The sequence below is a fragment of the Methylobacter arcticus genome (assembly GCF_050917435.1).
GTDB lineage: Bacteria > Pseudomonadota > Gammaproteobacteria > Methylococcales > Methylomonadaceae > Methylobacter_A > Methylobacter_A titanis.
Genome location: NZ_CP159583.1, coordinates 1,090,459 through 1,200,625 on the forward strand (window position 1 = coordinate 1,090,459; position 110,167 = coordinate 1,200,625).

Here is a 110,167-nt window from a genome sequence, read left to right on the forward strand (position 1 = left end):
TCAAATGCAACATCACGGCAGAATCCTTGCCGACAGAATACAACATCACCGGACGTTCAAATTCGGCTGCAACTTCACGAATAATATGAATGCTTTCAGCTTCCAGTTGTTTAAGGTGGGTCAGTTTATAATCAGTCATTAAAAGTCCGTCAGGTTTGGAGGTCACGCTATGTTTATTGAATGCGCACGATAATAAGTGGGTTATTTTAATTTGAACGGGCTTTTAATGCCAGATTTCTTGGGATTTATTGATATTATTGGTTGGCTAATGTCTATATTTTAGCAAGCCTTTGTCTGAGAATCAGTTTTTTGAACAGGGGTTAAAAAAGGTGAAATACTCATTGAGTGATGTGTTAACTATCACGATATTTTTTTAAATGAATGGAGAGTAAAAATGAAAATTGATTTTTTGGGTTCAATAGGTATTGCCGGGTTACTACGGAAAACGTTAGGCGGCTTGGTTGTGATCATGATCCTGTTGACTTCAGGCTGTGCTACGGTAGGTCATGAGTTTCCGGCGGGTCAGGTTTCAACCATCAAGATAGGGCAAACCACCCAGAATGACATCTATACCACGTTTGGGAGCCCATGGAGAACGGGCCTTGATAACGGTATGAAAACCTGGACCTACGGTAACTACTATTACAGCTTGTTTAGTGACGGCAGCACCGAAGACCTGGTTATTAAATTCGACAACCGTGTTGTTGTTGCGTCTTTTGTATTCAATACGACCAAACGTTCGAAATAAGCGAATACTCTTTTCAAAACTTGACCCGTTGGCATAAAAAAACCCGCTTTGAAAGCGGGTTTAGTGTTTACAGCATCAAGAAAAACGCTTTATCAGTATTCGATCCAGATCAATTCGACACGACGGTTTTCAGATTTACCGGCTTCCGTGCTGTTATCGGCAATAGGTTGAGTTTCGCCGTAGCCTTTAGCAACCAGTCTGTTGGTAACGCCTTTCATTTTGAGGTAATCGACAACTGACTGTGCACGTTTTTGCGACAATCTCATATTATAGTCATCGGCTCCTTCGCTGCTGGCATGCCCTTGGACTTCGATATCATTTTTCATCGGATGAGTAACAATGTTTTCCGCGACGATATCAAGAATATGCTCGGCATTCAAGGTTAACTTCGCAGAATTATATTCGAAGTGCTGACCTTTCAGTACAAGCTTGACTGGGCATCCGGTATGATCAACCGTGGTGTTTTTGAGGGTATCGGGGCAGAGATCCAGGCAGTTGTTAACACCGTCAGAATCCGAATCAAGAGTAGAACAATCTGCAACTGCAGCAACTGCGACAGGAGCCTCATACTTTTCTGCAGGTTTTGGCTTGTCACCGAACGGAATAACAAAACCGACATTAACTGTCATATCGTGAAATTCGTCAGTACCAGGCTGTACATGAGCATTCAGATTGTTATTGTAACGATAACGCACATCGCTGCGGAGCAAGAAATTGTCATGAAGTTCGTAGGTAAAACCTGCGCCTGCTTCGCCAATGATGCCAGCACCGCAATTAGCGGAAGCGCAACTGTTCATGCCGCCTAATCCGATTACAGTGTAAGGTGAGAATTTGTCGCGGGAGAAATAATACTGTAAGTCAGCGGTGCCGCCAGTCAGGCTCCAGGGGCCGTTTTCGCCGCCAAATTCTTGATAAAAGCCTTTGACTTCGACGTTGAAATGTTTGTCGAGGATCTTGCCGATACCCATGCCGCCACCCCAACCGTCGCTTGAATTCCGGTCGCCACCGGTTCTGACAAAGGAAGCGAAAGGCGCAATGTACCAACGATCATCCTGTATTTGATCTGCTGCCTCTGCCAGCGGCAGGAAACCCGCGCTGGTAAATGCCGCAATGGCGAGTAAGTTTTTCTTCAACATAATATTTTTCCTTCAAAGTAATAAAAAATGGACTCCCTAAAAACACATCAATGTGTTGCCAAATCCAGGGAGCATTCTGGACTAGCTAATTTTGAATCTGCGCTAACTAGGGGTCGTCGGTAACCAACAAACACTAAACATACACGCAAAAAAGTATCAATTGGACTAGCGCTTTTTAGTAGAAACAAGCTACGCCTGTTAAGCTTACTCCAGACATTGTTTTCTGTCTTTTTAACCTATCAGTCATACATCGCCAGCTATTCATTAAGTACTTTCCATGAGTTATTGCGTACAGATAATACCTCATAATAGCCAGTGTTGCTAAAAAATCTCAAATGTAGCTTAACTGCAACATTAGCGTCGCGTCCGTGCGCTACCGCACATAACTGCCTTACAGAGGCGAATATTTCCTAAGATTTACTGCTCCAAACATTCTCCTCTGTTAATCCAGTGTGTATGGAATCCGTTCTGTCTGTATGTGCTCTACCGTACCGACTGCGGTTAGTTTTGCAATTAAAGTTTCTTCACGGTTTTAACTTCGCCCTCTATCTCATCCCCGATACTTGATTCTTGGTCGGGATGATTTGCTTATCTTTCCACGCCTGATTTCTTTAACTTAGGAGAGTCTTATGAATCATTCATCCCACACTGATCAAGCCATGCAAGCCTGTATAGAGGCTTGTAATCATTGCCATCAAGTCTGCTTGCAAACCGCTATGAACCACTGTCTCAAGACCGGCGGAAAACATATTGAAGCGGAACATTTTCGTCTGATGATGAACTGCGCCGAGATCTGCCAGGTATCGGCTAATTTTCAGCTCAGTAGCTCTCATTTTTCACATCGTCTTTGTGAGGTCTGTACCGAAGTCTGCGAAGCTTGCGCGGCGGATTGCGAGAAACTCGGCGGTATGGACGAATGCGTCGAAGCTTGTGAGCAATGTGCAGAGAGTTGCCGGAAAATGGCGAGCGCTCAGCACTAAATATAAATCGGATTATTATGGTTATGTATCTAAGATGCGCATTCTTATTCGCGGTGGCTGTCATGGTTCTAACGGCATGTGGCGAGGTGGCGCAGTTGCCGATCTCGGCGGGCATTGGCCCTCACCCGCAACTGCCGCCGCCCAACTCGACGTTGATTCCCACGGTGAACATCGCTCCTGCCAAAGGCTGGCCTGAACATGGAAAACCGGTGGCGGTGCCGGGGATGACTGTGAACGCTTTTGCCGTCGGACTCGATCATCCGCGCTGGCTTTATGTGCTACCCAACGGCGACGTATTGGTCGCCGAAACTAATGCCCCGCCGAGACCCGAGGATGGCAAAGGCATTAAAGGCTGGTTCATGAAGCAGGTCTTGAATAAGGTTGGCGCAGGCGTACCCAGCGCCAATCGCATCACTCTGCTACGCGATGCCAATGGCGATGGCGTGGCAGAAACCCGGGCAGTGTTCATCGAAGGGCTACATTCGCCGTTCGGCATGGCGCTGATAGGCAACGATTTTTACGTGGCCAACTCGGATGCAGTGATGAGGTTTCCCTATGTCGAAGGCGAAACCCGGATCGTTCAGCCGGGAACCAAGGTGCTGGATCTTCCAGCGGGGCCAATCAATCACCACTGGACTAAGAATCTTCTAGCCAGCCGGGACGGATCGCGACTCTATGTGACGGTGGGATCGAATAGCAATATAGCCGAGAACGGCCTCGACCAGGAGGATGGTCGCGCGGCCATCTGGGAAGTGGACCCGATGCGCGGAAGCTACCGCATCTATGCGTCCGGTCTGCGCAATCCTAACGGACTAGCTTGGGAGTCCGATAGCGGCGTACTTTGGACCGTGGTCAACGAACGCGATGAACTCGGCAGCGATCTGGTTCCTGATTACCTGACTTCGGTACCCGACGGCAGTTTCTTCGGCTGGCCTTACAGCTACTTTGGCCAGCATCTTGACGAACGCGTGCAGCCTCAGCGACCCGACTTGGTCGCCAAGGCAAGAATGCCGGATTATGCGCTCGGGTCACACGCCGCTTCGCTCGGCCTGGCTTTTTCCAAGAGGAGTTCATGGCCTGCGCCATTCGACAACGGGGTTTTCATCGGTCAGCACGGCTCATGGAACCGTAAACCGCGCAGCGGTTACCGGGTCATCTTTGTACCCTTCAGGGACGGCAAGCCATTCGGAGATCCAGTCGATGTGCTGACGGGCTTTATTAGCGACGATGGCGATGCGTTCGGGCGACCCGTGGGTGTGGCGCTCGACAAGCATTCGGCGTTGCTGGTCGCAGATGATGTAGGCAACATCGTCTGGCGTGTTAACGGCGCCGACCATGGCCCTCAATGATCATAATTAAGCACGAGAAGTCTATGACAATGTCAACGTCGGGACTGCTCGGTATTTGGCGCAATAATTTATTTTCCTCTATGTACGATGGCGTACAGATACGTGGCGATGACTTGCACAATACTATTTTCAATATCAATTTACTGGAGACTCATTATGACCTTTCCTAGCGCAAACGAACTCGGCTGCGAACATACCTTGCCAGGTGTCTGCCACGAATCCATGCAAGCCAATGCAAGCGCTGTGTCATGGAGTGCCATAGTGGCGGGTGCCACGGCAGCAGCAGCCTTGGCGTTGATCCTTTTGATGCTGGGCACAGGTTTGGGTTTGTCTTCGGTGTCACCTTGGGCGTACAGCGGCGTAAGTGCAACCACTTTCGGCGTATCGTCCATATTATGGTTGACCTTTACCCAACTCATTGCTTCTGGAATGGGTGGCTACCTGGCTGGCAGACTGAGAACAAAGTGGGTTTCTGTGCATACGGATGAGGTTTACTTCCGCGACACCGCTCACGGTTTCTTGGCTTGGGCTGTAGCCGCGCTTGCGACCGCCATGTTACTCACGTCGGTAATTGGATCGATCGTCAGCGGTGGAATTCAGGCTGGGGGCGTCGCCACTACTACTGCAGCTACTGTCACGATTAGTGGTGTGACGGGTGGATCAGAAATGGTGAAATGGGAACCCATGGGTTACTTCGTGGATTCGCTGTTCCGAAAGGACTTTAATGCGCCTCTAACCGTCTTAACTCCCGACGAAAGCGGCGGCATGTCAAGAGTTACTCCAAAGCCAGTCATTGTCGGACACAGATCCGAAGTTACCCGCATCTTCATGAACTCGATACGCACGGCGGGCCCTCTGCCCGCTGAAGACAGTCAGTATGTCGGTCGGATTGTCGCGCAGAGCACCGGTTTGACGCAGTTGGACGCAGAGAAGCGAGTGCTTGATACCTATGCCCGCATACAGACCAAGTTAGGTGAAGCGGAAACCGTGACTAAAGAAGCTGCCGACTCCGCACGCAAAGCTTTTATCTACGCGTCGCTGTGGCTCTTTATTTCGTTGCTCATCGGTGCATTCGTTGCCAGCTTCGCGGCTACTTATGGCGGTCGGCAGCGTGACCTGTAATGATACCTACAACTAAACTTATTAAGGAGACAAAACAATGCGCTCAATACTTTTGTATTTTCTAGGCATCCCCATCCCCATCATCATTCTGATTGCGTTATTCGTGCGCTAGACGCGTTCAACAGGCTAATCGCCGCGACTCAGAGTTAGCCGTAGCGCAACAATTTGGGTTGCGTGCGGCCCAATAACATCGTTTTTTACAAAAAGCACGGTAAAGTCCCGTCGTTTAGGGCATAGGTATCTACATAACTTATTCGCTCTCTCGTGGCACTACCATTAAATTTAGACTGAAAAGACAGTGATGACTGAACATTGTGGGCGCGAATAAATTCGCGCCCACCTAATGCCAAGCCCTTAATCTAATGGCGGTGACGCTACCCGCGAGGCAACGAAGAAATGTTTTTTCTTAAATGGGTGCATGGGCAGCCAGTCCAGTCAGGATGTAGTGACTGGTGTAGATAGCTTTGCTTTAGGGCGATTTTTCGGTCATAAAGGCGACAATATGAGCAAACAAACCCGTGTCGACCGCCCAATATACAGTTTTCTATCCACCGAAGTCGAGGGATTCAATGCTCTGGCGGAGCTGGCGCTGGATATGCGCTGGTCGTGGAGTCATGCTACCGACCAGGTATGGAATCAACTTGATCCCGAACTATGGAAACTTACGCAGAATCCCTGGGTGGTTCTACAGACGGTGTCTCGCGACCAGATAGAGCGTGTGTTAGCCGATCCGGTTTTTCGTAAGATCGTTGATGATCTGGTGCAGACCAGGCGGCAAACGATGGAAACGCCCGCCTGGTTTCAGCAACATTATCCGCAGATTTCGTTAACCTGTGTTGCCTATTTCAGTATGGAATTCATGTTGAGCGAAGCACTGCCCATTTATTCAGGCGGCCTTGGCAATGTCGCCGGCGACCAGCTTAAAGCTGCCAGCGATCTTGGTGTACCGGTGGTCGGCGTGGGACTGCTCTACCAACAAGGCTATTTTCGCCAAGTGATCGACAAGAACGGAGCACAACAGGCTTTGTTCCCTTATAACGACCCCGGACAGTTGCCGATAATGCCATTGCGTCAAGCCGACGGCGAGTGGTTGCGTCTGGAAATCACCTTGCCCGGTTACTCAGTCTGGCTACGCGTCTGGCAAGTCCAGGTCGGCAGAGTAAAACTTTACCTGCTGGACAGCAATGATGCAGCAAACTTTCCGGCTCATCGGGGGATTACTAGCGAACTGTATGGCGGCGGCCCGGAGCTGCGCATCAAGCAGGAACTGTTGCTTGGTATTGGCGGCTGGCGACTGCTGGAGGCGCTGGATATTCATCCTGAAGTCTGTCACTTGAACGAAGGTCATGCAGCCTTCGCGGTATTGGAACGCGCCCACAGTTTTATGAAAGAGACCGCGCTGTCCTTTCATGACGCACTGGCCGTCACCCGAGCCGGAAACTTGTTCACCACCCACACGGCAGTAGCGGCTGGGTTCGACCGTTTCGATCCGGCTCTTATCGAACAATACCTCGGCGGTTATGCCAAGAATCTCGGGCTGACACTCCATGATTTACTGGCCTTAGGTCGCCAGAACCCGGACGACTCGTCGGAAAAATTCAATATGGCCTATTTGGCAATCCGGGGCAGCGGCGCGGTAAATGGCGTAAGTCGCTTACACGGTAAAGTCAGTCGTTACCTTTTTGCGCCTCTTTTCCCCCACTGGCCGGTGAACGAAGTACCCGTCGGACACGTAACCAACGGGGTGCATATGCCGACCTGGGACTCGGCTACTGCCGATGATCTGTGGACGGAAGCCTGTGGCAAAGAGCGCTGGCTGAGACCGACGGAAACCATGGATCAAGACATCCGGCGTATTTCCGACACGAGGCTCTGGCAATTTCGTGCCGACGCCGGAAAGTCTCTGGTTGAATACGCCCGCGAGCGCTTATCCCGGCAACTGGCCGCCTCCGGCGCTTCTCCCGAGGCGGTGGAAGAGGCGAAACATTTGTTTAATCCCACCGCATTGACCCTGGGTTTTGCGCGCCGCTTCGCGACCTACAAGAGACCGAACCTGCTGTTGCACGACCCGGAGCGACTGCTCCGTCTGTTATCCAATGCCGAGCGACCGGTGCAACTCATTCTTGCCGGCAAGGCTCATCCGGCAGACTTGGAGGGGCAGGCGCTGATTCAGCAATGGACTCATTTCATCCGACGCCCCGAGGTGCGCCCTCATATCATTTTCCTAAGCGACTATGACATGCATTTGACCGAGCGCTTAGTGCAAGGCGTGGATGTCTGGATCAACACGCCCATGCGTCCGTGGGAAGCTTGCGGAACTAGCGGCATGAAGGTTCTGGTTAATGGCGGTCTCAATCTGTCGGAATTGGACGGTTGGTGGGCGGAAGCCTACACCCCTGAGGTAGGCTGGGCATTGGGGGACGGCCAGGAGCATGACCACGATCCTGCCTGGGACGCAGTCGAAGCCAACGCACTTTACGACCTGCTGGAACACGAGGTGATTCCTGAGTTTTACAGCGTTGATGCACGCGGCATTCCTACCGGCTGGGTAGCGCGGATGAGAGAAAGCATGGCGCAATTGACCCCGCGTTTCTCCGGCAACCGCACGGTGCGCGAATACACCGAGCAACATTACCTCCCGGCTGCGACCGCCTACCAATTGCGCATTGCCAATAAAGGCGCAATAGGCAGGCAAATGGTCGAATGGCAACGGAGTCTGGAACAGAAATGGGCCGCACTACACTTTGTAGACGTCAAGGTAGAGACTGACGGTGAACAACACTTATTTGAAGTTCAAGTTTATCTCGGCTACCTTAATCCGGAGGCCGTGCGGATTGAACTTTATGCGGATGGCGTTAGCAATAGCACAGCGGAGCGGGTGAATATGAAGCGCGTGCGGCAGCCGTCCGATGCGTCGGACGGCTCCGTTTACAGCGCGACTGTATCTGCGATCCGTCCCGCAACGGACTATACGGTGCGAATCATACCGCACTGTGACGGTGTTGCAGTCCCCTTGGAAGCTTCTCATATCCTGTGGCAGCGATAATGGCTAAGCATAACGGTTGATCTTGAAAATCACGGTTAGTCTATAAAAATCAACCTCAAAGAACCAAAGGAGTCCGGCTATGTTCAACAAAGTCAAAACACTAGACGGTTACAAATTGCACGGCTTTGACGGGGAAATAGGGAAGGTGAAAGACTTCTACTTCGATGACCAGCGCTGGATGATTCGCTATCTGGTCGCCGACTTAGGACGGGCAGGTGTTAATCTCCCCGTATGCACTGGTTTCGATGAATTGGTGACGTGCCCGCAATTGGGAGTGCGCACCGCTTATGCCAAACAAGCCATGCGGGACAAGCTGATCGAACACAAGCAATATAGCAGCAAGCATGGTGAGGATATGCCAGAAATTCGTCACTGGAATTGGAAAGGGTGATACCGTGAGGGTGCCACGATTGCTTGAGCAGGTATTAGTGGACAAGAACGTGCAGGAAGTGCCTTGAACTTTTCAAGGAGCACAAGAGGCTTAATCCCAGGCGAGTCGAATTATCGTGCTGAGACGCTAAGATTATGAACCGCCGGTAAATCGATGACCTGCTTGACAATCTGGGCGAGTTGGTTGAATGGAGGCAGGGACGGGACTGTTTGTCAGTTGTCGGCATTCAACCCTTATCATTATCACAACAGGAAAAAACACCATGCAAATCCAGATTAATACCGACCGTAACATTGAGGGTCATGAGGCGCAGACCACTTACTTTAGCGGTGTCGTAAAAAATGCCCTGAGCCGAAGCAGTGAGCATATCACGCGAGTGGAGGTTCACTTGAGCGATGAGAACAGTGACAAGAAGAACGGCAATGATGATATGCGTTGTATGCTCGAAGCCCGTCTTGAAGGTCGCCAGCCGGTCGCAGTCACTCACCATGCTCAGACTTTGGAACAAGCCGTTGACGGTGCCGCCGATAAGTTATGCAGTTTGATTGAAAGCACCCTCGGGCGGCTGCACGATCAAAAAGGTCACAGAGACTGATCTACCTTCGCTAGGTCCGAAACTCGCGGGGTAGTGATAAACGATACCTCTGCGAGTCTTCGCCGCAAGATCGTCAGCACTGGAAAATAATAAAAACCGAATCGAGTGAGAAAACCCAATCGATTCGGTATGCGGAACATTCAGATCTTATCTGACGAGAAATAAAGCCGCTCATTTGTCATTGCCTACAGCGAATAAAGGTATAAAGATGAAAATCAATAGCAAAGATTTCCGGGTGCAGTAAGGCGAAAAAATCAAGTTAGAAAAGTGGCTGATACTCGTGGAACCTGTTTACTCGCCACATCTCGGTGTCTATCCAGGCGTCGAACATTCTTGCCGCAGCCGCGCAGGAGACCATTGCAACCGTAGATCATTTATTTTCCGAGGGTCTGGATGAAACTACCGACGAAGAAATGGGCGGACATCTGGCAATGTTCCTCGCGGAGCAGGTCTGGTCTGTCATTCCGGCACGGAAAACGGGTTATATCGAAAATGTCGACGTCAATGCGCTCCTGGCTCTGGCACGGGAACGCGGAATAATCCTGTGTATGGAGCGCGGCGTCGGCGAGTTCGTCGTCGAGAACACTTCGCTGGTCTCCGTGTCTGGCCCGATCGGACTGGATAACCAAATGACGGCCGAGCTAAACGCGGTCTACGTCATCAGCCGACAGCGTACCGTGGAACAGGACGTTGCCTTCGGTATTCGGCAAATCGTGGACGTTGCCCTGAAGGCGCTGTCGCCCGGCATCAACGATAGGACGACTGCGGTGATGTGCGTGGATTACCTGACGGCAATCCTTGTCCGGCTCTCGGTTCGCCGGATTGCGACCAGACTTTGGCTGGATCAGGGGGAGCTGCGCGTGATTGCCAAAGGTCCGAGTTTTGAGAGCCTGTTGGCCGAAGCCTTTGACCAAATACGGCAGAATGCCAAAGCTAATGTTGCGGTTCTGACGCGTCTGCTTCAAGTGCTGCGCACCATCAGCTCAGCACACGATAGGGTCGAAATCGAAGCCTCCTTGGGACGGCTCTCATATTCTTGGAGGCCATTTTCAAGGGACAGTCTTCCCCTTAAGACAATTCCCTACGAGCGGCAAGGTCGTCACCAAGACACGAAGCGAAAACATGAATTTTATGTCTTCGTGGTGAGTAAATCTGCGTGACGCTGGCGTATGTCCTTTTCTGGAGAACACTCTACATCTGCAATTAAACCAATAGCCGCTCTCTTCTGTTATTGCTTACAATCCCTATGTGCTTTACCGCACTGACTATGGCCGGTTTTGCAGTTAAAGTGTTTTTAGGGTTTTTGACGTGTATTCGGCTCTAACCTGTAAAATGTGTTCCGCATTTTTTGGCCCTGACGTTAATGATTGCCGCAGACTGCACATCGACACAAAAGCACGAGAAAGCCTAAGAGTAGGTTGAAGACAGCGTCATCACCACTAACATTAAGTCGGCGTTATTCTAATGAGCCTAACCTGAGATTCGGTAAGATCAATATGTAAATCTTCAAAGGCGTGGTTCAATAATTAAGCGGATTTTTGAATTCATAGGCTGACATAAACAGCAGTTGGCATTGCACGTAGCGTCAAGGGCGTGAATGACATGCACCTTAAATAAGCGAGGAAATCATTATGGAAATTACAGACAAAGCAGCTAATTTAGCACATGAAACTTTTGACAAGGTCGCCAGTACGACCAATCGAGCCGCCGAAGCGCTTGGCGAAAAAGGAGAACAACTGATAACTATCGAGCAGCATATGATGAAAAATTGCCGGGGATATGTCCGAGACCATCCTTTAACGTCGCTGGGTATCACGGCAGCGGTCGGTTTTGTTCTGGGTCGCTTATTAATCCGACGTTAGTCTAAAAACAGTCAACTATCATAAACCCGAATACCGTTAATGACATGCGGCTCAAATTACAGAGGCAACCATCATGGAAACAATAGACAACTTATCACATTCGGCACATGAGACTGTTGATAAGATCGCCAGTGCGACCAATCAGACCGCCGAAGCGCTTGGCGAAAAAGGAGAACAACTGAAAAATGCCGAGCAGCAATTAATGGGGAACTGTCGTGGTTATGTCCGCGACCATCCCATAATGTCATTGGGCATTGCCGTAGCGGGCGGCTTTGTGCTGAGCCGCTTGATCTGTGGATGTTCGACCGACCGGGTGACCGGCAGTTCAAAATAAAGAAGGAGTCATTATGGAATCTATAGACAAAGCATCCAGTTCCGCACATCACGTTGTCGATCAGATCGCCAGCGCGGCCAATCAGGCCGCTGAAGCCATTGGCGAAAAAGATGAGCAATTGAAAAATGCCGAGCAGCAGATGGTGGACTGTTGCCGCAGTTATATTAACGATAACCCGATAACATCGCTGGGCATCGCCGTAGCGGCAGGCTTTCTGCTTAACCGCTTTTTAAGTGGACGTTAAACCAGCAAATAGCATGGATCCAAAAGCCGTAAATGATGAAGCTCTGGGGAAAAATTCAGAGTCCGGAGGCTCGATAAAAGATTCCGGTGTTCTGGCAGATGCTCAATTGCTATGGCGTGAACTGCGTGAGCAGGGCCATGATCGTTTCCGGCTCGTCGCGCTGGAAACACAGCGTGCGGGCATGAGTCTGGTGGCCATGATTATGGCGGGAGTGATGACAGCCTTGTTGCTGATCGGTGCGTGGTTCGGGCTTTTAGCCGTCGCGGTGCTAATGCTGATAGATCATGGTGTCGTGGCAAGCAATGACATACTGCTTGCCATCGCTTGTAATTTGTTGCTTGCGTTGGTCCTCTGTGGTGTGATCCGTCGCAAAAGTCGTTATTTACAATTTCCCTCCACCCTCCGCAGTCTTCGGCCGATGCCTCAAGGGCAGGGTAAGAAGGAGAAATCCTGATGGCAATCGACCTTAAGCCCAAGACACTGGCTGTTCAAATCAGAGATACAGAGCGACAGTTGTTAAGTCGGCAACAGGGAATCGATATCCGCACCGCTACGCTGATCAGGAAGATACATCGACAGCTGGCCACTCCGGCAACTTTGCTGCTGGCGGGCGGCATCGGATTTATCATTGGCGAACTCACCAAGCGCTACCCCCCCCCCAAATTCCGTAGTTCTGTAGCTAGGCCGCAAACTGTCGGGACTTCACCCTTGAGGATTGTATTGAATCTCATAGCCTCCGCCCGAACCTTATACTCGGCCTTGTCCATAGCCTGGATGATGAAATCCTATTGGCAACAAGAAGCCCCGGACAAAATTCCTACACGTCAATCCCAGCCGGTGACGACTTACGATTTGACTGGCAGACATTGAAAAATAAAGGCGTATTCCTGTTGTTACTTAAGCCGTTCGAGCTTGCTCAGGAGAGTCTTGCAAAGGGCTTCTAACTTAAGCTGCTGGGACCCCCTTTAAACCTTGATAGCACTGATGTTATATCAATATGGGAGCGGTGACATCATTGCGACGTCGCTCCCACAAGGGTTTCAACTGTCCCGGTTTACGTTAGAAGCCGTTTTATACGCAGGGTGCAGACAGTATAAGTATTGCCTATCGGCTAGATTCTGCCCAATAAGATCAGAACCAGTAAAATAATCAGTATCAAGCCGAGTCCGCCGCTGGGTCCATAACCCCATCCACGGCTATGTGGCCAAGCTGGAATGACTCCAACAAGCATCAGAATAAGGATAACGAGTAAGATTGTACCAATTGACATGATAGTGCTCCTGTTAAAAAAGAACGTTAAACTGAAAATTGTTCCAGAATGGCCTGATTTTGATACTTGAGGTCGCCCTTTCATGTAAAGCTATTGATGCATTAGTCCCAAGACACCCACGACAATCAAATACACGGCCACGAAATAATTTAAAAATCTCGGCACGAGCAAAATTAAAATCCCTATTACAAGGGCCAGTAAGGGTTCGATCGCAATATTCATAAAAGTTCTCCTTAAGTTAAAAACAACGTGGCGGCAACATAGAACGAGGTCTGCATCCAGCTAGGACTGCTGTCGGTGATCCCCCTAATCCTGCCATCCGGTAATGCGGCTTACTTGAATTTTGAAGCGGCGTCGGCCAGACCGACTCTAAGCTCATCCCAGATCTTATCCGCACTTTCTTTGACCGTTTCCCATGCATTGCCACTGGCTTCTGTCAACTCGTTCATCTTTTCAGTGGCTTCATGCTGTTTAGCCAGTAACACGTCGAGCTCTTCAGCGTATTTGAGTTTCGCCTGTGCCGCTGCGTTTTCCGTCTTGGCAGTCAAGAGGTCAATCTGAGCGCTCCACTGTTTTAATTCTGCCGCCAGACTTTCTATGTATTGGTCTTTAGTTTTCATGTTTTTTTATTGTTGTTTAGCATTTTTAATGCTGATTTGTATCGACTTGTGCTTCAAATCATGGCAATTATGCGATGTTATTTTAGCTAAAAAAGCCGTGTTGCGATAAATCTCCGCTCCTTGTTTCACTAACTGAAAAGCAGGTTAACCTCAATATGAGGCGCGGTCTGTACGCTACCGCACACGCGGTCTGCGTGGGATGTATCTTATCCCGCGCAGACTTGAGCGGTAACGGCCCAAGCTCATGATCCTCGGCGCTGTTAAATAGACAAGAGACCTAGGCGCCGAATTTCGATGCGCGAGAAAAAGTATAATGACGCAGATAAAGGCTTCGCCATAGCGTTTCCATTGGGAAAAATCAACACGCTACACACGGCATTTATTTGCTCATATCCAAAGCCAATGCTTCCGCAACTTTGATGCCATCCACAGCCGCAGAAAGAATTCCGCCCGCATAGCCGGCGCCTTCCCCGGCCGGATACAGTCCTTTGCTATTCAGACTTTGGTAATGCTCGTTGCGTTTGATGCGAATAGGCGATGAGGTGCGGGTTTCGACACCGGTCAATACCGCGTCGTTCATCGCAAAGCCCTTTATTTTTTTATCAAAAATCGGTATCGCTTCGCGTATCGCTGCTATTGCATAATCCGGCAAAGCCGAACTGAGATCGCATAAATGCACGCCCGGTGTATAGGAGGGCTGTACCGTACCCAGCTGTGAAGAAGGTCGTTTAGCGAGAAAGTCGCCAACCAGTTGCCCCGGCGCGTCGTAGGTTTCTCCGCCCAATTTAAAGGCACCCGCTTCCAGTCGGCGTTGGAAATCGATGCCCGCCAACGGATGTCCGGGATAATCGTCAGGCGTAATACCGACGACGATGCCGCTGTTAGCGTTGCGCTCGTTGCGCGAGTATTGGCTCATGCCGTTGGTGACCACGTGCCCAGGTTCAGAGGTTGCTGCCACCACGGTGCCTCCCGGACACATGCAAAAACTGTACACGGAACGCCCGTTGCTACAGTGATGAACCAGCTTGTAATCGGCAGCGCCCAGTAATGGATGACCGGCGTTGCTGCCAAAGCGGCAACTGTCGATCAGCGATTGCGGATGTTCTATACGAAAGCCGATGGAAAAAGCTTTGGCTTCAATATAAACGCCTCGGTCATAAAGCATTTTGAAGGTGTCGCGTGCACTATGTCCTACTGCCAGTACGACATGATTGCTTTGGATGGTTTCACCATTGGCGAGTACCACGCCGCATACTTGGCCGTTATCGATGACGATGTCGTCAACCCGGCTTTGGAAGCGGATTTCGCCACCTAATGATTCGATAGTTGCGCGTATCTGCTCAACCACGGTGACCAGTTTGAAAGTACCGATATGAGGTTTGCTGACATGAAGAATTTCATCAGGTGCACCGGCTTTGACCAGCTCATTGAGGACTTTTCGTCCATAGTGATTCGGATCCTTGATTTGGGTATAAAGCTTGCCATCAGAAAAGGTACCGGCACCGCCTTCGCCAAACTGCACATTGGACTCGGGGTTAAACACGCCTTTGCGCCAAAGACCGAAGGTGTCTTTGGTGCGTTCCCGCACTTCTTTTCCCCGATCCAGAATGATCGGTCGAAAGCCCATTTGCGCCAGAATCAAACCGGCAAATAGCCCGCACGGGCCGGTACCGATGATTACAGGACGTTGCGTCAGATCTTTTGGCGCATGGGTAACAAAGCGATAATTGCTGTCCGGCGTTAAGGTGATGCTTGGATCGTCTGAAAAACGGTCAAGAATCGCCTGTTCGTTGGTGGTTTCGACATCAACCGTGTAAACCAGCAGAATTGCATTGCGTTTGCGTGCATCAAAACCTTGACGGAATAGGGTGTAAGTGATGAGTTCTTCTGTGCTGATACAGAGCCGATCAAGTATTGCAGTTTTGAGTCCGTTTTCCGGGTGATCGAGAGGGAGTTTAAGTTCAGTGATTCTTAGCATGTAATGTATTCCGGTAGATTCCTGTTACAGAACCGATTGTTTTGCGGGTGGCAGTGTGTAAATGTAGAATATTTTACCTTAACGGGGTTTTTCTTGTTAGTTGTGCATTCACCGAATAATGGAGATTACAAATGGCACTCGGAAAATTACTGGCGGCGATTGGCGTTGTTTTGGTGGTTATCGGACTGGCGTTTACTTATGCGCCTTGGCTGATTGGCTGGTTTGGTAAATTACCCGGCGATATACGTATTGAGGGTGAGCGGCAGTTTGTTTTTATTCCGATTACCTCTATGCTGGTTGTTAGTATCATCTTGACGCTAATTATTAACCTTTTTTTTCGTAAATAGTGGGGTAGTTAACATTATTCTTGCAATCTGTTGTCGGATACCTCGAGTTCTTGTAGAATGCGCCGATTAAGTGCTGCAGTGCTCGTAATAAGTATACGTTGGAATAAAAATGGAAATGTCACAAGAATTGTTACAGAAAAAAATTCTGATTGTCGATGATGCGGCCTCAATGCGCACTCTGACTAAAGCTATTCTGCGAGAAGCCGGATTTACCCACGTTTTTGATGCGCCGGGTGGAGGAGAAGCATTGCAAATGATGCGGAAGATAAAAATTAATATTGTTGTATGTGATTGGAATATGCCCGGCATGAGTGGGCTTGATTTGTATAAGGCAGTAAAAGACGATGTTAAAATGCAAACTCCACCGTGGATAATGCTGACGTCTTCGTCTGAAGGTGACAAGGTAAAAGAAGCTATTATGGCAGGAATAACCTCTTATATCGTAAAGCCTTTTAAGCCGGACAACTTGGTTAAGCAGGTTATAGCCAAGCTTTCTTAATAGCTTAAGTCAGATAGTTAAAATAAAGAAAAGGCCCCATTCGCATGACGAATGGGGCCTTTTTTTATACCTGGTTAACGTCTACGTCCGGTTTAACTGTCGGTACACGCCTTTTACCGACATTCTTCTTGTCCCTGTCCCGTATCTTGACTTTTTCGACGGCGGCTTTTTTAGGTTCTATTTTATTTTTGCCGCCGGTTGCCTTTCCCGAGGCTTTAAGTTTTTTAGGGCCTTTATATTTACCTTCCAGTTCTTTGATGCGGCGGTGTTTGAATTTCTGTTTCAAAAAACGTTCAATGCCGGACATTAAATTCCACTCGGTATGTTTTACCAGCGCAATTGTTAAGCCCAGTTCATCGACCCGACCTGTCCGGCCTATGCGATGTATGTAATTGATCCCGTTTCTCGGGACATCAAAATTGATAACCAGATTGATACCCTTGATGTCCAGGCCACGCGCGGCAAGATCGGTAGCAAGCATGATCTTGACTTCGCCATCGCGGAATAATTCCATCATTCGGTTGCGATCTTTTTGATCCATTTCGCCATGCAGCACACCGACACGGAGTTTTTGTCCTCGTAGCGGTCCGCGCAGGATGTCCGCCTGAATCCTGCTATTGGTGAACACCAGCGCCTTGTTATAGGTTTCATTTTGTAATAGCCAAGTCAATAATTTTAGTTTGTGATCATTGTCGTCGGCCAGAACAATCTGCTGCTCAATATTGCGGTGTCCGTCATGTAGGGTATTTAAAGCAACGACTTTATGGTCTTTTAACACCTTGTCAGCCATTTTGATAACGCCAAAATGGGTCAAGGTGGCAGAAAATAGCAGGGTTTGTCGTTGTGCATTGCAGCTATTGGCAATAGTCAGTACGTCTTCACTGAATCCCATGTCCAGCATGCGATCGGCTTCATCCAATATCAGCACTTCCAGGTTGCTAAAGTCCGGTATCTCCTGCTCCATCAACTCCAGAACTCTGCCTGGGGTGGCAATAACAATGTCCGTATTTCTGCGCAGCATATTTTGCTGTAGCCTAAAATCATCGCCGCCGGTAATCAGGCCTGTTTTCAGGTCGGTAAATTCGGTCAATTGTTGGCAGTGCTTAAAAATCTGCTGAGCCAGTTCGCGGGTTGGCGTCAATACCAAAGCCCGTGTGCCGGCTTTTCCGGAGGACAGATTTAGCAGGTGCTGCAGGGTAGGTAGCAAGAATGCGGCGGTTTTGCCACTGCCGGTTTCGGCGCTGACCAGCAGGTCCTTATGATCCAGAACAAGGGGAATCGCTTGTAGTTGGACCGGCGTAGGCTGTTCAAAGCCCATTTTTTTAACGGCCGAAAGCAGTTGTTCATCTAGCGATAGGCTCGAAAATGATGGCGTTTTGTCTATTGGATGTGGGTGCATGAATCTTTATAGTGGTTGCTAAAGCGCAAGGGTGATAGGAAGCAATTTAACTATGCATTATAGACTTTTTGCGATCAAGGTTATGATTAAATAACTATTCATCAAATTTCCTTGCTGGTTTGAAACCTCTTCCTTCAGGGATGTTATTTAACTTTGACAACGATGCACCTGCGTCGTTATCCTTTTCAGTACCCCCTCGTTTACGAGGAGGTTTAATAATCCATCGACCTCTATCCGTCGGATGGCGTCACTCGACGGATGAGGTCGGGTGTGGATTGAAATATTGCAAATCGGTTTTTTAGCTTTTAAGCTAGGTTAAAAGCAAGAATAACATCCCGTCTACAGAGATCAGGAAAAACCATGATACCCATTAGAGATACAGCACCCTGTTATTCAAGGCCTTTAGTCACATGGGGGATAATGGCGGTTTGCATTATTGTTTTTGTGTCGATGCAATTGATGCCCGATCAGTTAAGTTTACGACTTATTAATCTTTACGGCATGGTGCCTATTCGCTATACAAAACAGTATTATGGCTTGCCTTTTGATGGCTACTTGTCTTTTTTGACCAGTCTGTTTTTGCATGGAAATTGGCTGCACCTGATCATGAATATGTGGTTTTTATGGATCTTTGGCGATAATGTAGAAGACAGGATGGGGCGCTTGCCTTTTTTGATTTTTTATTTGGCGTGTGGTTTGTTGGCTACTTATTTGCAATGGTTTTTCGATCCGAACCTTGCCATTCCGGTTGTCGGTGCATCGGGTGCCATAGCGGGTATATTGGCGGCTTATTTCTTTTTATATCCATTTGAACGTGTTGTGGTGTGGATTCCTATATTAATTTTACCGATAGTCATTCATGTTCCGGCCGTTGCTTTTTTAGGTTTGTGGGTCTTGGTTCAGTTGCATAGCGCGACCACGGCAATGCTATTTGAGAATGTTGCTGCTACGGATGTGGCTTGGTGGGCGCATTTAGGCGGCTTTGTTGCAGGTTCAATTCTCTATCGCTGGTTTCTTCGTAAAGAGCAAGCCGAAAAAAATGAATTACTTTGACGGTGTTAAGGTATAATTTAGCCCTTCAAAAAACGGTTTTTTTGACAACATACTAGAGTCAGGAGTCATTTTCTGGCTAAAAAGACTCCTTAAAGTTCTATCAGGAAATTGAAAGTAATATGAAAAAAGTTAACGTTGCGTTGGTTAGGCTACTTCAGTTTGTAGTTTTTGTGATATCCATATTCATGGTAATAGTCTATTTTGGCGCCATGGTTTTACTGCCTTTGGATGCCGTTGTATTGCTTATAAAACTGATGGGAGTTGTTGGTCTTAACGGTTTTATCGCGGCTTTTATTGCCATCCCTCTGGTTGCTTATTTAGCGTTGATTGTTTACAAAACGCCAGGGCTTTGCAAAATGATCGTTGACATAGGTGTCGACATGATCAAGAGCGGTAAAACAAGAGTTGAAGCGTTTAATGAAATTGCCGATGCGGTAAAAGCTTAATTTTTCTATTATTCGCTGTCAAAAAGGTGTGTCGATTTCGACGCACCTTTTTTTATGCCTATTTTTTAGGATAAACGCCGCTGCTGCAATGCCCAATAAAAAATCAACGTCCCGAATGCCGCAATTAAGTGTTTTAGCGAGTGTCCGCTGAGCAGGCCAAAAATCCGATAGAGCTGAGCATCGAATAACTCCATGAACTTCGAAATACCATAAGCGCCGATAACCCCCCAAATATAGTTGTCTCCGTTCAATCTTGAGTCGAACTGCCACAGAATTAGCGGTATCAACACAAGCGGTAAAAACTGTACCAGCGCATAAGCGCGTAAATCGCCGTGGCCATTCAGTTCGGTCAGATACCAGTAGATGACCGAAGTAACGCCCGTTATCAGCAAAGGGATAAATAATTTGCTAGCCAATTGGGTCGAAATATATTCGCCGACAACAGCGCAAAACAGCGACATAAAGGCAAGCGTCATTGGCAGGCGATCCCAAAACAGGGATTGATTTCCGGGCTGGTAGTGATAATGGGCAGAACCGAAACCGGTTAGAAATACCCCGACAAAAAATGTCAAATAGATGGACTGCAACTCTACTAACCCCCCTGATGCCTGCCGTAACCCGACCAGTCGCATACCGAGGATGCCGATAATGACGAATGGTAAATTGGATAGTACATTGAAAAAATTGGCTATATTGATGAGCCGACGCTGGTCGGCGAAATTATGGTAATCAGGCTCTTGGGCAATGGGATCGAGGCTAAAAACCGCGATAATTGCAATAACAATGATCGTCAATATGAGCTTCAGGCGGTTATCGGTAGGCACAAGTTATACATTCAGGGCGTGAAAACAAGGTGGATTTAACAGATTCATTGACAATGAGGCATCCGCATCGTTATTATTTTGATAACTTCCTCGTTCACAGGGAGGAACAGTCCACCGACCTCTATTCGTCGGCGGGTGTCACTCGATGGATGAGGTCGGGTGTGGATTGAAACAATATAGGGTAGTAAACAAATATGTCAGCAATCATTTATATTTTAACTGTTATTTTTGTGGTTTATGTTATCTATACTGTAGTAACCGACCGGAAAAAAGGCAAATGATTGATGCCCGCCGCCAACTCCGCGACTAGACATTTAAAACACTCTGAGAGCTGTCTGGATTCTATTTTTCCACGGGTGTCATTAGCTAGTGTTCCATGCGTAAAACATTCACTTTATTCCAGATAGCTTCAATAAACTCCGTATTCATTTCAGGCATGCCATCCTGTATCCAGTGCACCAAAACTTTGGCGATATTGGGATAGGTAATTTGAACGGCGCGATTGTCATGCAGCCAGTGCTCAATAATTGAACTGCTCATGTCATGCATGATATGTCCATAGCCTAACTGCTGTAGGGCGGCGGCGTTGGAAATTTGCTCCATTTGCGCATGTAGTGGTTTAGCTAGAATTTTTTTCCCCATCTGTAATGATTCACTGGCCAGTTCGAATCCGGCATTGCTGATAATGCCCGCACAATCGTATAAATCTTTCTGGAAACCGTCGCGAGACAACGGATTGCAGCTAATGTGCCCGAATGTTGAGGGAACCGGTTCCGGCGAGTAAAGATGAAAGTCGAAGTTGTCAAAGGGCGACAACAGCCGGATGACTTCATGCGGGTCTTCGAAAGGCAGGTACACAATGATTTTGTTCATGATAATGTTTTTTGGTGTTTCCGGGGTATCGATAATCGGCGGCAAAATGGGTTGACCGAAATGATGCCAGTGCAAACCGACACCCTTATCTGCCGGGGCAAAGTATTTCATGACTTGGTTGGCGATAGGATCCGATCCCTCTCTGGGAATTTTATGATTAAACGCATATTGATGACCTATGCCTAAAACCGGTATCTTCCGGCTTTTTGCCGCCCAGGCGGTGACTGGCTCAAAATCACTGATGACCAGGTCATAACCGCTCAAATCCAGGGACTTTATGTCTTTTATAAAAGTAATGGGTTTGGCATCGAGCGCTGTTTTCAAATAACTGACTTGTCCTTTTTCGGTATGAAAGGTCAGGCCGGTGCGCGATTGATAGCCGTTAAAGACCTCCATATCGAAATACTTGTCGGCAGGACGCCCGGTAAATTGAAAGGTAACGTCAATTCCGGCGGCATGGAGTTCTTTGGCCATAACCCGTGCGCGCGTGATGTGGCCGTTACCGGTACCTTGTACGCCATAAAAAATTCTCATGATACGATTTGTCCCAAACTGAAAAGTGCGGTGCCGATGCCCAAGATGACGCCTACCAAAGTATCGGTCGGGAAATGCACGCCCAGTACCACGCGGGAGAAGCCGACCAAAGTCGCCCAGCCATAAAGCAGGGGCATCAAGACAGGTAAGTAGTAGCCGAGCAAAGTCGCCATCATGAAAGCGGCAGAGGTATGACCGGATGGAAAACTGAATTTATCCGAGGGGGTAATAGTGCTGCGGAAGTTTTGTAGCGCTGCTTGCGGACGATTGCGCTTCAGACCGTTTTTTAGCACAAAATAAATTGGCCTTTCAATTAAAAAGGCCAGCAGGACAGCTTGCAGAAAAGGACTGTCAAAGCCTTCGCTCCAATATAACAAGCCTATGATGACCAGATACAACGGGCCATCGCCGGTTTTTGACAGATAACGGCTAGCCTTGGTCAAAGTGCCGTGCATTCTGGCATTGATCAGCCAGGTGAACATGAAAACGTCGTATTTATGGATGGAATAGAGCAGTTTCATTTCTTTATCCTCTTGAGAAAAGTTCTACAAAAATCGAATGGGATCTTTTGCAGGGAGAAAACCGATGATTTTCTGTTGACTCTTGATCCTTAGCTTTCAGGAGCAAGAGTAAAACTTTTCTGTGACAAAGAAATGAACGTTTGTTTAAGATTTGGTGACAATGTTGTTCAAAAAAGCTAAACGGACAACCTTACGCTACTTTCGCATACTCCGGTTGTCGTTCAAGCTGCTGATCCAGCAATTGCTGGCTTTCTTCCAGCCAGCGGCAGATGGTAATCTGCCCTGCCTCATCTTCGACCAATGCGGTGCAACTTTCTACCCAGTCGCCGCAATTACAGTAGGTTTTACCGAATTCCATATCGGTAATGTCGGCATGATGAATATGCCCGCAAATAACCCCGTCCACCTGTCTTTTTTGTGCTTCCAGGCTCAGGATATGCTGGTAGTTATCCATAAAGCTGACGATATTTTTAACATTGTGCTTTAAAAATGCGGAGATAGACCAGTATTTTAAACCCATCTTAGTGCGCAACACATTCAACCAGCGATTGACGACCAATAATACTTCATAAGCTTCGCTGCCGATGTAAGCCAGGTTTTTATTGTGACAAACGATGCTATCAAACTCATCGCCGTGCAGAACCAGAAACTTACGTCCGTCTTGGGTGGTATGAATAGCGTTTAGCTGTATATCAATGCCGTTAAAATGCATTCCGGCATGTTTGCGGAACTGCTCGTCATGATTGCCGGGTATGTAGATGACGCGGGTGCCTTTTTTAGCCTTGTCGATCACCCGTTGCACGATGTCGCTGTGCAGCGCAGGCCAATAAAAGCCGGATTTGAATTTCCATAAATCGATAATATCGCCGACCAGATAGAGATAGTCGCAATCGACGTTATCAAGAAAATCTCTGAGCTGTTCGGCCTTGCAGCCTTTAGTCCCAAGATGGGTATCTGAAATCCAGATCGAACGATAATGTATTGTCATGTTGGCCAGCTTCAAAAAGTTTCGACGCTTACCAAAATACCCCTGAATTATTACAGGAAGTTAACTGTTCGATGACATTTTCATTAAGTTTCAGCAGCCTGCTTTAAGCCACGCCCAATCTTTCAGCTGCGATGCCACCCATGCGCCGTCATCCAGCGTCAGGTCATGGCCTGCCCAGGGGTGGCGGCGAAGTTCCAGATTCCATTTTTTGTGTATCGCCTCTGAGCAGGTCGGCGACACCAGACGATCACCTAGCCCGTTTAATAATAAAACCGGATGCTCCGGTTTTATGTCGCCGGGCCGGTAGTTTGCTGCGGCGATAATCTGGCGGAAGCTGTTTTTACTGCTCATCGGGCGTTGGTTTTGTATATTTTTCCAGGCTTGAATTATCTGTTCATCCTGCGCCGCGCCAGTTTCCGACTGGCTTGCGGCATACACAGCATCCCTGGAAATATATCGGCGGTTGCTGGTCAACCGCAAAATGCCCGATTCCCGGTTATGCAGGTCACGTGCCATCGTCAACGCGGAAAATTTTCCGTAACTTTGCCAGCGTAGTCGCTGATAAAAGGGGCTCAGATCGGCAAAGCTGGTGTTCATCAGGGTTGCGCCGCAAATATCTTCGGGATAGTTTCGCATCCACTCCCAAGCCACCATTGCCCCCAGCGAAAGCGCCAGAATCGTTGCCGGTTGTTGTATGAAACCCTTATCCAGCGCATGACAGCGTAGGCTGTCGGTTATCGCCTTGATCGTGCGTGGACTGGTTTCCCGATGAAAACAACCGGTACCGGGTAAATCCAGCAGCGTTACTTGAGCGTCAGGAAAGGTCGATTGCAAAAGGGGAATGAAAGCGCCCCAGTGCGCCGACTCGCGCGCCAGTCCTCTAAGCAGAATCCAGTTTTGTCCCAGCGTTTTATTCATACCAAAGACCTAATGCCTTTTTTTCATAATCTATCTTTTGTTGCGGTTTAAGCCGTGTCCATTTTTCCGGATACAAAAGGCTGCGGTGCAAAAAATCAAACAACATGAAATGCCGGCGAAAAATCCGTTGCTGACGATGCGGCAAAAGCGGGTGAAACAAGCCATGCCGAGAGAAAAGATGCATCGGGCTCTTACGCAGCCAAAGCCATGAACCCATTTCCAATGTCAGCGGCAGAAATAGACGTTCGTCTGTAAATCGCCGTACAAACTCATCGAACAGATAATCCCATAGGTCGCCGTTAATCACATATTCCCGGCACGTCGGTTCAATCCTATAGATATGGTGTTGATAGCAACGATCAAACAGTTCTTTTAAGGCCAAGGTTTCGGCAATAAAGGCAAAGGGGGTAAGACGTGAGGCGTAGGGAAACCATAAACGGTCCTGAATGCCGAAACCTGAGTGCAAATCCAGGGCAATGGACAACGGCGAGTTGAACAGATGTCGATCGACAACGCGGCACAAAGCTTGCGCTTCTTTTTCCATTTTTAATTGATCGCCGCGATACCAGGGCAGATGAGGTGTGATGCGGTGACCGCTGTAAATGCGGGTAGAACCTACGCCTTCGACCGGTGAGTTGCGCATCAAATCGACGCCGTTGCCATTGCAACGCGTGCCAAGATAAACGCCGACCGGATTGACGAGGGGCACAAACACCAATCGGGTTTTCTCCAGCCGGGCCAGAAATTCCTGATCCCAGTCCAGCAACTGACTGATGGTTTGCATATAAGACAGGATCACTTCAGAACCGATCTTCTCCAGTCCATGCACGCCGCCGAAAAAGGCCAATACCGGCGCATCGGGCTGAGTTGATCCCAGGGTAATGCAATGAATGGGGAATTCATGATCCTGGTATTGGATCTTTTCTATGACCTCGGTTTGGGCCCGGTCCCCTAATTGCTCAATAATGCGTTCAAGTTGTTCGAGTTCAGGGAATTTAATGGCAGTCATAAAACCGAGTCAGAGGATATCGTCTACGAGAGACAAATGTAACCCTATTTCCGGAAAAACAGGTTGCGACAACAATTTTTCTTTCATAATGGATTCAGGAGCAGATCAGAATATCCGCGCTATTTTAAACGTAGAAATCATCAGGAAACCCTGAATTAAAAAGACCAGCGGCCAATAATTCAGGCTTTGAGGGAAACTGCCAAAAAGCAGGAAAAGGACCGGAAACAGGACGCCGTTCACCGTAATAGGCACGCCTTCGAACCCCGTTCCTTCGGAAATATTATAGCGTGCAAGCCGAAGCATGCCGCAGGCGACAAAGAACAAAGCCACTGCGATACCTAAAACACCGGGAGAGCCCAGTGAATAAAATAACAAGGCGGGAGCAACGCCAAAGGAGATCAGGTCGGACATGGAATCGATTTGTTTGCCGAAAAGATTCTTTTGATGCAGTAGACCGGCTATTTTTCCATCAAGCACATCAAACACCACCGCCAAAAACAGCAGCAATGCGCTTAAGCCATAAAGACCGTCCTGTGCCAGCAACATAGAAAGGATGCCGCAGCACAGATTTCCAACAGTAAAAATATCAGCAATTTTCAGTAAACTTAAAATGTTCATCGCGTATCCTGGTGATTAACGTTACAACTGTTGTCAGCCTATAATAGGCTCGTGATAGGGTGATGACTTTAACCTTGAGATGATTTTAAACGTTGCGGGTCTGCATTATCCGCCGGTAAACCGGCTGAAATTTTTTCCCATATCATGCCTCTTGTTTCAAGGCTGACGGCATGACGGTCTTTTCCTGAACTGTTAATAGCAGGAAGAAAATTAAGCCGCACCTCGATTCTCTCCAGCGTTAGCATCTTGATTAAATGCGGAACAAAAGCATCGTCACCGACAAAAGGCGCGTGTTCTTTAGCGGCCCCTAGATATTGAACGGCTACGGCTTGAATAGACGATCTGGTTAACAATGCAGGCTGAAATAAAGAGGCATGAAAGTGCAGCACCTCATCGCCCTTGGTTGTGGTTCCTTCGGGAAAAGCAATAATGCTGCTGTTTTGTTTTAGCAGCCAGGCCATTTTTTCGGCGGTCATCTTGATATGTTGTTTATTGCCGCGATGAATAAAAATGGTACCGCCCTGTCTGGCCAGATAACCGATCACAGGCCAGCTTGAAATATCACTCTTGGCAACAAAACAGGCCGGTAAATATTGGCCGATAACGATGATGTCCAGCCAGGAGATATGATTACTGACTAAGAGCGCACGTCGTTCCGGCAGTTCACCCTCTTTGATGACATGCAGATTAACAATAGTGCTGAACCATCTAAGCCAACGGGATTTTAGCGCATCCCGTTTAATGTTGGCTTCTCTTGCTGAGTTTAGAAAACCTAGTATAGGAAAAATACCGGCAGCTATGATGAGCCCATTAATAAACAGGATGACGATCAGAAAAAGTTTATAGTACAGCCGGATTTTCAGCTTCATTACCAGCCTGCGCTGCGCTTTGCTACCGGCACGTTTGCGGCATGCACACCATCCCTGGCGATCGCTGCGCCAGTTCCCGACTGGCCTGCGACATACACACCATCCCTGGCGATATAATCTCTCATGTAGTGTTTGCTGTAGCGTTCTTGCAGTTGGTCGAGCGGCAGTAACATGAATAAATCCATGCAGTTAAAATCCTCATCCCAGCAAGGCTCGCCGCAGACCATGGCGCCGAAACGAAAATAAGCTTTGAGCAACGGAGGAATGCCCGATTCATCCCGTTTACACCTTAATTCGCTGGGCACCGGAATGCTGGGTGTGACTTGAATAGAGGAGGGCGCAATATTTTTGGCATCGATATTCCGATAAACCGCATCGACGGCAAAGCCGCTGGGGCCCGGAGTAATGCTGGCGCAACCGAGCAAATAATTGAATTGCCCTTCAAGCGCATATTGAACCAATGCCGACCAAAGCGTTGTTAAAACCGCGCCGCCGCGATAATCGGGATCAACGCAAGTCCGGCCTATTTCCAGAAAACGGCCGGGCAAGGTTAATACCTGATCCAGATTGAATTCGCTTTGGGAATAAAAACGGCCAAGGCGCTCCGCCTGGTCTTGGTTAAGCAAACGCGTGTAGCCGACTATTTTTTTATTGACGTTGTCATAGACAATCAAATGGTCGCAATAACTATCCACCTCATCATAATCCAGACCTTCCGCTTCGGTCTTGAGCTTGGCGCCCATTTCCTTGGCAAACACACGGAAACGCAATGCCTGGGCTTCTTTGATTAGCGCTTCCGAGTTTGCCGTTGCACCTGCTCCCGGCAGGTTTCCGGCATACACACCATCCCTGGCGATAACAAAAGATTCCAACCGTTTGGTAGGCTTAATCTGTATTGCTACGTCTATTTTTTTCATGGGTATCCACAGGGCTAATAAAGATGTGGATACCTTAATGAATAAAGGTGTCAGTTTCGTGTCGAGTTTATGAACATCAAATGACAGGATGGTTAAGTTTTGATGACAATCTAGGCATTGTTCGCAATTCCTGCTTAAATACGGCGTCATGCATCATCAGTCGCGCTAAAGGACGTAAAGATGCAAGATTAAAAAACCATAACTTTCACTTCATTTTTAAATACAGCAATGGCAAATCCAAATGCAAAAGGCGTTAAACGATTGATAAACGCGTGCTTTTTCTCGGTCGCAGGTTTTAAAGCAACCTGGACGCATGAAGAAGCATTCAGACAGGAAGTTGTCCTGTTTGTGGTAACCACCCCTCTGGCAATCTGGCTCGGAGAAACGACTATTGAAAGACTGCTGTTGATCGGCAGTATGGTGTTAGTCATGCTGGTTGAGTTATTAAATTCGGCGGTAGAGGCTGTCGTCGATAGAGTGGGTCTTGAACATCACGAATTATCGGGCCGCGCTAAAGACATCGGTTCGGCTGCCGTTATGATGTCACTGGTTTGGGCAGCGGTAACCTGGGCACTCATTCTGTTTTAGGTCTGGCATTGGCGGATGGGAACGGGCAGCTACTATCATGAGATTAATCGACAGCAACACTGATTGGCATCAATGCAGATGCGCAGCCAACCAGATAGTGTTAAGGCCGGGCGGCGTCCATTCGACTCGGTGCCTCGTATGTGCCGGAATCAGCAGGTAATCACCGGCTATTAAATGAAGGCTTTGATTGCCTTGTTCATAAAGAATAGTTGCCTGTCCCTGAAGCAGCATTACCCATTCATCGCCATCTTGATCGTACCATTGTCCTGCCGGCGTAATATGACCCTTGGATACAATGCGTTCGATATGCATATTATCCTGTTTGAAGATACATTCAATCAGTTCTTCCGGTAGTTGATTGGGTATGTTTTTAAAAATATTGGGGATAATAGGATACATTTGGTTATTGAGTCGGTAGCGGGTTTCATTTCATGAATTCAGGGACTGAACGGTATTGTATAATGCCTGTTGTTGGGGATATAGATACTCTGCAAATAATAGAAACTTCGAGCCATAAATCACTAAATTGTAGAGAGCAAGACCATCAGTAACGCACCGATAAACATAACAGCCCGCAATACCGTCGCGATTATTGGCGGCGGCCCCGCCGGATTGATGGCTGCGGAAGTCTTAAGTCAAGCGGGTGTAAAGGTCAATCTATACGATGCTATGCCTTCCGTAGGTCGAAAATTCCTGATGGCTGGAAAAGGCGGAATGAATATTACCCATTCCGAGCCTTTCGACCAATTCCTGTCCCGCTACGGCTCTGGTAAAGCACATATCAAACCGCTGCTGGATGCCTTTGGCTCTGAGGCTTTACGGGCATGGCTGCAGGCTTTAGGTGTTGATACTTTCGTCGGTTCGTCAGGCAAGGTATTTCCAGTCGATATGAAGGCTGCGCCATTATTGCGGGCATGGCTGCATCGATTGCGTGCAGACGACGTGAGCTTTCATATGCGCCATCAATGGCTGGGTTGGGATGATGGCTTGCTGCGGTTTTTAACGCCGGAAGGCGAAAAAAAAGTCAGCGCCGATGCAGTGGTGCTGGCTTTGGGCGGAGGCAGTTGGGCGCGGCTGGGTTCTACCGGTGCGTGGGTGCCGTTGCTGGCTCAACAAGGGGTTGCGGTTGAACCGCTACAGCCTTCAAACTGCGGCTTTGACGTGGAGTGGAGTGAATTTTTTCGCAGCCGTTTTGCCGGACAGCCGTTGAAATCGGTGCTGGCCTCTTTTAGTTCTTCGGCAGACGTTGAATTTTGCCAGCCGGGCGAACTGATCGTGACCGCAGACGGTGTTGAAGGCAGCTTGATTTATAAAATGTCTGCGTTGTTGCGCGAACAGCTTGCGGCAACCGGAACGGCGACGGTTTATCTGGATCTTGCGCCCGGCAAGGACAAACACTATCTGATCGACAGAATCTCAGCGCCGCGCGGTAAGCACACCATGGCAAATCATCTGCGCAAGCGAATCGGTATTGATGGCGTAAAGGCAGGCTTGTTGAGAGAAGTTTTATTGAAAGAAGATTTTGATAATCCGGCTCACCTTTGCGAAGCTATCAAGGCATTGCCGGTTAAACTGGTGGCGCCAAGGCCTATTGACGAGGCCATCAGCACTGCGGGCGGCATTGCCTTTGATGCGCTCGACCCGCAGTTAATGATACGCACCATGCCGGGTGTATTCTGTGCCGGTGAAATGTTGGACTGGGAAGCGCCGACCGGCGGTTACTTATTAACCGCCTGTTTTGCCAGCGGGCGAGTTGCAGGGGAGGGCGCGTTGTCCTGGCTGCAATGTGGCGACTTTGCAGCTGGAAAATTAGTCTCTACCGAAGCGTTGCAAATAAAGTAAAATAGCAACGAAAGAACTACCGGATCAAAGTCTATGTCGAAGAGAAAGGTCGCTAATGTTTTTAATTTTTATCAGGGCAGTGTGTAAGGGCGGCTATGAAAACTCCAAAAAGTATTGAACCGCTAGTGCGGGATGGCCTCGTTGACGAGGTTCTTCGTCCGTTAAAAAGCGGTAAAGAGGCCGCTGTCTACGTGGTATTGTCTGAAGGCGAGATCCGTTGCGCTAAAGTCTATAAAGATGTTAACCAACGCGGTTTTCACAAGCAGGCTCAGTATCAGGAAGGACGTAAGGTGCGAAATAGCCGCCAAGCGCGCGCTATGGAGAAAAACAGCCGATTCGGTCGGCAGCAGCAGGAACAGGTGTGGCAAAATGCCGAAGTCGATGCGCTATACCGTCTTGCAGCTGCTGGTGTGCGCGTTCCTAAACCCTTTAACTTTGTCGAGGGCGTGTTGCTGATGGAGTTGGTCACCGATGAGCATGGCAATGCCGCGCCCAGACTTAACGATCTTGAGTTGGGTCGTGAGCAAGCGCTTGAATATCATGGCTTGCTGATTAAAGAAGTGGTCAGAATGCTGTGTGCCGGACTGGTGCATGGCGATCTTTCCGAATACAACATTCTGGTTGATGCCAGCGGCCCGGTCATCATTGATCTGCCTCAGGCAGTCGATGCGGCGGCCAACAATAATGCAGCCAGGATGCTGGAACGCGATGTAGACAATTTGGCCGATTATTTTGGCCGTTTTGCCCCAGAGCTGCTGACTACCGAGTATGGCAAAGAGATCTGGAAACTCTATGAGAGCGGTGATTTGACGCCACAAGTCGAATTGACCGGCCGATTTAAGTCTAACAACAAAGCGGCTGACGTTGGCAGCATCATGCGTGAAATTGATGATGCCAGAGACGAGGCGATACGCCGCCGCTATGAGCATGAAGATTAACTTATGAGTGATAAGCAACCGGAAAACCCATTGCATGGCATTACCTTAGAAAGGCTGCTGGAAGAGCTGGTAGCCGATTATGGCTGGGCCGAACTGGGCAGGATAATTGATATTAGATGTTTCAATAACGACCCAAGCATCAAATCGAGTTTGACGTTTTTAAGAAAGACACCGTGGGCGAGAAAGCAGGTTGAAGAACTGTACCTGGTTAAAAAAGAAGACTGAATTCTTTGGATTCGGAATTAATAGCCGATGCAGGACTGATGATGAATAATGGTCAATACTGGACGCTGAGTAACAATTTCTGGGGTTAGAAAGTAATAGCTTTTTATAAAAAATGAGGAAATTCAAGAAGAATATTAATCAAGCTGATTTGTTAGAGTTGCTATGGCAATTAGAACAATTAGAGCAAATCAATACGGAATTGAATACGCCTTCGGCGCTCGGGCCTTTGGAGTTAAATTTGAATAATACACGGATAAGCAAAACCAATGCCCCAATGTGGATTCAATCTTCAATAGATTCCTTAATAGAGTTTGATAACTAATGATAGCGTCTACCCTTATTTATTTTTGGATGGATGGGCGGGGAAAATAGCCGTCCTTAAAATGGGTTAAAGCACTCACCCTGCCAATTTCAACAAATCAAACACCACCTTGGCAAAACCAGCTACTCTGGCGGGATCGGATAATAATTGCATCATTTGATTTTGATGCACTTCACTGCTATCCATAATCGCATCATCAACGGCTTTGGTGAAATCTCCCAGCATCGCCTGCTCAGTAGAATTATTGGCGATTTGCTTCATGACCAAGGCATTTTCACTGATTTTATCTCTGATGGTGTACGCGTAATTCACCAGGTCTTTTTCCGTTAAATGATCGGTCATAAAAAGCTCATTCAAACGGCTGATAATCTGCGAAATAAATTCTTCCTGTTTATCTTTAGCTTTAGCCGTACCCAGGCCTTCACCGGGATCAAGTTTATAGTCAGCTGAATCTTCTTGCAGTCTCAAGTCCTGCTGACGAATCACAGAAAGGCGGTAATGGCTGAGTTCTATGCCACTTAAATCGATACCGTCTTCTTCCAATAACGTTTCACGCAATAGGGGGCGTAAATTACGGGCATACAGACTGAGTTTTTCCAATGCCTTATCGTCGTAATCGACAATCTGCGACATAAACTCATAAAAGCGGACAAAAGTGCCCAAATCCTTTTTAAAGATTTCGAGCGCGTCTTTTTCCTTTTTGCATTCCTTAAAGCTATTTTCAGCATTAGCCATCAACACCGCATCGGCAGTCTTCTGGGTACGTTCAAACATAGCCCTGGCTTGTTGATACGCATCAATGGCTGATTTATAACGCTTCTGCCAACGCTCGACCGCTGGTTTGCAAATATTAGCGATTGCCGCAGTACTCTTACTTTTAACAAAGAACGACTCGCAAAATTGTTCAACTTCTTGCCAGGTAAAAATATTGGCAGCACGCAGCTTATCAAATAGATCAAAGACTAAATCAGGGTCAGATACATCCGCTAATTCCGCAGTTTGGTAATACGGCTGAAAGGAATCGAGAATATCCTGTGGCTCATTGAAAAAATCCAACACAAACGTGCCTATTTCGGCTTTACCGGGATAATTACGATTCAGCCGCGACAGCGTTTGCACACACTCCACCCCACCGAGCTTTTTATCCACATACATGGCGCAGAGTTTGGGTTGGTCAAACCCCGTCTGGAATTTGTTGGCCACGATCATCACTTGGTAATCATCAGAATCAAAGGCTTTACGCAGTTCGCGGCCTTTGAGGTTCGGGTTCATATGACTTTCGGTAAACTTCTCGCCCAGCAAGCCTGCAGAATTTGGATCTTTATCAGTAAACTCCACCTCGCCGGAGAAAGGCCGCCATGGCATGGATGTTTTGGTAGCCTTGAGCCACTATGTATTTATCAAAGCCCAATTTGTAGCGCACGGCTTCTTTACGCGAACTGGTGACGACCATAGCCTTGGCTTGACCGCCTAACAGCCCCATCACGTTGTCTTTAAAATGCTCAACAATCACCTGTACCTTTTGTGAGATATTGTAATCATGCAGACGTACCCATTGATTGAGTTTTACCTTGGCTCTTTTGCTTTCAACTTCCTGATCAATACCCTGAATTTTTAACGCCAGGTTATAAGCCACTTTGTAATTGGTGTAGTTTTTTAATACATCCAGAATAAAGCCTTCTTCAATAGCCTGGCGCATGCTGTACACATGGTAGGCTTCGGGCAAATTGTTTTTAGACGGCGCTTCATTCGGATTGGGCAGGCGACCAAACAACTCTAATGTTTTGGTTTTTGGCGTGGCCGTAAAAGCCAAATAACTGACATTAGCGGAAGCGCGGCGTGAGGTGATGGCCGCATCCAGAATATCTTCGGCAGTCACTTCGTCTTCATCACTGCCTTGCGCATCAATCATCAATACTTCTTTTAACTGACGCGCGGTAGAACCGGTTTGTGATGAATGCGCCTCATCGGCAATAATTGCGTAACGCCGCTCTTTTAAGCTGACACTGTTCTCAATGGCTTTTAACACATGGGGAAAGGTTTGAAGGGTGACGATAATAATCGGTTGCGAATTTTCCAGTGCAGCGGCCAGTTTTTCGGATTTTGAGCCATCGCCCTCTTTATTATTGATGCGTCCTACAACGCCATCGACATGCTCAAACTGATAGATGGTATCTTGCAACTGGTCATCCAATACCGTTCGGTCGGTCACGATAATGACTGAGTCAAATTGTTTGCGACCCACCGCATCATAGAGTGACGATAACTGATGCGCTACTCAGGCAATGGAATTGGATTTACCGGAACCGGCACTGTGTTGAATCAGGTATTTATGACCGGGGCCTTCGCTACGTGCAGCCTCCACCAGCTTGGTGACCACATCCCATTGATGATAACGGGGGAAGATCAGGGCTTCTTTTTTGTACTTGCGTCCTTCCCAGTCTTCCTTTTCTTCGATCTGCAAATGCACAAAGCGGGCAAGAATATTGAGCAGGTTAGTCGGCAGCAACACTTCATTCCATAAATAATCGGTGGCGTATCGATTAATATCTTCCGGCACATCGTTACCGGAACCACCGTTTTGAGTGCCTTTGTTAAACGGTAAAAAGTAGGTATCATCGCCTTCCAAACGGGTCGCCATATACACTTCATATTGGCTGACGGCAAAATGCACCAACGCCCCGCGTTTAAAACTTAATAACGGCTCCGGTTTTTTGGTCGCCGGGTCGACAGGCAAACGGGTGGTTTCATATTGCTTGATGGCATTATGTACCGCCTGCTTAAATTCTGACTTTAACTCCAAGGTCGCTATCGGCAAGCCATTGACAAACAACACCAAATCAATCCGCCAGGCTTTTGCTTTTGCGCCAGTTTCAGCCAAGTGAGCTTCGTTTGCCCACGGGCTATAAACCAACTCGGGCACAACCCGGCAACGGTTTTTTCGGTAACGTAACAAAGTTTCCGGGTTTAAATCATGCTCGGGCTTAAACTGGCACAGACTAAAGCGAGTGCCACGGTCACGCAGTTCATGGCGCAACACGCCTAAAGTGCCAAAGGTACGCATCTCTTTATTGGCGGCATTCGGGTCGGCTTTATTCAGTTGCGTGGCGACACGCTCTAAAAACTTTTCTTCGGGGTTACTCGGATAAAGGCCGCAGAATTTTTGCCACTGGGCATCTTGCGTCTCTTGCACAAAACCCAACAAATCTTCTGGATACAAAGCCAGTTCACGGTTGTAGTTTTCAGCCTTGCCCAATAACCAGCCGTTGGCGACCAAATGACCAATCATGTCGTTTTGAAAAGGTAACTCGTTGGCTTTACTACTCATATTATTATTCCATATCGTTTTTGGGCTTCCCGTTTTTGCATCGGAAGTAATACACCCATTACTTCGGTTTGGCTGCCTCATAAAAAAGACGAACCAACGGCGCATAACGGCCATGCTTCATTGCATGCTCCATCGCAACGTAATACATCGCCCTATTCTCACCGTCAAATACCGGCGGCATTAGCCGGGCATTCAAGCACTGCGCCATCACCAAGGCGCGTCCCACACGGCCATTACCATCGCCAAACGGATGGATCAGAATAAAATAAGCATGGGCTTTGGCAATGGCTTCCAGCGTAACGGCCTTAGCCTCTTTATAAACCCATCGAACCACTTCCTCCTCAATATCTTCCGGTTCAGTGGTTTGCACGCCTTCTAACTGCGCCATCACGCGAATCTGGGTGGAAAAAAAACCGGCATTATCATGAATACCCCGCATAAAATCGGCATGCAAGGTCTTGATGCTCTCTACAGTGATCGGCATCGGCTCGCCATGCTCCACAATTTTCTGCCAAAGCTGCTTATGCGTAATAAAAGCATTAAAGCCTTCAAGAAAAGTCTGCCTGTCCATATTCTTAGGCACGTTCTTTCCATCAATAATGTTATCGAAATCCGCCTTCGCCATGCCGGTTTCAATTTCAATCGTGCCGTAACTCAAACGGCGTAGAAATGGCAGAAACAACGCCTTGTTGTGAGGCATATCGTCCGGCAGCAAAATGGCTTCGAAGCTTTGTTTGGGATCATCCCACTCAGGAATCAAAAAATGCCGACAATACAAAACATCAATATCCAGACGGCACTTGGCAGAAACTGACTCAGGCTTCTGCCGCCAGTTGAGAAGCGTTCTCCTTGAAACGCCAATCGCTTCCGCGAGCTTAGTCGAATAAACCAACGCCGATTGAAGCCGGTCAAGTTTATCTATAGCACCTATATTACTGTATTTCATAATAATTATGATTGTTGCCCATTATTTTCAGTCAGGGTAACAAAAGCGGGAAATACATTCAATATAAATAAATTTGTTTCTCACATCGGGTTCTCAGGCATTTCTAGCCTTTAACCCATCTCATTATTTTGAATCCACTTGCGGCGCATCCTCCCCTTTATAGCATAGTTATCTTTGCCCGTTGTCGCGATAAAGGGTAGGGGCGATCCGGCACGACTGCATGGATGCAGGAGGTAGAGCAACTGCTCCTGCGTTGCCGAGAGCACGAAGTTTTTAATACCTTGAATTAATGCTGTTGTTTGCTCCGTGTCCTTCGTGTTCTCTGTGGTAAATAATTTTTTCAGCTCGATTTGGATAACACTTTCACCGTCTCGGGAGCATGGGAATCCATACTGACTCTGAATGTCATCATGCTTGCGTATGCATTCCCACGCAGGAGCGCGGGAACGAGCGTTGCCCCGTCCGGCTATAATGACTTGTGTAGATAGCTATGCCTTTATAGACCAGCTTATTGTCTTCCCAGACTACCCCATATTGACCGAGTTTTCGCTTCTTTTCCAAGGCATTCGCGACGGCTTCCTTTAATGAACTAAGAATAATCCGGCTTTTTTCAGGCGGTTGTTTTTTAACAGTATTCATAGTCCAGCCTCTTTTAAAATTTATCGTGAATAACATTCCGTTGCGCGCCTTTATTCTAATGCAAAGGTAGTTTTTCGTGCGCCATTTGGCCCCGCAATTATCCAGCATGTAGGCATTGATTATGAGTTCCTTGATAATGAGTCAAAATTATTCGCAAATGGAAACTGATTCATGCCGCTTCTTTACCAAAAAGCACCGTAAAGCCCCGTCGTTCAGGGCGGGGATGTAAGGTGTGCTCTTGATTTTTTTTGACAGAGTAATCGACAAGCCGTATCTTGGAGACCATGAAACCCGTAATCAGAACATTATCAGTCAGAGTCCGCGATAAACACGCCATCGTGTTAAATCGCATGGCGTTTGATGCGAATCAAGTCTGGAACGCCGCTAATGCCTATTCTGATGAATTTTCATGGGTTCCTGTGCCGGAAGTCGGCTACATGAACTTCGGCACCTCCGCGTTTGAGTTGATGAAAGACTTAAAAGGCATCCGCAAAGAACGCGGCATGATCATCGACTCGACGGCGGTTCAAGAAGTTATTGCCGTTCATGCCAAAGCCAGAAAGCAATTCAAGAAAAACAAGCTCAATTGGCGCTGCTCCGGTGGAGCCAGACGCGCATTAGGTTGGGTTCCGTTTAAGTCAGGAGCAGCAAAATGGGTTAACGGTCAAATCCGCTATGCCCGTCAGTATTTCAAGGTCTGGGATAGCTACGGCTTGAGCCAGTTTGATTTTCGTTCCGGCTGTTTTAGCCAGGATTCGCGCGGTCGCTGGTATTTCAATATCGTGGTGCATGTTGATGTTGAAATAAGGCAAGCGGAAGGCGGTCAAATAGGCATTGATCTCGGCTTAAAGACCACAGCCACCTGTTCCAATGGCGATACTTTGGCAAGACAGGATTGCTACCGCAACAGCGAAGCCAAGTTGGGCATCGCGCAACGGGCTAGGGATAAAAAACGGGTTAAAGCGATTCATGCCAAGATTAAGCATAGACGCAAGGATGCGATCCATAAATTCAGCAACAAAGTAGTTAAAGAAAACAGTTTAATTGTCGTTGGCAACGTCAGCGCGTCCGGCCTTGCGAAAACTAAAATGGCAAAGTCCGTTTTAGATGCAGGCTGGGCGATGCTGAAAACACAACTTGAATATAAGTCCATCAGGACGCAAGGCGTGTTTATAGAGGTCAACGAGTCGTACACTACCCAAGCCTGTTCGTGCTGCGGCTGCATAAGCGCCAGTAGTCCGAAAGGTAGAACAGGACTTGGAATAAGAGCATGGACTTGTGCCGAGTGTGGCACAACGCATGATAGAGATATTAATGCGGCAAAGAACATTCTCGCGCTTGGGCATAAGCGTCTAGCGGTAGGAATCCCCGTCCTTTAGGTCGGGGAGGAGTCAATTGTTACTTCATCTATAACCAAAAGTTTCTCTTTTGTAATTCGAATAATTTCAATTTGTTCATAAAGTGGTGGACAAGAAATCATCAACTCTCTAATAGTTTCTTGATTTATATTAGGATCTTTTCTAGTACCTTCAGCACCAACCATCCAATATTGCCTATAAAATTCAACGTACAAATGAAGAAAATTTGGATCAATTTTTTCATTAGGTAAAATTGCACAAACAGCCTGATTTATTGTTGATATAAATTTTAATATTGCATGCTTACCTATTGAACCTGCTCCACCATACATAGCGACTAAAACAGTGTTTTCTGGTAACCAAGAACACGCAGAATCTATTACAGCTTGTTTTGTTATTAATATAGGCGCTTCAAATAGCTCACTATTATTCAAATCTGTTGTTCTAATCCAAGGAATATCGCCATCTTGATAATACGCCTCAAATTTTGAAGTATTCGGTGTACCACCACTTTCTGTTTTAAAAAACCATTTTATTTTAGGCAACGTCCAATGCTCTGGAACGTCACCTAACCATTCAACACCTGAGTCGCGCATGGGGGCATTGGGATTTAAACCTTTGGTGACGGCATGGCTGATGACTGCCTGACGTTTTTCTTTGAGCAGTTTGATGAGCTGTTGTTGTTTTTCGATCAGGCTATCGATTTTGGCGGTTTCGTGATCGAGGAAGTTGGCGATTTTTTCTGACTCAATCTGTGGGACAGGAGTATCCATCAAACTTATGAAATCCCAACTAGCCCTAGGCATTTTTGACCCATAAGTAGATGAATCCACCTGTCTTATGAACTCATCAGTCAATGTGTAATAATTTAGAAACCTAGGGCAAACCTTTACGCTTTTTAAAACAAGAAATTCTGAGGAACAAATACCTGAGAAATCGGCCGACCATGACTTGGCTAAATATGGCCTTAACTTTCCAAACAGCACGTCTCCTTTTGAAAAGGATGTAGATAGGCCTTCAGGGCTTATGTCGTCTTTAACGAGGTACTTGCCATTTCCAGATTCAATATTTTCCATTCCTACATATCTATATCCCGATCCTGTTTCAATCTTTCCACTTTTTAAGATTGCAACATATTTCAGCCTAACGCTTTCCCAATGACTAGGCACAATACCCAACCACTCAACCCCGGAATCCTTATATTCAGCATACGCCTGATATTTCATGAGCGCGATTCTTCAAGAAACGGATTTAACATTTTAACGCCGCTGCGTTCAACATCACGAATATTTCCAGTAACCCGCGTTAAATCATGAACCAAAGCGGTCGCCGCTAAAAATCCATCAATAACCGGCATTTTGTCAGGCACATTGATATATCCCCAACGGTCAGCAATCGCTTGAGTAACCGGCAAAACAAGACGCGCCGATGCTATTTCAATTTGCTTAAGCCAGACTTCTAAAGCGGTTGATGCTTGTAAATCGCGGCGTTTAAGTTGTTCGATACCCTGACGAATTTCCCCCAAGGTTAAAACCGAAATATACAGGCCATTGCTATCCGCATTTGAAAACCAGTTTTGTACACCAACGTTCGCTTTTAAGCCTTTGCGTAATTCCGACAGCACGTTGGTATCGATTAAGAATCCCATGATATTTCCCGCCCATAGTCCAAAGGACGAGCAAAATCTTCATCGCTGCCAACATCGGGCATTGACCCAAGCAGGTTTTTCCAGTGACTGGTATCGTTATCGTTTTTTGTTTTTGAATCATCAACGAGCAACAAAACCCGAAGCGCAACGCCATCGGGAATATCATCAGGAACACGAATGGTATGTTGAAAAGTGGTTGCTTCAAATTCTATGGCTTGCATGCTTGGTTACCTCGTGTATGTAGGGTTGACGCATTTTATATGACTTTGGTTTTTGCTGATAATGGCTATATTGTGTCCCCAAGGGATTTGAGTTAATTGGCCAACAAGCTGTTGGCTAATTACTTTTTCTTGGCTATAAAACACAACCCATTGGCGTATATATTTGATATTGCTAAAAGAAAATTCTTTCATATCAGGAAATTCGGCCATTAAATCTTGGCTTAACTGCTTTAAAAAGCCATCTCCCCAACTCGATTGCGCTTGGCTGAGAACAATCTCTTCCCCTAACTCCCAATAGAATTGCAACAGCGTGGTATTAACCTTAACCACCGCCTTAAGTTGAGTTTGTAAAACCTTTTGCTTGAGGTCTTTTAGCCAATTTTTGTATTCCCTGTTTTGAACCAAGCTAACGTTAGGCAGCATCAGGAATGTACCTCTTGTAGTAACTTCATAATCTCGCCACTGACGGCATCCAAATCGGCATCAATATCCACCAAATCCCTCGGCGGTTGATACTGATAGAAATGCCGGTTAAACGGGATTTCATAACCGACGATGCCTATCTCTTGATCCTTGTGGTCTTTTTTACTGGCATCTATCCAGGCATCCGGTACATGGGGTTGCACTTCTTTAAGAAAATAGGCTTCGTTAATGGCGTTAACGGTTTTTGAGGGATCAAGGGCGACGTTTTCATTATCGCGCAGATCACTATCGGCCTGGTATTCCAGCACTTGGCCGTTGATGGCAAACAAGCCGTAAAGTGGATTGGCTTTATGTTCAGGATGAACGGTATGCCGTGGCGGCATGGATGCCGAGGAACGGCTATGGATTTTCTTGATGACTTTTTCGGCAACCGGGTTTTTCCAGCTCACCGCCGATTTAAGCTGTTTTTTTTCTTTGGCATCCAAGGCAAGTGTTGATTTTTTACCGGCGGTGTTCAGGGTAGCGTCAAAACCGTTCATGTCATCGTATTGCGCTGTGCCTATCGCTTGTTGCAGTTGCCGAGCTTTGAGCAGCAGGTTTTTTTGATCCAGCCAGGTTTTTCGTTCAAGCAAGTCTTTGATTTGTTTTTCTTTAAGTTCGGTAAAATGGATTTTTAGATGCTTGCGAATGGCATCGCCGTGTTCGGTTAAGTCACCGTAGTATTTACAATCGGGTGCATCCGACCAGGCGCTTGCGTTGTTGTCGGTGCTGTCTACTCCGTATTCTGCACCCTATTCTAGGTATATAGCCACTGCATGGCGGCATTTAAAGGGCCTGCGGCAAAGCGCAAGGTGTTGATGCGTTCATCACTGAACTGGTAGGATTCGCGCAAGGGGCGTTCGATGCTGATGCGGCGATAGCCGAATTCGTAGGTATTGAAAATTTTGCTGGCAAAGGTCTTGGGCGCTTCGGTTTTTGGGTTTGCCGACTGGCGGCCGCGGTTGCTTTTTTGTTCTGCGGGTTTGTCCAACTCGCGTGCATCGACCACTTCGAAGTTGCCGAAACAGCGCGTAATGGTGGCAATATCGCTGCCATCCATCACGTTGCGCTTGGAGCCTAAGGACTTGCGCATTTTTCCGCACAGATTAACGCCGTTAATCAACTGAACTTTGCCTTTACGCTCGCTCGCTTTTTTATTGGACAGCACCCACACATAAGTCGAAATGCCGGTGTTGTAGAACATATCGGTAGGCAAGGCAACGATGGCTTCCAGCAAGTCGGCTTCCAGAACGTAACGGCGAATCTCGGATTCGCCCGAACCGGCACCGCCGGTAAACAGCGGCGAGCCGTTAAGAATAATGCCGATACGTGCACCGCCTTTGGAGGCATCTCTTAACTTGCTTATCAGGTGCAACAGAAATAACAGCGAGCCGTCAGAGACCCGTGGCAAACCGGGGCCAAAGCGGCCATCAAAACCTTTTAGGGTGTTTTCGTCTTTAATGTCGGATTCAATTTTTTTCCAGTCCACGCCAAACGGCGGGTTGGATAACATGTAATCAAATTTATCGGCATAGAGTTGGTCGTTGGATAAGGTGTTGCCGAGTTTGATGTTTTTGACTTCTTGCCCCTTGATCAGCATATCGGCTTTACAGATGGCGTAACTCTCGGGGTTGAGTTCTTGCCCATAACCACGCATCACCGCTTGCGGGTTTAGCTCATGCACGTATTCCATGCCCGACGACAAAAAGCCGCCGGTGCCTGCGGTCGGGTCGTAGATAGTGCGGATGATGCCCGGCTTGGTCAGCGCGTCATCATCTTCCATAAACACCAGCGCGGTGGTGAGACACACAATATCGCGCGGAGTAAAGTGCTCCCCGGCAGTTTCATTTGAGCCTTCAGCAAAGCGGCGAATCAGCTCTTCAAACACCAAACCCATATCGTGGTTGGAAATAGCCTTGGGGCTTAAATCGGTTTGCCGAACCTTTTGCACAATTTTGTAGAGCAGGTTGGCATCGTTGAGCTGGCCGATAAATTCGTTAAACTTGAAGTGCTCAAAAATCTCACGCGCATCTTTGGAAAAGCCCTGAATATAGGATTCCAGATTGTCTTTAATGCCAGCCTCACCCAGCTTGGAAAGATCCATTTTTGAGGTGTTAAAAAACGACAGGCCGCCAGTAGCTCTTAACAGCAGCTTTTCCTGGGCTTCTTCCGGCAGGTTCATGGCTTGCACTTTTTCAACTTGGGTCAGCACCGTTTCCTTGCTGCCCTCCAACACGCTTTCGAGGCGGCGTAACAGGGTAAATGGCAGGATGATGCGGCCGTACTGGCTTTGCTTAAAGTCGCCACGCAGTAAGTCGGCTAATGACCAAATATAGGCGGCCAGGTTGTTGGTGTTTTGTGTCATAGTTGTGCTGCTTATCTCGTTTATAGCCAAAGGGCAAATGGCGAATGATAGGAAAAACCATGCCATATTACCATGCCATGACTGTGCAAAATGGGGCGCATACGCTGTGGACAGCCAGGGTTAAAAAGTCATTTATGATGGAGTGCTGCCGGGGGACACGCGCTTGCAGACCAACAGTATCTCGCCGACCTCATCGGTATTGATCAGGCCTTCATGAAGCTGGAGCGATTTCTGTAAACGCATCGTATAGGGCATGACCCGGTTGTACCACTTCATGGCTCGCTCTCGTCGATGCTGCAAAAACCACATGCCGAGATCCAGTAGCAATGAGGAACGGGGTTTCATACCGAAGACGGCACTACGCTCTATGATAAAGCCATGGTGTAGCAACAGCGCCTGGATCTGCTTCGGTTCATAGCGCCGTCGATGGCCGACGAAATCGTCAAAAGGTGTCCACATCTCAGGATGCAGCGGCGTTGACAACAGCAGGGTCGCACCTATTGTGGCGACACGAGCCAATTCCGCCATGGCCCTCTGATCGTCATCCACGTGTTCGATAATATCGAGAGCACACAGCAAATCAAAGGTTCCGTCGGCAAAGGGCAATCTGCCAATGGAGGCCATTACAGGGCTCCCACTGCCGACGGCTAGTTTTGTCAGCGCATGCATGCTGATGTCGACAAAAGTGGTGCCGTCGACGGGCAATCGTGGCCGTAATCCGGGGGCGACTTCCAGGTGACGAGTCGCCTTGGTCAATAGTTGGCTGACCAATGGCCAGGTGTTGAATCGTTCCGGTTCAACCAGTCGGGCATCACGCCAGAGGGGCTCATAGAAATTCCGGTTCGCTACCATCAGTTCGTGGTCATTGAGCGTATTCAAAGTTAATCTGACTCCAGAGAGAAATTAGAGGATACACACGGAACCCCTGTGTTCATCTATTTTTGATGATTCCGGGTGAGGGGCAGAGAGCTGATTCTCCTCGACTTTTCACGGCAAATCGTGCCTGCCAATGAGAAGATTCAGTTGGCGATTGTTAATAATTATCAGTTTGCACGTAAAACCCCTTCCTTCAAGTGGGGGATGTCAGTGTGCTCTTAACTTTAAGGTTATATAATTTACTGCAGAGACATGATAGCAGCCACTAAAATACGCCTTTATCCAGACACCAAGCAAGCTGAAAAACTGGCTAAAGCGTTCGGTTGTGCGCGGTGGTTGTGGAATAACAGTCTCAACGAAAGCCAGAAAACTTACCAAGAGACGGGTAAAGGCTTGGGGCATTTTGCTTTGAACAATAGGTTACCCGCACTCAAACAAACGGTTGACTGGCTGGGTGAAACCCATAGCCAAGTCTTGCAAGCTGTCTGCTTGAACCTGTCCCGTGCCTTTGTGAGCTTCTTCGAGCGTCGTGCAGCATACCCCACCTTCAAAAGCAAGCACGGCAAGCAAACCATCCAATACCCGCAAGGCGTGAGGATCGTCGAGGGTAGAAAAATTTTCCTGCCCAAGATCGGCCACGTCAAAGCCGTTGTGCATCGTGAAATTGTTGGAACAATAAAAACGGTCACCCTCAGTAAAACGCCAACGGGAAAATACTTTGCCTCTATCCTGACTGAAAACGGACTGGATGCACGGCCGATTTCTTTCGACGGCAACATAGTGGGCATTGATATCGGCTTGACCCATCTCGCTATTACCAGTGACGGTTCTAAGTTCGATAATCCGAAGCATGTAGCCAAAGCACAAAAGAACCTGAAACGGAAGCAGCAAAAGCTTTCGCTCAAGGTAAAAGGCAGCAACACCCGGAAAAAAGCGCGATTGCTGGTAGCAAAAGCGCATGAGCGGGTAGCAAACGCCCGCAAAGACTATCTGCATAAACTTTCCCGTCGGCTGGTGAACGAAAACCAAGTGATCGCCGTCGAGGATTTGCATGTCAATGGTATGATGAGGAATCATTGTTTGGCTAAAGCCATCGGTGATGCAGGTTGGGGAGTATTCACAACGATGCTCAAATACAAGGCTGAACAAGCAGGCAAGGGCTATATCGAAGTGAATCGCTTCTTTCCGAGCTCTAAAGCTTGCTCGTGTTGCCTGCATGTTCAATCCTCAATGCCTTTGGCTATCCGCTCATGGCGGTGTGATCAGTGCGGTTCCCTGCATGACAGGGATATAAACGCCGCCCAGAACATTCGCAATGAAGCGCAACGAATGATAGCGGCGGGAATCGCCGGTACTGCTAACCGAGGCACTGTTAGCCAAGTCAGGGGACGTAACTTCTTTGTTCTTGCTCGTGCCGTTGAAGTTAGAAGCCCCGTCCTTTAGGTCGGGGTAATTCACACTTGTATTGGTTTGTCGAAAGGGTGTATAAATAATATCGAATCAATATTATTATTTTATTACATTGGAGATTTATTTATGAAACTCATCAACAAAACATCCCTAATTGTTTCTGCAATCAGTTTAACTTTGGCAAGCGGTTTGGCTTTAGCCGGAACGCCCGGATATTTATCGATGAACGATGTTCAATCGGAGGTGGAAGGAAAAGGCGCCAATAAAACCTTGGAAGTAGAAATAAAAACCAATGGAGCAATACCTGTCGATGGCAAATCCGGCGCCTTCGGTTATGCGGTATTAACGGATAACACCAATAATGTGCTGGTTTTGGTTACTCATCTGCCTATTGATGACAGCTCCTATGAGCACCCGACTAGCGGTTTTCATGCTCATGTTTTAGACTTGAAAGAACCCACTGATGCCTGTAAAAGTGCCAATTTCGAAGTGGATTTAGTCAATTCGGCCAAAAATACGGCATTCGATGCCAATTACCAATGGAAAGTCAAAGACCAGAAAATTTCGGTCGAAAAAGTACCCGTTACCGATTTAGGCGATGCCGGTGTGGAAACTGTAGTTTCCTTTACGCTGAAACCCGTTTTAGATGCCAACAAAAAACCGATAAATCTTTGTATTACCGTTGTCGATAAAGCCTGATTTTCTCTCGTTCCTACGCAACGCGTCATTGCCATTAAGACATGATAATGATGTGGGGGCGAAATCGCCCCCACATCAGCCATTATTTTGTCTAATCCGCTTAACGTAATGGCAGCGATGCAGCGCGTGGGAACGAGGACCTAATATAGGTGGCAAGTCCATTGAGGAAAACACCTTGAGTTACCTGGGATCGTCTCAGTCAAACTAAAAAACTTGAACATCGGGTTTTATCGCTTAGCTATCGAAACAATCGAGTCAACTCCTAGCCTGTCGTACAAAAACAATGGGTCGCAAGTCTTGTTGCGGCTCCGCTTTTTGTAAAGATTAGCGAGCGCGCCTGGAAAGAAAATAGGCCCTCGGTATGCCGCGGACGATCACCAGCTGGCAGGTGTTTTTTTAGGTATCTGTAAAAATTAAAATTATAATCAATTGAGTCTTACTCCATTCCGGGTAAAACCAACTATAGATAACCAAGGCAGGGAGAGGTCAGTGGAAAGAAAAGAAGCGATGGACTTTATGATTAAGTTATTAAAACTTATGTTGCATAAAGAAGGGTCTGATTTATTTATTACCGCCGGTTTTCCACCTGCAATAAAAATTAAAGGCAAAATGTCACCGGTTGCGCAGCAGGCATTATCGGCTAATGATTCCAAGGCTCTGACGCAGTGCATCATGAATGACAAGCAGCTTAAGGAGTTTGAAGAAACGCAAGAATGCAATTTTGCGATTGCGCCTGCCGGGTTATCCCGGTTCCGGGTTAATGCCTATGTTCAGCAAGGCTGCCAGGGCTTGGTTATCCGGGTCATTGCCGCAGAAATACCCAATTTCGATCAATTGGGATTGCCGCCTGTTTTAAAAGACGTAATGATGAATAAAAACGGCCTGGTTATCATGGTCGGCGGTACCGGCTCAGGTAAATCAACATCTATGGCAGCCATGATCGATCATCGTAATGCGAACAGCTACGGTCATATTATCACCCTGGAAGATCCCATTGAATACGTACATACCCATAAAAACTGTATCATCATGCAACGAGAAGTCGGCGTCGACACCAAGAGCTGGGAAGCCGGATTGCACAATACCTTGCGCCAGGCTCCCGATGTTATTGTGTTGGGCGAAATTCGCAGCGCCGAGATTATGAATTACGGCTTGGAGTTCTCTCAAACCGGTCATTTAGCTTTGGCTACCTTGCATGCGAACAATGCCAATCAAGCTATCGACCGGATTTTGGGGTTCTTTCCCATTGAGAGCCAGGCCAAATTGATGCAGGATATTTCGGTCAATTTACGCGCCATTATTTCTCAGCGATTGGTTAAAACCGTTGATGGCGGGCGTTGTGCAGCCATTGAAGTTTTACTAAATACACCGTTGATTGCCGATTATATTGCCAAAGGTGAGGCCTCTAGTATCAAGCCGTTGATGGCTAAATCGCGTGAACTGGGTATGCAAACCTTCGATCAGGCTTTGCTGGATCTTTATCAGGCGGGGAAAATAGGTTATGACGAGGCTTTAAGAAATGCCGACTCCCAAAATGAGTTGCGCTTGCAAATCAAGCTAGCATCAGGTGAAGACCGGTCGCTAGGCAGGTTTTCGTTACAATCGAAAGATGATGGCAGTGATGAGGATAACGATAGTCTTCCATCAGAAAATATAACCAAGGAAATTGTTAGAAACTAAGGAATTACCGCTTAAGCCATAGCTATCTACACAATAAGCTTGATAGTTTTCCATTGTTACGACTTATTGCAACGGGAGTGCAAGCTTTGCTTGGGCTTGCAGGCGAAGCCTGCACTCCAGATGCTAAAATTCAGGACGACCTGTATGCATCCCCACGCGGGAGTGTCGCTGCCATTAAGTTAGGCTGAAAAAAGTGATGATTGAATAGTGTGGGCGCGAATTTATTCGCGCCCACACTATTCAATCATCAACTTAATGGCAGTGATGTAGGCAGTTTTTAACTCCCTTTTTACCACACAAAACCAGATACCCACATGACCCTAACGCCTTATTTAAAATTAATGCTGGAAAAAAAAGCGGATAGTTTGTCTTTAAAAGCCGGCTCTCCGGCACTCTTGGGATTAGCCGGGGAGGCATATCCCTTGGGTAAAAATGAGCTAAACGCCACTATAATAAAAGAAATTGCCTTTGGTCTCCTTAATGACGCCCAGAAACAGGAATTAATCCAAAATAAAGCGTTAAATTTTAGTTGCGCCGCACCGGATGGCGAGAAATTTACGGTTAGCGCAACGGTCGAGGATAACGGCCTGGTGTTGTTGGTCGTTCCGGACTCGGGAGCAGAAAAAGTCGAAATTGATGAGTCCGAAGCTGGCAGTTATAAAGGGCCTGATCGCCGACAGAAACAGGTCAGTTATCAGATTCTGGGGGCAATGCCGGAAGATGGTTGTTTAAACATTCTGCCTTATCTGACTGAAATGGCTAAATTGAATGCCTCTGATCTGTTTTTAACAGTCGATTCGCCGGTTAAAGCCAAAATTTATGGTCGGGCCGTGGCTCTGGATGATTTTTTGCTGACGCCCGAGTTAACGCAATCGGGCGCTTTCGGGATTATGACCCAGGAACAACAAAACGAGTTTCTTGCCACCAAAGACCTGGATTTTGCGATCAGCCTGCCGGATGGCAGTGCACGTTTTCGCGCCAATGTCTTTTATCAGCGCAGAACCGTAGGTTTGGTTATGAGGCTCATTCCCTCAGTCATTCCTACCGGTAAGGATTTAGGCACGCCGGATATTTTAATGGAACTCATCATGGCCAAACGAGGGCTGTTATTAGTGGTAGGAGGCACCGGATCGGGAAAATCGACCACGCTGGCCGCCATGATTAATCACCGTAATGCCAATTCGGCAGGCCATATTTTAACTATTGAAGATCCGGTCGAATTCTCGCACCCGAACCTGAAATCAATCGTCAATCAGCGCGAAGTCGGCGTAGATACCGACTCGTATGCCCGAGCGTTAAAAGCCTGTTTGCGGGAAGCGCCAGATGTTATTTTTATTGGCGAGATTCGGGACCGGGAAACCATGTCGGCGGCCTTGGAGTTGGCTAATACCGGTCACTTATGCATATCGACCATGCACGCCAACAATGCCAATCAGGCAATGGAGCGGGTCATCAATATGTTTCCTCATGAATATCATGCCCAATTATTTATGGATCTTGCCGTTAATTTAAATGGCGTTATTTCCCAGCGCTTGGTTTTCGATATGACCGGGAAGCGCTGTGCCGCTATTGAAGTAATGATCAACACCCCTCATATAGCGAGCTTGATTTTAAAGGGGGAGTTGAATGAAATTAAAACGGCAATGACATCAAGCGGCAGCAAAGGCATGAGAACATTTGATGACGCCTTGTTTGAACTGTACACATCAGGAAAAATCAGTTTGGAACAAGCGCTGAAAAATGCCGACTCCAGTAACGATCTGGAAGCCAAGATTAATTTTGGCTGAGATAAGGGCTATAAGGTGGTTTCGCGCCAGCAAACCGCCAATTGATGCACAATATCCAAAATAAGCGATTAAAAAACCGCTAGCAAAATTAGTGCTGAGGGTCAGACAAGATCACCCCGATCACGGCGGAGGTATGTCCGAGTTGAACGTTTTTGTTATGTTCAATTTTCATTCGTAGTGCGTCCACAAACGAATGACTTTTATTACGTGCTCTTCTTCATAGATTTGATAGACAAGCCTATGTTGAATATTGATTCGTCTTGAATATGCACCGGATAAATCACCCGCCAACTTTTCATATGGAGGTGGGTTTTGATACGGGTCTTCTTTTATCACTTCGAGAAGTGCTTGCGCTTTTTTCTTTAACCCAGATGCTGACAGTTTCTTAGCATCTTTTTGTGCTTGTTTGGTATACAACAGCTCCCAACTTACCAATCGAGCTCCTTAGAAGATTCTGATAGGTCTTCCTTCATCCCCTCTTTTATTGACTCTCTCATTCCAGGTACAGAGAGTAGATGGAGAGTTTCAGCAATGGAGTTCCAGTCTTCTTCAGAGACAAGAACCGCATTACCCCTTTTCCCCGTGATTACAATAGGTTGGTGGGTTTCCATGGTCTCGTCGATTAGGGTGTATAGCTTAGAACGAGCTTCTGTAGCATTCAAAATAGTCATGATAAATACCTCCTTAATTAAGCGTACGACTATACGTACGGAATATCAAGAATTTTTTTGAACATAACGTTAAATTGAGGGGCTGCCCGCTTCTGGGCAGTCCCTCTCGAATGTAAGGTTAGAGCTTGAGCGCGGAATCACCGACAATTTTAAGAAATGAACTCCACCAGAGAACTCGTCCCAAACGAAAGAATAGGAGTTGCCTAATGAAATTGGATCGCCATATGGTTTTTTTGTTTTGTACGTTAATACTGCCTCTGCGTGGTAGCTCTTTCCGTGCCTAAAATCAAAATCGGCAGTATCTTGCGAGTAGTTTTCTTGATTAACATAATGGGGATGATCGGTTGCAACAATCAAAAAACAGAGGTCCGCAAAATCGCCGTATGACTCAAGGTTTTGGATGTCGGAAAACACGTCGTATCTGTTGTTCGGCTCCCGATGGTTTGCGAATTTGAAATACTTCAATTCGATAGCGCAGCTATGCTTCGTTTTTGTTTCCAGATTTTCAATTGAAATCCATATATCAATCTTGGCTTTTCGCGTACCGCTTTTCTCAAAACGACCACCTGACAAGGTAACTGGTTTTTCTAGCTCAATTGAGAACACTTCATTTTTGCTGCTCTCGTATAGCTCCCCGAAGGTTTTCAAAATCGACGACAAGTGTAGTTGCAACGAAGCTTCGTTTTCCACGCAAATGCTCCCACCGTTGATCTTCTCGCGTAGGCGAGCATATGCGAATTCTACGATTTCAGTGAGTCGGTCTCGATTCATGTTTAAAGGCTCTAACGTGGAGCTAAGTCGCTGCGGGTTTGTTCGCGCGGCCTCATTGTCACAAGGCCAGAACTGCATCCTGACTTGTCGGAGCTGAAATGTTTCTTCCTCTTCACCTCGATCAATCTGGTACATGACCCCCTTGAACGTGGCGAAATCCTTGTGCTTCACAACACGCAAATATGTCTTCCCTTGCCCGGCAGACTCAAACGTGACTATGTCGTATCGGACGATTTCATCAATCATCTCAATCACGTCATTTGTGCCGAACGGTGGTAGATCGCCCAAAATAGCAAAACCTGTCATGTGACTCCCTTTCTTGGCTCTAACGTAAAGTTGAGGGGCTCGCCCGCTTCTGGCGAGTCCCGCTCGAACGACGGGTTAGATGCGTAAACCACCTCAGAACAAAGCGCCAATACGATTTTCAAGAAGAAACTCCTCAAACTCCTGCAACGAAGCAGCGGACGCATCTTTGTGGCGCTTAATACTTGGGTCGGTATGGATGTAAAAATGGAGGCGGCCCTCTGGCTGCTGTTGCGCCTTTTCCTTCATTTCAGCACGCGTGAATACCCAGATACGATTTTCCGATATATCAACGAGAGCGAACAGTTCAGCAGGTGAATTATCAGGAACCCACCAGTCAAGGGCAAGCTTGCCTTTTCCACCTCCAGGCTTAGGCTGAAGATTAGTTTTAACTTGAATAGTAATGGCTTCTTTTTTGCCTTGTGAGTACGCCACCAGATCTATACCTGCATCAGTAGTCAGGTGAGCAGACTCAACACCAATTAAGAGCAAACGATATTGAACGAGCAATTCGCCAAGCTTTCCAATTTGTTGAGTGTTCAATTTAAAGGGCGCGGTCATAAGCATCTAACGTAGAGCTAACCGGGCGCGGCACGGGAAGCTGAAAAAATAAAACCGCATTGTAACCGCGCTCCGGTTGAGCGCTATGTTAGGCTCAAAATTAAAGCCGATGTCAAATAAGCTGCCAAATAAAATTATGATGCAGCAAACACACCAAGACGTTTGGCTTTTTCTAAGAAAGCCAGATAATCCGAATCTCCATGTTGCATTTTTAATGTTGCAATAGCCAGCATTTCTTCAGCTGTTTTTAATAGCTTCGGTAGTGACGTGTAACCATTTCCATCGAACTGAAAATCAATAGGCAACGATTGAGAGTTTTTTGCTGAAAACAAGTTGTTTAACTCATTGATGCTGTTTCTGACTTCTCTATGGGGAATGTTAGTAAGATTCGCTGGAATAGCAAGAATATCCTCATCTTGGGTAAGTACTCCCCCAGTTTTCAAACAGATGACATTACCGCTTGGGATATTTATTCTTTTCATGCCCTTTTTTAACTTTAAAAGGTTATTTATTCGTTTTTTTCGGATTCTGTGAGAATCGCTTTGTGCTTTTGTTATGCCGGTTGGATTTATGGCATAAAACGCAGATTTTAAAATGCCGCACTTATTTGCTACAGCGGAAATTTCACCGATTTGCAGTTGCCCAGTGTCGTGCACAATGCTGAAGCTCTTTTCGCCATAAAATATGTAAACACAACATGTACTTATGTTTCCTGTTAATAATCCATCTATATCTGGGTCGTTATTTTGAACAATACCGGCACCATCTTGTGTTATGTCAATAAATAGCATGGTAGTTACAGGCAGTTATCAAGGATGTCCATGTTTCTTCTTGTTATTCTCAGCATCAAGTTCATTTGCCTGCCGCATAAGATTTTCACTGAAATCGTTCATTAGTTTTTCGTTTTCAAAAGAGGTTCGTTTTTTGATTGAGTTAACATAGAGCCAATTTCCAGTGATTGCGCTTGATTCGGCTCTAACGATCAAATCCCTTAACAGATAAGCTTCATTTTTCTGCTCATCAATAGCAAAGAGTTCATGAAATCCGTTAATTTCGCGATGTTCAATACGATCAAAAAATTGCATCAGACTCTCCTAGCTGAATATTCACTCCCAACGGGGGCGGCGCAGTTGAGCGACACCGCCCCTGAATGATTAAACGTTTTGTTTAATCATCTTCACCGGTGGGACTATCCATTTCATTTTGAGTTTTATAATACTCATCTTCGAGATTATCCTTTTCATATTGGTCTTGCTCCTCATCAGTCATATCTTCTTGGCTCTTTTCTTTTGCCATAATAACAATCTCCTTTTAGTCACGGTCAATGAATGTTAAGCACTACGTGACCTCGCGCCTAACGCAGAGCTAACAGGGCGCGGCCAGGAGGTTGAAAAATGAACGAAGATTGTGGCCGCGCTCCGGTTGAGCGCCGGGTTAGAGGGTTATCTAATCGTTGGTGCCTCGGCCGCGGTCGTGAACCAAAAGTAGAATATTGGTCAGATTGGATGGAACAGACGGGGAAAGAACAAGCAGATGGGTCTTATATATGTCCTGAGTGCGGAAGGAATCTTCGACTAACAAGCTTCGGCGCGGGGAATGGCCCGATGGCGTTTCCTCCACACAAGAAGCCCGCTAACGTAAAGCTAACCGGGCGCGGCCCGGAAAGCTGAAAAATAAAACCGCATTATGACCGCGCTCCGGTTGAGCGCAATGTTATGTTTTGCTGTACTCATATACTCCAAACTCCCAGTATTTCTTGCCTGGATTTGATGGGCCTTGCCAACCACTGGATAGCAACTCTTTTGCAATGAAACGATTGACCATGCCATGACCTACTAAAAGCACTGAACCATGCTCTTGAGCAATTTGTCTGAGTTTTTCGGTTGCGCCTGTTGCCCTAAGTTTGGCGGAGCTAAAGGATTCACTATTGCGAGAGAAACCCAAAAACCAAAGTGTTCTAAATATTACAGCCCAAGTATCTGGTGAAAGTTTTGGAAATGGCCATCCGGCATAAGGCAACCCCATTTCCCTAAATATGGATTCCGTGTAATGTACTTTCTTTATACCTAGTGCTTTTGCTGATTCGATTGAGCGTAGTAGATCGCTACAAACAACGGCATTGCAATTAGAAACGGCCTCAGTTGCCTCCCTTGGTGGCTGAGATTCTTTTTTAATGCCGACAGAATTATAGGATTCAATCCATTGATGAAGCTCACTTGCTTTCAACTTTCCCCAAGAGGGAATGTCAGGTTTTCCATGTCTGATAAGGATAATTTTCATCGAAGCCTTCTTTTAGAAACATAACGCCTGAATTAAGCCGACCCGCAACCTGCTGATCGGTGAGTTGTGGCAATGGAGCAGCGACACAGTTGAGCCAAGCAACGAAGCGGGTTCGGCTTGAATGAATTGTTAGGCACCGTCCGCGCTGTTGTCCGTATCCTCGCCAGCCGGGGCGCGATTCGCTCTTTTTTGAAGCGCGACACCCTGCGCTACACCGAGAGCAATGCCTAGACCCATCCCGTATGCGAGGTTGCCAAGTGCGACCCCGATGGCAGCGCCAAATGCGACGCCAAGACAAAGGCCCACGGCGACGTAATTTGGTCGCTTGCCAGGTGATGCTTTCCACATGATGGCGATCTCCATTTAGGGGCCTAACGTAATATATACGACATCAGTTGTCCAATAATCCAGGCGATATGTCGTACAATCATTTTAATTAAACTTATCTTATTATTTTTACTGGGCTAGAGTATAAGCCAAGGCGACAGGTCATGCAAACAAATACGACATCGGCACAACCCAAAAAATTACTCGACCAAGTCCGCGACAAAATTCGTTTTAAGCACTATAGCCTGAGTACGGAAAAAACTTACCTCTCCTGGATTAAACAGTTCATTTTGTATCATCAAAAGCGCCATCCCTTGGAAATGGGCGCACTTGAGGTGGAGGCGTTTTTAACCTATCTAGCTACGCAGCGGCATGTGTCCAGTTCCACTCAGAATCAGGCGTTGTCGGCGATTTTATTTTTATACCGCGAGGTGTTGGCAGTGGATTTGCCGTGGCTGGATAATTTTGAGCGCTCGAAAAAGCCCCGGCGTTTGCCGGTGGTGCTCACCATCCAGGAAATACAGGCTCTATTACACGAGGCCTCCACATCACCGGAACCGATTGGTTTGATCATCAAGCTGTTATACGGTACCGGTATGCGGCTGATGGAGGCGGTACGGCTGCGGGTGAAAGACCTTGAACTGGAACGCAAGGAAATTATCGTGCGTGACGGTAAGGGCGGCAAAGATCGGGTGACTATGTTGCCGGAGAGTCTGGTTGAATCGATGCGCGTTCAGCTGGCATTGCGTCGGGAGTGGCACGAGCAGGATGTTAGTCTGGGCAAGGTCGATGTGTGGCTGCCGGATGCGTTGGCAACCAAGTATCCCAACGCTTCGAAAGAATGGGGATGGCAATATGTGTTTGCGGCTAAAAACTATTCCGTCGATCCGCGCAGCAAATCGGAACGTCGTCATCATGTTGAAGAAAAGCAGGTGCAACGTTATGTTAAGCGGTCGGCTCAATCGGCGGGTATCGCCAAGCCGACTACTCCGCACACTTTACGCCACAGTTTTGCGACGCATATCTTGCAGGCGGGTTACGACATCCGCACTGTCCAGGAATTGCTGGGACATAGCGATGTCGCCACGACAATGATTTATACGCATGTGTTGAATAAAGGCGGCAAAGGTGTGATCAGTCCGCTGGATCGGTTGTAGGCCGGAGTACGCCGTATCCGCTTGAGGAAAGGTAGTCATGATGTACATAGCGTACCTACGACGCCGGTACATGTAATTGAAAGTCACTTTGGAAAATAAGCCGGTACAATAGCTAACAATTTCAATTTTTTTTGAGTGAATATGAGTAAACAAAGAAAAGCAGTGGCGTTAATTTCCGGCGGACTGGATTCAATGCTGGCGGCGAGAACCATCATGGATCAGGGTATTCATGTCGAAGGCATCAACTTCTTCACCGGTTTTTGCGTGGAAGGCCATACCCACGCCATCAGGGCCAACGACAAGGCCAAGCCTAAACGCAATAATTCCTTATGGGTTGCTGAACAGTTGGGCATTAAATTGCATATCGTCGACGTGATCGAAGAATATAAAGACGTGCTGATCAATCCGAAACACGGCTACGGTGCGCACATGAATCCTTGTCTGGACTGCAAGATTTTCATGGTGAATAAGGCCAAAAAATGGATGCTGGAAAATGATTTCGATTTCATTATCACCGGCGAAGTGATCGGCCAAAGACCGATGTCGCAACGCAAAGCGACCATGCCGATAATATCCGCACAATCAGGAGCCGATGATTTATTACTGCGGCCTTTGTGTGCACAAAATCTGCCCGCAACCTTGCCGGAACGTGAAGGTTGGGTCGACAGAGAAAAGCTGCATGATATTACCGGTCGCTCGCGTAAACCGCAGATGGCGATGGCCGAGCAATTCGGCTTTGATGACTATGCCCAACCTGCGGGCGGTTGCTGTTTTCTGACCGATGCCAGCTATTCGGCCAAACTGGTCGATTTATGGAAAGCACGCGACGGCGATAAACAATACGATCTGGATGACGTGATGCTATTAAAAGTCGGCAGACACATCAGGCCTGAGCAAAATTTTAAAGTTATCGTCGCCAGGGAAGAAGGCGAGGGCCGATTTATGCAAGGCTACAAAAAAGATTTTATCACCCTGAAGTGTGTCGATTATCCCGGCGCATTGGCGCTGGTCGACGGTTCGCCGTCTGCCGAAGACTTATTCCTGTCGGCAAGAATTACTGCCCGCTACGGTCAGGGACGCGATGCCGAGCAAGTCGATGTCAGCATTACCGATAAAGACGGTTCTGAGCGGATTATTCAGGTCAAGCCGTTTGCAGCAGAAGAAATTCCACAGGAATGGTTTATATGAGCAGGGAAGTTCTCAATGCCCGTCGCTTGCTGTGTCCTCTGCCGGTTATTCGCACTCAGGATAAAGTCAAACAGCTTAAAGCGGGCGATCAGTTGGAAGTTATCTGTACCGATCCGGGCGTGATGCAGGACATCCCGACCTGGTGCCGAATTAATGGACATAAGGTGCTGGAAACCCGTTCCGATGATTATGAGTACATTATTATTCTGGAAGTGGGCGGGTAATGGCTGAAGTTTCAGATGCCGCAAAAATGGATAAGCTCAAAGCCAGGGCCAGTTATGTTGGTGCGGCGATTAACGTTTTCCAGACGCTGATTAAAATCGGTTTCGGCATCCTTGGGCAATCTGCGGCTTTAATTGCCGATGGCGTCCATTCGCTATCGGATTTACTCAGCGATCTTCTGGTGATTATTGCCGTTAGATTGGGCAGTCGCGAGGCCGATCATGACCATCCTTATGGTCATCGTCGCTTTGAAACCATCGCAACGGTCATTCTGGGCGTCGGTTTAATTGTCGTCGGCGGCGCTATCGCCTGGTCGGTATTGGAACGCATGGCGCATCCCGAACATCTGCCGGTGCCCAAGGTGTTGTCCTTGGCTATTGCGGCGGTTTCAATTCTGGTCAACGAATGGCTGTACCATTACACCAAAGGTATCGCTAAAAAGACCCGATCCAAATTACTGCTAGCCAACGCCTGGCATCAGCGCAGTGATGCGATCTCATCGCTGGTGGTTTTATTCGGCATAGGCGCGGTGATGCTGGGTTATCCGTTGGCCGATGGCATTGCCGCTGTCGTGGTTGCATTGATGGTGGCTAAAATCGGCTTGAATCTGGTGTTTCAGAGCATCAAGGAACTGGTCGATACTTCCTTGCCTCCCGCGCTGGTCGCCGAGATCAGGACCGCCATTCACGCTATTGACGGTGTCGAAGGCATTCATTTGTTGCGCACCCGGCAAATGGGCGAGGATGCGCTGATCGATGCGCATATCGTCGTCGATCCCCGGATTACCGTTTCGGAAGGGCACATGATTGGCGATATAGTCAGGGATGATTTGATCAGGCGTTTTGACGACGTGATGGATGTGCTGGTGCATGTCGATCCTGAAGATGACGAAAGCTTGCAAGAGCAATCCAGGCCGCTGTCTCGCGGGGAAGTGCAGCGACTGTTGGATCACTATCTGGTGGCTTTTAATTGGGTTATAGAGGATTTCAGGATTCATTATCTGGACGGCCAGATAGAAGTAGAAGTGATATTGCCTTTTGCGGTCAGCGAGCATGCGCAACAATTAGAGGCTATCAAAACACAATGCAGACTGATGCGCGTAGAAGTTAAAAAAATCGATAATGTGTTTGTGTTTTTTAAGGTCTAGCTTGTGTTTTAAGAAATTTGCTAGTTCCTAAGCTTAAAAGCTTGGGAACTCGGTTTTGGAAGCTCCAGCTTCCTGTTTCGCGAAGCTGGAGCTTCGCCTTTTAGGTTCCCAATCTGGAGATTGGGAACCAGTAAATGAGGCTTAACTTATGGCAGTAGGACAGTGCGGTTTTCCCACTATGCACCCAGTACCGGGAATAACCTTGGGCACAGCGAATGCAGGCATCAAACAAATCGTCAGAGATGATGTTCTGGTCGTGCAAATGGCCGAGCATTCAAGCTGTGCGGCGGTTTTTACCCAGAACGCCTTTTGTGCAGCGCCCGTGCATGTGGCCAAAGCAAATCTGGCTCATGCGCCGCGCTGGTTGCTGATCAATTCCGGCAATGCCAACGCCGGAACCGGAAAGCAGGGCATGCAGGATGCGTTGGCGACCTGCGCCGATCTTGCCGAAGTGGTTGACGGCATTGCAACCCAGGTGCTGCCTTTTTCGACCGGGGTGATCGGTCAACCGCTGCCGGTCAACAAAATCAAAGCCGCCTTACGGGAAGCCGTAAGCAACCTGAATGCCGACAACTGGGACAAGGCCGCTCAGGCGATCATGACCACCGATACCTTCGCCAAAGGCGTGTCTAACGTTATCGAGATTGACGGTCAAACCATCACCATTAACGGTATTTCCAAAGGTGCGGGCATGATCCAGCCCAATATGGCGACCATGCTGGGCTTTATCGCCACCGATGCTAACATCAGCCAAATCCTGTTGCAGAAATGTCTGGCGCTGGCCGTTGAGCAATCATTCAATCGTATTACCGTCGATGGCGACACCTCGACTAATGATGCTTGCGTATTGATGGCCAGCGGCTGCTCATTGGTTCCCGAAATTAAACAGGACAGTGACAATTATCGAATTTTTGCCGCTGCCGTAATGACTGTCTGCAAACAACTGGCGGAAGCTATCGTCAGGGACGGTGAGGGTGCAACCAAATTAATACGTATTGTCGTCGAGCAGGCCTTGACCGATGAAGAAGCGGTGCGCGTCGGCAAAACCATCGCCCATTCACCGCTAGTGAAAACCGCTTTTTTCGCCAGCGATCCCAATTGGGGTAGGATACTGGCGGCAGTCGGCCGTGCCGGAGTCGAAAACATGGTACTGGAAAACGTGCAGTTGTATCTGGATGATGTCTGCATCGTCAGAAACGGCGGCAGAGCCGACGATTACACCGAGGAAGCCGGGCAAAAGGCGATGAATCAGGAAGAGATCACCGTGACCGTCAAACTGGGGCGCGGCGACGCAGTACAGGAAGTGTTAACCTGCGATTTGTCGTATGAGTATGTGAAAATCAATGCGGAATATAGGACTTAAAAACAGGTGAAAGGCACAAAGCTAGCTTTGTACTCCAAAAACGCACAGATACCGGAGTTCAAAGCTGGCTTTGAACTATTCAAATTTTATCATTCCAGGCTTCGACGTAGCCTCTGGGGTATAAATGGGAATGCAGTCTTAAACGCTCCAGCGTCCACTAAAAAATGAATCCTCTCCAAGTCGCCGTAGGCGTTGTCAAAAACCCAGAAGGCAAAATCCTGATTTCCCTGCGCCATGCCGGTTTGCACCAAGGCGGCTTGTGGGAATTCCCCGGCGGCAAGATCGAATCATTCGAAACCGCAGAACAAGCCCTGGCGCGAGAGCTTAAGGAAGAACTCGATATCGCCGTAATGGCGGCAACGCCACTGATTACCATCAACCACCAGTACCCCGATCTGAGCGTGCAGCTAAAGGTTTTTCTGGTTGAGCAGTTTTCAGGCGAGGCTAGAAGCTGCGAGGGCCAACTATTTAAATGGGTAAGGCCGGAAGAACTTGGTCATTACGCATTCCCCGCCGCCAACCAGCCGATCATCACTGCCGCCCGCTTGCCGCATTATTACGCGATTCTGGGTGACGCAGATGAAGCCATGTTGCTGCCCAACCTGCAAAAAATATTGAACAAAGGCGTCAAGCTGATCCAGGCCAGATTGAAAACCCTGCCGCCCGCCGCCGTCGCAAAGTTTATCGAACAGGCCTATCCGATATGCCAACAGCAACAGGCTTTGTTGTTAATGAATTCCGCCGTTGAATGCTCAGTTGAAGTAGACGGCATTCACCTGACCAGCCGCGACTTAATGGCCCTTCGGCCTTGCTCAGGACAGCCTCTTCGGCTAAGCTCAGGACAGGCCTTGACCACGCGCTCCGGAAACAGCAAGTGGCTCGCCGCGTCATGCCACAACCTTGAACAACTGCAACAGGCGCAAAAAATAGGCGTGGATTTTGTGGTGCTGGCACCGGTATTGGCAACGCAAACTCATCCGGGTGCCGCATCGCTGGGTTGGGAGCAATTTGCCGAATTGGTTGCTCAAGTCAACTTGCCTGTTTACGCTTTAGGCGGCATGACTGAATCCAGTCTGACTACAGCGCGACAAAGCGGAGGGCAGGGGATAGCTGCGATTAGGGCTTTTCTGGATTGAGAGCCGTAGATGGGCTGAGTTTGCGAAGCCCAGCGTTCGGGATTGATGGACTCGCTATAACGTTGGCACATGACTATTTGGACAACATACGCTTATATTTCTGTTTTTTGTAGGTGCTGCAACAGCGGTAACAACGCAGGAATATCGGTCTGGATAATGCTCCATAAGGTGTCATTATCAATGCCGAGATAACCATGAATTAACCGGTTACGGGTAGCGATAATCATCCGCCAGGGAATTTGCGGGTTATTTTGGCGGACTTCATCGGGAATACGAGTGGCGGCTTCGCCGATTAATTCCAGGTTGCGCACGGTGGCATCCTAATTCAAGCCGCTAACGACAAAACGCTGTTGGTCAAAGCCATCGGTATAACTGAGTTTTTTCGGCGAAAGAAATCATATCGTCCAGATAAAAACGCCATTCACGTTCTATCGGTTCAGACATTGATGGCTTCCTTTTCAATAAAGGGACGTAGCTCAGGGCGCAAGGCTTTTTCGGTGACCAGATCGACCTGACAACCTAGCTGGTCTTCCAGATAAAACTGCACGCCAAAATAACGCGCCGAGGTGGCGGGGCCATCAAACCCAACCAGAATATCCACATCGCTATTGTCACGGGCATCATCGCGTGCGGTTGAGCCGAATAATGCCATTTGGGTAACACCAAACTGCTGGATCAATGTGGGTTTGATTTTTCTAAGTATGGCTAGGGCATTGTTGCGTTTCATGGCGGTTTTCTATCAATGATGCAAGCTATCAAGAGGCAGTGTATGTTCAATATACCAAAAAAATCGCGGCCGACCGGTGGAAATATTAAAGACGCCGTTAGGCGCGTCGATGCGCGCGGTAAATCAGGTCGGCAGATGCTCGCTTATAAAAGGCCAATACTATGTTAGTATTAGCGTCTTGGATTTTTTATCGCCTATCTAATGACTCAAACGCCCCCTCCCACTCAATTAATCGACCGTTTCGGCAGAACTGTCGATTATTTAAGAATCTCGATTACCGACCGTTGTGATTTCCGTTGCCTGTATTGCATGGCTGAAGATATGACGTTTTTGCCGCGCGCACAGGTTTTAACGCTGGAAGAGCTTTATACTCTGGCGCAAGCATTCGCTGAATTAGGGGTAAAAAAAATCAGGATCACCGGCGGCGAGCCTTTGGTCAGAAAAGGTGCGCTGGGATTGTTGCAAAATATCGGACGTATCGAAAGCCTGACTGAGCTGGTAATAACGACCAATGGCTCTCAACTTGAAACGATGGCCGCGTCTTTAAAAGACGCGGGTGTAAAACGCATCAATATCAGCCTGGATACGCTGGATGCCGACAAGTTTAAGGCGATAACCCGAACCGGCGATTTGCAGCAGGTGCTTAGAGGTATTCAAGCCGCTAAAGTCGCAGGATTCGAGCGGATAAAAATCAATGCGGTCATTCTGAAAGACAGGAATCATCAGGAAGTGAGCGATCTGGTTCAATTTGCGGTCGATAACGGTATTGACATCAGCTTTATTGAGGAAATGCCGTTGGGCATCGTCAGTCAGCATGATAGGTCGGAGACCTATTATTCCAGTGCTTTGATCAAGGCCGATTTGGCGCAAAAGTTTGTTTTAGTCGCTACCCCTGAAAAAACCGGCGGGCCGTCAAATTACTTTAACGTTGTCGGTACACAAAGCCGCGTCGGCTTTATTTCCCCGCACAGCGAGAATTTTTGCAGCACTTGTAACCGGGTGCGCTTAACCGTTGAAGGGCGCTTGCTGTTGTGTCTGGGCAATGAACATTCGGTTGACTTGAAACAAGTCATCAGGACTCATCCCGGCAACATGGCGAGGCTAAAACAGGTCATTGTCGATGCGATGCTGATTAAGCCGGAAAAACACGAATTTAATATTAACGAGCAGCCGGTTATATTGCGTTATATGAGTATGACGGGAGGCTGAAAAAACAGGTCAAGGATTCAAGGTGAAAGGCAAAAAAAACTATGCGAGATATAGCGCCTTGAACCTTGGATCTTGCACCTTGCACCTTTCTTCTTTTACCTGAGATTTAAAAAATGTCTTTCGCCCAGCTCGGTTTAACCGACGAACTCCTTAAAGCCGTAGCCGATCAAGGCTATATCACCCCTACACCGGTACAACAAAAAGCCATTCCCTTGATCCTTGACGGTAAGGATGTATTGGCTGGCGCGCAAACCGGAACCGGTAAAACCGCCAGTTTTACCTTGCCGTTATTGCAACGGCTGGCTGAAAATCATGATCCGCATCAAAAGCCGCGCCGGGTTCGCGCGTTGATTTTAGTGCCGACCCGTGAATTGGCCGCGCAGGTGTATGAAAGCGTCAAAACCTACGGCGCGCATTTACCTTTGCATGTGGAAGCGGTGGTCGGCGGTGCAAGTATCGGCATCCAGACCCGTCAGTTACGCCGGGGTTGCGACATCGTGGTGGCAACGCCGGGGCGGTTGATCGATCACGTGCAGCAGCGCAATATCAATCTGTCCAACGTCGAAGTACTGGTGCTGGATGAGGCGGATCGTATGCTCGATATGGGTTTCATGCCCGATATTAAGCAAATTATGGCGCTGACGCCTAAAAAGCGGCAAAGTCTGCTGTTTTCTGCGACTGTGCCTAATACCATTAAATCTCTGGCTTCGCAGTTGTTGAACAATCCGGTCGAAGTCGAAGTCGCCAAGCAAAATGCCACGGCTGAAAACGTTTCGGAACGTGTGTACGGAATCGGTCGTGAGTACAAGCGCGAGTTATTGTCCTATCTGATCGGCAGCAATAATTGGAAGCAAGTGCTGGTATTTGTGCGCACCAAACAGGGCGCTGACCGTCTGGAAAAACAGTTGATTGAGGACGGTATCCGCACGGCGGCGCTGCATGGCGATAAAACCCAGGGCGCACGCAACAAGGCGCTGGAGCAGTTTAAAACCGGTAAGGTTGCGGTATTGGTTGCTACCGATATTGCCGCACGCGGACTGGATATTGATGACTTGCCGCATGTGGTGAACTTTGATTTGCCGCATGTGCCGGAAGATTATATTCACCGGATTGGTCGAACCGGACGTGCCGGTGCCAATGGCGAAGCCTTGTCGCTGGTGTGTCCGGAAGAAGCCTATATGCTGGTGGAAATTGAAAAGCTGCTCAAGCGGCAAATTCCGCGTGTCGCCGATACCGGCTATGAGCCGGTATCGCTAAAGGTGAACGATGCGCCTAAAAAGAACGCGCCCCATAAAACGACCGGTAAAAAGGATTTGCGGCATACTAAAAAACCTGCGGTTCGCGGCGCTAAACCGACGGTTCGTGGCGTTAAGCAGCCTGACAGTAAGCGGATCGAAGCAAGAGGTAAGGGGAGATCAGGTTCCAGGGGCAAGGATTAAGCTAAGGTAGCGCATCAAACGGTATGGGTTATTGTTGGACCAGTATCCAGGGTTTCACCACAACAGCCCATACTTCGGCATCTGCCTCGAACCAGTCGGTTGCCTGCTGATCGGATACTAACGCGACCTGATTGCTTTGCATCCAGGTCGCAACCTGATCTTTATGGTCAATGGAAAATTGATAGGCCACGTCGACTAAATCCAGGTCTGTGGCGACGAATACCGCAGTGCCGCTGGCAAAAAAACGTTGCAATTCTTTCCAGGCAATTTGTGAGGTTTCCAAATTTACTTTTTCTTTGGCGATATCGCAACAGTTTGATTCGTCCATATTTTTCTCTTTATTAGTTTGCACGAAAAACCCCTTCCTTCAGGTGGGGGATGTAAGTGTGCTCTTGACCTTACAGTAAAGACTATTTACTATAAATTCATGATAACAGCTACTAAAATACGCATCTATCCAGACACTAAACAAGCTGAAAAGCTTGCTAAGGCATTTGGTTGTGCGCGGTGGTTGTGGAATAACAGCCTCAATGAAAGTCAAAAAACTTACCAAGAGACTGGTAAAGGCTTGGGACATTTTGCTTTGAATAATAGGTTGCCTGCACTTAAACAAACGGTTGACTGGTTGGGTGAAACTCATAGCCAAGTCCTGCAATCGGTTTGTTTGAACTTGTCTCGTGCCTTTGTGAGCTTCTTCGAGCGTCGTGCAGCATACCCCACCTTCAAAAGCAAGCACGGCAAACAAACCATTCAATATCCGCAAGGGGTGAAGATCGTCGCGGGTAGAAAAATTTTCCTGCCCAAGATAGGTCACGTCAAAGCCATTGTGCATCGTGAAATAGTCGGCACAATCAAGACTGTCACCCTCAGTAAAACGCCAACAGGTAAATACTTTGCTTCTGTCCTGACTGAAAACGGACTTGAATCGCCGGAAATTTCTTTCGACGGCAAAATAATAGGTATTGATGTGGGCTTGACCCATCTCGCTATTACCAGTGACGGTTCCAAGTTCGATAATCCAAAGCATGTAGCCAAGGCACAAAAGAACCTGAAACGGAAGCAACAAAAGCTTTCGCTCAAGGTAAAAAGCAGCAACACCAGGAATAAAGCGCGGCTGCTGGTGGCAAAAGCGCATGAACGGGTAGCAAACGCCCGCAAAGACTATTTGCATAAACTTTCCCGTCGGCTGGTGAACGAAAACCAAGTGATCGCCGTCGAGGATTTGCATGTCAAAGGCATGATGAGGAATCACTGCTTGGCTAAAGCCATCGGTGATGCAGGTTGGGGAGTATTCACCACGATGCTCAAATACAAGGCTGAACAAGCAGGCAAGGGATACATAGAAGTGAATCGCTTCTTTCCGAGCTCTAAAGCTTGCTCGTGTTGCCTGCATGTTCAATCCTCAATGCCTTTGGCTATCCGCTCATGGCGGTGTGATCAGTGCGGTTCCCTGCATGACAGGGATATAAACGCCGCCCAGAACATTCGCAATGAAGCGCAACGAATGATAGCGGCGGGAATCGCCGGTACTGCTAACCGAGGCACTGTTAGCCAAGTCAGGGGACGTAACTCCTTTGTTCTTGCTCGTGCCGTTGACGTTAGAAGCCCCGTCCTTTAGGGCGGGGTAATTCACGGTGTTCCGGCAATCTGATACGTACAGATTTTGAATGGTGCTGTTATCAGCTCAGCTGTTATTCTATATCGTGCGATTATAAACTACTAAATCAAGAGAGATAAATCATGTCGTTTTTTGACTCAATAACAAAAAAAGCTAAGTTGAAAGCTGCTATCAAACAAACAACCGAAGCGCGCAGCAGCGAAAGCGCTAAGGCTGATCAATTATTTAACAAGGTCTATCATGATTATGCTGAGGTCGTCGCTAACGAGCCGTTAATTGCTGAGGCATTATATAACTGGGGATTTGCGTTGCTGCATCAGGCGAGAACCAAGCCCGGCGAGCAGGCTGCCAAGCTTTATCAGGATGCCATTGCCAAATTTTCTTTTTGCCTGACTATTGAACCTGCCTATCTGGGGGCGGCTATCGATGGCGGCGTGGCATTCATGGAATTGGCGCGGATTAAAGCGGTTGGACTTAATGATGGTTTGTATGCAAGCGCCCAGAGCTATTTTGAAAAAGCCAACGCGATACAGGCCGGATCGGCTTCTTATAATTTGGCCTGCATCTATGGTTTGCGTGGCGATAAAGAAGCGTGCCTGACCGCTCTGGAAATCTCTAAAGGGAAGGGCAGTTTGCCGGCAGCGGCCGATATACGTGAAGATCCTGATCTTAATGGCGTTAAAAATCAGGATTGGTTTGTGGCTTTTATGAAGTCCTTAAATAAGGTTCCGGAAGCTGAGACTAAAATTAACGAGGCTGTTGTTGACGATGTGCAGCCTGAAGTTGCGGTTAACAATGACGCTGCCGCTGTGGACCCATTCAAGGCGGCTGTTGAAGAGGCGCCTGTCAGCGATGAAACTGAAGTTGCGGCTGAAACTGTTGTCGCCGCAGCCGAAGAGATCAAGTAGTATCCTGTTTCATAGCAAAGCTGTAAGGGAGCGATGATGTCTTTTTTTAAATATGCAGCGATTGCCGGGTTAATGGCTGCAATAGTTCAGCCGGCCGGTGCAGCTGACGAGGATTTAAGTCAAACATTTTCGATCTGTATGGATCGGGCCGGAGGTGTTACGCAGTCAATGATTGAATGTATGGGCGCTGAAACCGAGCGGCAAGATGTTCTGTTAAACAAGGCTTATAAGGAAGTGATTGTCGGCCTTTCTTTCGAACGTAAGCAGCAGCTGCAGGAAGTTCAGCGTTTATGGCTTAAATACAGAAAAGCCAATTGCGATTTTTATGACGATCCCGATGGCGGTACCTTGGCTCGCGTTAGCGCAAATGACTGTTTCATGTCTGCAACTGCCGCGCGGGCTAAGGAGTTAGAGGCTTTTAAGCAACAACACTGAGCCGCGTCTTACGGCTTAACCGGATAACACGCCGCTAATAAAGCCTGCATTTTGACCAAGCCCAGCTTTCGGGTTAATTCAATATTATGATGCGGGATGCTTTCTGGATCGGGGTGGCTGGCTATGGCTCTATCTATACTGGTTTCTCGCAGCAGATGTAACATCGGGTAAGGCGAGCGGTTGGTGTAATTTGCCGCATCGTCTGGATCGCTGCCTTGAAAACAGTACTCGGGATGAAAACTCGCCAATTGGTAAACGCCCTCATAGCCCTGTTCAATTAACAAGGATTCGGCGATTTCAACAAAGTCCAGATAGTCGTCGAATTCTGTAAACGCATCGGCATAAATCAGTAGCGTGGTTTCAATGTCGGGGTCAGTATCCAGCCGAGCGCATTCAAGTATCAGATGCAGCAGGCAATTTTCAATGGTGGTATCGTGATTGACGCTGAAATGAATGCTGCCTCGTTCCAGTTCACGCTTTGCGAATGGGCAGATGCCGTAGTCAATGATAACGGATTTCAACCAGGCTTGTGTTGCGGCATTAATAGCTTGATCTGAAAGTGTTTTATGGGTCATGGTTGGTTGCCGGTTAAAACAAAAAAGCCCCATTATACCGGGGCTTTGGGGTACACAAATTGCATCGCTTTATTTATGGCTGACGCCGGCTGCGATTCTTTGCTCCCGTGTTTCGCCCGCTTTTTCGATTTTTGAAAAAACGCGGAGTATGTCGGTAGAGGATAGAATGCCGACCAGCTTGTTGTCTTTATCGACGACAGGCAATGCGCCAACTTTATGTTCGGCCATGAGTGCCGCCGCTTCCGATGCGTAGGTGTCACGGTTAACGGTTATGACTCCCCGGTGCATGATATGTTGCACTTTTTTAGGGACGACATGAAGTTCTGTCGTGCCGGTTCCGGTTGCCGCTTCAATGGCTTGAGAGTTGCTTTTGGGACCTAAAGCTTTGTACAGATCCCGGTCGGATACAATTCCGATAACTTTGCCTTTTTCAACGACCGGTAAGTGACGAATCCTTTCGTAATGAATTAAGAAAAAGACACGATCAATCAAGTCGTGCTGCTCGACGGTAAATACTTTTGAAGTCATTAAATCTTCAACACGCATTATTATTCTCCTGAATGTAAAAAAACTTGCTAAGAATAGGGATATAACCATATTTTTACAAGAGATAAAATTTGATGTGTTATAAAATAGCCCGTTATTTTTTTGTTCGGTTTTGTAGACCGTTGTAGGAGGGCCGGTCGGTCGCCTACAACGGTCTACACGAGTGTTATTTAGAGTTTACATCTGTCCTAGCGACACAATGGAGTTAGTTATGCACGTCATCCTGTTAGGGAGTCCCGGTTCCGGCAAGGGCACTCAAGCGCAATTTATTACTGAAAAATATGCTATTCCACAAATCTCAACGGGGGATATGTTGCGAGCCGCAGTGCGGGAGGGAACGCCGTTGGGCGTTGAGGCAAAAAAAGTGATGGATGCCGGCGGCTTGGTTTCCGATGACATTATTTTAGGCTTGATCAAGGAACGTATTACCCAAGCCGATTGCGTTAACGGCTTTTTGCTGGACGGCTTTCCTCGCACCATTGTTCAGGCTGAAGGCCTAAAGGCGATGGGCGTCAGCATCGATACGGTTATTGAAATCGTGGTGGCGGATGAGGAAATTGTCAAACGCATGGCTGGCAGAAGAGTGCATTTACCATCCGGGCGTACTTATCATACTGAGTTTAATTCGCCTAAAGTTGAGGGCGTCGATGATGTCACTGGCGAGCCTTTGATTCAGCGCGATGATGATAAAGAAGAAACTGTACGCAAACGACTCAGTGTTTATCATCAGCAGACTAAACCTTTGGTTGGCTATTATTCAGCGCCAGAGCAGCAGGTCAAGTTCAGTTCAATAGCCGGTGTCGGCAGTGTTAGTGATATCACCAAAAAGGTTTTTGCTGTTCTGGCATAGGATGGCAGGTATAAAAACTGAGTGATCATCGGTATTCAAATTCTAGAATAAAAGGTTTTTAAATTTAATGACAAAGAAAGATGTGGTTTTACCGGCTGATAGTTATATAAATTCCGTTGCGATGCCATTGATGTGCGCAGCTGTTTCCGTTGTCCAGAAGGGAGCTTAAGATGACCAAGCTATATAATGTTGCTGTGGTTGGCGCTACCGGTGCTGTCGGTGAGGCCATGTTGTCTCTGCTGGAAGAGCGCGATTTTCCTGTCGGCGAGGTTTATGCCTTGGCCAGCAGCAATTCAGCAGGTAAAAGAATTTCTTTTAAAGGCGGTTCTTTAGTCGTAAAAGATTTGGCTACCTTCGATTTTTCAAAGGTGCAAATCGGTTTGTTTTCACCGGGAGCCTCGGTTTCGGCAGAATATGCGCCAAAAGCCGTCGCTGCCGGCTGTATTGTGATTGATAATACTTCAGAATTTCGTTATGACGATGATATTCCGCTGGTGGTGCCCGAGGTCAATCCCGAAAAAATCGCCGATTATAAAAATCGCGGTATTATCGCTAATCCGAATTGTTCAACCATTCAGATGTTGGTGGCGTTAAAGCCTATTCATGATGCAGTGGGGATTTCGCGTATCAACGTATGTACCTACCAGGCTGTCTCGGGTACCGGCAAAGAAGCGATAGCAGAGCTGGTTCGGCAAACCACCAGTTTGCTTAACATGCAGCCTATTATCACCAACGTCTATCCCAAACAGATTGCTTTTAACGTGTTACCGCAGATTGACGTATTCATGGACAATGGTTATACCAAGGAAGAAATGAAGATGGTGTGGGAAACTCAAAAAATCCTGGGTGACGACAGTATTTTGGTTAACGCAACCGCAGTGCGGGTTCCGGTTTTTTACGGACATTCCGAGGCTGTGCATATTGAGACCCGTAAGAAAATTGATGTCGCTACAGTAAGAGCCTTGCTTGAGCAAGCGCCCGGTGTGACGGTTATGGATGAACGTAAAGACGGCGGTTATCCAACGGCGGTTACCGAGTCATCAGGCCATGATGATGTGTTTGTAGGGCGTATCCGGGAAGATATATCTCATCCTCAAGGAATTGATTTGTGGGTGGTGGGTGACAATGTTCGAAAAGGCGCTGCATTAAACAGTGTGCAAATAGCTGAAGTGCTGGTAAAAAATTACATCTAGGCTAAGCTTGTCTACATATTTGACTGGATGCGGTAAGAAATAGTGGTAACTATGGTGAAGAAGAGCAACGTGCGTTTGTTAACTAAAACTTTAGCGGTTGTATCGTTACTGGCACCAGTTAGTAGTCAAGCATTAGGGATTGGCGAGATTACATTACATTCAGCCCTTAATCAAAATTTGAATGCTGAGATTTCTTTAGTCTTGTCAGGCGAAAACGTGTCAGACATTAAGGTGAAATTGGCTCCACCGGAGAAATTTGATGAAGCGGGGGTGTCATGGACTTATTTTTTGTCGAAAATTAAATTTGAAACCATGACTCAGTCTAATGGTTCGGCGATTATTAAGCTGACTTCGAACGAAGCATTAAAGGAACCTTTTTTGGATTTTCTGCTCGAAGTAAGCTGGCCAAAAGGCAATCTGTATCGTGGATTTACAGTATTAGTGGATCCTCCGTCAGCTTATAACCAAGCAACCTTTCCGGTTTCAACCCGCACTGAAGGCTATGCGCAACCATCAGTCGTTACGCCTCAAAGTCAAGCGTATGCCAATGGACAAAGCAGTGAAGGCGAATATGGCCCGACACTTTCGAATGATACGCTTTGGAGTGTGGCTGAGCGAACCCGAGGACAGGGCGACGTTTCCGTAGAACAAATGATGATTGCAATTTATCAAGCAAATCCTCATGCATTCAATAAAGGAAATGCTCATGGATTAACGGCTGGAAAAATGCTGAAAATTCCTGAAAGAGGGATTGTTCTGAAATTATCAAGAAATCAGGCGTTAACCGAGTTCAAGCGGCAGACAAAAGCGTGGAAAAAACGCTCAGCTCCTGCTTCCGGTGACACGGAAAAGGCAAAGCCCGCCCTGCGCGGAGTCGAAGTATCTGTCGATAATCAGTTAACCCTGGCGGCTCCCGCTAAACAGGCGGTTGCTGATCATGCCGTTATTACCTCGGCGAATGAGTCGGAAGATTCTGATAAGGATGCAGCTGATCAGTCGGAGGTAGTTAAGGGTAATCATGCTGAAGGCAATGTAAGTGCAGCTGTGTCGGCAGATGGCGTGCTACAAAGCAAGATATCAGGGTTGGAAAAACAACTGGCGATGATGCAGGAATTGATCGCTCTAAAGGATCAACAGTTCGCAGCTTTGCAGAAACGATCCCTGGCAAATCCTGTTGCTCAACAGCAGGTATTGCCAGGTGAGGATACAGCAGCCAGGCTTGAGAACCAAACGATGACAACGCCTCAGCAAACAGTTGTTCAACCGGCCGAGCCGCCTCAACCGGTGCCGGGTGAGATGGTGACAGCCAAACCTGCGGATCAAATAACACCTGTTTCCCAACCAACTGTTGTTCAATCGGCTGAAGCGGTGAGGCCTCTGGCTCAACCGGAACCTGAAACAAGCAGTTTACTGGATACTTACTATTTAGTGGTAGGTAGTGCGGGTACGGTAATTCTGACTCTGCTAGGTTGGCTTTGGTGGCGGAAACGCAAAGTTGATGAGGAAACGAATACAGAGAGTATGTTTGCTTCAACCATAATGGTAGAAGCATCTGCAGTTGATGAAAACATTTCTGTACCCATTGTCGAAACTAGTCTAGCTGTTCAGGATAATGATACGGGTACAGTGGGTGAAAGTTCTTTCTTAAGTGAATTTACACCCAGTGACTTCGACTCGTTTGATACCGATCAGGGGGAAATTGATCCGATATCCGAGGCTGACGTGTATCTTGCTTATGGTCGTTATCAGCAGGCCGAAGAATTAATACGGCAGGCAATTAAAGATCAACCGGATCGAGATGAATGTAAATTAAAGTTGCTGGAAATTTTTTACGCTAATGAAAGCAAAGCGGATTTTGAAGCTTATGCCGCTGAACTGGCGAAAAATGGTAAGCGAAATGAAGCTGAGTTTTGGGAAAAAGCGGCAGAAATGGGACGTGAAATTTGCCCTGATTCGCCATTATTTTCATCCGGGGATGATCTGTTCGCTATGGTTGAGGATGAAGTCGTTGAAAGTACAGGCGAAAGTATCACAGCGGATAATGCACTCAATATGGAGAGTGTAATGACTGGAGTCGTTTCTTTTATAAAGTCAGGGGATGATGCTTTTGTCAAGGAAGCGACTGAGTTGAAGAATGATGCACTTGATTTTGATTTAACTTCATCAGATGACGTTATTGCTGGGACGCAACGAAATAACGAAGATATTGATTTTGATTTAAGTTCGTTTTCAATGGATACCAACACGTCTAATGAGGCGGAAAAAGATGCTATAGATCCCAGTGTTCAGGTTGATGCATTGTCAAGGGAACAGGTAGAGGATGTTAATTTCGATTTAAGTCCATTTTCAATAGAATTCGATGGTGCGGATCAAGGTGTTATTGCACCCAATACTATTACCGGTAAGTCCTTGGGGGCGACGAGTGAGAGCATTGATTTTGATTTAAGTTCATTTTCCATAGAATCAGATAATGGTGTTATAGCTTTCAATACGCAGACAGGTAGTCCTTCGGTTGCACACATAGAAGATTTTGATTTAAGTTCGTTTTCAATGGATGCCAACGAGACAGATAAGGCCGATCAAGACTTTACCGGTTCTGATGCTTTATTGTCCTCCCTCCCGGAGGCAAGTGTAGACAAATATGACGCGCATGATTTTGATTTTAGTTTCGATCATGCTGAAAAAAAAGAAGTTGATAGTCTTGATTTTAGTGCCTTAGAGTCAAATGATTCGTTGAGTTTTGATGATGATATGGATGGGGATTTTGACTTTAATTTTGATTTGGATTTAGCCCCAACAAGAAAGGATCAGGACTCCGGTCAGTATGAGGAGTTTGGTGTTTCTGCGTTTACCGATAGGGATGCGTTGGAAACTAAACTGGATTTGGCAAAAGCGTATGTCGATATGGGAGATGCCGATGCGGCTAAGGATTTGGCCAGAGAGGTGCTTGATCAAGGTACGGTTGAGCAAAAAAATATAGCTCAAACATTGCTTGATGAACTGGGCTAAAAATATTTTATATCCCAAAAAAAAGCCCTTAAAGGGCTTTTTTTTGGGATATATTTAACATTTCCGAAACTTGTTAGGATGGATTCTTGATGATCTGTCAAATTTAAAGGAGGCAATGATAATATTTGGCCGTGCGATCGATATTCACAGCGGTAGCCACGATGTAATTAATGTGTAGCTTATTGTTCTTATGCATATTATTTTTTATGGTCTCTAAATTGCTTATTTACTGATTAAAAACGAAAGGGTTTGCAACATGGCTGAGCTTGAACGAGAAGATGGAAAGGAAAAGAAATCTCCTAAAAAACTGATTATTATAATTGTCGCAGTAGTCCTTTTATTGGCAGTGAGCGGAGGTGCCGCTTATTTCTTTATGAATGGAGATTCCGCTAAAGGAGAGAAAGCAGCGCATGTTGATGCAGATGAGATGGCGGTTCCCGCAGAAAAGCTCTATTTTGATATGGGTAAGCCCATTGTTGTTGACTTCCCCAAGGGATCGACAGCTAAACATGGGCGAATTACGCTATCTATGTTGGTTGAAGGTGCTGAAACTATCGCATTTTTAACAAAAAATGAACCCATGATACGTAATAATCTGTTGATGCTGATGAGTGCGCAGGAAAGCCGCGTATTAAATACTCGTGAAGGCAAAGACATGTTACGTAAACTCATGCTAGATGCGGTGACTGCCGTTTTAGTAAAAATGTCAGGAAAGGGTAAGATTAATGAAATATTCTTTACTTCATTTGTAATGCAATAATATGAGTGATTTACTCTCGCAGGCAGAAATCGATGCGCTGCTGAATGGTGTAAGCGACGGAGATATTGATTCGGAAGATGAGTCCGATTTTTATGCCGAAGCGGATGCCGAAGAATTTTATGAAAAAGGTGTCGTCAGAGATTATGATTTTGCCAGCCAGGAAAGAATTGTTCGTGGGCGTATGCCGACCCTGGAAATGGTTAACGAACGATTTGCCCGATTTATCCGTATTTCGTTGTTCAATTTCCTGCGTCGTTCGGCAGAAATTTTTATATCGGGCATTCAGGTTCAAAAGTTTTCTGAATATATACAAGGGCTGCTGGTTCCGACTAATTTAACCATTGTTCGATTTAACCCCTTGCGCGGCAAAGCCTTGATAGTCATCGATCCGCGGCTGGTTTTTACCGTGGTAGACAACTTTTTCGGTGGTGCCGGGCAATTTTATAATCAGACCGAAGGACGGGAATTTACACCGACCGAAATGCGGGTGGTCCGGATCATCATTGATATGATTTTCAAGGATTTGAAGGAAGCCTGGAAGCCGGTTATGGATCTCGATTTTGAATATGTGGGAGCAGAAATCAATCCACGATTTGCTAATATTATTGGTCCTGGGGAAATTATTGTCATCTCAACCATTCATGTTGAGTTGGAAGGTGGGGGCGGTGATATAAACATTGCGATGCCCTATGCGATGCTTGAGCCAATCAGGGAGTTACTGGATGCTATCAGTAGTGACAGTGGCGAGGTTGACGGCAGTTGGCAGGCCTCATTGCGTGGCGAAGTGCTGAGAGCGGAAGTGAGTGTGAACAGTCTTTTGGTGGAAAAAAACATGAGTATAAGAGACGTTATGCGGTTAAAAAAAGGTGATGTCATACCTATTGATATGCCGGATACGGTGATCCTTAAAGCGGAAGGAATTCCGGTGTTTGAAGGTAAGGTCGGCATATCGGATGGCAATTATGCCATCCAGATTATTGATAAGGTAAGGTCTTGAATCAACCTGATGCACTGTAGAATTCGATTATAACAATAGTAGCTTGAGAAATAAGATGAGTGAAAATCCAAATGCGCCTGAGAGTGCTGAAACGATGAGTGATTTTGAGACCGCTGCATTTGAGGAGTTGAATGATCCGTTTGAAGATAAAAAATCGTCTTCAGGACTAGGTGATGAAGTTAATCTAGATGTTATTTTGGATGTCCCCGTGACTATTTCAATGGAAATTGGGCGGACACAGATTAATATCAGAAATCTATTGCAGTTAAATCAGGGCTCGGTTGTTGAGTTGGAACGTTTTGCCGGTGAGCCGCTTGATGTGCTGGTAAACGGTACGCTGATTGCGCATGGTGAAGTTGTGGTGATCAATGATAAATTCGGCATTCGCCTAACCGATGTCATCAGTCCATCGGAACGCGTTAAAAGATTAGCCTGATGATTGGAAAAAAAACTGTCATCTGGTTGTTGTTTTGGTGGTTTCCTGCTTGCTTTTCGGCATCGGGTGCTGATGCTTCGAAACAGGCGGTCAGGACGGTTTCTTTCGGCGATATGCTTAATTGGGGCGTTGGACTGCTGATAGTCTTAGCTATTTTTTTTCTCTGTGTTTGGGGAATGCGTAAGTTAAGCGGAATAACCATCAATAACGCCGAAAAAATGCGTGTGGTCGGCGGTCTGTCTTTGGGTATGCGGGAAAAAGTCATTTTACTTCAGGTTGGAAAAAAGCAGCTTATTTTGGGTGTGACACCGGGACGTATAGAGGCATTGCATGTGCTGGAGGGTGACGATTGCTTGAACAGCGAGCCGTCGCCGCCTATGGCTATGGACGGCGGATTCGCGCAAAAACTGATGCAAGTGATGAAGGGACGATCCGATGCTTAAAAGCGTTTTATTGCGATCGGTGGCGTTTCGATTGCTGATGATAGGTTTCGCTTTTTTGTTGATCGAAACACCGGCTTATGCCGCAGCGGGAATTGAAGCGGTCACCGTCACTACGGGTAAGCAAGGCGCTCAGACTTATACGGTAACGATCCAGATTCTGGCGCTAATGACCTTGTTGACCGTGTTGCCTGCGTTGTTGTTGACCATGACTTCATTCACCCGGATCATGATTGTCCTCAGTTTGCTGCGAACGGCTTTAGGTACCGGGCAGGCACCCAGTAATCAGGTGTTATTGGGCTTATCGTTGTTTTTGACTATTTTCATTATGATGCCGGTTTTTGATAAGGTGAATAGCGAAGCCGTCCAGCCTTATCTGGAAGAGAAAATCGATGTGACTGTCGCCATTGAAAAGGCTTCAGAGCCATTCAGGCAATTTATGTTAAAGCAGACCAGGGAGGCTGATCTCGAATTATTTATCCGAATTTCGGGCAATGCGGAGTTGGCGTCAGCCGAAAACGTACCGTTTTCGTTATTGCTGCCGGCCTTTGTGACCAGTGAACTGAAAACGGCGTTTCAAATAGGCTTTTTGATTTTTTTGCCTTTTTTGATTATCGACTTGGTGGTTGCCAGCGTACTGATGTCCATGGGTATGATGATGTTGTCACCGATGATTATTTCTCTGCCCTTTAAAATAATGCTATTTGTTATGGCCGATGGCTGGTCTTTGATTATGGAAATGTTAGCCGCAAGTTTTTATGTTGCGTAGGGGCGACCGGCCGGTCGCCCGGGCGAGTAGATCATGACGCCGGAAACCATTTCTATGATTGCGCAGGATGCGATGATTGTCGCCATTAAGCTGACTGCTCCGGTATTGTTGCCGTCATTGGCTGTAGGTCTGATTATCGCGATGTTTCAGGCGGCTACACAGATTAATGAGGCGACCTTGACATTTATTCCCAAGTTAATCGTTATAGGGGCTGTTTTGATGGTTATGGGGCCGGGGATGCTGCAACTGTTCCTTGATTATTTTCAGGGTTTGATCAGGGATATTCCGCAATTAATTGGTTGAACGTTGAACTTTACCGAAGAGCAGCTCCTCGACCAGGTGGCATTATTTATATGGCCGTTAATGCGCATTAGTGCGATGTTTGTATCGGTGCCGTTGTTTAGCATTCAAGCCGTTCCGGCCCGAGTCAGGCTGATTCTTGCGGTAGTAATAACGCTGGTTATCATGCCTTTACTTCCCCCTTTGCCCGCTGTCGAAATGTTTAGCTACACTGGAGCAATGATGGCTATTGCTCAGACTATGATCGGTTTGACCAGTGGTTTTATCGTGCAGCTGGTTTTTGCCGCCGTCGTTTTTGCGGGGCAAGCTATTGCTTTAAGCATGGGCTTGGGTTTTTCAATGATGGTAGATCCGCAAAGTGGGCAGCAGGTGCCGGTGATTGCGCAGGTCTATACGGTTATCGCTACCTTAGTTTTTATCAGTTTGAATGGCCATTTGTTGTTGATACAAATGGTGCTGGACAGCTTTAAAACCTTGCCCATTGGTATAGACGGTATAGACAAGGCGGGTATCTGGTCAATTATCGTCTGGAGTGGACGGTTGTTCGCAGGCGGCTTATTGCTGGCTATGCCGGTCATGGCCAGTTTGTTGTTGGTGAATGTCATTTTTGGCGTAGCGGCCAGAGCGGCGCCGCAATTGCAGATTTTTTCGGTGGGCTTTCCGGTAACCTTGATGCTGGGAATGCTGCTGGTTTGGAAAACGTTACCCGATGTGCTGGCTCAATTTTCCGGGATGTTGACGGATGCTTACGATTTGATCGGCCAATTATTGCACTTGTAAATTAAATTATGGCAGATAACGACGACAAAACCGAAGAGCCCACCGGTAAGCGGCTAGCAGACGCCAAAAAGAAAGGTCAGATTCCTCGATCAAGAGAGCTCAATACCTTTGTGATGCTAATAGCCAGCGCCTCGATGTTTCTTATCCAGGGAGGAAAAATCGGCAAGGGTTTGATAGCGGGAATGCAGGCTCAGTTTCAGTTGAGCCGCGAAGTTATTTTCGATCCGGTTAGCCCGATAGTCTTTTTTAAACAGGCGATGATTGACGGTCTCCTATTGCTGGCGCCGTTCTTTGCACTGATGGTCTTTGTCGCCATTATTACCCCGATATCGATGGGCGGCTGGGTGTTCAGTTGGGAGGCTATAGCCTTTAAGCCGTCAAAAATGAATCCCATTACCGGGATTGGCAGAATGTTTGGGGTAAAAGGCTTGGTTGAGCTATTCAAAGCCTTGTTAAAAATTTTATTGGTTTTCGCCGTAGCGGTTGCTTTGTACAAAAGCTTTATCGGTGAATTACTGGGACTGGGTGCTGAACCGCTAGATCAATCAGTCAGTCATGCGCTGAATATTATTGGTATGTGCTTTTTAGTGCTTAGCGCTTCATTGATTTTAATTGCGATGATTGACGTGCCTTATCAGCTGTGGGAGCACGCCAAAAATCTAAAAATGTCCAAGCAGGAAATCAAGGATGAAAATAAAGAATCCGAAGGAAGTCCGGAAACCAAGGGTCGGCAGCGCAGGGCGCAAATGGAAATGTCGCAAAGACGTATGATGTCGGAAGTGCCAAACGCCGATGTTATTGTGACCAATCCCAATCATTATGCGGTGGCCTTAAAATATGATCAAAACTCAAATAGCGCGCCAAAGCTGGTTGCTAAGGGCGTCGATTTGATCGCCGCCCACATCCGTAATACAGCGATTGGCGCTGACGTGCCGCTGGTGGCGTCGCCGCCGTTAGCTAGGGCGTTGTATTATTCAACCGAGATAGATAGCGAGATACCGGAGGGGCTTTATTTGGCCGTCGCTCAGATTCTCGCTTATGTCTATCAGTTAAAAGCCGCTCAGAAAAATGATTGGAGAGTGCCATTGCCACCGGCAGATATTAACGTGCCTGACGAATTTAAACGAGATTAAGCGGGTATGGATTTTACTAAATTAAAAGCAGCGTTGGCGATACTGGGCAAAGCCCAGTTGGGTGCGCCATTGGTTATCATCATGGTGCTGTCGATGCTGATATTGCCGTTGCCGGCATTCGTACTCGACCTGTTCTTTACCTTTAATATCGCTTTTTCGTTAATTATATTGCTGGTTGTTGTCTATACCATTAAACCGCTGGAATTTGCGTCATTTCCAACCGTCATTTTGCTGGCAACCATATTACGACTAGCGCTGAACGTGGCTTCGACGCGCGTGGTGTTGATCGACGGACATAAGGGTGGCGATGCGGCCGGGAAGGTGATTGAGGCCTTTGGTGCGTTTGTTATCGGCGGTAACTTTGCGGTCGGCCTGGTGGTTTTTGCGATATTGATCATTATTAACTTCATGGTCGTTACCAAAGGTGCCGGACGGATTGCGGAAGTTGGAGCAAGGTTTACGCTGGATGCGATGCCGGGTAAGCAAATGGCTATTGATGCGGATTTGAATGCCGGCTTGCTGACCCAGGATGAAGCGCGCGAGCGGCGTGCGGAAGTGGCTACCGAAGCGGATTTTTACGGCTCTATGGATGGCGCCAGTAAATTTGTCAGGGGCGATGCAATCGCCGGGATTATTATTTTATTTGTCAATATGATTGGTGGTCTTGCCATTGGTGTCGTTCAGCACGATTTAAGTTTTGCCGAAGCCGGTGAGATTTATGTATTGCTGTCTATTGGTGATGGTTTGGTCGCTCAGATTCCGTCGTTGTTATTGTCGACAGCATCGGCGCTGGTGGTCACCAAGGTTGGCAGTAGCGGTGAGAATATTGGACAGCAGGTCACCTCGCAGTTATTTGCCAATCCCAAAGCGTTGACGGTGACGGCGGCGGTGGTAGGCGCGTTGGGTATTATTCCGGGGATGCCGAATCTGGTTTTTATCTTGCTGGCGATGATTTTAGCCGGTTCTGCCTACTTAATTGACAAGAAGCATAAAGAAGCGGAGCTAGTTGCGCTCGATTATCCGCAGGATCTGGCTCAAAATACCGCCATGCCCGAGACTAAAGAGTTGGGTTGGGATGATGTGATGCCGGTCGATGTTGTCGGATTGGAAGTGGGTTATCGGCTTATTCCGTTGGTGGACAAGAATCAGGGTGGGCAACTCATGGTTCGAATCAAAGGCGTACGAAAAAAACTGTCTCAAGAGTTGGGTTTTTTAATACCCTCCGTGCATATCCGGGATAACCTTGATTTAAGTCCAACAGCTTACCGGATTTCGCTGATGGGAGTGACTGTCGGTGAGGCTGAAATTATGCCGGAAATGGAAATGGCGATTAATCCAGGGCGTGTTTTTGGCACCTTGAAGGGCAATGCCTGCAAGGATCCGGCTTTTGGTCTGGATGCGGTGTGGATAGAGCCGAGCCAGAAAGATTATGCGCAAACTCTGGGGTATACGGTGGTTGATCCGGGAACTGTGGTGGCGACCCATTTGAGTCATCTGTTGCAGGCGCATGCCCATGAATTGTTCGGTTATGAAGAGGCGTATAAAATACTCGATAACTTGGCTAAGTCTGCGCCTAAGTTGGTCGAGGACTTGGTGCCAAAAACATTGCCGCTAGGTGTGGTGGTCAAGGTATTACAAAACTTGTTACAAGAGCATGTGCCTATCCGCGATATGCGCACTATCGTCGAAACTTTGGCGGAGTACGGACTCAAGAGTCAAGATCCCGACATCTTGACCTCAGCGGTACGTGCGGCACTGGGACGGTTAATTATTCATGAAATCAGTGGAATGCAGGATGAGTTGCCGGTTATTACGCTGGATCATGAGTTGGAACAGTTGTTGCATAAATCTTTGCAAACGGCAGGCGAAAGCGGTGTCGGGATCGAACCAGGCTTAGCAGAACAAATGCATACATCCTTGCAGGAAAGTATGCAAAAAATGGAAATGGAAGGACAAACAGCGGTGTTGCTGGTTTCTTCTTATATCCGCCCCTGGTTATCCCGATTTGTTCGCTATTCCATTCCCGGATTACATGTCTTGGCATACAATGAAATACCTGCTGATCGCCAGATCAAAGTGGTTTCAACTGTTGGGCGACGAACATAGCACATGAGGCTACACTATGAAGATTAAACGTTTTTTTGCGGAAGACATACGTCAGGCCATGCGCATGGTCAAAGAAGAATTGGGCGCCGATGCAGTCATCATGTCGAATAAGTCGGTTGATGGCGGTGTTGAGATCGTTGCTGCGCGAGATTTTGATGAGCAGTTGATTCAAAGTAAGTTGCAAAAGCAGGCCGAAGAACAGCAACCCCCCTCGCGGCCACAAAAAATGGATTTGCCTGATTTTGAAGCAGAAAAAAATCGATTGCATGTCTTAAGCAGTTCACGAAAACAAAGTACGGATGGTTTTTTGGCTGAGAATACTCCAGCGCGGTCGCAGCGGTTTTCTACCGATAGCGATACTTTCGCCATCCCTGGCGGTCGGTCGAATCGATTCCCTACCGATTCCGACATTTCCACCATCCCTGGCGGTCGCCGGAATATTGATCAATATGTGGGCTATGCAGAAAAAGTACATCTACGCGGAAATCTGGAAACGGTAACAGCAAAAATCACCAAGCCGACTGCACCTGTTGCAAGAGAAAGGCCTATGCAAATAGCCATGCCGGAAGAAAAACAGAGCAATCTGTCAGATAATTTGTTGCTGGAAATGAGCCGGGAGCTCAAGTCCTTAAGGTCGGCAATGGACTCCAAATTGTCCAGCGTTAGCAATTGGGGCGTAGCGTCGCAAGCTAACCCGGTCAGGGCTGAATTACTGCAACGTTTGGCTGGCATGAGCATTTCAAGAAAACTGAGCGTTAAAATTGCCAATCGTTTTGCTAATCACACGGATGCCGAACTTGTTTTTAGCCAGGCTCAAGAGCTGCTGACCAAAGTATTGCCGGTAGCCGATGATGATTTGCTTCAAAACGGTGGCATTGCCGCCTTAGTCGGGCCTACCGGCGTGGGTAAAACCACCACGATTGCCAAACTGGCCGCCAAATTTATTTTAAAGCACGGGCCAAGACAGGTTGCCTTGATTACTACCGATAATTACCGTATTGGCGCTCATGAGCAATTGAATACCTATGGACGGATATTAGGCATTCCGGTTCGGGGGGCATCCAGCGCTTCTGAGTTGTGCAATATTATCAATGGTTTTGCAGACAAACGGCTTATTTTGATTGATACTGCCGGTATGAGCCAACGCGATATGAAGCTGGTCGAGCAGATTAATACCCTGCAACAAAGCGGACAAGCCATTAAACCCTATCTGGTGATGTCGGCTGCGACTGAATACAAGGCCATGAATGAAATTATCAAAGCCTTCCAGGTTTTTGAACCGCAAGCCTGTATTTTGACTAAACTTGATGAGGCGGCAACGATTGGTTCGGCCATTTCTTCAATAATAGAACATAACTTGCCGCTGTCTTTTATTGCCGACGGTCAGCAAGTACCTGAAGACATGCATAGTCCTTGCGCCCGGACTTTAGTCGCACAATGTGTGGCTGAGCTGGACGAAGAGAGCGACTATAACGATGCAAATAATGAAGCTTGGGCGGCGCAAGGCTATGCATAAGCAATCTGATCAAGCAGCGGGAATAAGAAACATGAATCAAATTAAGCCTGTCAGAGTTATCGCAATCACCAGCGGCAAGGGCGGTGTAGGCAAAACAAACTTGTCGGTTAACATCGGCATAGCCTTATCGCAAATGGGACAGCGGGTGGTATTAATGGATGCTGATTTGGGTCTGGCTAATGTTGATATTTTGTTAGGCGTTTACCCCAAGTTCAATCTTTCTCATGTGCTCTCAGGAGAAAAAACCTTAGATGAAATCATGATTGAGGGGCCTTCGGGTTTGAGAGTGATTCCAGGGGCATCGGGTATTCAGAGGATGTCCGAATTGACGACGATTGAACAAGCCTCAGTGATCCATGCCTTCAGCGAGATCGATCAAGATATCGACGTATTGATTGTCGATACAGCGGCCGGCATATCGGCGAGCGTGGTGAATTTTGCCCGCTCCTGTCAGGAAATTGTCGTTGTTGTTTGCGATGAACCCACCTCGTTAACCGATGCTTATGCGTTTATCAAATTGCTTAACCGGGATTATGGTTTGTCCAAATTTCATGTGATCGCCAATATGGTTCAAACTGTTCAACAAGGCCACGCGCTGTTTCAGAAATTAAATAAAGTAACCGATCGTTATCTGGATGTGACCCTGAAGTTTGCCGGTGCAGTGCCTTATGACGAATATTTGCGTAAGTCGGTTCAAAAGCAAACGCCGGTTGTTATCGGCTTCCCCAGAAGCAAAGCCGCTCTCGCACTGAAAACGATAGCCGCAAGAATTGACAGCTGGCCGCTGAAATCCCAGGCAGGCGGTTATATCGAGTTTTTTATTGAAAGAATGATTCAATACGGTTCCCAAAAGGATGTTGCGTGAGCGGCGTGGCAATGTACACTTCGGTACAGGCTGGAGGCACCGATGAGCGTGTCATGCAGCATGCACCGTTAGTTAAGCGCATTGCCTACCACTTATTGGGCAGATTGCCCGATTCCGTTCAAGTCGATGATTTGATTCAGGCAGGGATGCTCGGTTTACTGGAAGCCATCAAGAATTACGATGCCTCGCAAGGCGCCAGTTTCGATACCTACGCCGGAATTCGTATCCGCGGTTCTATGCTGGATGAGGTCCGGCGCAGTGACTGGACGCCGCGCTCCGTGCATAAAAAATCGCGGATGGTTTCTGACGCCATACGGATGATCGAAAACAGAACCGGGTGCGAGGCAAGAGACGTCGATGTGGCTAAGTATTTAGGCATAGCCATTGATGAATATAATCACATTCTTCAGGATTCAAGCAGCTGCCGAGTATTCAGCGTCGAAGAATTGGCGCAAGATGGAGATCATTACATGGATGAAACCCTGAGTCATGAAGAAGGTCTGGCCGACGGCCTAGGTCGCGAAGGATTTCAGCAGGCATTGGCAAACGCCATCATGGGTTTGCCCGAACGCGAACGCCTGGTTATTTCGCTTTATTATGATGAAGAGTTCAATTTGCGCGAAATCGGCGAAGTTTTGAATATTAGTGAATCCAGGGTCAGCCAAATCTGCACTCAGGCCGTGTTGAGATTGCGTTCAAGACTGTCTGACTGGATAAACGATTAGCTGTCTGAAAGCTAGAAAATGGATATTTTAAGCATCGCAGGTATTTTTGTCGGGGTCGGTGCGATTCTGTTGGGCATCATGCTGGACGGCGGCGACATCCATTCGTTGGTCAACGTACCTGCGCTTATTATTGTGTTCGGAGGTACATTCGGGGCGACGCTTTTGCAATACCCACCGGCCGTTTTTGTCAGAAGCATGAAAATGCTTTCATGGGTGCTCATATCAAAAGAAATGAATCTTTCAGAGCAAATCGATAAGGTAATTTACTGGAGTTTGCTGGCGCGAAAGGAAGGTTTGTTGGGGCTTGAAGATGCGCTGCCCAATGAAGAAGATCCGTTTATAAAAAAAGGTTTGCAGTTGCTGGTTGACGGTAATGATCCTGATGCCATACGCGACATATTGGAGATGGACATGGATGCCAAGGAAAGTATGGGCTTACAGGCGGCAGGAGTGTATGAGGCGATGGGCGGTTATGCGCCGACCATCGGCATACTCGGCGCCGTGATGGGCTTGATTCATGTCATGCAGAACCTGACCAACCCGGAACTTTTAGGGCAAGGGATAGCGACGGCTTTTGTCGCGACAATTTATGGCGTAGGTTCCGCCAACCTGGTTTTTTTGCCGGTTGCCAATAAACTAAAAGCGCATGTGCTTGCCTTGACCCAGGCCAGGGAAATGTTGGCTGAGGGTATTATTTCTATTGCAGAGGGTCAAAATCCAAGAAATATAAAGCTGAAATTGGGCGGCTATCTGCATGACTCCTATAAAGACTAGGCTATGGCAAGGCGCAGGAAAAGACCTATAGCGGACACTAATAATCATGATCGATGGATGGTGTCTTACGCAGATTTTATAACCTTGTTATTTGCCTTTTTTGTGGTCATGTATTCAATCTCCTCGGTAAATGAAGGGAAGTACAAGACACTGTCCGATTCATTAGGCGAAGCATTTTCAAATAAAGAACAGCAGGGCAATGAGATTGCCCCTATTCAGATAGGCACTTTGCCGACGACTATTCAACCCATTCCATTAGAAAATCCAACGACGGTAGAAGTTGAAGAAAGACGCGAACTGAGTGAAGAAATATTAAAAGAAAGAAAGCAGTTGAGTCAGGTGTCTGGCCAATTCGAGCAGGTTTTAGCGCCTTTTATCAAAGATAATCTGGTTTCAGTCAAGAAAAACGACTATTGGATAGAGCTGGAAATGAATAGCGAAATGCTGTTCTTGAGTGGTGAGGCGGAATTATCCAAAAAAGCGATACCGGTGTTGAAAAAGATTGTCGAGGTGATTAATCCATTGCCTAATATGATTAATATTGAAGGGCACACCGATAATATTCCTATCGATAACATAAAATTCAGGTCGAATTGGGATTTGTCATCCGCCCGGGCAACCAGTGTTGTGCATGAGTTTGTTAAGGAGGGCATTAATCCTCCTCGCTTGTCGGCAATTGGGTATGGAGAATTTCATCCTATTGACGATAACAAGATAGAGGCGGGTCGATTTAAGAACAGGCGAGTGGTTCTGGTTTTAATGTCGCAGGCTTTTGCGCGTTATGGGGCTAATGATGAAGAACGCGCCAAATTATTGAACTTGGCTCCGACAGCGACTGCTGTTGGTCAACCATAATGCCGATTCGGTTAACAATAACGTAAAATGACTGCTAATATTAAAAAATGAGTCGCGTAGGCCGGGTTACGACTGCAAGGATGCAGGAGGTAGAGCAATGCAGGAGCGATTGCCTAACCCGGCCTATTCAAGCGGCAAATACTGGGTTACGGCTACGGCCTAACCCAACCTACGGCAATAAAGTTAGTCATGGGAGGCCAGTATGCTAGAAATACAACCCGTATCACCCTCTTTTCCAGTCGTAAAACCTAAAAAAATTGACCGGGATGATAGTCTCCCAGAGAAGCAGCATCGTAGAAAAAAACAAGAAGTGAAAGAACAGGATGCTGAACCCATGCAACATATTGATGAAGTTGTTTGATGAATAATCCTTTGATGATCGCTCTTATCATTGAGGGCGTGGTGATTGTAATTATGCTTGTGGTACTTTTTTGGCTGGCGCGTACTCAACAGAAGCTTAAACACGATTATTTGGTTCTTAATGATATTGTTCACGGTAATACCAATGATATTGTCGGCTTGTGTACTGCCGCTTTAACGGTGGATAGTCGAATAGCCACCGTGGATAACCGGATAGCCGTTACCGACGAGCAGATCAATGATTTGGCAATAAAGCTTACAGAGGTCGAGAACAATGACCAGTCGGACCACCCGTACAGTGTAGATATCCGAAAAGTAAAAAGTGGAGCCAGCATCAATGAATTAATGCAAAGCTCAGGATTAAGCCATGATGAGGCAGCTTTATTGATTCGCTTGCATGGTTCTAAGCATTCGCTATAAAGAAACAAGACATTAAAAAGCCCGACTAACCAAGTTAGCCGGGCTTTTTAATGCGGGGTAGCGTCAAAGATTATTTATTCTTTGCCGCTGAATACGCCTAACAATTGCAATAAGCTTAAGAATAGGTTGTAGATGGTAATGTATAAAGAAATGGTCGCCAAGATATAGTTGGTTTCGCCGCCGTGAATGATTTCACTGGTCTGGTATAAGATCATTCCGGACATTAGCAGAATAAACATCGCCGATACCGCCAGCGATAACGCCGGTATAGCGAAAAACATTGCGCCAAGACCCGCCAGAAATGCGACCAGAACGCCGACCATCAGGAAGCCGCCCATAAAGCTGAAATCTTTGCGTGTTGTTAGCGCGTAGCCAGAAAGTCCCAGGAATATAACGCCGGTGCCGCCTAATGCGGTCATGATTAATTCATGACCGTTGCTGAATGCCTTAATGTACATGGTTAAAATAGGGCCGAGCGTTAGTCCCATAAAACCGGTCAAGGCAAAAACAAAAACCAAGCCTAAGCTACTGTTGCTGAATTTGGTGGTTAAAAACAGCAGGCCGAAATAACCGATTAGGGTAATGACAGGGCCAAAATGCGGCAGATTCAGCGCCATCGCTGCACCGGCAGTCATGGCGCTGAAAATCAACGTCATCGACAATAACAAATAGGTGTTTTTCAGTACTTTATTGGTTGCCAGAATACTGGATTCCGTGCGTGGAATAGCGGTATTTACTTTCATTTTATTTGGATTCCTTAAAAATACATGGTTAACATAACAAATAGCCTTTTAGATTTTACAAGAGTTTGGAGGTATTGGTAGGAATATTTAGTAGAATACTGAATTATTGACTGATGTTACGCACCCACCCTTCAAAAAGCGTATTATTTCGGGATGGAAAAAATAAAATTAGAATTATACACAGACTACCTGATCTGCAATAACGGGTTTGCGACGGCGACCGGATTGTCGGCAATGATGGAAGGGGATATAAGCCATGACCAGATGACGCGTTTTCTGGCATCGAAAGCATTTACCTCCAAAGACCTGTGGGGGCAAGTTAAAGCGACAGTACGCCAGATAGAACAGGAAGATGGTTGCCTGATATTTGACGATACCATTCAGGAGAAGGCCTGGACGGATGAGAACGAAATCATGTGCTGGCACTTTGATCACTGCAAAGGGCGTTCGGTCAAAGGTATCAACTTGCTGAACGCCCTATACTATAGTGGGGGAGTTTCAATTCCCGTCGCCTTTGAAGTGGTGCGCAAGCCTTACCAGTTCAGTGATGTGAAGACCCGCAAGGTCAAGCGGGCCAGTGAGTTCACCAAAAATGAGCTGATGCGGGAGATGATAGCGACCAGTGTGGCGAATGCCATCAAGTTCCGCTATGTGTTGACGGACAGTTGGTTTGCCAGCAAGGAGAACTTTGAGTTTATCCTGAAGAAAGGCAAGCACTTCATCAGCGCCCTAAAGGATAACCGCTTGGTGGCTTTAACAGAAGAAGACAAGAAAGAAGGCCGTTTTGTACGAATCAGTCAGCTGGAATTGGCGGATCAGCAGGCGGTGCGCGGTTGGATGAAAGGCTTTCAACAGGAAGTGCTTTTCGTCCGCCGGGTCTTTACAAACAAAGACGGCAGCATCGGCCTATTGAATCTGGTATGCAGTGATTTAGCGTGCAATGGCGAACAAGCCGCCACGATCTACCAAAAACGGTGGAAAGTTGAGGAGTTCCACAAGTCATTAAAATCCAATGCGGGGTTGGCAAAGTCACCAACCCGTACGGTCACTACCCAGAACAACCATGTCTTCATGTCGATCTATGCGGTGTTCAAGCTGGAATGTCTGAAGATAAAACACAAGGCCAATCATTTTGCGCTAAGAACTAAGCTGTTTATCAAAGCGAACCAGATAGCTTATGAAGAGTTGCAAAAATTACTGGCTGCGTAACATCAGTTATTGAAAGAATGATTTTTCAGGGCACAGGATTATGACCGAAAATAAACAAACAACACCTTATGAACTGATAGGCGGAAAAACGGCAATACTCAATCTGGTGGAGCGGTTTTATTTTTTTATGGACAGTTTGCCTGAAACGTCCGGAGTTCGAGGTATGCATGCGGCGGATTTGGCGGCTGCGCATGACAAATTGTTCAAATTTTTGTCTGGCTGGCTGGGCGGTCCCGATTTATTTATTCAGGAGTACGGGCATCCAAGATTGCGGCAGCGGCATATTGCCTTTGCAATAGACGAAGTTGCAAGAAATCAGTGGATGTTGTGTATGAATAAAGCCCTAAATGAAATAACCATGGACGCCAATTTCAGGGAAAACTTAAGTCAGGCTTTGCAGCAATTGGCAACCCACATGATTAATCAGGATGGTTAGGTTTACATCTAAAAAAGACGATTAGTCCAGGAAAGACGCGAAATAAATCAGAATAGTGTAAAATATCCAGTAAAGAGAACTGTCATTTCTAATCCAGCATTTTCCTATCAAATCCGGCGCAGTCAGCGGGCTACGCAGACGCGAATCATTGTGACGCCAGGTAAAGTAGAAGTTGTCGCCCCGGTAAAAGTCGCCGAACATAAAATCCATCAATTCGTTCAGTCCAAGCGGGAGTGGATAGTCCGGGCGTTGGCTAAAATTGCAGCTAAAAGTCAACAGCATAAAACGTTGGCTCCGGCTGTTTACGGACATGGCGCTGAAATTCCTTATCAGGGAGTATCGTATAAATTGGCAGTAAGACCCACAAAATTAAAAAGGATAAAAATAGAATTTAGCCAAGAATTTATTGAATTTATTGCCCATGTCCCCGACGCATTGATGATTAAAGACCACAGTGCCGAGATAAAAGAGGCGTTAATACGCTGGATGAAAAAGGAATCGAAAAGCCAGGTAGAGCAGTTGGTAAACCGTCATGCGGAAAAAAAGCAGCTATTTCCCCAGACGATTAAAATTAAAACGCAAAAGAGTCGGTGGGGCAGTTGCGGCATTCATAACGACATCAATATCAATTGGCTGTTGATCATAGCCCCGCTCGAAGTTCTGGAATACGTCGTGGTACACGAGCTTTGCCATATCAAAATCAGGAATCATTCCGCGCATTTCTGGGCTTTGGTTGCCGAACATTTGCCGGACTATCAAAGTAGACGGTATTGGCTGAAAAAACATGGAAGCAGTTTGATGATGGGGTTGTAGTATTTTTGGGGAGCGTTTGCCCTTGCCAAGGTAAGCGATAAAATCACGAACACACTTACCCTGGCAATGACATCGGTTATTTTACGGTCAGCCTAGAAATAACGGCCATTGATCAGAAAGTGGGCGGCGATACTGCCGAAGTAACCCAGCATAATGACCGGCGTCCATTTTAAATGGCTGGTGAAAGTGTAAATTCCTTTAGCCTGTCCCATCAAGCCAACTCCTGCGGCGGAACCCACCGCCAGCATGCTGCCGCCCACACCGGCAGTCAATGTCACGAGCAGCCATTGCCCTTGAGAAATATCAGGATCCATGGTCAGTACAGATAGCATAATTGTGCCGTTATCGATAAATGCTGAGGCAATGCCGACCAGAATATTCGCCATAGTGGGGTCGATGTTGCCGTATAAATGATGGGATGCTACTTCTAAATAGCCGATGAAACTCAAACCTCCGACACCTACCATTACACCGTAAAAAAACAGTAGGGTATCCCATTCCAGGTTGGCGACTTTCTGGAAAATATCAAAAGGCAGTTCCTTGGTCAGCCGTTGATTTACCTCGGCTTGTGGATGATTCATATATTTCATCGGCCCAAAATGATCGATTTTGACATCGGTCAAGTCTACGGGTATCAATATCGAGTGAGAATCACGGGTTTTTTGCAGATAATAACTGAAAAACTTCAAATAGGTCAGACCCATCATCATCCCGGCCGCAGGTGGCAGGCTCAGGAAATTCTCGAAGCAAGCCGAGGTAATAATGGTCAATACGAATAAAAAGATGATTATCCAGGCGCCCCGTTTCATGTCCTGAGCTTCCATTACCGCAGCGGGTCTTTCTTGTGGAATAAAGAAATTCATAATGGCCGCAGGTATTACAAAGTTGATGATGGCCGGAATCAACAGGGAAAAGAAATCGGTAAAAGGCACTACGCCTTTTTGCCATACCAATAATGTAGTGATGTCGCCAAAGGGGCTGAAGGAGCCGCCTGCATTGGAGGCGACTACAACATTGATGCAGGATAGGGTAACGAAGCGCGGGCAATCCTTACCCATAGCCAAAATAACCGAACCCATCAGCAAAGCGGTAGTGAGATTGTTGCAGCCGGACGAGATAAAGAACGACTGAAAGCCGGTAATCCAGAATAATTGCCGATAGGTGAAGTTCTTGCTCAACAGCCAGACCCGCAGGCTGTCAAACACGCCCCTGTCTTCCATGGCATTCAAGTAAGTCATCGATACCATGATGAACAAAAATAGTTCGCCATAACCTTCAAGAGTAGAGCGGAACGCTACCCCTGCTTGCTCGCTCATCTCGCCGTTGGTATAAACGGCAGCAATAAAGATCCAAATCATACTTGCTGCAAACACCATTGGCTTCGATTTTTTTAACTCAGTCACTTCTTCGGTCATTGCGAGAATATAGGCAATTGTAAAAACTACCAGAGCCGTATAACCGGCCCAGTGCTGGGTTAAATCTAACGGTTGTACTTTGCTAATCGCGCTTACTTCATCGGCTGCCATTGATAAAGAAGGAAAAAGCAGGGTGACTAGAAGCGGGGTATATTTTGAGCAAAGCGAGGTTTTTAGCAACTTAACAAGCGGGTAAGATTTATGCTTATTGGAGCTGTTTTTCCCCAATAGACTTAAGAATAGGTAAATTTTAAATAACGCCGCACTCAATGAAAGTTTCATTAAAGTGAAAATAGATAAAAATACTGCATATTGCATAGGGGACTCACAAGAATACAAAATATTAGTGGAAAGATTAGGTCGCATGGTTTGCTCACTGGGCTTAAGCTGAAATTGTTTGGCGCAAAAAACTAACATTATAAGCCGCCTTATAAGCCGCCTTCGATCAATAAACGCTCATGAAGTTTAGGACTTTCGTGTTCGTCGCGTGCATTCTTGGGGATCAAATCGGAATCGGTCCAACTTAACAACAATACCTTCCATTCACTAAATCGGGAGAAGCCGTAGGCGGGTTCCACAACGCTCACCAGCTTGCCTTCTTTGGCATCGTAAATAGTGACACCTATTTTCGCAATGCCTTCCAGTTTGTTATTGCCTAGCAATATAATTTCAGGAATCGGGATGTTACCCGACAGTGGTATCGGGACGCTCAAATCCGGCAGGCCTAGCCAGCGCGTTTTGTCTTGATTGATCGACAATGCGCCCAAGCGAATTTCGATGATGGAATCAGCCTTCTGTTTGTCCATTATGACAAGATAACTCTGAAGCAGTAATTGATCTCTAATCGCCCCGATAGCATATTTGGCATCGGGACTCGACGTATCGAAATATTGAGTATCCAGGAAAACTTTGTTGTGTTTCGGTAAATTAAATTCCAGTTTGCTCGCGGCATGGTCGGCGGCAGTGGAGAGCAAAAGTTGTTCGGTGGCCGTTCTCATCGGAAACGATTCTCTTACCGTTGAACAGCCCGGCAACATGAGAACGAAAATACTGATGGACGCACAACTGCGGCGCAACCCATTTTTGAAATGGTTAGATAGCATTGAAATTTAGAATAATTGCAAAGAAACGAAGAGTAGACGTCTTTCCTAAATACAGCTATGTAGGCCGGAATAAGGCTACCCAAGCATAGCGTGTGGTAGCGTTTTCGGCAGATTTGAAGTGTGTTTTCCGGAAACACAGGTTACATAGCCAGTTCAACTAGTCTTTGCCAGCTTACTGTGATGCATAGAATAAGAAAAATAAACAATCAGCCCAATAACCAGCCAGACCACAAAGCGCAGCCAGGTTAGGGATGGCAGAAACGCCATCAGCGCAGTGCAGGACAGCATGCCAAGTACCGGAAATAGCGGGCTGAACGGTGAGCGGAACGGGCGTTTCATGTCCGGCTTGGTGATGCGCAGCACCAATACGCCTAAGCACACCAGTACGAATGCGGACAAGGTGCCGATGTTGACCAGTTCGGCCAGATCGCCCAGCGGGATGAAGCCTGCGGCTATCGCCATGATGATGCCGCATAGTACGATGACGCGTACCGGAGTTTGGGTTTTGGGGTTCACTGCGCTAAAGAATGGCGACAGCAGGCCATCGCGGGACATCGCGAAGATGATGCGGGTCAGTCCGTAATACAGTACCAGCATGACGGTGGTGAGGCCTGCAATAACGCCGGTTGAGATCAGCGCCGACGCCCAATTGTAACCGAGCAGGTTTAGGGCGTGCGCGACAGGCGAGGAGACGTTGAGTTCGGTATAGTTGACGACGCCGGTCAGCAGGCCGGAAACCAGGATGTAGATGACGGTGCAAAAGCCCAGCGAGGTGACGATACCGAACGGCAGGTCGCGTTGCGGATCTTTGGCTTCTTCGGCGGCGGTGGACACCGCGTCGAAGCCGACGTAGGCGAAAAATACCAGCGATGCGCCGGCTAGAACGCCGGTGGTTTTGCCGTCAGGCAGGGTTTGGAACCAGCCGAACGGCATGAACGGCTGCCAGTTTTCCGGGTGGATGTTGAACGCGGCAACGGCGATAAAGACGGTGATGGTGAGTAGCTTAACAAACACCATCGCATTGTTCACTTTGGCGCTGTGCTTTATGCCGATAATCAGCAGCAGCATCAATATCAGAATAATCGCGGCTGCAGGCAGGTTGATCAGTCCGCCGAGTTTTGGGGCTTTGGTCAACATCTCCGGTAGCGGTATACCGATGGCGGTCAATGCGTTATTGAAATAGCCGGACCAGCCGTTGGCGACGGTCGCTACGGCAAGGCTGTATTCCAGCAGTAAATCCCAGCCGATCATAAAGGCGAATATCTCCCCGAAAGCCACATAGCTGTAGCCGTATGCGCTGCCGCAGCCGCCGACTGAAGCGGATAATTCGGCATAAGACAAGGCGGCGAAAGCGCAGGCGAGTCCGGCGATCACAAATGACAGGGTCACGGCAGGCCCGGATTGAGTAGCGGCGGCGATTCCGGTCAGTACAAAGATACCGGTACCTATGATTGCGCCTATGCCGAGAAAGGCCAAATCCCATTTAGACAGACAACGCTTGAGGCCGCTGCCTGAGTCGTCATCCGAGGTAATGTGTTTGCTGCGAAAAATTTGCATGGACATGGGGCGATCTCTTGTTATTGGGTTGAAGGTAATGTGTTGTATTAATTGAATTATAGGGCTAATGGCGATAATTCCCAAAATAAGCCCAAGAATGCCAGCTAAATTATGCTTAAGCCAGTCTGGCATGATATTATAGTCGGTTTTTTATAGGGGCAGATCTTGGTATTTAGCTGGGGATTGTCTATATTAGGTGCGGATTTATCTACGCCTACAACTGGCAAACAACGTTGGTTGTTGAAAACAGTTATTATTTTTTTATATTGTGTTTCTGAGAAATTTATCGCAATGAATATTCGCGCACTACTTAGCTTTACTATCTTACTGTCCGTCATTGGCGGTCATGCAAATGCTACGACTTATGCTATGCCTGAAAACACTCAGGATAGCATCATCACTCAATACCCTGATGGTATGCCTTTAGCCCATACAGATGAGGACGAAACGTTATTGGATGTGGCACGCCGCTTTCTTTTGGGACAGACAGAAATAGTCAGGTTAAACCCCGATATTGATCGTTGGCTGGTTAAAAAAGGCGAGATTGTTCGTTTATCCAATAAGCGTATTTTGCCGGATTCGCCTCATGACGGAATTACCTTAAATATCTCCGAATACCGTATGTATTATTACCCGCCGACTAAAAAGGGTGAAGCGCCTAAGCGGGTTATGTCTTATGCGCATGGCGTCGGTAGGCAGGATTGGAAGACACCGCTGGGTAAAACCAGAATTACCCGGAAAATTATGAACCCTTCATGGCATCCGCCCGAATCGATCAGACGCGAACATGCGGCGAATGGCGATCCTTTGCCGGTTGTTGTTGCGCCAGGGCCGAATAATCCTTTAGGTACGCGCGCACTGCATCTGGCGCTGCCGGGAGAATACCGGATACACGGTACCGATGTTGACAAGATTCATGGCATAGGCATGCAGATAACGCATGGCTGCGTTCGTATGTATCCTAAAGATGTCGAGGAGTTATACGATATGGTCGCAGTCGGAACGCCGGTCTATATCGTTAAGCAACCTATCAAGGTTGGCTGGCTGGATAATGTTCTTTATGTGGAAGCGCATCCTAGTTTGGAGGGTGAGGAGACTACGCTGGAACAGCGTTTCGCCGTAGCGCTGGGGTTGATTGAAAAGGCTAATAACCAGGAAATGCCTGATTATGATCAAAAAGCGTTAAATCGGGCGCTTACCAATCAGGCTGGTGAGCCTATGGCTATATATGAACGCTTGCCGCCGCTGGAAAATGCGGATCCCGGAGTGCAAACCGAGGAAGCGCCTCAACCGGCTCCGAAACCGCCGCGCCAGCCTTCTCCAACAGGCTATTATCGCGGTTACTAAGGCTGAAGATTGTAAATAACCGCAGGGTGAACAGCTCTGCGGGTAAACCTGTTAAACTACTTTATTTTTAACGCATAACCTTTTTCCCGGTGCATTCCTTTGAAAAAAATCCTTATTTCCGACAAATTGGCAGAAGCCGGTATCAATTATTTAAACGAGCAGCCCGGCATACAAATTCATATTGAAACTGGGCTCAATGAGGAGCAGCTGTGCAGTATCATCGGGGATTACGATGCGCTGTTGATTCGTAGCGATACCCAGGTGACCAAAAAAGTGTTGCAGGCGGCAAAGCGTCTAAAGCTGATAGGTCGTGCCGGTATCGGTGTCGATAATGTCGATATTCCTGCGGCAACGGAACTGGGCATTATTGTGATGAATACGCCGGATGCCAATGCGACCACGACTGCCGAATTGGCCGTCGCGCATATGATGTCGCTAAGTCGGCATTTGCCTAAGGCTGACCGCTCCATTCGCGCCGGAAAGTGGGAGCGCTCCAAGTTGATGGGCTCTGAAATTGCTCATAAAACACTGGGGATATTGGGTTTCGGCACCATTGGACGGATCGTCTCGCAACGCGGTTTAGGTCTGAAAATGCAGGTTATTGCCTATGATCCCTTTGTTGCGCCTGAAATATTTGCAGATCTGGGCGTTGAATCGGTCAGATTGGAAGAGCTGGTGACTAGGGCGGATTATCTGACCCTGCATTGCCCTTTGATCGAAAAAACCCGCAACATTATTGGCAGCGCTCAGCTGGCGACGATGAAAAAAGAAGCGATGATTATCAACTGCGCCAGAGGCGGCTTGATTGACGAAGCCGCTTTGTATGAGGCCTTGAAAAATGGCCAGATAGCCGGTGCGGCGCTGGATGTTTATGAAAATGAACCGCCGGCCAACTCGCCGTTGCTGGAATTGGACAATATCGTTTTTACCCCGCATTTGGGCGCATCGACCAGCGAAGCGCAGGTCGCGGTCAGCGTCGAAATTGCCCGTCAGGCGGTTACTTTTTTAAAGACCGGGGAGGCGGTTAATGCGTTAAACCTGCCTAGAGTATCGGCGGAAGAGCTGAAAAAATCGCGCGAATTTATGACGCTAGCCAATATTCTTGGCAAGGTGTTGGTGGGTCTGGCGACCAAACCGATAGAAAAAATCGAAGTGGCGTTAATGGGCAGGGCGGCAGAAGTTGAAGTGCGTCCGGTTTCTGTCGCTGCCTTAATCGGCGTGTTAAGCGGACAATTTTCCACACCGGTAAACCGGGTTAACGCCGAAAATATTGCCAAGCGCCAGGGCATTGTTCTGGTTGAATCGAAAACCGAAGAAACTCAGGACTATTTGTCGCTGATCAAGGTGACTGGGCATTGCGGGGATCAAACCATTACGCTGGCGGGAACCTTGTTGGGCGGCTGTCATCCGCGTCTGGTTTGTATTGACCAGTTTGATATTGAAGTGGTACCCGAAGGCACCTTATTAGTGACTCAGCATGACGACAAGCCGGGCGTTATCTCGGCAATCAGCAGTGTGCTGGGCAATGCCAATATCAATATCTCCAGGATGCAGGTGGGTACGGCGGATGAACAGCAGCAGGCGATGGCGGTTATTAGTGTTTCCGAACCCTTGACAGATGATTTGTTGCAGCAGTTGTGTCTTATTCCTGCGGTACAGAAGGCTATCCAGATTAACTTATGAGTTTTGATGTCATCTGCTTCGATTGCGACAGCACCTTAAGCAAAATAGAAGGCATAGACGAACTCGCCCGGCGTGTCGGCTTGGGCGAGGAAATGTCCAGATTGACCAATGCGGCGATGAATGGCGAAGTGCTGCTGGAAGCCGTCTATGAACAACGTTTGTCGCTGATCAGGCCAAATCAGGCCAGCATCGACTGGCTGGCTGATTTGTATATCGAGCAGATCGTCGATGGCGCTAAAGAAGTATTTGAGACCTTAACTGCGCTCGGCAAGGAGCTGCACATTATCAGCGGCGGACTCCGTCAGGCTATTTTGCCGCTGGCACGGGTTTTAGGTTTGCCGGAAACTCAGGTTCACGCAGTCGATATTTATTTCAATGCAGACGGCAGTTATTGCGATTATGATCAGAACTCGCCGTTGGCCAGATCGGGCGGCAAAGCCGTTGTTGTGGGCACACTTAAGGCGCAAGGCTCACTGGTTATGGTGGGCGACGGCAACACCGATATGGAAGCCAAGCAGGCCGGAGCCGTTGTGATCGGCTTTGGCGGCGTGGTTGATCGGCAGGTGGTTCGCGAACAAGCCGATTTTTATAGCGCTGAACCGACCTTGGTGTCAATACTGGCGCATATTATATAAACGACCGATTAATTTAACTGTACTTTAAGAGAGAGACAATGGCTGGGCATAGTAAATGGGCTAATATCAAGCATCGTAAAGCAGGGCAGGATGCTAAACGCGGCAAAATTTTCACTAAAATGCTGCGGGAAATAACGGTAGCAGTAAAAACCAGTGGACCCGATGCGGGAAGTAATCCTACCTTACGCACTGCGGTTGATAAAGCTTTGGGTGCAAATATGCGCCGCGATACCATTGATACCGCGATCAAAAAAGCGTCCGGCGCTTTAGAAGGTGTTAGTTACGAAGTCGTTCGTTATGAAGGTTACGGTCCTGGCGGCACGGCGGTTATGGTCGATTGTCTGACCGATAATCGTAACCGCACTGTCGGCGAAGTGCGTCATGCTTTTACTAAAGCGGGCGGCAACTTGGGCACAGACGGCTCTGTGGCTTATCTATTTAGCAAGATTGGCATTCTAAGTTATGCGCCTTCGGTTGATGGGGATGCGCTGATGGAGGCGGCTTTGGAAGCCGGGGCGGAAGATGTCATCGTCAATGACGATGGTTCGGTGGATGTGATGACCACACCGGAAAGCTATCTGGAAGTCAAAGATGCGTTGATTGCCGCAGGTTTTACGCCGGATAATGCCGAAGTTACCATGCAAGCGGCAACCCTGGCTGAACTGGATGCCGAAGGTGCAGAAAAGATGATGCGTTTGATAGACCGGTTGGAAGATCTGGATGACGTGCAGAATGTTTATTCCAATGCGGATATTAGCGACGAAATTATGGATGGGCTGGATTGATGGGTGGCTTTGATATGTTAGGCTAATCCAACATATCGAAGCGGCAATTTTGGGTTATATGTTTAAAAATTTAATATATTAGGATGGACGCTCTATGACAGAGAGTAAAGTTACAATGGCAGAAAAAGATATAGCCCAAAATATTCAACAACTTTTTAAAAGTTCAAAAAGCATTAGAATTCCTGCTTATCAAAGAGCCTATAGTTGGGAAACGAAACAACAATGCTCTCAATTCCTTGAAGACCTTTTAGAGCAAAAAGAAAAAAAATATTATTTAGGACAGTTTCTGTTTGAGATAGATGGCGATGTGCTTTTTATTATCGATGGACAACAAAGACTTACAACAACTATATTGTTTCTTTCAGCTATTGCCAAGATTTTAAATACTCAAGGAGAAAATTCTGAAAATATTAGATCAATATATTTAACGGATATATTTAAAACAATTGATGACGATCAAGTAATTTTCAAAAAAATTACTCAAAAGCACCTTATATCTGCAATTGACAGCACTGAAACCATTTCACAAAGACGAATTATTGAAGCCTTTATCTTTTTTGAGCAAGAATTAAGTAAGCTCGGTATTGATAACATTAAACAAATACAAGCAACTTTAGAAAATGCAATCATAAGCACATTTTTTATTTTAAATAAAATTGAGGCAACACAAGTTTTTGAATACCAGAACAATCGCGGTAAGGAGCTATCACGTTTTGAAGTAATCAAAGCCTATTTAATGCATCAGATTTATATTCAAAGTACAGACTCTAACCAAGCAAATAATGACATTACAGAAATTCAAAGCGTAATTTCAAAAACATACAGATACATGGAAGCGGTTGAAAGTTATTTTTCAGAGAACGAGATTTTAGATAATTACTGCAACTTATTCTTTAATATTGAAGGTAATATTAAAGCAATAAAAGAACGTTTGAGTAAGGAGCAAAACAAGACTAAATGGATAAAGCTTTTCTTTGAAAACCTTGTTGAGATGACACACAGCGCAAAAAGTATAGTAAGTAGCAAAAATCAAACAGAAATTATAAATCTCTTCTTTGTTGGTAATGAAGCAAATTGGAAATTGGTATTGCTTACGCTTTTTTACAAAGGTGAAGTTTCAGGAGATATTTATAAACGAATTTTAAAGCTGCTAGAAATCCTTTGCTTTAAGCTTAAGTTAGGTGATTACAGAACAGACGCTTTGCCAAAATACGCAAAACTCTATTTTAATCAAAAAGATGGTTATAATCTTGATTGCTTGTATCGGGACGTAAGGAAAGCAACAGAAGAAGGTTTCCAATGGTATTGGAACAACGAAGACCATTTTAAAAACATAATACCCAAGTATTTTGATGATCGAAGCCATCATTACGACAGAGGTACAGTCAGATTTGTGTTGTGGCAATACGAAAATAGTCAAAGACTAAAAAATCGTTCAGGAGTATTGTTGGATAAAGATCTATATAACAGTTACACCATTGAGCATATTAAACCTCAACATCCGATCAATGATGAATACACGGAAGATTTCAAGAAAAATCATTTGCATAAAGCGGGTAATTTGGCATTGTTGACACAAAGTCAGAATAGTAAGTTTGGAAACAAATCTTTTGAAAATAAAAGTGAATTATTTCAAGATACTGCTTTATCAAGCTATACGGAAATAAGAGAGAAATCTCAATGGACGGAAACTGAAATTGACGAAAGACATAGAAAAATATCGGAATTTGCAAAACAGTATTTTGACATTACAACGTTGTAAGACGTCCATAAAAAATATGCCATTGTTAGCCCAGCTAATGAATATTTTAATAATTTCTTTTGAAGAATACCCGCTAATTGAGGCGCTGTTATCGCAGCCTAAAAAAATAGTAGATTTCTTAGCTTATTTACATCAATTTTTTCAAATGGTTAAACAAGTATCGTCTAAACGATTCACTTTGGCAGAAGTTAAACAGGCTTGTGATTTTATTTAATGAGAATTTTAGGGATAGACCCCGGTTCAAGAATAACCGGTTATGGGATTATCGAAGACTCGGCGAATGGCTATAAATACATAGCCAGCGGCTGCATTCGGATTAAAGTCGATTATTTTCCTGATCGGCTGAAGCAAATATTCGACGGCATTGTCGAAGTTGTCGAACGCTATCAACCTGAACAAATGGCTATAGAGCAGGTATTTATGCATAAAAATGCCGATTCAGCACTCAAGTTGGGTCAGGCGCGGGGAGCGGCAATTTGTGCGGTTCATACCGCCGGTTTGCCCGTGTTTGAATACGCGGCCCGGCAAGTCAAGCAAGCGGTGGTGGGCAAAGGCAGCGCCGAAAAAACACAGGTTCAGCACATGGTGAAAATTCTGTTAAATATTCAAGGCGAGTTACAGATCGATGCCAGCGATGCGCTGGGCATCAGTATTTGTCATGCCCATTATCAGCAAACTGCACAGCGTTTGCAGCAGGGTTTGTTGCGATGATCGGTTTTCTGCGCGGCAAATTGGCGTTTAAAGCGCCGCCATTGTTGATGCTCGACGTGAATGGCGTCGGCTATGAAGTCGAGGCGCCGATGACGACTTTTTATAATCTGCCCGCCATCGGTTCCGAGATTATGCTGCATACGCATCTGGTGGTTCGGGAAGATGCGCACATCCTATTCGGGTTTTCAACCGAGGCGGATCGGGCTATGTTCAGAACCCTGATCAAGGTCAATGGCGTCGGCCCTAAGCTGGCCTTGGCTATTTTATCGGGGCAGAGTGCTGAAGAATTCCATCGCTGCATTCATAATAATGATACCCAAGCTTTGGTGCGCTTGCCGGGAGTCGGTAAAAAAACCGCCGAACGCCTGGTGATTGAAATGCGTGACCGGTTGCCGGACTTGAGTGATTCAACCGATTCGGTCGATTCATCAGCAGTCGGCGGCGATAAAATACAACGGCTTAATAACCCCAAACAAGAAGCCATCAGCGCCTTGTGTTCTCTCGGCTATAAGCCGCTGGATGCCGGAAAAATGGTGCAAAATATCAGTGTTGAAGGCAAAAGCTGTGAAGATATTATCCGGCTGGCATTACAAGGCTCGGTCAGATGATAGAAAGCGACCGCATGGTGACCGCCACCAGCCATGCCGATGAAGAACGTCAGGATCGTGCTATCCGACCCAAGCGCCTAGCTGATTACATCGGTCAGCAAGAATTGCGCGAGCAAATGGAGATTTTCATTCAGGCGGCAACGGCGCGGCAAGAAGCCTTGGATCATGTGTTGATTTTCGGCCCGCCCGGTTTGGGAAAAACGACGCTAGCTAATATTATCGCCGCCGAAATGTGTGTTAAAATCCGCCAAACATCCGGCCCTGTACTGGATAAAGCCGGTGATCTTGCCGCATTGCTGACTAATCTTGAACCGCATGATGTCTTGTTTATCGATGAAATACATCGCTTAAGTCCGGCGGTTGAAGAGATTTTATATCCGGCCATGGAAGATTATCAGCTTGATCTGATGATAGGCGAAGGCCCTGCCGCGCGCTCTATCAAACTGGATTTGCCGCCTTTTACCCTGGTAGGCGCGACCACTCGTGCCGGTTTGATGACATCGCCGTTACGTGATCGTTTTGGCATCGTTCAGCGCTTGGAATTTTATACGGTTGATGAGTTGGCGAGTATTGCGCTGCGATCAGCCAAAGTGCTGGGCATTGAGATGGAACAGCGCGGCGCTTATGAAATAGCCCGTCGTTCTCGCGGAACGCCCCGAATTGCAAATCGATTGTTGCGTCGGGTGCGGGACTATGCGGAAGTAAAAGGCAATGGCACGATTACTGAGGAGCTGTCCTTTAAGGCTTTGGAAATGTTGAAAGTGGATAATAACGGTTTTGATTCCTTAGACCGCAAACTGCTTATGGCTATGATTGAAGGCTTTGCCGGTGGGCCGGTAGGACTGGATACGTTAGCCGCTGCAATCAGTGAAGAACGGGGTACCATTGAAGATGTCGTGGAACCGTATTTGTTGCAACAGGGATTTATTATGCGCACACCTCGCGGCCGTGTAGTCACCCAGAATGCGTATTTGCATTTTGGCTTGCAGCCGCCAAAACATTTGGGTGCGTCCGAAGATTTGTTTGACTAATTAAACGGATATGAAAGATTTTATTTGGCCGGTGCGCGTTTATTACGAAGACACCGATGCAGGCGGGGTGGTGTTTTACGCTAACTATCTGAAGTTTTTCGAACGGGCCAGAACCGAAATGCTCAGAGCTATGGGCTATGAACAGGATGATCTGATTGCCAATGAAGGCATTATTTTTGTAGTACGTTCCGTGCAGGTCGATTATTTACGTCCCGCCCGGTTTAACCAACAACTACAAGTGAGTGCAAAAGTGAGTCTGGCTAAAAAAGTCAGCCTTATTTTTGAGCAAGTTGTTACCCGAAGTGATGATATTTTGTGCAAGGGCAGTGTTAAAATTGCCTGTTTGGATGCACAAACCCTGCGTCCTAAAGCAATTCCCGAAATTTTATTTAGAGCACTTAGAGCACATCATTAATGAATACTGATTTATCGCTTTTCCATTTAGTTAAAGAAGCCAGCTTTGTTGTTCAATTCGTCATGGTGATATTGCTGGCAGCATCGGTGTCATCATGGACCTTTATTTTCAGCAAACGCAAAGAGCTTAATCGGGCGATTGAAATCACCGATGAATTCGAACAACAGTTTTGGTCGGGCCTGGTATTGGCCGAGCTTTATCGAAAGTTGGCGGCCAAGGATTTTGAGCCGGAAGGCATAGAAAAAATATTCCTGGCCGGTTATAAAGAATTTTCCCGAATGCGCCAGGCCGGTAATGTAGAACCCGGCGTGCAGGTTGAAAGTGCGCAGCGAGTCATGCGTATCGAATTATCGCGTGAATTGGAGCGACTGGATGAGCATCTGGCCTTTCTTGCCACAGTCGGTTCGATCAGTCCTTACATCGGTTTATTCGGTACAGTCTGGGGCATCATGAATTCCTTCATGTCGTTAGGTAATGTCAAGCAGGCAACCTTGGCGCAAGTCGCACCGGGTATTGCCGAAGCATTGATCGCAACAGCCATAGGTTTGTTTGCCGCAATCCCCGCCGTTATTGCGTATAACCGCTTTTCTACTCGACTGGACAGATTGACCGGGCGATATGAGTTGTTTGTTGAAGAGTTCGTCGTATTGTTACAACGGCAGGCACATCAAAAATGAGCGCTCCACAAATGGGCAGAAAAAATGGGCGCAGGAAGCCTATGGCAGAAATCAATGTGGTTCCTTATATTGACGTGACTTTAGTGCTGTTGATTATTTTCATGATAACAACGCCGATGTTGCAAACAGGCGTGGAAGTCGAGCTTCCGCAAGCAGAATCGGCAACCGTAGAATCGGAAGGCGATAACTTACCTGTGGTTATATCCATTAATGAACAAAGCCAATATTTTATTACCATTGATGACCAGGAACCTGAGCAGATACAGCGTGAAGAAGTGGAGGCCCGAGTGATGGCGGTATTAAACAACAAGCCGAAAACCCAGATTTTAATCGGGGCCTATAAGGGTATTGAATATGGTGTCGTGGTTACGCTAATGGCGGGATTAAAAAATGCCGGTGTGCCCAGTGTAGGTTTAATGACTAAGTCGAGCGAACAATAAATTTCGATGGATAGTAAAAGGAAATTTACATGGCCTGTCATTCTGGCCTTGGCTTTGCACCTTACGATTTTAGGTCTGTTTGCTTTAAGTGTTCTGATAAAGCCAGAAAAAATAGAATCGGAAGCAGCGCCGGAGATTATTCATGCTGAAATTGTTGATGAAGCCACCGTTAAAAATCCGGCTGAGGCTACCGCAGAGCCTGTAAAGCAGGAGAACAGTCAGGCTGAAGAAGCAATAAAGCAAGAAACGGAAGTTAATCAAGAGGCCGAGCCGACAGTACAGCAGGCGGAAGCGGCTAAAGCCAAAGCCGAGACAGCCGCGCAGGCCAGGGCCGAAGCCAAACAGGCGGAAGCGGCCCAAGCCAAAGCCGAGGCGGCCGCCCAGGCCAAGGCCGAAGCCAAGCAAGCGGAAGCGGCTAAAGCCAAAGCCGAGACGGCCGCACAGGCCAGGGCCGAAGCCAAACAGGCGGAAGCGGCACAAGCCAAAGCCGAGACGGCCGCACAGGCCAGGGCCGAAGCCAAGCAAGCGGAAGCGGCTCAAGCCAAAGCCGAGACGGCCGCACAGGCCAAAGCCGAAGCCAAACAGGCGGAAGCGGCTCAAGCCAAAGCCGAGATGGCCGCACAGGCCAGGGCCGAAGCCAAACAGGCGGAAGCGGCCCAAGCCAAAGCCGAGGCGGCCGCACAGGCTAAAGCCGAAGCCAAACAGGCGGAAGCGGCTAAAGCCAAGGCCGAAGCCAAGCAAGCGGAAGCGGCTAAAGCCAAAGCCGAGACGGCCGCGCAGGCCAGGGCCGAAGCCAAGCAAGCGGAAGCGGCTAAAGCCAAAGCCGAGACGGCCGCACAGGCCAGGGCCGAAGCCAAACAGGCGGAAGCGGCACAAGCCAAAGCCGAGGCGGCCGCACAGGCCAGGGCCGAAGCCAAACAGGCGGAAGCCGCCCAAGCCAAAGCCGAAGCGGCCGCACAAGCCAGGGCCGAAGCCAAGCAAGCGGAAGCGGCTAAAGCCAAAGCCGAGGCGGCCGCACAGGCCAGGGCCGAAGCCAAGCAAGCTGAAGCGGCTAAAGCCAAAGCCGAGGCGGCCGCACAGGCCAGGGCCGAAGCCAAGCAAGTGGAAGCGGCCAAAGCCAAAGCCGAAGCGGCCGCACAGGCCAGGGCCGAAGCCAAACAGGCGGAAGCGGCTAAAGCCAAAGCCGAGGCGGCCGCCCAGGCCAGGGCCGAAGCCAAACAGGCGGAAGCGGCCAAAGCCAAAGCTGAGGCGGCCGCCCAGGCTAAGGCCGAAGCCAAACAAGCGGAAGCGGCCAAAGCCAAAGCCGAGGCTGCTGCAAAAGCCAAGGTTGAAGCAGAGCGGGTTGAAGCGGCTAAAGCGAAAGTGGCAGCAGAAAAAGCAGAAGCTGCTAAGGCGAAAGCCGAGGCTGAAAAGGCGGAGGCGGCAAGGATGGATGCAGAGCAAGCGAGAATGGATGCAGAACAAGATCAGTTGGCGATAAAGACTGCCGCCACCGCCATTCGGCAAAAAGTAGCCAGAAGCTGGATTCGACCGGTTTCTGCTTCATCAGGTTTAAAGTGTACCATTCAGGTTAGGCTGATGTCCGATGGTACGGTGATAGATGCAGTGGTTGTTACCAGCAGTGGTGATGCTATTTTTGATCGTTCAGCAGAAAATGCTGTACATCGAGCATCGCCGCTTCCAGTGCCAGCAGATAAAGAATTAGCAGCCAAAGAATTTAAGTCATTTAAGTTTTTGTTTGATCCAGATCGCTCCCGATGATCTGAGGCACGGTATTCATCATAAAGATGTCGTTGATGCGTCAGCGTCGATTATTTAACGGTTAAGTTATTGAGGGTAAACAAGTGAGTTTTTTTAGAAAATTTTTGTTGATATGTTTGGTTGGTTTCTATATGCCAAGTAGCCACGCAGAGCTGACCATTGAAATTACTGAAGGTATTGAAAGTGCCTTGCCTATTTCAATCGTTCCTTTTGCTATGCAAGGGGCGTCGGGCGTTCCAGTTGATGTGAGTTTTATAGTGGATTCGGACTTGGGGCGCAGCGGTTACTTTAAAACGCTGGATAAGCAAAGTATGCCAGGTAGACCCAGTACGGCGGAAGCGGTTCAGTTTAAGGACTGGCAGGCTATAGGCCAGAGTTATCTGGTTATCGGTCAAATAACTGAAGACCATGGGCAGTACAATGTCCAATTTCAGTTGTTTGATGTCTATAAAGGCGGACAGTTGATGGGCTACCGAATGACCTCATCAGCGGCTAATTTGCGCAGAACGGCTCATCAAATCAGTGATCTTATCTTTGAGAAATTAACCGGTAAGAAAGGTGTTTTCAGTGGTCGAATTGCTTACATTACCAGCAGTAGACAGGGCAAACAAAGTACCCATAAGCTGCAGATTTCCGATGCGGATGGATTTAATGCGCAGACCATAGCCTCATCTGTGGAGCCGTTGATGTCCCCTGCATGGTCGCCCGATGGTAGAAAGATAGCCTATGTCTCATTTGAGAAAAAAGCAGCTGCAATTTATGTTCAGACCTTAGCGACCGGCGATAGAGCAAGAATTGCCGAATTCCCCGGTATTAATGGCGCCCCCTCGTGGTCGCCGGATGGGACAAAATTGGCTTTGACCTTGTCTAAAGATGGCAGTCCTGATATCTACACCTTAAACCTGCTGACGCGATCTTTAACCAAATTGACCAGTAGTTTTGCCATTGATACCGAGCCTACTTGGTCTCCTGATGGCAGCAGTATTGTCTTTACCTCGGATCGAGGCGGAAAGCCGCAACTGTATATTATGTCTAGCCAAGGTGATGATCAAAAAAGACTTACATTTTCAGGTAGTTATAATGCCAGTGCCAGTTTTTCACCGGATGGTAGAAGTATAGCCATGGTACATGGGAATGGCAGCGATTATCGTATTGCGGTGATGGATATGGCAACCAAGTCAGTTAATGTCATAACTGATGGGCGATCAGATGAATCTCCAAGTTTTGCCCCGAATGGTAGTATGATTTTGTATGCTTCCCAGAAAGGTAATGCAGGTTACTTATCAGCTATATCATTGGATGGTAAAATGCAGCAGAAGCTGGTATTCGATAGTAACGACGTTCGGGAACCGGCATGGGCGCCTTAGTTCGACTGGACTTAATATATTTTTTGTAAAATTAAATTAATAGACTACTTTTTGGGAATTAAAATGAAATTGAATAAAACAGTATTGGCATTGGCAATAAGCACGGTAATCCTGTCGGGTTGTAGTGACGATGAATTGGATACCAGTCTTACTGACGGTACTCAAAATGCAACCAGTGGCATTAACGATGCCTCAACTAGTGGGATTAATAATGGATCAGGCTTGCCCGGCTCAGAAATGAGTGGTTCGGGACTGTATCCGAATGCTGGTATAGGCCCTGAATTCAGCGATCCAAGCAACCCGCTGTCAAAGAGCACTATTTATTTTATGCTGGATAGTAGTCAGGTTCAGGATGATTTTGTTCCGGTCATTGCCGCGCATGCTCGATATCTGATGGCACACCCTGATCAGCGCGTGGTCATGGAAGGCCATGGTGATGAACGTGGTTCTCCTGAGTACAACATTGCACTGGGTGAGCAGCGTGCAAAATCTATAGCCAGTATGATGAAAGTTCAAGGTGTTGCTGGCGATCAGTTAAATGTCGTCAGTTATGGCGAAGAAAAACCGGCGTCATTCGGACATGACGAGGCATCTTGGGAGCTTAATCGTCGTGTTGAATTAGTTTATCAAGGCAAATAAATGAAGGCTCGTCTTATCATGTTGCTGTGTGTTTGCGGTGCAGTCCATGCAGAATCTTTACCGCCCGTTATTGATAATTCAATGTATCCAGTGGGTGAGGTTAGTGCTGTACAGCCCTCATCAGGTAATGGTCTGTATGAAATGATGAGGCAACTGGAACAATTGCAAACTGAAGTGCGGCAGCTGACAGGCAAGCTAGAAGAGCAGACTTATCTTATTGCCGAGATGAAAAAATATCAAAGTACGATGTACTCTGATTTTGATCAGCGGATGCAGAGTCTTGAGCAAAAAGCCGAAGCGGTTAAGCCAATAGCAGCCGATGAAAATCCTCAAATGCAAGAGGGCTCAGTTGAATCGGAAGCTAAAATGGTAGAACCGCCGGTTGATGCTCCAGAGGTTAAGCAGGCCTCCGAGCAGGAACAGAATGCTGTGCCAGTCGCAGGCGACGCTTCCGTTCCTGCCCCTAGCCTACCTCCTGTAGGCGATGAAAAGCAGCAATATCAGCAAGCGTATGAAGCACTTCGATATGGACATACTGCTAAAGCGATTATTGCCTTTAATGCTGTGCTAAGTAAAAATCCCGGTAGTGAGTATGCAAATAATGCTCAATATTGGCTGGGTGAGGCTTATAGGGTTAATCAGGATGTTGATTTGGCGCGTAAGGCTTTTAATGACGTGGTTGAAAAATATCCGGACAGCACAAAAGTGCCTGATGCTTTATTGAAACTCGGGTATATCGAAGTTGAGCAGAAAAATACAGTCAAGGCGCGCGAATATTTAACGCGCGTTACCGTAGATTTTCCCAGCTCGACAGCGGCTCGATTGGCGGCAAAGAAATTACTTTCACTTGATGATATTAAATAAACAATAGCTGTGAGTTTATTACGTATAACTGAAATTTTCCATTCGTTGCAGGGCGAGTCGAATACAGTAGGACTGCCTACCGTGTTTATTCGGCTCACCGGCTGTCCGTTAAGATGCGTCTATTGCGATACGGCCTATGCTTTTACCGGTGGTAAAAAAATAGAGATTGATGCTGTTATTGCGCAGGCTGAGCAGTACGGAACCCAATATATCACCGTAACCGGGGGTGAGCCTCTGGCGCAACCTGCTTGTCTTGAGTTAATGACAAAATTGCTTGATAAAGGCTATTGTGTTTCGCTTGAAACCAGTGGTGCGCTTGATGTGTCGGCAGTCGATCAGCGTGTCGTCAAAGTTATGGATCTTAAAACACCCAGCTCGGGTGAATTAAGTAAAAATCTTTATCAAAATATTGAGTACTTGACTCAAAAAGATCAGCTTAAGTTCGTCATCGGTAATGATGAGGACTATGACTGGTCAAAAACCATTTTAACCGAATACGACTTGCCTAATCGTTGCCAGATATTGTTTTCACCAGTGATGGGGCAGCAAAATCCAACCGAATTAGCCGAAAAAATTCTTAAGGACAGATTACCTGTTCGCTTTCAACTTCAACTTCATAAGATACTTTGGGATGACGCCCAAGGTAAATAAATCGATATGCAAAAAAAAGCCATAGTCCTGTTATCTGGGGGATTAGATTCAATTACCGTCCTTGCGCTTGCAAAAAAGCAGGGATACAAATGTTATGCCTTAAGCTTTGATTATGGGCAGCGGCATAATGCCGAACTGATAGCGGCCGCGCAGATAGCGGCAGATTATCAAGTCGAAGATCATAAAGTCATCAAGCTGGGCTTAAACTCGATTGGCGGTTCCGCGCTGACCGATGAGCACATTGCCGTGCCAAACACCCCGCAGGAAGGTATACCGGTAACCTACGTGCCGGCAAGAAATACCATATTTCTGTCTTTTGCCTTGGGTTGGGCAGAAGTTTTAAAGCTGAACGATATTTTTATCGGTGTTAATGCCGTCGATTATTCCGGCTATCCGGATTGCAGGCCTGAATTTATTAACGCATTTCAGCAATTAGCCAACCTTGCCACTAAGGCGGGTGTGGAAGGCGAACATTTCACCATACATACTCCATTGATCGCACTCAGTAAGGCAGAAATCATTAAGCGGGGCGTGGCCTTGGGTATAGATTACCGGCGCACAGTGTCCTGTTATTCCGCTGATGAGCAAGGTCGCGCATGTCAAGTATGCGACGCTTGTCGTCTAAGAAAAACAGGGTTTACAGAGGCGGGCATAGCAGATCCAACACAATATCAATTAAGTTGATAAAGTTGTTGCAATAATCAAATTAATCCGTATAATAGGCAATCTTTGTTGGGTCGTTAGCTCAGCCGGTAGAGCACCGCACTTTTAATGCGATGGTCGCGCGTTCGAATCGCGCACGACCCACCACAAAGAACTAATAAAAACAAGCAGTTAACTCGCAAGAGTGACTGCTTTTTTTATGCCTAAAATTTTGTGTGGCACTGGCGGGACACTTCAAAATAACAAATCACAACAATCTGCAACAATAGGCCGAATTTTTACCTAAAAACGCGCGTACCCCGAACCAGCTAAAACCGCTAATTTCAAAAATATCAGGAGAAAGCCATTCTTGACCAAGCCCAAAGCCTAAGCAATCGGCTACAGCAAAAAGAAACCCGGCGAACGCTTCCCCTGTCATCGGCGTCGTCCGTACCCCAAAAACCAAAGCCGCTTCGATAATACCGATTGGATGTTATAAAAATAAAAAAAATGAGATCCCATACTTTGAAAACTAAATGCCCATGAAGCCAATTAGCTCCGTACATGCTGACAAAACAACTGAAGCCGCCGTTGATGTATTACTGATTTGCGCGATGGATGATGAATACAATCAGGTCCGTGAAGTCACTGATGGTCTTACGGCTGTTGGCGCCGATTGAAAATTGACCAGGGGGAATTGCTGTATAGCGTACTCTACAGCATTGGAATAGTCGACCAGACTGAGTTAGTTTTGGCCCCCTTTTTTTATTGAGTTGTCATTTTGAAATAAAGAAAGATTCATCCTATTCATAAGTATCAACCTCTGCTGTTTCTGCGGTTAGCGATACCCGTAAAGACGACTCCCTGGATTTGATACGTTCCTTGGCTGTAGCACTGCTTTGCTTAAACCTGAATGATTCATTACCCGTTTCGATGATATGGCAATGATGAGTCAGGCGATCCAATAGCGCCGTGGTCAGTTTGGCATCGATAAACACGCTACTCCATTCTGAAAACGTCAAATTGGTCGTGATAATGACACTGGTTCGTTCGTACGACTGCATGGATGCAGGAGGTAGAGCAACGCAGGAGCAGTTGCCGAGAGCTTTAATAGCAATGCGCCCCCGACCTGTGAAAAGGGCAGATAACCCAACTCGTCCAAGATAACCAAATCCATC

125 protein-coding genes, 1 tRNA gene and 1 pseudogene (2 of these 127 running past the window's edge) are annotated in these 110,167 nt (G+C 47.1%); 80 read left to right on the top strand and 47 right to left on the bottom strand.

Features of this window, described 5'->3' with window-relative positions:
• Positions 1-139, bottom strand: partial view of a sulfate adenylyltransferase subunit CysD gene (gene cysD / locus ABXJ76_RS05290; RefSeq protein ID WP_432744826.1) — the 5' end (the start) only. Its footprint begins 770 nt before the window's first position; only the first 139 of its 909 coding nucleotides appear in the window; the start codon lies at positions 137-139; its stop codon lies beyond the left edge, outside the window.
• Between the two features lie 255 nt (positions 140-394).
• Between cysD and ABXJ76_RS05295 the strand changes: the two genes are divergently transcribed.
• Positions 395-748 carry a hypothetical protein gene (locus ABXJ76_RS05295; protein ID WP_432744828.1) on the top strand — a complete coding sequence of 118 codons (354 nt, stop codon included), beginning with the start codon at positions 395-397 and terminating at the stop codon, positions 746-748.
• Between the two features lie 92 nt (positions 749-840).
• Here the strand turns inward: ABXJ76_RS05295 and ABXJ76_RS05300 are convergent, their stop codons facing one another.
• Positions 841-1,884 carry an OmpA family protein gene (locus ABXJ76_RS05300; protein WP_432744830.1) on the bottom strand — a complete coding sequence of 348 codons (1,044 nt, stop codon included), beginning with the start codon at positions 1,882-1,884 and terminating at the stop codon, positions 841-843.
• Between the two features lie 629 nt (positions 1,885-2,513).
• On the opposite strand from ABXJ76_RS05300, the gene ABXJ76_RS05305 reads away from it, so the two are divergent.
• The 13 genes from ABXJ76_RS05305 to ABXJ76_RS05365 all read left to right on the top strand — a co-directional run bounded on the left by ABXJ76_RS05305 (position 2,514) and on the right by ABXJ76_RS05365 (position 12,677).
• Positions 2,514-2,864: a four-helix bundle copper-binding protein gene (locus ABXJ76_RS05305; protein ID WP_432744832.1), complete on the top strand. Its 351-nt coding sequence runs from the start codon at positions 2,514-2,516 to the stop codon at positions 2,862-2,864.
• Positions 2,822-4,213, top strand: coding sequence for a PQQ-dependent sugar dehydrogenase (locus ABXJ76_RS05310; RefSeq protein ID WP_432744834.1), 1,392 nt, complete (start codon positions 2,822-2,824; stop codon positions 4,211-4,213). Before ABXJ76_RS05305 ends, ABXJ76_RS05310 begins: the two co-directional genes overlap by 43 nt.
• A gap of 23 nt (positions 4,214-4,236) precedes the next feature.
• On the top strand, positions 4,237-4,383 hold the full coding sequence (locus ABXJ76_RS05315; RefSeq protein WP_432744836.1) for a hypothetical protein: 147 nt from the start codon (positions 4,237-4,239) through the stop codon (positions 4,381-4,383).
• On the top strand, positions 4,370-5,335 hold the full coding sequence (locus ABXJ76_RS05320; protein ID WP_432744837.1) for a hypothetical protein: 966 nt from the start codon (positions 4,370-4,372) through the stop codon (positions 5,333-5,335). The genes ABXJ76_RS05315 and ABXJ76_RS05320 overlap by 14 nt, the downstream gene beginning before the upstream one ends.
• 502 nt (positions 5,336-5,837) lie before the next feature.
• Positions 5,838-8,381 (top strand): alpha-glucan family phosphorylase, encoded by a 2,544-nt coding sequence (glgP, locus tag ABXJ76_RS05325; protein WP_432744839.1) that lies wholly within the window; start codon positions 5,838-5,840, stop codon positions 8,379-8,381.
• Between the two features lie 79 nt (positions 8,382-8,460).
• A complete protein-coding gene (locus ABXJ76_RS05330) occupies positions 8,461-8,772 on the top strand; it encodes a hypothetical protein (RefSeq protein WP_432744842.1) in 312 nt (103 codons plus the stop codon).
• 262 nt (positions 8,773-9,034) lie between these two features.
• The gene (locus ABXJ76_RS05335; protein WP_432744845.1) at positions 9,035-9,367 is read left to right on the top strand and encodes an HPF/RaiA family ribosome-associated protein; all 333 of its coding nucleotides are present in this window, start codon (positions 9,035-9,037) and stop codon (positions 9,365-9,367) included.
• A gap of 308 nt (positions 9,368-9,675) precedes the next feature.
• The gene (locus ABXJ76_RS05340; RefSeq protein WP_432744848.1) at positions 9,676-10,527 is read left to right on the top strand and encodes a DUF2254 family protein; all 852 of its coding nucleotides are present in this window, start codon (positions 9,676-9,678) and stop codon (positions 10,525-10,527) included.
• Positions 10,528-10,998: 471 nt separating this feature from the next.
• Positions 10,999-11,229, top strand: a complete 231-nt coding sequence (locus ABXJ76_RS05345; protein WP_432744851.1) for a DUF883 family protein — start codon at positions 10,999-11,001, stop codon at positions 11,227-11,229.
• Positions 11,230-11,302: 73 nt separating this feature from the next.
• A complete protein-coding gene (locus tag ABXJ76_RS05350) occupies positions 11,303-11,563 on the top strand; it encodes a DUF883 domain-containing protein (protein WP_432744854.1) in 261 nt (86 codons plus the stop codon).
• A gap of 13 nt (positions 11,564-11,576) precedes the next feature.
• Positions 11,577-11,807: a DUF883 domain-containing protein gene (locus tag ABXJ76_RS05355; protein ID WP_340123020.1), complete on the top strand. Its 231-nt coding sequence runs from the start codon at positions 11,577-11,579 to the stop codon at positions 11,805-11,807.
• Between the two features lie 13 nt (positions 11,808-11,820).
• Positions 11,821-12,261: a phage holin family protein gene (locus tag ABXJ76_RS05360; protein WP_432744856.1), complete on the top strand. Its 441-nt coding sequence runs from the start codon at positions 11,821-11,823 to the stop codon at positions 12,259-12,261.
• Positions 12,261-12,677 carry a hypothetical protein gene (locus ABXJ76_RS05365; RefSeq protein WP_432744859.1) on the top strand — a complete coding sequence of 139 codons (417 nt, stop codon included), beginning with the start codon at positions 12,261-12,263 and terminating at the stop codon, positions 12,675-12,677. Before ABXJ76_RS05360 ends, ABXJ76_RS05365 begins: the two co-directional genes overlap by 1 nt.
• A 241-nt stretch (positions 12,678-12,918) precedes the next feature.
• Here the strand turns inward: ABXJ76_RS05365 and ABXJ76_RS05370 are convergent, their stop codons facing one another.
• The 4 genes from ABXJ76_RS05370 to ABXJ76_RS05385 all read right to left on the bottom strand — a co-directional run bounded on the left by ABXJ76_RS05370 (position 12,919) and on the right by ABXJ76_RS05385 (position 15,675).
• Positions 12,919-13,077 (bottom strand): DUF3309 family protein, encoded by a 159-nt coding sequence (locus ABXJ76_RS05370; RefSeq protein ID WP_432744861.1) that lies wholly within the window; start codon positions 13,075-13,077, stop codon positions 12,919-12,921.
• Positions 13,078-13,167: 90 nt separating this feature from the next.
• Positions 13,168-13,299 carry a DUF3096 domain-containing protein gene (locus ABXJ76_RS05375; protein ID WP_432744863.1) on the bottom strand — a complete coding sequence of 44 codons (132 nt, stop codon included), beginning with the start codon at positions 13,297-13,299 and terminating at the stop codon, positions 13,168-13,170.
• Positions 13,300-13,409: 110 nt separating this feature from the next.
• Entirely contained in the window at positions 13,410-13,697 is a 288-nt protein-coding gene (locus tag ABXJ76_RS05380) for a hypothetical protein (RefSeq protein ID WP_432744866.1), read from the bottom strand.
• A gap of 379 nt (positions 13,698-14,076) precedes the next feature.
• Positions 14,077-15,675 (bottom strand): NAD(P)/FAD-dependent oxidoreductase, encoded by a 1,599-nt coding sequence (locus ABXJ76_RS05385; RefSeq protein WP_432744868.1) that lies wholly within the window; start codon positions 15,673-15,675, stop codon positions 14,077-14,079.
• A 131-nt stretch (positions 15,676-15,806) separates the two neighbouring features.
• Between ABXJ76_RS05385 and ABXJ76_RS05390 the strand changes: the two genes are divergently transcribed.
• Together ABXJ76_RS05390 and ABXJ76_RS05395 are read left to right on the top strand one after the other, a co-directional pair.
• Positions 15,807-16,022 carry a DUF2905 domain-containing protein gene (locus ABXJ76_RS05390; RefSeq protein ID WP_432744870.1) on the top strand — a complete coding sequence of 72 codons (216 nt, stop codon included), beginning with the start codon at positions 15,807-15,809 and terminating at the stop codon, positions 16,020-16,022.
• Positions 16,023-16,131: 109 nt separating this feature from the next.
• Positions 16,132-16,521, top strand: a complete 390-nt coding sequence (locus tag ABXJ76_RS05395; protein WP_340123013.1) for a response regulator — start codon at positions 16,132-16,134, stop codon at positions 16,519-16,521.
• Between the two features lie 64 nt (positions 16,522-16,585).
• On the opposite strand, the gene ABXJ76_RS05400 is transcribed toward ABXJ76_RS05395, so the two are convergent.
• The gene (locus ABXJ76_RS05400) at positions 16,586-17,920 is read right to left on the bottom strand and encodes a DEAD/DEAH box helicase (protein WP_432744872.1); all 1,335 of its coding nucleotides are present in this window, start codon (positions 17,918-17,920) and stop codon (positions 16,586-16,588) included.
• A 360-nt stretch (positions 17,921-18,280) separates the two neighbouring features.
• Between ABXJ76_RS05400 and ABXJ76_RS05405 the strand changes: the two genes are divergently transcribed.
• Together ABXJ76_RS05405 and ABXJ76_RS05410 are read left to right on the top strand one after the other, a co-directional pair.
• Positions 18,281-18,973 carry a rhomboid family intramembrane serine protease gene (locus ABXJ76_RS05405; RefSeq protein ID WP_432744873.1) on the top strand — a complete coding sequence of 231 codons (693 nt, stop codon included), beginning with the start codon at positions 18,281-18,283 and terminating at the stop codon, positions 18,971-18,973.
• Positions 18,974-19,092: 119 nt separating this feature from the next.
• Positions 19,093-19,419, top strand: a complete 327-nt coding sequence (locus ABXJ76_RS05410; protein WP_432744875.1) for a hypothetical protein — start codon at positions 19,093-19,095, stop codon at positions 19,417-19,419.
• 65 nt (positions 19,420-19,484) lie between these two features.
• Here ABXJ76_RS05410 and ABXJ76_RS05415 read toward each other — a convergent pair whose 3' ends face one another.
• The 9 genes from ABXJ76_RS05415 to ABXJ76_RS05455 form a co-directional block, all read right to left on the bottom strand.
• A complete protein-coding gene (locus ABXJ76_RS05415; RefSeq protein ID WP_432744877.1) occupies positions 19,485-20,243 on the bottom strand; it encodes a ceramidase domain-containing protein in 759 nt (252 codons plus the stop codon).
• Positions 20,244-20,609: 366 nt separating this feature from the next.
• Positions 20,610-21,650: an MJ1255/VC2487 family glycosyltransferase gene (locus ABXJ76_RS05420; protein ID WP_432744880.1), complete on the bottom strand. Its 1,041-nt coding sequence runs from the start codon at positions 21,648-21,650 to the stop codon at positions 20,610-20,612.
• Positions 21,647-22,171, bottom strand: a complete 525-nt coding sequence (locus ABXJ76_RS05425; protein ID WP_432744882.1) for a phosphatase PAP2 family protein — start codon at positions 22,169-22,171, stop codon at positions 21,647-21,649. Before ABXJ76_RS05425 ends, ABXJ76_RS05420 begins: the two co-directional genes overlap by 4 nt.
• A 190-nt stretch (positions 22,172-22,361) precedes the next feature.
• Entirely contained in the window at positions 22,362-23,159 is a 798-nt protein-coding gene (locus ABXJ76_RS05430) for a UDP-2,3-diacylglucosamine diphosphatase (RefSeq protein WP_432744884.1), read from the bottom strand.
• Positions 23,160-23,249: 90 nt separating this feature from the next.
• On the bottom strand, positions 23,250-24,077 hold the full coding sequence (locus ABXJ76_RS05435; RefSeq protein ID WP_432744886.1) for an alpha/beta fold hydrolase: 828 nt from the start codon (positions 24,075-24,077) through the stop codon (positions 23,250-23,252).
• Complete coding sequence (locus ABXJ76_RS05440; RefSeq protein ID WP_432744887.1) at positions 24,070-25,086, bottom strand: M14 family zinc carboxypeptidase; 1,017 nt, start codon at positions 25,084-25,086, stop codon at positions 24,070-24,072. The genes ABXJ76_RS05435 and ABXJ76_RS05440 overlap by 8 nt, the downstream gene beginning before the upstream one ends.
• Positions 25,087-25,191: 105 nt before the next feature.
• A complete protein-coding gene (gene pssA / locus ABXJ76_RS05445; protein WP_432744889.1) occupies positions 25,192-25,704 on the bottom strand; it encodes a CDP-diacylglycerol--serine O-phosphatidyltransferase in 513 nt (170 codons plus the stop codon).
• A gap of 68 nt (positions 25,705-25,772) precedes the next feature.
• On the bottom strand, positions 25,773-26,573 hold the full coding sequence (locus ABXJ76_RS05450; protein ID WP_432744892.1) for a lysophospholipid acyltransferase family protein: 801 nt from the start codon (positions 26,571-26,573) through the stop codon (positions 25,773-25,775).
• The gene (locus ABXJ76_RS05455) at positions 26,573-27,490 is read right to left on the bottom strand and encodes a GNAT family N-acetyltransferase (protein WP_432744894.1); all 918 of its coding nucleotides are present in this window, start codon (positions 27,488-27,490) and stop codon (positions 26,573-26,575) included. Before ABXJ76_RS05455 ends, ABXJ76_RS05450 begins: the two co-directional genes overlap by 1 nt.
• 228 nt (positions 27,491-27,718) lie before the next feature.
• On the opposite strand from ABXJ76_RS05455, the gene ABXJ76_RS05460 reads away from it, so the two are divergent.
• Entirely contained in the window at positions 27,719-28,078 is a 360-nt protein-coding gene (locus ABXJ76_RS05460; RefSeq protein WP_432744896.1) for a diacylglycerol kinase, read from the top strand.
• Between the two features lie 69 nt (positions 28,079-28,147).
• Here the strand turns inward: ABXJ76_RS05460 and ABXJ76_RS05465 are convergent, their stop codons facing one another.
• The gene (locus ABXJ76_RS05465) at positions 28,148-28,477 is read right to left on the bottom strand and encodes a cupin domain-containing protein (RefSeq protein ID WP_432744898.1); all 330 of its coding nucleotides are present in this window, start codon (positions 28,475-28,477) and stop codon (positions 28,148-28,150) included.
• A gap of 216 nt (positions 28,478-28,693) precedes the next feature.
• Between ABXJ76_RS05465 and ABXJ76_RS05470 the strand changes: the two genes are divergently transcribed.
• From ABXJ76_RS05470 to ABXJ76_RS05480, 3 genes are all read left to right on the top strand, one after another.
• Positions 28,694-29,920, top strand: coding sequence for a TIGR03862 family flavoprotein (locus tag ABXJ76_RS05470; protein WP_432744900.1), 1,227 nt, complete (start codon positions 28,694-28,696; stop codon positions 29,918-29,920).
• A 95-nt stretch (positions 29,921-30,015) separates the two neighbouring features.
• On the top strand, positions 30,016-30,858 hold the full coding sequence (locus ABXJ76_RS05475; RefSeq protein WP_432744902.1) for a PA4780 family RIO1-like protein kinase: 843 nt from the start codon (positions 30,016-30,018) through the stop codon (positions 30,856-30,858).
• Between the two features lie 3 nt (positions 30,859-30,861).
• Positions 30,862-31,083 carry a VF530 family DNA-binding protein gene (locus ABXJ76_RS05480; RefSeq protein ID WP_432744905.1) on the top strand — a complete coding sequence of 74 codons (222 nt, stop codon included), beginning with the start codon at positions 30,862-30,864 and terminating at the stop codon, positions 31,081-31,083.
• A gap of 397 nt (positions 31,084-31,480) precedes the next feature.
• Here ABXJ76_RS05480 and ABXJ76_RS05485 read toward each other — a convergent pair whose 3' ends face one another.
• From ABXJ76_RS05485 to ABXJ76_RS05505, 5 genes are all read right to left on the bottom strand, one after another.
• Positions 31,481-32,770, bottom strand: coding sequence for a type I restriction enzyme subunit R domain-containing protein (locus ABXJ76_RS05485; protein ID WP_432744908.1), 1,290 nt, complete (start codon positions 32,768-32,770; stop codon positions 31,481-31,483).
• Positions 32,730-33,617 carry a DEAD/DEAH box helicase family protein gene (locus ABXJ76_RS05490; RefSeq protein ID WP_432744911.1) on the bottom strand — a complete coding sequence of 296 codons (888 nt, stop codon included), beginning with the start codon at positions 33,615-33,617 and terminating at the stop codon, positions 32,730-32,732. The genes ABXJ76_RS05485 and ABXJ76_RS05490 overlap by 41 nt, the downstream gene beginning before the upstream one ends.
• A 66-nt stretch (positions 33,618-33,683) precedes the next feature.
• Positions 33,684-34,733, bottom strand: coding sequence for a type I restriction endonuclease (locus ABXJ76_RS05495; protein WP_432744914.1), 1,050 nt, complete (start codon positions 34,731-34,733; stop codon positions 33,684-33,686).
• Positions 34,734-34,791: 58 nt separating this feature from the next.
• Entirely contained in the window at positions 34,792-35,679 is an 888-nt protein-coding gene (locus ABXJ76_RS05500) for a Fic family protein (protein WP_432744917.1), read from the bottom strand.
• 408 nt (positions 35,680-36,087) lie between these two features.
• Positions 36,088-36,318, bottom strand: a complete 231-nt coding sequence (locus ABXJ76_RS05505) for a hypothetical protein (protein ID WP_432744920.1) — start codon at positions 36,316-36,318, stop codon at positions 36,088-36,090.
• A 284-nt stretch (positions 36,319-36,602) separates the two neighbouring features.
• On the opposite strand from ABXJ76_RS05505, the gene ABXJ76_RS05510 reads away from it, so the two are divergent.
• Positions 36,603-37,697 (top strand): RNA-guided endonuclease InsQ/TnpB family protein, encoded by a 1,095-nt coding sequence (locus ABXJ76_RS05510; protein ID WP_432744922.1) that lies wholly within the window; start codon positions 36,603-36,605, stop codon positions 37,695-37,697.
• On the opposite strand, the gene ABXJ76_RS05515 is transcribed toward ABXJ76_RS05510, so the two are convergent.
• The 7 genes from ABXJ76_RS05515 to ABXJ76_RS05545 form a co-directional block, all read right to left on the bottom strand.
• Positions 37,694-38,902, bottom strand: a complete 1,209-nt coding sequence (locus ABXJ76_RS05515) for a restriction endonuclease subunit S (RefSeq protein ID WP_432744925.1) — start codon at positions 38,900-38,902, stop codon at positions 37,694-37,696. The two genes, ABXJ76_RS05510 and ABXJ76_RS05515, sit on opposite strands and share 4 nt — an antisense overlap.
• Complete coding sequence (locus ABXJ76_RS05520) at positions 38,899-39,324, bottom strand: type II toxin-antitoxin system VapC family toxin (RefSeq protein ID WP_432744928.1); 426 nt, start codon at positions 39,322-39,324, stop codon at positions 38,899-38,901. Before ABXJ76_RS05520 ends, ABXJ76_RS05515 begins: the two co-directional genes overlap by 4 nt.
• Positions 39,312-39,545, bottom strand: a complete 234-nt coding sequence (locus ABXJ76_RS05525; RefSeq protein WP_432744931.1) for a hypothetical protein — start codon at positions 39,543-39,545, stop codon at positions 39,312-39,314. The genes ABXJ76_RS05520 and ABXJ76_RS05525 overlap by 13 nt, the downstream gene beginning before the upstream one ends.
• A gap of 6 nt (positions 39,546-39,551) precedes the next feature.
• Complete coding sequence (locus ABXJ76_RS05530; RefSeq protein WP_432744934.1) at positions 39,552-39,968, bottom strand: DUF1016 N-terminal domain-containing protein; 417 nt, start codon at positions 39,966-39,968, stop codon at positions 39,552-39,554.
• Positions 39,968-40,600 (bottom strand): hypothetical protein, encoded by a 633-nt coding sequence (locus ABXJ76_RS05535; RefSeq protein ID WP_432744937.1) that lies wholly within the window; start codon positions 40,598-40,600, stop codon positions 39,968-39,970. The genes ABXJ76_RS05530 and ABXJ76_RS05535 overlap by 1 nt, the downstream gene beginning before the upstream one ends.
• A gap of 164 nt (positions 40,601-40,764) precedes the next feature.
• Positions 40,765-42,372: a type I restriction-modification system subunit M gene (locus tag ABXJ76_RS05540; RefSeq protein ID WP_432744940.1), complete on the bottom strand. Its 1,608-nt coding sequence runs from the start codon at positions 42,370-42,372 to the stop codon at positions 40,765-40,767.
• Between the two features lie 132 nt (positions 42,373-42,504).
• Positions 42,505-43,251 (bottom strand): class I SAM-dependent methyltransferase, encoded by a 747-nt coding sequence (locus ABXJ76_RS05545; protein ID WP_432744943.1) that lies wholly within the window; start codon positions 43,249-43,251, stop codon positions 42,505-42,507.
• 249 nt (positions 43,252-43,500) lie between these two features.
• Between ABXJ76_RS05545 and ABXJ76_RS05550 the strand changes: the two genes are divergently transcribed.
• The 4 genes from ABXJ76_RS05550 (at position 43,501) to ABXJ76_RS05565 (ending at position 48,824) form a co-directional block, all read left to right on the top strand.
• Positions 43,501-44,691, top strand: a complete 1,191-nt coding sequence (locus ABXJ76_RS05550; protein WP_432744946.1) for an RNA-guided endonuclease InsQ/TnpB family protein — start codon at positions 43,501-43,503, stop codon at positions 44,689-44,691.
• Positions 44,692-44,784: 93 nt separating this feature from the next.
• Positions 44,785-45,357 (top strand): hypothetical protein, encoded by a 573-nt coding sequence (locus ABXJ76_RS05555; protein WP_432744949.1) that lies wholly within the window; start codon positions 44,785-44,787, stop codon positions 45,355-45,357.
• 507 nt (positions 45,358-45,864) lie between these two features.
• A complete protein-coding gene (locus ABXJ76_RS05560; RefSeq protein WP_432746449.1) occupies positions 45,865-47,037 on the top strand; it encodes a PilT/PilU family type 4a pilus ATPase in 1,173 nt (390 codons plus the stop codon).
• 314 nt (positions 47,038-47,351) lie between these two features.
• Complete coding sequence (locus ABXJ76_RS05565; protein WP_432744951.1) at positions 47,352-48,824, top strand: PilT/PilU family type 4a pilus ATPase; 1,473 nt, start codon at positions 47,352-47,354, stop codon at positions 48,822-48,824.
• A 168-nt stretch (positions 48,825-48,992) separates the two neighbouring features.
• Here the strand turns inward: ABXJ76_RS05565 and ABXJ76_RS05570 are convergent, their stop codons facing one another.
• The 8 genes from ABXJ76_RS05570 to ABXJ76_RS05605 form a co-directional block, all read right to left on the bottom strand.
• Positions 48,993-49,241, bottom strand: coding sequence for a Txe/YoeB family addiction module toxin (locus ABXJ76_RS05570; protein WP_432744955.1), 249 nt, complete (start codon positions 49,239-49,241; stop codon positions 48,993-48,995).
• An 11-nt stretch (positions 49,242-49,252) separates the two neighbouring features.
• The gene (locus ABXJ76_RS05575; protein WP_340123051.1) at positions 49,253-49,495 is read right to left on the bottom strand and encodes a type II toxin-antitoxin system Phd/YefM family antitoxin; all 243 of its coding nucleotides are present in this window, start codon (positions 49,493-49,495) and stop codon (positions 49,253-49,255) included.
• 69 nt (positions 49,496-49,564) lie between these two features.
• Positions 49,565-50,572 carry a hypothetical protein gene (locus ABXJ76_RS05580; RefSeq protein ID WP_432744957.1) on the bottom strand — a complete coding sequence of 336 codons (1,008 nt, stop codon included), beginning with the start codon at positions 50,570-50,572 and terminating at the stop codon, positions 49,565-49,567.
• Positions 50,573-50,665: 93 nt separating this feature from the next.
• Positions 50,666-51,130, bottom strand: coding sequence for a hypothetical protein (locus ABXJ76_RS05585; protein WP_432744960.1), 465 nt, complete (start codon positions 51,128-51,130; stop codon positions 50,666-50,668).
• Between the two features lie 134 nt (positions 51,131-51,264).
• Positions 51,265-51,921: a hypothetical protein gene (locus tag ABXJ76_RS05590; RefSeq protein WP_432744962.1), complete on the bottom strand. Its 657-nt coding sequence runs from the start codon at positions 51,919-51,921 to the stop codon at positions 51,265-51,267.
• An 18-nt stretch (positions 51,922-51,939) separates the two neighbouring features.
• Entirely contained in the window at positions 51,940-52,215 is a 276-nt protein-coding gene (locus ABXJ76_RS05595) for a hypothetical protein (RefSeq protein ID WP_432744964.1), read from the bottom strand.
• 82 nt (positions 52,216-52,297) lie between these two features.
• Positions 52,298-52,426, bottom strand: a complete 129-nt coding sequence (locus tag ABXJ76_RS05600; RefSeq protein ID WP_432744966.1) for a hypothetical protein — start codon at positions 52,424-52,426, stop codon at positions 52,298-52,300.
• A 417-nt stretch (positions 52,427-52,843) separates the two neighbouring features.
• Entirely contained in the window at positions 52,844-53,410 is a 567-nt protein-coding gene (locus ABXJ76_RS05605) for a histidine phosphatase family protein (protein WP_432744968.1), read from the bottom strand.
• A gap of 491 nt (positions 53,411-53,901) precedes the next feature.
• Here ABXJ76_RS05605 and ABXJ76_RS05610 point away from each other — a divergent pair, with 491 nt between their 5' ends.
• The 6 genes from ABXJ76_RS05610 to ABXJ76_RS05635 all read left to right on the top strand — a co-directional run bounded on the left by ABXJ76_RS05610 (position 53,902) and on the right by ABXJ76_RS05635 (position 59,950).
• Positions 53,902-54,894 carry an integron integrase gene (locus ABXJ76_RS05610; protein ID WP_432744971.1) on the top strand — a complete coding sequence of 331 codons (993 nt, stop codon included), beginning with the start codon at positions 53,902-53,904 and terminating at the stop codon, positions 54,892-54,894.
• Between the two features lie 141 nt (positions 54,895-55,035).
• A complete protein-coding gene (locus ABXJ76_RS05615) occupies positions 55,036-56,082 on the top strand; it encodes a tRNA (5-methylaminomethyl-2-thiouridylate)-methyltransferase (RefSeq protein ID WP_432744973.1) in 1,047 nt (348 codons plus the stop codon).
• Positions 56,079-56,306: a sulfurtransferase TusA family protein gene (locus ABXJ76_RS05620; RefSeq protein ID WP_432744974.1), complete on the top strand. Its 228-nt coding sequence runs from the start codon at positions 56,079-56,081 to the stop codon at positions 56,304-56,306. The genes ABXJ76_RS05615 and ABXJ76_RS05620 overlap by 4 nt, the downstream gene beginning before the upstream one ends.
• Positions 56,306-57,451 (top strand): cation diffusion facilitator family transporter, encoded by a 1,146-nt coding sequence (locus ABXJ76_RS05625; protein ID WP_432744976.1) that lies wholly within the window; start codon positions 56,306-56,308, stop codon positions 57,449-57,451. The genes ABXJ76_RS05620 and ABXJ76_RS05625 overlap by 1 nt, the downstream gene beginning before the upstream one ends.
• A 148-nt stretch (positions 57,452-57,599) precedes the next feature.
• Complete coding sequence (argJ, locus tag ABXJ76_RS05630) at positions 57,600-58,814, top strand: bifunctional glutamate N-acetyltransferase/amino-acid acetyltransferase ArgJ (protein WP_432744978.1); 1,215 nt, start codon at positions 57,600-57,602, stop codon at positions 58,812-58,814.
• Between the two features lie 164 nt (positions 58,815-58,978).
• Positions 58,979-59,950: a Nudix family hydrolase gene (locus ABXJ76_RS05635; protein WP_432744980.1), complete on the top strand. Its 972-nt coding sequence runs from the start codon at positions 58,979-58,981 to the stop codon at positions 59,948-59,950.
• Between the two features lie 92 nt (positions 59,951-60,042).
• Here the strand turns inward: ABXJ76_RS05635 and ABXJ76_RS05640 are convergent, their stop codons facing one another.
• Positions 60,043-60,261, bottom strand: coding sequence for a HepT-like ribonuclease domain-containing protein (locus ABXJ76_RS05640; protein ID WP_432744981.1), 219 nt, complete (start codon positions 60,259-60,261; stop codon positions 60,043-60,045).
• A gap of 125 nt (positions 60,262-60,386) precedes the next feature.
• Complete coding sequence (locus tag ABXJ76_RS05645; protein ID WP_432744983.1) at positions 60,387-60,677, bottom strand: nucleotidyltransferase family protein; 291 nt, start codon at positions 60,675-60,677, stop codon at positions 60,387-60,389.
• A 201-nt stretch (positions 60,678-60,878) separates the two neighbouring features.
• Here ABXJ76_RS05645 and moaA point away from each other — a divergent pair, with 201 nt between their 5' ends.
• Together moaA and ABXJ76_RS05655 are read left to right on the top strand one after the other, a co-directional pair.
• Positions 60,879-61,886, top strand: a complete 1,008-nt coding sequence (moaA, locus tag ABXJ76_RS05650) for a GTP 3',8-cyclase MoaA (protein ID WP_432744986.1) — start codon at positions 60,879-60,881, stop codon at positions 61,884-61,886.
• Between the two features lie 113 nt (positions 61,887-61,999).
• A complete protein-coding gene (locus ABXJ76_RS05655) occupies positions 62,000-63,325 on the top strand; it encodes a DEAD/DEAH box helicase (RefSeq protein WP_432744988.1) in 1,326 nt (441 codons plus the stop codon).
• A 28-nt stretch (positions 63,326-63,353) separates the two neighbouring features.
• On the opposite strand, the gene ABXJ76_RS05660 is transcribed toward ABXJ76_RS05655, so the two are convergent.
• Positions 63,354-63,653 (bottom strand): DUF2288 domain-containing protein, encoded by a 300-nt coding sequence (locus tag ABXJ76_RS05660; RefSeq protein ID WP_432744990.1) that lies wholly within the window; start codon positions 63,651-63,653, stop codon positions 63,354-63,356.
• An 18-nt stretch (positions 63,654-63,671) separates the two neighbouring features.
• Between ABXJ76_RS05660 and ABXJ76_RS05665 the strand changes: the two genes are divergently transcribed.
• The 3 genes from ABXJ76_RS05665 (at position 63,672) to ABXJ76_RS05675 (ending at position 66,286) form a co-directional block, all read left to right on the top strand.
• The gene (locus tag ABXJ76_RS05665) at positions 63,672-64,943 is read left to right on the top strand and encodes an RNA-guided endonuclease InsQ/TnpB family protein (protein ID WP_432744993.1); all 1,272 of its coding nucleotides are present in this window, start codon (positions 63,672-63,674) and stop codon (positions 64,941-64,943) included.
• 122 nt (positions 64,944-65,065) lie between these two features.
• A complete protein-coding gene (locus ABXJ76_RS05670; protein ID WP_432744996.1) occupies positions 65,066-65,851 on the top strand; it encodes a TPR end-of-group domain-containing protein in 786 nt (261 codons plus the stop codon).
• 36 nt (positions 65,852-65,887) lie between these two features.
• Entirely contained in the window at positions 65,888-66,286 is a 399-nt protein-coding gene (locus tag ABXJ76_RS05675) for a lysozyme inhibitor LprI family protein (protein ID WP_432744998.1), read from the top strand.
• An 8-nt stretch (positions 66,287-66,294) separates the two neighbouring features.
• On the opposite strand, the gene ABXJ76_RS05680 is transcribed toward ABXJ76_RS05675, so the two are convergent.
• Positions 66,295-66,861, bottom strand: a complete 567-nt coding sequence (locus ABXJ76_RS05680) for a DUF1415 domain-containing protein (protein WP_432744999.1) — start codon at positions 66,859-66,861, stop codon at positions 66,295-66,297.
• 69 nt (positions 66,862-66,930) lie between these two features.
• Complete coding sequence (locus ABXJ76_RS05685; RefSeq protein ID WP_432745002.1) at positions 66,931-67,407, bottom strand: CBS domain-containing protein; 477 nt, start codon at positions 67,405-67,407, stop codon at positions 66,931-66,933.
• A gap of 211 nt (positions 67,408-67,618) precedes the next feature.
• Here ABXJ76_RS05685 and adk point away from each other — a divergent pair, with 211 nt between their 5' ends.
• From adk to ABXJ76_RS05780, 19 genes are all read left to right on the top strand, one after another.
• On the top strand, positions 67,619-68,257 hold the full coding sequence (adk, locus tag ABXJ76_RS05690; protein WP_432745004.1) for an adenylate kinase: 639 nt from the start codon (positions 67,619-67,621) through the stop codon (positions 68,255-68,257).
• 170 nt (positions 68,258-68,427) lie between these two features.
• Positions 68,428-69,450, top strand: a complete 1,023-nt coding sequence (locus ABXJ76_RS05695; protein ID WP_432745006.1) for an aspartate-semialdehyde dehydrogenase — start codon at positions 68,428-68,430, stop codon at positions 69,448-69,450.
• Positions 69,451-69,501: 51 nt separating this feature from the next.
• Positions 69,502-72,459, top strand: a complete 2,958-nt coding sequence (locus ABXJ76_RS05700; protein WP_432745008.1) for a FimV/HubP family polar landmark protein — start codon at positions 69,502-69,504, stop codon at positions 72,457-72,459.
• A 256-nt stretch (positions 72,460-72,715) separates the two neighbouring features.
• The gene (locus ABXJ76_RS05705; protein WP_432745010.1) at positions 72,716-73,219 is read left to right on the top strand and encodes a flagellar basal body-associated FliL family protein; all 504 of its coding nucleotides are present in this window, start codon (positions 72,716-72,718) and stop codon (positions 73,217-73,219) included.
• Position 73,220: 1 nt separating this feature from the next.
• Entirely contained in the window at positions 73,221-74,216 is a 996-nt protein-coding gene (gene fliM, locus ABXJ76_RS05710) for a flagellar motor switch protein FliM (RefSeq protein ID WP_432745012.1), read from the top strand.
• A gap of 55 nt (positions 74,217-74,271) precedes the next feature.
• On the top strand, positions 74,272-74,652 hold the full coding sequence (gene fliN, locus ABXJ76_RS05715; protein ID WP_432745015.1) for a flagellar motor switch protein FliN: 381 nt from the start codon (positions 74,272-74,274) through the stop codon (positions 74,650-74,652).
• The gene (gene fliO, locus ABXJ76_RS05720) at positions 74,652-75,095 is read left to right on the top strand and encodes a flagellar biosynthetic protein FliO (RefSeq protein WP_432745016.1); all 444 of its coding nucleotides are present in this window, start codon (positions 74,652-74,654) and stop codon (positions 75,093-75,095) included. The genes fliN and fliO overlap by 1 nt, the downstream gene beginning before the upstream one ends.
• Before the next feature lie 37 nt (positions 75,096-75,132).
• Complete coding sequence (gene fliP, locus ABXJ76_RS05725; protein WP_432746451.1) at positions 75,133-75,861, top strand: flagellar type III secretion system pore protein FliP; 729 nt, start codon at positions 75,133-75,135, stop codon at positions 75,859-75,861.
• Between the two features lie 33 nt (positions 75,862-75,894).
• Positions 75,895-76,164 carry a flagellar biosynthesis protein FliQ gene (gene fliQ, locus ABXJ76_RS05730; protein WP_432745018.1) on the top strand — a complete coding sequence of 90 codons (270 nt, stop codon included), beginning with the start codon at positions 75,895-75,897 and terminating at the stop codon, positions 76,162-76,164.
• A 3-nt stretch (positions 76,165-76,167) separates the two neighbouring features.
• Entirely contained in the window at positions 76,168-76,941 is a 774-nt protein-coding gene (gene fliR, locus ABXJ76_RS05735; RefSeq protein ID WP_432745020.1) for a flagellar biosynthetic protein FliR, read from the top strand.
• A gap of 8 nt (positions 76,942-76,949) precedes the next feature.
• On the top strand, positions 76,950-78,074 hold the full coding sequence (flhB, locus tag ABXJ76_RS05740; protein ID WP_432745022.1) for a flagellar biosynthesis protein FlhB: 1,125 nt from the start codon (positions 76,950-76,952) through the stop codon (positions 78,072-78,074).
• Positions 78,075-78,080: 6 nt separating this feature from the next.
• A complete protein-coding gene (gene flhA, locus ABXJ76_RS05745) occupies positions 78,081-80,180 on the top strand; it encodes a flagellar biosynthesis protein FlhA (RefSeq protein WP_432745023.1) in 2,100 nt (699 codons plus the stop codon).
• A gap of 16 nt (positions 80,181-80,196) precedes the next feature.
• Complete coding sequence (gene flhF, locus ABXJ76_RS05750) at positions 80,197-81,696, top strand: flagellar biosynthesis protein FlhF (RefSeq protein ID WP_432745026.1); 1,500 nt, start codon at positions 80,197-80,199, stop codon at positions 81,694-81,696.
• A gap of 31 nt (positions 81,697-81,727) precedes the next feature.
• Entirely contained in the window at positions 81,728-82,561 is an 834-nt protein-coding gene (locus tag ABXJ76_RS05755) for a MinD/ParA family protein (protein WP_432745028.1), read from the top strand.
• A gap of 11 nt (positions 82,562-82,572) precedes the next feature.
• Entirely contained in the window at positions 82,573-83,286 is a 714-nt protein-coding gene (locus ABXJ76_RS05760; protein WP_432746452.1) for an RNA polymerase sigma factor FliA, read from the top strand.
• Positions 83,287-83,304: 18 nt separating this feature from the next.
• Positions 83,305-84,060: a flagellar motor protein gene (locus tag ABXJ76_RS05765; protein WP_432745029.1), complete on the top strand. Its 756-nt coding sequence runs from the start codon at positions 83,305-83,307 to the stop codon at positions 84,058-84,060.
• A gap of 57 nt (positions 84,061-84,117) precedes the next feature.
• Positions 84,118-84,915 carry a flagellar motor protein MotD gene (motD, locus tag ABXJ76_RS05770; RefSeq protein ID WP_432745031.1) on the top strand — a complete coding sequence of 266 codons (798 nt, stop codon included), beginning with the start codon at positions 84,118-84,120 and terminating at the stop codon, positions 84,913-84,915.
• A 202-nt stretch (positions 84,916-85,117) separates the two neighbouring features.
• Positions 85,118-85,276 carry a hypothetical protein gene (locus ABXJ76_RS05775; RefSeq protein WP_432745034.1) on the top strand — a complete coding sequence of 53 codons (159 nt, stop codon included), beginning with the start codon at positions 85,118-85,120 and terminating at the stop codon, positions 85,274-85,276.
• Complete coding sequence (locus ABXJ76_RS05780; protein ID WP_432745037.1) at positions 85,276-85,695, top strand: DUF2802 domain-containing protein; 420 nt, start codon at positions 85,276-85,278, stop codon at positions 85,693-85,695. Before ABXJ76_RS05775 ends, ABXJ76_RS05780 begins: the two co-directional genes overlap by 1 nt.
• 74 nt (positions 85,696-85,769) lie before the next feature.
• Here the strand turns inward: ABXJ76_RS05780 and ABXJ76_RS05785 are convergent, their stop codons facing one another.
• On the bottom strand, positions 85,770-86,438 hold the full coding sequence (locus ABXJ76_RS05785; RefSeq protein ID WP_432745039.1) for a Bax inhibitor-1/YccA family protein: 669 nt from the start codon (positions 86,436-86,438) through the stop codon (positions 85,770-85,772).
• A 153-nt stretch (positions 86,439-86,591) separates the two neighbouring features.
• Here ABXJ76_RS05785 and ABXJ76_RS05790 point away from each other — a divergent pair, with 153 nt between their 5' ends.
• The 3 genes from ABXJ76_RS05790 (at position 86,592) to ABXJ76_RS05800 (ending at position 88,896) form a co-directional block, all read left to right on the top strand.
• A complete protein-coding gene (locus tag ABXJ76_RS05790) occupies positions 86,592-87,647 on the top strand; it encodes an IS701 family transposase (protein WP_432745041.1) in 1,056 nt (351 codons plus the stop codon).
• A 40-nt stretch (positions 87,648-87,687) separates the two neighbouring features.
• The gene (locus ABXJ76_RS05795) at positions 87,688-88,083 is read left to right on the top strand and encodes a group II truncated hemoglobin (RefSeq protein ID WP_432745044.1); all 396 of its coding nucleotides are present in this window, start codon (positions 87,688-87,690) and stop codon (positions 88,081-88,083) included.
• A gap of 150 nt (positions 88,084-88,233) precedes the next feature.
• Complete coding sequence (locus ABXJ76_RS05800) at positions 88,234-88,896, top strand: M48 family metallopeptidase (protein ID WP_432745047.1); 663 nt, start codon at positions 88,234-88,236, stop codon at positions 88,894-88,896.
• A 92-nt stretch (positions 88,897-88,988) separates the two neighbouring features.
• On the opposite strand, the gene nhaD is transcribed toward ABXJ76_RS05800, so the two are convergent.
• From nhaD to ABXJ76_RS05815, 3 genes are all read right to left on the bottom strand, one after another.
• Positions 88,989-90,422, bottom strand: coding sequence for a sodium:proton antiporter NhaD (nhaD, locus tag ABXJ76_RS05805; RefSeq protein WP_432745050.1), 1,434 nt, complete (start codon positions 90,420-90,422; stop codon positions 88,989-88,991).
• Positions 90,423-90,739: 317 nt separating this feature from the next.
• Positions 90,740-91,309 (bottom strand): DUF6655 family protein, encoded by a 570-nt coding sequence (locus ABXJ76_RS05810; protein ID WP_432745052.1) that lies wholly within the window; start codon positions 91,307-91,309, stop codon positions 90,740-90,742.
• Between the two features lie 258 nt (positions 91,310-91,567).
• Complete coding sequence (locus ABXJ76_RS05815; protein WP_432745055.1) at positions 91,568-92,977, bottom strand: amino acid permease; 1,410 nt, start codon at positions 92,975-92,977, stop codon at positions 91,568-91,570.
• 285 nt (positions 92,978-93,262) lie between these two features.
• Here ABXJ76_RS05815 and ABXJ76_RS05820 point away from each other — a divergent pair, with 285 nt between their 5' ends.
• From ABXJ76_RS05820 to ABXJ76_RS05915, 20 genes are all read left to right on the top strand, one after another.
• Positions 93,263-94,318, top strand: a complete 1,056-nt coding sequence (locus ABXJ76_RS05820) for a L,D-transpeptidase family protein (protein ID WP_432745058.1) — start codon at positions 93,263-93,265, stop codon at positions 94,316-94,318.
• 99 nt (positions 94,319-94,417) lie between these two features.
• Positions 94,418-96,001 carry a phosphoglycerate dehydrogenase gene (gene serA / locus ABXJ76_RS05825; RefSeq protein ID WP_432745060.1) on the top strand — a complete coding sequence of 528 codons (1,584 nt, stop codon included), beginning with the start codon at positions 94,418-94,420 and terminating at the stop codon, positions 95,999-96,001.
• Positions 95,998-96,636, top strand: a complete 639-nt coding sequence (locus ABXJ76_RS05830; protein WP_432745062.1) for an HAD-IB family phosphatase — start codon at positions 95,998-96,000, stop codon at positions 96,634-96,636. Before serA ends, ABXJ76_RS05830 begins: the two co-directional genes overlap by 4 nt.
• 38 nt (positions 96,637-96,674) lie before the next feature.
• Positions 96,675-97,421: a YebC/PmpR family DNA-binding transcriptional regulator gene (locus ABXJ76_RS05835; RefSeq protein ID WP_432745065.1), complete on the top strand. Its 747-nt coding sequence runs from the start codon at positions 96,675-96,677 to the stop codon at positions 97,419-97,421.
• Between the two features lie 94 nt (positions 97,422-97,515).
• Positions 97,516-99,183, top strand: coding sequence for a DUF262 domain-containing protein (locus ABXJ76_RS05840; RefSeq protein ID WP_432745068.1), 1,668 nt, complete (start codon positions 97,516-97,518; stop codon positions 99,181-99,183).
• Positions 99,184-99,199: 16 nt separating this feature from the next.
• Complete coding sequence (locus tag ABXJ76_RS05845; protein WP_432745071.1) at positions 99,200-99,397, top strand: hypothetical protein; 198 nt, start codon at positions 99,200-99,202, stop codon at positions 99,395-99,397.
• Positions 99,397-99,894, top strand: a complete 498-nt coding sequence (gene ruvC, locus ABXJ76_RS05850) for a crossover junction endodeoxyribonuclease RuvC (protein WP_432745074.1) — start codon at positions 99,397-99,399, stop codon at positions 99,892-99,894. Before ABXJ76_RS05845 ends, ruvC begins: the two co-directional genes overlap by 1 nt.
• A complete protein-coding gene (gene ruvA, locus ABXJ76_RS05855) occupies positions 99,891-100,502 on the top strand; it encodes a Holliday junction branch migration protein RuvA (RefSeq protein WP_432745076.1) in 612 nt (203 codons plus the stop codon). Before ruvC ends, ruvA begins: the two co-directional genes overlap by 4 nt.
• Positions 100,502-101,533, top strand: coding sequence for a Holliday junction branch migration DNA helicase RuvB (ruvB, locus tag ABXJ76_RS05860; RefSeq protein ID WP_432746454.1), 1,032 nt, complete (start codon positions 100,502-100,504; stop codon positions 101,531-101,533). Before ruvA ends, ruvB begins: the two co-directional genes overlap by 1 nt.
• Before the next feature lie 10 nt (positions 101,534-101,543).
• Positions 101,544-101,948, top strand: coding sequence for a tol-pal system-associated acyl-CoA thioesterase (gene ybgC, locus ABXJ76_RS05865; RefSeq protein WP_432745079.1), 405 nt, complete (start codon positions 101,544-101,546; stop codon positions 101,946-101,948).
• The gene (gene tolQ / locus ABXJ76_RS05870; protein WP_432745081.1) at positions 101,948-102,625 is read left to right on the top strand and encodes a protein TolQ; all 678 of its coding nucleotides are present in this window, start codon (positions 101,948-101,950) and stop codon (positions 102,623-102,625) included. Before ybgC ends, tolQ begins: the two co-directional genes overlap by 1 nt.
• Positions 102,622-103,065 carry a protein TolR gene (tolR, locus tag ABXJ76_RS05875; RefSeq protein ID WP_432745082.1) on the top strand — a complete coding sequence of 148 codons (444 nt, stop codon included), beginning with the start codon at positions 102,622-102,624 and terminating at the stop codon, positions 103,063-103,065. Before tolQ ends, tolR begins: the two co-directional genes overlap by 4 nt.
• A gap of 6 nt (positions 103,066-103,071) precedes the next feature.
• Positions 103,072-104,826: a cell envelope integrity protein TolA gene (gene tolA, locus ABXJ76_RS05880; RefSeq protein ID WP_432745084.1), complete on the top strand. Its 1,755-nt coding sequence runs from the start codon at positions 103,072-103,074 to the stop codon at positions 104,824-104,826.
• An 83-nt stretch (positions 104,827-104,909) separates the two neighbouring features.
• A complete protein-coding gene (gene tolB / locus ABXJ76_RS05885; protein ID WP_432745086.1) occupies positions 104,910-106,193 on the top strand; it encodes a Tol-Pal system beta propeller repeat protein TolB in 1,284 nt (427 codons plus the stop codon).
• 63 nt (positions 106,194-106,256) lie between these two features.
• Positions 106,257-106,832 (top strand): peptidoglycan-associated lipoprotein Pal, encoded by a 576-nt coding sequence (gene pal, locus ABXJ76_RS05890; protein WP_432745087.1) that lies wholly within the window; start codon positions 106,257-106,259, stop codon positions 106,830-106,832.
• Between the two features lie 18 nt (positions 106,833-106,850).
• Positions 106,851-107,696 (top strand): tol-pal system protein YbgF, encoded by an 846-nt coding sequence (gene ybgF, locus ABXJ76_RS05895; protein WP_432745090.1) that lies wholly within the window; start codon positions 106,851-106,853, stop codon positions 107,694-107,696.
• A gap of 9 nt (positions 107,697-107,705) precedes the next feature.
• Positions 107,706-108,347 carry a 7-carboxy-7-deazaguanine synthase QueE gene (gene queE, locus ABXJ76_RS05900; RefSeq protein WP_432745092.1) on the top strand — a complete coding sequence of 214 codons (642 nt, stop codon included), beginning with the start codon at positions 107,706-107,708 and terminating at the stop codon, positions 108,345-108,347.
• Positions 108,348-108,353: 6 nt separating this feature from the next.
• Positions 108,354-109,031 carry a 7-cyano-7-deazaguanine synthase QueC gene (queC, locus tag ABXJ76_RS05905; RefSeq protein ID WP_432745094.1) on the top strand — a complete coding sequence of 226 codons (678 nt, stop codon included), beginning with the start codon at positions 108,354-108,356 and terminating at the stop codon, positions 109,029-109,031.
• Positions 109,032-109,081: 50 nt separating this feature from the next.
• Positions 109,082-109,157: transfer RNA gene (locus ABXJ76_RS05910), tRNA-Lys, on the top strand.
• Between the two features lie 374 nt (positions 109,158-109,531).
• The gene (locus ABXJ76_RS05915) at positions 109,532-109,669 is read left to right on the top strand and encodes a hypothetical protein (RefSeq protein ID WP_432745095.1); all 138 of its coding nucleotides are present in this window, start codon (positions 109,532-109,534) and stop codon (positions 109,667-109,669) included.
• Between the two features lie 123 nt (positions 109,670-109,792).
• Here ABXJ76_RS05915 and istB read toward each other — a convergent pair.
• Positions 109,793-110,167 (bottom strand): annotated as a pseudogene (gene istB / locus ABXJ76_RS05920) (IS21-like element helper ATPase IstB) (it continues 473 nt past the right edge of the window).

What these genes read in the sequence shown, in the direction of transcription:
- ABXJ76_RS05295 (WP_432744828.1), top strand. Translation starts at nt 395, where the DNA reads ATGAAAATTGATTTTTTGGGTTCAATAGGTATTGCCGGGTTACTACGG.
- ABXJ76_RS05300 (WP_432744830.1), bottom strand. Translation starts at nt 1,884, where the DNA reads ATGTTGAAGAAAAACTTACTCGCCATTGCGGCATTTACCAGCGCGGGT.
- ABXJ76_RS05305 (WP_432744832.1), top strand. Translation starts at nt 2,514, where the DNA reads ATGAATCATTCATCCCACACTGATCAAGCCATGCAAGCCTGTATAGAG.
- ABXJ76_RS05310 (WP_432744834.1), top strand. Translation starts at nt 2,822, where the DNA reads ATGTGCAGAGAGTTGCCGGAAAATGGCGAGCGCTCAGCACTAAATATA.
- ABXJ76_RS05315 (WP_432744836.1), top strand. Translation starts at nt 4,237, where the DNA reads ATGACAATGTCAACGTCGGGACTGCTCGGTATTTGGCGCAATAATTTA.
- ABXJ76_RS05320 (WP_432744837.1), top strand. Translation starts at nt 4,370, where the DNA reads ATGACCTTTCCTAGCGCAAACGAACTCGGCTGCGAACATACCTTGCCA.
- glgP (WP_432744839.1), top strand. Translation starts at nt 5,838, where the DNA reads ATGAGCAAACAAACCCGTGTCGACCGCCCAATATACAGTTTTCTATCC.
- ABXJ76_RS05330 (WP_432744842.1), top strand. Translation starts at nt 8,461, where the DNA reads ATGTTCAACAAAGTCAAAACACTAGACGGTTACAAATTGCACGGCTTT.
- ABXJ76_RS05335 (WP_432744845.1), top strand. Translation starts at nt 9,035, where the DNA reads ATGCAAATCCAGATTAATACCGACCGTAACATTGAGGGTCATGAGGCG.
- ABXJ76_RS05345 (WP_432744851.1), top strand. Translation starts at nt 10,999, where the DNA reads ATGGAAATTACAGACAAAGCAGCTAATTTAGCACATGAAACTTTTGAC.
- ABXJ76_RS05350 (WP_432744854.1), top strand. Translation starts at nt 11,303, where the DNA reads ATGGAAACAATAGACAACTTATCACATTCGGCACATGAGACTGTTGAT.
- ABXJ76_RS05355 (WP_340123020.1), top strand. Translation starts at nt 11,577, where the DNA reads ATGGAATCTATAGACAAAGCATCCAGTTCCGCACATCACGTTGTCGAT.
- ABXJ76_RS05360 (WP_432744856.1), top strand. Translation starts at nt 11,821, where the DNA reads ATGGATCCAAAAGCCGTAAATGATGAAGCTCTGGGGAAAAATTCAGAG.
- ABXJ76_RS05365 (WP_432744859.1), top strand. Translation starts at nt 12,261, where the DNA reads ATGGCAATCGACCTTAAGCCCAAGACACTGGCTGTTCAAATCAGAGAT.
- ABXJ76_RS05370 (WP_432744861.1), bottom strand. Translation starts at nt 13,077, where the DNA reads ATGTCAATTGGTACAATCTTACTCGTTATCCTTATTCTGATGCTTGTT.
- ABXJ76_RS05375 (WP_432744863.1), bottom strand. Translation starts at nt 13,299, where the DNA reads ATGAATATTGCGATCGAACCCTTACTGGCCCTTGTAATAGGGATTTTA.
- ABXJ76_RS05380 (WP_432744866.1), bottom strand. Translation starts at nt 13,697, where the DNA reads ATGAAAACTAAAGACCAATACATAGAAAGTCTGGCGGCAGAATTAAAA.
- ABXJ76_RS05385 (WP_432744868.1), bottom strand. Translation starts at nt 15,675, where the DNA reads ATGCTAAGAATCACTGAACTTAAACTCCCTCTCGATCACCCGGAAAAC.
- ABXJ76_RS05390 (WP_432744870.1), top strand. Translation starts at nt 15,807, where the DNA reads ATGGCACTCGGAAAATTACTGGCGGCGATTGGCGTTGTTTTGGTGGTT.
- ABXJ76_RS05395 (WP_340123013.1), top strand. Translation starts at nt 16,132, where the DNA reads ATGGAAATGTCACAAGAATTGTTACAGAAAAAAATTCTGATTGTCGAT.
- ABXJ76_RS05400 (WP_432744872.1), bottom strand. Translation starts at nt 17,920, where the DNA reads ATGCACCCACATCCAATAGACAAAACGCCATCATTTTCGAGCCTATCG.
- ABXJ76_RS05405 (WP_432744873.1), top strand. Translation starts at nt 18,281, where the DNA reads ATGATACCCATTAGAGATACAGCACCCTGTTATTCAAGGCCTTTAGTC.
- ABXJ76_RS05410 (WP_432744875.1), top strand. Translation starts at nt 19,093, where the DNA reads ATGAAAAAAGTTAACGTTGCGTTGGTTAGGCTACTTCAGTTTGTAGTT.
- ABXJ76_RS05420 (WP_432744880.1), bottom strand. Translation starts at nt 21,650, where the DNA reads ATGAGAATTTTTTATGGCGTACAAGGTACCGGTAACGGCCACATCACG.
- ABXJ76_RS05425 (WP_432744882.1), bottom strand. Translation starts at nt 22,171, where the DNA reads ATGAAACTGCTCTATTCCATCCATAAATACGACGTTTTCATGTTCACC.
- ABXJ76_RS05430 (WP_432744884.1), bottom strand. Translation starts at nt 23,159, where the DNA reads ATGACAATACATTATCGTTCGATCTGGATTTCAGATACCCATCTTGGG.
- ABXJ76_RS05435 (WP_432744886.1), bottom strand. Translation starts at nt 24,077, where the DNA reads ATGAATAAAACGCTGGGACAAAACTGGATTCTGCTTAGAGGACTGGCG.
- ABXJ76_RS05440 (WP_432744887.1), bottom strand. Translation starts at nt 25,086, where the DNA reads ATGACTGCCATTAAATTCCCTGAACTCGAACAACTTGAACGCATTATT.
- pssA (WP_432744889.1), bottom strand. Translation starts at nt 25,704, where the DNA reads ATGAACATTTTAAGTTTACTGAAAATTGCTGATATTTTTACTGTTGGA.
- ABXJ76_RS05450 (WP_432744892.1), bottom strand. Translation starts at nt 26,573, where the DNA reads ATGAAGCTGAAAATCCGGCTGTACTATAAACTTTTTCTGATCGTCATC.
- ABXJ76_RS05455 (WP_432744894.1), bottom strand. Translation starts at nt 27,490, where the DNA reads ATGAAAAAAATAGACGTAGCAATACAGATTAAGCCTACCAAACGGTTG.
- ABXJ76_RS05460 (WP_432744896.1), top strand. Translation starts at nt 27,719, where the DNA reads ATGGCAAATCCAAATGCAAAAGGCGTTAAACGATTGATAAACGCGTGC.
- ABXJ76_RS05465 (WP_432744898.1), bottom strand. Translation starts at nt 28,477, where the DNA reads ATGTATCCTATTATCCCCAATATTTTTAAAAACATACCCAATCAACTA.
- ABXJ76_RS05470 (WP_432744900.1), top strand. Translation starts at nt 28,694, where the DNA reads ATGGCTGCGGAAGTCTTAAGTCAAGCGGGTGTAAAGGTCAATCTATAC.
- ABXJ76_RS05475 (WP_432744902.1), top strand. Translation starts at nt 30,016, where the DNA reads ATGAAAACTCCAAAAAGTATTGAACCGCTAGTGCGGGATGGCCTCGTT.
- ABXJ76_RS05480 (WP_432744905.1), top strand. Translation starts at nt 30,862, where the DNA reads ATGAGTGATAAGCAACCGGAAAACCCATTGCATGGCATTACCTTAGAA.
- ABXJ76_RS05485 (WP_432744908.1), bottom strand. Translation starts at nt 32,770, where the DNA reads ATGCCATGGCGGCCTTTCTCCGGCGAGGTGGAGTTTACTGATAAAGAT.
- ABXJ76_RS05495 (WP_432744914.1), bottom strand. Translation starts at nt 34,733, where the DNA reads ATGAGTAGTAAAGCCAACGAGTTACCTTTTCAAAACGACATGATTGGT.
- ABXJ76_RS05500 (WP_432744917.1), bottom strand. Translation starts at nt 35,679, where the DNA reads ATGAAATACAGTAATATAGGTGCTATAGATAAACTTGACCGGCTTCAA.
- ABXJ76_RS05505 (WP_432744920.1), bottom strand. Translation starts at nt 36,318, where the DNA reads ATGAATACTGTTAAAAAACAACCGCCTGAAAAAAGCCGGATTATTCTT.
- ABXJ76_RS05510 (WP_432744922.1), top strand. Translation starts at nt 36,603, where the DNA reads ATGAAACCCGTAATCAGAACATTATCAGTCAGAGTCCGCGATAAACAC.
- ABXJ76_RS05515 (WP_432744925.1), bottom strand. Translation starts at nt 38,902, where the DNA reads ATGAAATATCAGGCGTATGCTGAATATAAGGATTCCGGGGTTGAGTGG.
- ABXJ76_RS05520 (WP_432744928.1), bottom strand. Translation starts at nt 39,324, where the DNA reads ATGGGATTCTTAATCGATACCAACGTGCTGTCGGAATTACGCAAAGGC.
- ABXJ76_RS05525 (WP_432744931.1), bottom strand. Translation starts at nt 39,545, where the DNA reads ATGCAAGCCATAGAATTTGAAGCAACCACTTTTCAACATACCATTCGT.
- ABXJ76_RS05530 (WP_432744934.1), bottom strand. Translation starts at nt 39,968, where the DNA reads ATGCTGCCTAACGTTAGCTTGGTTCAAAACAGGGAATACAAAAATTGG.
- ABXJ76_RS05540 (WP_432744940.1), bottom strand. Translation starts at nt 42,372, where the DNA reads ATGACACAAAACACCAACAACCTGGCCGCCTATATTTGGTCATTAGCC.
- ABXJ76_RS05550 (WP_432744946.1), top strand. Translation starts at nt 43,501, where the DNA reads ATGATAGCAGCCACTAAAATACGCCTTTATCCAGACACCAAGCAAGCT.
- ABXJ76_RS05555 (WP_432744949.1), top strand. Translation starts at nt 44,785, where the DNA reads ATGAAACTCATCAACAAAACATCCCTAATTGTTTCTGCAATCAGTTTA.
- ABXJ76_RS05560 (WP_432746449.1), top strand. Translation starts at nt 45,865, where the DNA reads ATGGACTTTATGATTAAGTTATTAAAACTTATGTTGCATAAAGAAGGG.
- ABXJ76_RS05565 (WP_432744951.1), top strand. Translation starts at nt 47,352, where the DNA reads ATGACCCTAACGCCTTATTTAAAATTAATGCTGGAAAAAAAAGCGGAT.
- ABXJ76_RS05575 (WP_340123051.1), bottom strand. Translation starts at nt 49,495, where the DNA reads ATGACTATTTTGAATGCTACAGAAGCTCGTTCTAAGCTATACACCCTA.
- ABXJ76_RS05580 (WP_432744957.1), bottom strand. Translation starts at nt 50,572, where the DNA reads ATGACAGGTTTTGCTATTTTGGGCGATCTACCACCGTTCGGCACAAAT.
- ABXJ76_RS05585 (WP_432744960.1), bottom strand. Translation starts at nt 51,130, where the DNA reads ATGACCGCGCCCTTTAAATTGAACACTCAACAAATTGGAAAGCTTGGC.
- ABXJ76_RS05590 (WP_432744962.1), bottom strand. Translation starts at nt 51,921, where the DNA reads ATGCTATTTATTGACATAACACAAGATGGTGCCGGTATTGTTCAAAAT.
- ABXJ76_RS05595 (WP_432744964.1), bottom strand. Translation starts at nt 52,215, where the DNA reads ATGCAATTTTTTGATCGTATTGAACATCGCGAAATTAACGGATTTCAT.
- ABXJ76_RS05600 (WP_432744966.1), bottom strand. Translation starts at nt 52,426, where the DNA reads ATGGCAAAAGAAAAGAGCCAAGAAGATATGACTGATGAGGAGCAAGAC.
- ABXJ76_RS05605 (WP_432744968.1), bottom strand. Translation starts at nt 53,410, where the DNA reads ATGAAAATTATCCTTATCAGACATGGAAAACCTGACATTCCCTCTTGG.
- ABXJ76_RS05610 (WP_432744971.1), top strand. Translation starts at nt 53,902, where the DNA reads ATGCAAACAAATACGACATCGGCACAACCCAAAAAATTACTCGACCAA.
- ABXJ76_RS05615 (WP_432744973.1), top strand. Translation starts at nt 55,036, where the DNA reads ATGAGTAAACAAAGAAAAGCAGTGGCGTTAATTTCCGGCGGACTGGAT.
- ABXJ76_RS05620 (WP_432744974.1), top strand. Translation starts at nt 56,079, where the DNA reads ATGAGCAGGGAAGTTCTCAATGCCCGTCGCTTGCTGTGTCCTCTGCCG.
- ABXJ76_RS05625 (WP_432744976.1), top strand. Translation starts at nt 56,306, where the DNA reads ATGGCTGAAGTTTCAGATGCCGCAAAAATGGATAAGCTCAAAGCCAGG.
- argJ (WP_432744978.1), top strand. Translation starts at nt 57,600, where the DNA reads ATGGCAGTAGGACAGTGCGGTTTTCCCACTATGCACCCAGTACCGGGA.
- ABXJ76_RS05635 (WP_432744980.1), top strand. Translation starts at nt 58,979, where the DNA reads ATGAATCCTCTCCAAGTCGCCGTAGGCGTTGTCAAAAACCCAGAAGGC.
- ABXJ76_RS05645 (WP_432744983.1), bottom strand. Translation starts at nt 60,677, where the DNA reads ATGAAACGCAACAATGCCCTAGCCATACTTAGAAAAATCAAACCCACA.
- moaA (WP_432744986.1), top strand. Translation starts at nt 60,879, where the DNA reads ATGACTCAAACGCCCCCTCCCACTCAATTAATCGACCGTTTCGGCAGA.
- ABXJ76_RS05655 (WP_432744988.1), top strand. Translation starts at nt 62,000, where the DNA reads ATGTCTTTCGCCCAGCTCGGTTTAACCGACGAACTCCTTAAAGCCGTA.
- ABXJ76_RS05660 (WP_432744990.1), bottom strand. Translation starts at nt 63,653, where the DNA reads ATGGACGAATCAAACTGTTGCGATATCGCCAAAGAAAAAGTAAATTTG.
- ABXJ76_RS05670 (WP_432744996.1), top strand. Translation starts at nt 65,066, where the DNA reads ATGTCGTTTTTTGACTCAATAACAAAAAAAGCTAAGTTGAAAGCTGCT.
- ABXJ76_RS05675 (WP_432744998.1), top strand. Translation starts at nt 65,888, where the DNA reads ATGTCTTTTTTTAAATATGCAGCGATTGCCGGGTTAATGGCTGCAATA.
- ABXJ76_RS05680 (WP_432744999.1), bottom strand. Translation starts at nt 66,861, where the DNA reads ATGACCCATAAAACACTTTCAGATCAAGCTATTAATGCCGCAACACAA.
- ABXJ76_RS05685 (WP_432745002.1), bottom strand. Translation starts at nt 67,407, where the DNA reads ATGCGTGTTGAAGATTTAATGACTTCAAAAGTATTTACCGTCGAGCAG.
- adk (WP_432745004.1), top strand. Translation starts at nt 67,619, where the DNA reads ATGCACGTCATCCTGTTAGGGAGTCCCGGTTCCGGCAAGGGCACTCAA.
- ABXJ76_RS05695 (WP_432745006.1), top strand. Translation starts at nt 68,428, where the DNA reads ATGACCAAGCTATATAATGTTGCTGTGGTTGGCGCTACCGGTGCTGTC.
- ABXJ76_RS05700 (WP_432745008.1), top strand. Translation starts at nt 69,502, where the DNA reads ATGGTGAAGAAGAGCAACGTGCGTTTGTTAACTAAAACTTTAGCGGTT.
- ABXJ76_RS05705 (WP_432745010.1), top strand. Translation starts at nt 72,716, where the DNA reads ATGGCTGAGCTTGAACGAGAAGATGGAAAGGAAAAGAAATCTCCTAAA.
- fliM (WP_432745012.1), top strand. Translation starts at nt 73,221, where the DNA reads ATGAGTGATTTACTCTCGCAGGCAGAAATCGATGCGCTGCTGAATGGT.
- fliN (WP_432745015.1), top strand. Translation starts at nt 74,272, where the DNA reads ATGAGTGAAAATCCAAATGCGCCTGAGAGTGCTGAAACGATGAGTGAT.
- fliO (WP_432745016.1), top strand. Translation starts at nt 74,652, where the DNA reads ATGATTGGAAAAAAAACTGTCATCTGGTTGTTGTTTTGGTGGTTTCCT.
- fliP (WP_432746451.1), top strand. Translation starts at nt 75,133, where the DNA reads ATGATAGGTTTCGCTTTTTTGTTGATCGAAACACCGGCTTATGCCGCA.
- fliQ (WP_432745018.1), top strand. Translation starts at nt 75,895, where the DNA reads ATGACGCCGGAAACCATTTCTATGATTGCGCAGGATGCGATGATTGTC.
- flhB (WP_432745022.1), top strand. Translation starts at nt 76,950, where the DNA reads ATGGCAGATAACGACGACAAAACCGAAGAGCCCACCGGTAAGCGGCTA.
- flhA (WP_432745023.1), top strand. Translation starts at nt 78,081, where the DNA reads ATGGATTTTACTAAATTAAAAGCAGCGTTGGCGATACTGGGCAAAGCC.
- flhF (WP_432745026.1), top strand. Translation starts at nt 80,197, where the DNA reads ATGAAGATTAAACGTTTTTTTGCGGAAGACATACGTCAGGCCATGCGC.
- ABXJ76_RS05755 (WP_432745028.1), top strand. Translation starts at nt 81,728, where the DNA reads ATGAATCAAATTAAGCCTGTCAGAGTTATCGCAATCACCAGCGGCAAG.
- ABXJ76_RS05760 (WP_432746452.1), top strand. Translation starts at nt 82,573, where the DNA reads ATGTACACTTCGGTACAGGCTGGAGGCACCGATGAGCGTGTCATGCAG.
- ABXJ76_RS05765 (WP_432745029.1), top strand. Translation starts at nt 83,305, where the DNA reads ATGGATATTTTAAGCATCGCAGGTATTTTTGTCGGGGTCGGTGCGATT.
- motD (WP_432745031.1), top strand. Translation starts at nt 84,118, where the DNA reads ATGGTGTCTTACGCAGATTTTATAACCTTGTTATTTGCCTTTTTTGTG.
- ABXJ76_RS05775 (WP_432745034.1), top strand. Translation starts at nt 85,118, where the DNA reads ATGCTAGAAATACAACCCGTATCACCCTCTTTTCCAGTCGTAAAACCT.
- ABXJ76_RS05780 (WP_432745037.1), top strand. Translation starts at nt 85,276, where the DNA reads ATGAATAATCCTTTGATGATCGCTCTTATCATTGAGGGCGTGGTGATT.
- ABXJ76_RS05785 (WP_432745039.1), bottom strand. Translation starts at nt 86,438, where the DNA reads ATGAAAGTAAATACCGCTATTCCACGCACGGAATCCAGTATTCTGGCA.
- ABXJ76_RS05790 (WP_432745041.1), top strand. Translation starts at nt 86,592, where the DNA reads ATGGAAAAAATAAAATTAGAATTATACACAGACTACCTGATCTGCAAT.
- ABXJ76_RS05795 (WP_432745044.1), top strand. Translation starts at nt 87,688, where the DNA reads ATGACCGAAAATAAACAAACAACACCTTATGAACTGATAGGCGGAAAA.
- nhaD (WP_432745050.1), bottom strand. Translation starts at nt 90,422, where the DNA reads ATGGCAGCCGATGAAGTAAGCGCGATTAGCAAAGTACAACCGTTAGAT.
- ABXJ76_RS05810 (WP_432745052.1), bottom strand. Translation starts at nt 91,309, where the DNA reads ATGAGAACGGCCACCGAACAACTTTTGCTCTCCACTGCCGCCGACCAT.
- ABXJ76_RS05815 (WP_432745055.1), bottom strand. Translation starts at nt 92,977, where the DNA reads ATGTCCATGCAAATTTTTCGCAGCAAACACATTACCTCGGATGACGAC.
- ABXJ76_RS05820 (WP_432745058.1), top strand. Translation starts at nt 93,263, where the DNA reads ATGAATATTCGCGCACTACTTAGCTTTACTATCTTACTGTCCGTCATT.
- ABXJ76_RS05830 (WP_432745062.1), top strand. Translation starts at nt 95,998, where the DNA reads ATGAGTTTTGATGTCATCTGCTTCGATTGCGACAGCACCTTAAGCAAA.
- ABXJ76_RS05835 (WP_432745065.1), top strand. Translation starts at nt 96,675, where the DNA reads ATGGCTGGGCATAGTAAATGGGCTAATATCAAGCATCGTAAAGCAGGG.
- ABXJ76_RS05840 (WP_432745068.1), top strand. Translation starts at nt 97,516, where the DNA reads ATGACAGAGAGTAAAGTTACAATGGCAGAAAAAGATATAGCCCAAAAT.
- ABXJ76_RS05845 (WP_432745071.1), top strand. Translation starts at nt 99,200, where the DNA reads ATGCCATTGTTAGCCCAGCTAATGAATATTTTAATAATTTCTTTTGAA.
- ruvC (WP_432745074.1), top strand. Translation starts at nt 99,397, where the DNA reads ATGAGAATTTTAGGGATAGACCCCGGTTCAAGAATAACCGGTTATGGG.
- ruvA (WP_432745076.1), top strand. Translation starts at nt 99,891, where the DNA reads ATGATCGGTTTTCTGCGCGGCAAATTGGCGTTTAAAGCGCCGCCATTG.
- ybgC (WP_432745079.1), top strand. Translation starts at nt 101,544, where the DNA reads ATGAAAGATTTTATTTGGCCGGTGCGCGTTTATTACGAAGACACCGAT.
- tolQ (WP_432745081.1), top strand. Translation starts at nt 101,948, where the DNA reads ATGAATACTGATTTATCGCTTTTCCATTTAGTTAAAGAAGCCAGCTTT.
- tolR (WP_432745082.1), top strand. Translation starts at nt 102,622, where the DNA reads ATGAGCGCTCCACAAATGGGCAGAAAAAATGGGCGCAGGAAGCCTATG.
- tolA (WP_432745084.1), top strand. Translation starts at nt 103,072, where the DNA reads ATGGATAGTAAAAGGAAATTTACATGGCCTGTCATTCTGGCCTTGGCT.
- pal (WP_432745087.1), top strand. Translation starts at nt 106,257, where the DNA reads ATGAAATTGAATAAAACAGTATTGGCATTGGCAATAAGCACGGTAATC.
- ybgF (WP_432745090.1), top strand. Translation starts at nt 106,851, where the DNA reads ATGTTGCTGTGTGTTTGCGGTGCAGTCCATGCAGAATCTTTACCGCCC.
- queC (WP_432745094.1), top strand. Translation starts at nt 108,354, where the DNA reads ATGCAAAAAAAAGCCATAGTCCTGTTATCTGGGGGATTAGATTCAATT.
- ABXJ76_RS05915 (WP_432745095.1), top strand. Translation starts at nt 109,532, where the DNA reads ATGAAGCCAATTAGCTCCGTACATGCTGACAAAACAACTGAAGCCGCC.